The sequence below is a fragment of the Halomonas caseinilytica genome (assembly GCF_001662285.1).
In the GTDB taxonomy this organism is placed as follows: Bacteria; Pseudomonadota; Gammaproteobacteria; order Pseudomonadales; family Halomonadaceae; genus Halomonas; species Halomonas caseinilytica.
This window is the reverse complement of record NZ_BDEO01000012.1, coordinates 1-111,719: the sequence shown is the minus strand read 5'-3', so window position 1 is coordinate 111,719 and position 111,719 is coordinate 1. Positions and strand designations below refer to the sequence as shown.

Annotated in this window: 106 protein-coding genes, 2 tRNA genes and 1 other RNA gene; 51 read left to right on the top strand and 58 right to left on the bottom strand. The window is 64.3% G+C overall.

The genetic code is table 11. From position 1 onward, the window contains the following. Positions 1-419: 419 nt before the first annotated feature. Positions 420-1,442 (top strand): type I glyceraldehyde-3-phosphate dehydrogenase, encoded by a 1,023-nt coding sequence (gene gap, locus HSDC_RS14225; RefSeq protein WP_064700608.1) that lies wholly within the window; start codon positions 420-422, stop codon positions 1,440-1,442. Between the two features lie 75 nt (positions 1,443-1,517). After that, positions 1,518-2,261, top strand: a complete 744-nt coding sequence (locus HSDC_RS14220; protein ID WP_064700607.1) for a sulfite exporter TauE/SafE family protein — start codon at positions 1,518-1,520, stop codon at positions 2,259-2,261. Between the two features lie 81 nt (positions 2,262-2,342). On the opposite strand, the gene iolB is transcribed toward HSDC_RS14220, so the two are convergent. The 3 genes from iolB to HSDC_RS14205 are packed head-to-tail and all read right to left on the bottom strand — an operon-like array spanning position 2,343 to position 5,078. Beyond that, positions 2,343-3,146 (bottom strand): 5-deoxy-glucuronate isomerase, encoded by an 804-nt coding sequence (gene iolB, locus HSDC_RS14215; RefSeq protein ID WP_064700606.1) that lies wholly within the window; start codon positions 3,144-3,146, stop codon positions 2,343-2,345. A 28-nt stretch (positions 3,147-3,174) separates the two neighbouring features. After that, positions 3,175-4,170 carry an inositol 2-dehydrogenase gene (iolG, locus tag HSDC_RS14210; protein WP_064700605.1) on the bottom strand — a complete coding sequence of 332 codons (996 nt, stop codon included), beginning with the start codon at positions 4,168-4,170 and terminating at the stop codon, positions 3,175-3,177. A 44-nt stretch (positions 4,171-4,214) separates the two neighbouring features. Further along, on the bottom strand, positions 4,215-5,078 hold the full coding sequence (locus HSDC_RS14205; RefSeq protein WP_064700604.1) for a MurR/RpiR family transcriptional regulator: 864 nt from the start codon (positions 5,076-5,078) through the stop codon (positions 4,215-4,217). Between the two features lie 207 nt (positions 5,079-5,285). Between HSDC_RS14205 and HSDC_RS14200 the strand changes: the two genes are divergently transcribed. The 11 genes from HSDC_RS14200 (at position 5,286) to HSDC_RS14150 (ending at position 19,719) form a co-directional block, all read left to right on the top strand. Then, positions 5,286-6,224, top strand: coding sequence for a sugar ABC transporter substrate-binding protein (locus tag HSDC_RS14200; RefSeq protein WP_064700603.1), 939 nt, complete (start codon positions 5,286-5,288; stop codon positions 6,222-6,224). Positions 6,225-6,276: 52 nt separating this feature from the next. Continuing rightward, on the top strand, positions 6,277-7,401 hold the full coding sequence (locus HSDC_RS14195; RefSeq protein WP_064700602.1) for an ABC transporter permease: 1,125 nt from the start codon (positions 6,277-6,279) through the stop codon (positions 7,399-7,401). A gap of 1 nt (position 7,402) precedes the next feature. Beyond that, complete coding sequence (locus HSDC_RS14190) at positions 7,403-8,254, top strand: ATP-binding cassette domain-containing protein (protein ID WP_064700601.1); 852 nt, start codon at positions 7,403-7,405, stop codon at positions 8,252-8,254. A gap of 14 nt (positions 8,255-8,268) precedes the next feature. Continuing rightward, the gene (locus tag HSDC_RS14185) at positions 8,269-9,066 is read left to right on the top strand and encodes a TIM barrel protein (RefSeq protein WP_064700600.1); all 798 of its coding nucleotides are present in this window, start codon (positions 8,269-8,271) and stop codon (positions 9,064-9,066) included. 98 nt (positions 9,067-9,164) lie between these two features. Further along, on the top strand, positions 9,165-11,111 hold the full coding sequence (locus HSDC_RS14180) for a bifunctional 5-dehydro-2-deoxygluconokinase/5-dehydro-2-deoxyphosphogluconate aldolase (RefSeq protein ID WP_064700599.1): 1,947 nt from the start codon (positions 9,165-9,167) through the stop codon (positions 11,109-11,111). 1 nt (position 11,112) lies between these two features. Further along, complete coding sequence (gene iolD / locus HSDC_RS14175) at positions 11,113-12,960, top strand: 3D-(3,5/4)-trihydroxycyclohexane-1,2-dione acylhydrolase (decyclizing) (protein ID WP_064700598.1); 1,848 nt, start codon at positions 11,113-11,115, stop codon at positions 12,958-12,960. Positions 12,961-13,050: 90 nt separating this feature from the next. Beyond that, positions 13,051-13,953: a myo-inosose-2 dehydratase gene (iolE, locus tag HSDC_RS14170; RefSeq protein WP_064700597.1), complete on the top strand. Its 903-nt coding sequence runs from the start codon at positions 13,051-13,053 to the stop codon at positions 13,951-13,953. Positions 13,954-13,976: 23 nt separating this feature from the next. Further along, complete coding sequence (locus HSDC_RS14165) at positions 13,977-15,479, top strand: CoA-acylating methylmalonate-semialdehyde dehydrogenase (protein ID WP_064700596.1); 1,503 nt, start codon at positions 13,977-13,979, stop codon at positions 15,477-15,479. 71 nt (positions 15,480-15,550) lie between these two features. Further along, a complete protein-coding gene (locus HSDC_RS14160; protein ID WP_064700595.1) occupies positions 15,551-16,681 on the top strand; it encodes a Gfo/Idh/MocA family protein in 1,131 nt (376 codons plus the stop codon). 161 nt (positions 16,682-16,842) lie between these two features. Beyond that, positions 16,843-17,793 carry a TAXI family TRAP transporter solute-binding subunit gene (locus tag HSDC_RS14155; RefSeq protein WP_064700594.1) on the top strand — a complete coding sequence of 317 codons (951 nt, stop codon included), beginning with the start codon at positions 16,843-16,845 and terminating at the stop codon, positions 17,791-17,793. 120 nt (positions 17,794-17,913) lie between these two features. After that, the gene (locus HSDC_RS14150; RefSeq protein ID WP_064700593.1) at positions 17,914-19,719 is read left to right on the top strand and encodes a TRAP transporter permease; all 1,806 of its coding nucleotides are present in this window, start codon (positions 17,914-17,916) and stop codon (positions 19,717-19,719) included. Here the strand turns inward: HSDC_RS14150 and HSDC_RS14145 are convergent. Then, the gene (locus tag HSDC_RS14145; protein ID WP_175473475.1) at positions 19,703-20,308 is read right to left on the bottom strand and encodes a hypothetical protein; all 606 of its coding nucleotides are present in this window, start codon (positions 20,306-20,308) and stop codon (positions 19,703-19,705) included. The genes HSDC_RS14150 and HSDC_RS14145 overlap by 17 nt on opposite strands. A 262-nt stretch (positions 20,309-20,570) precedes the next feature. Here HSDC_RS14145 and HSDC_RS14140 point away from each other — a divergent pair, with 262 nt between their 5' ends. Next, positions 20,571-22,328 (top strand): formate--tetrahydrofolate ligase, encoded by a 1,758-nt coding sequence (locus HSDC_RS14140; protein WP_064700615.1) that lies wholly within the window; start codon positions 20,571-20,573, stop codon positions 22,326-22,328. Positions 22,329-22,350: 22 nt separating this feature from the next. Here HSDC_RS14140 and HSDC_RS14135 read toward each other — a convergent pair whose 3' ends face one another. The 5 genes from HSDC_RS14135 to HSDC_RS14115 all read right to left on the bottom strand — a co-directional run bounded on the left by HSDC_RS14135 (position 22,351) and on the right by HSDC_RS14115 (position 27,033). Further along, positions 22,351-23,115 (bottom strand): M15 family metallopeptidase, encoded by a 765-nt coding sequence (locus HSDC_RS14135; RefSeq protein WP_170862797.1) that lies wholly within the window; start codon positions 23,113-23,115, stop codon positions 22,351-22,353. A 4-nt stretch (positions 23,116-23,119) separates the two neighbouring features. Beyond that, positions 23,120-24,397: a TRAP transporter large permease gene (locus tag HSDC_RS14130; protein WP_064700616.1), complete on the bottom strand. Its 1,278-nt coding sequence runs from the start codon at positions 24,395-24,397 to the stop codon at positions 23,120-23,122. Next, positions 24,397-24,888: a TRAP transporter small permease gene (locus tag HSDC_RS14125; RefSeq protein WP_064700591.1), complete on the bottom strand. Its 492-nt coding sequence runs from the start codon at positions 24,886-24,888 to the stop codon at positions 24,397-24,399. The genes HSDC_RS14130 and HSDC_RS14125 overlap by 1 nt, the downstream gene beginning before the upstream one ends. A 54-nt stretch (positions 24,889-24,942) precedes the next feature. Continuing rightward, positions 24,943-25,986 carry a TRAP transporter substrate-binding protein gene (locus HSDC_RS14120; RefSeq protein WP_064700590.1) on the bottom strand — a complete coding sequence of 348 codons (1,044 nt, stop codon included), beginning with the start codon at positions 25,984-25,986 and terminating at the stop codon, positions 24,943-24,945. A gap of 84 nt (positions 25,987-26,070) precedes the next feature. Further along, positions 26,071-27,033: a LysR family transcriptional regulator gene (locus HSDC_RS14115; RefSeq protein WP_064700589.1), complete on the bottom strand. Its 963-nt coding sequence runs from the start codon at positions 27,031-27,033 to the stop codon at positions 26,071-26,073. 77 nt (positions 27,034-27,110) lie between these two features. Between HSDC_RS14115 and HSDC_RS14110 the strand changes: the two genes are divergently transcribed. After that, on the top strand, positions 27,111-27,440 hold the full coding sequence (locus HSDC_RS14110) for a DUF952 domain-containing protein (protein WP_064700588.1): 330 nt from the start codon (positions 27,111-27,113) through the stop codon (positions 27,438-27,440). A 4-nt stretch (positions 27,441-27,444) separates the two neighbouring features. Here HSDC_RS14110 and HSDC_RS14105 read toward each other — a convergent pair whose 3' ends face one another. Next, positions 27,445-28,263 (bottom strand): AraC family transcriptional regulator, encoded by an 819-nt coding sequence (locus HSDC_RS14105; protein ID WP_064700587.1) that lies wholly within the window; start codon positions 28,261-28,263, stop codon positions 27,445-27,447. 95 nt (positions 28,264-28,358) lie between these two features. Between HSDC_RS14105 and HSDC_RS14100 the strand changes: the two genes are divergently transcribed. Beyond that, complete coding sequence (locus HSDC_RS14100) at positions 28,359-28,610, top strand: hypothetical protein (protein ID WP_064700586.1); 252 nt, start codon at positions 28,359-28,361, stop codon at positions 28,608-28,610. Positions 28,611-28,728: 118 nt separating this feature from the next. Here the strand turns inward: HSDC_RS14100 and HSDC_RS14095 are convergent, their stop codons facing one another. The 9 genes from HSDC_RS14095 to rhmD all read right to left on the bottom strand — a co-directional run bounded on the left by HSDC_RS14095 (position 28,729) and on the right by rhmD (position 37,575). Next, positions 28,729-30,087, bottom strand: a complete 1,359-nt coding sequence (locus tag HSDC_RS14095; RefSeq protein WP_064700585.1) for a GntP family permease — start codon at positions 30,085-30,087, stop codon at positions 28,729-28,731. A gap of 168 nt (positions 30,088-30,255) precedes the next feature. After that, positions 30,256-30,456 (bottom strand): hypothetical protein, encoded by a 201-nt coding sequence (locus HSDC_RS14090; RefSeq protein WP_064700584.1) that lies wholly within the window; start codon positions 30,454-30,456, stop codon positions 30,256-30,258. Between the two features lie 6 nt (positions 30,457-30,462). Continuing rightward, entirely contained in the window at positions 30,463-31,983 is a 1,521-nt protein-coding gene (locus HSDC_RS14085; RefSeq protein WP_064700583.1) for a purine-cytosine permease family protein, read from the bottom strand. 36 nt (positions 31,984-32,019) lie between these two features. After that, positions 32,020-33,459: an aldehyde dehydrogenase gene (gene aldA / locus HSDC_RS14080; RefSeq protein WP_064700582.1), complete on the bottom strand. Its 1,440-nt coding sequence runs from the start codon at positions 33,457-33,459 to the stop codon at positions 32,020-32,022. 60 nt (positions 33,460-33,519) lie between these two features. Continuing rightward, complete coding sequence (locus HSDC_RS14075; protein WP_064700581.1) at positions 33,520-34,317, bottom strand: HpcH/HpaI aldolase family protein; 798 nt, start codon at positions 34,315-34,317, stop codon at positions 33,520-33,522. Between the two features lie 9 nt (positions 34,318-34,326). After that, entirely contained in the window at positions 34,327-35,097 is a 771-nt protein-coding gene (gene lra1 / locus HSDC_RS14070) for an L-rhamnose 1-dehydrogenase Lra1 (RefSeq protein ID WP_064700580.1), read from the bottom strand. Positions 35,098-35,129: 32 nt separating this feature from the next. Then, on the bottom strand, positions 35,130-36,029 hold the full coding sequence (locus HSDC_RS14065; protein WP_064700579.1) for an amidohydrolase family protein: 900 nt from the start codon (positions 36,027-36,029) through the stop codon (positions 35,130-35,132). 5 nt (positions 36,030-36,034) lie between these two features. Continuing rightward, a complete protein-coding gene (gene rhaM, locus HSDC_RS14060; protein WP_064700578.1) occupies positions 36,035-36,358 on the bottom strand; it encodes an L-rhamnose mutarotase in 324 nt (107 codons plus the stop codon). A 32-nt stretch (positions 36,359-36,390) separates the two neighbouring features. After that, complete coding sequence (gene rhmD / locus HSDC_RS14055; protein ID WP_064700577.1) at positions 36,391-37,575, bottom strand: L-rhamnonate dehydratase; 1,185 nt, start codon at positions 37,573-37,575, stop codon at positions 36,391-36,393. A gap of 260 nt (positions 37,576-37,835) precedes the next feature. Here rhmD and HSDC_RS14050 point away from each other — a divergent pair, with 260 nt between their 5' ends. Next, on the top strand, positions 37,836-38,774 hold the full coding sequence (locus HSDC_RS14050; protein ID WP_064700576.1) for a LysR family transcriptional regulator: 939 nt from the start codon (positions 37,836-37,838) through the stop codon (positions 38,772-38,774). Positions 38,775-40,006: 1,232 nt separating this feature from the next. On the opposite strand, the gene HSDC_RS16540 is transcribed toward HSDC_RS14050, so the two are convergent. From HSDC_RS16540 to smpB, 14 genes are all read right to left on the bottom strand, one after another. Continuing rightward, positions 40,007-40,201: a ribbon-helix-helix domain-containing protein gene (locus HSDC_RS16540; protein WP_073292229.1), complete on the bottom strand. Its 195-nt coding sequence runs from the start codon at positions 40,199-40,201 to the stop codon at positions 40,007-40,009. Beyond that, complete coding sequence (locus tag HSDC_RS17060) at positions 40,191-40,316, bottom strand: hypothetical protein (protein ID WP_280168501.1); 126 nt, start codon at positions 40,314-40,316, stop codon at positions 40,191-40,193. The genes HSDC_RS16540 and HSDC_RS17060 overlap by 11 nt, the downstream gene beginning before the upstream one ends. 80 nt (positions 40,317-40,396) lie before the next feature. Beyond that, positions 40,397-40,519, bottom strand: coding sequence for a hypothetical protein (locus HSDC_RS17055; protein ID WP_280168502.1), 123 nt, complete (start codon positions 40,517-40,519; stop codon positions 40,397-40,399). 155 nt (positions 40,520-40,674) lie between these two features. Beyond that, complete coding sequence (locus HSDC_RS16535) at positions 40,675-41,832, bottom strand: Fic family protein (protein WP_073292231.1); 1,158 nt, start codon at positions 41,830-41,832, stop codon at positions 40,675-40,677. 294 nt (positions 41,833-42,126) lie between these two features. Further along, the gene (locus tag HSDC_RS16765; RefSeq protein WP_219810286.1) at positions 42,127-42,288 is read right to left on the bottom strand and encodes a hypothetical protein; all 162 of its coding nucleotides are present in this window, start codon (positions 42,286-42,288) and stop codon (positions 42,127-42,129) included. A 54-nt stretch (positions 42,289-42,342) separates the two neighbouring features. Further along, on the bottom strand, positions 42,343-42,663 hold the full coding sequence (locus HSDC_RS14045) for a hypothetical protein (RefSeq protein ID WP_064700575.1): 321 nt from the start codon (positions 42,661-42,663) through the stop codon (positions 42,343-42,345). Positions 42,664-42,797: 134 nt separating this feature from the next. Further along, positions 42,798-44,741: a DUF927 domain-containing protein gene (locus tag HSDC_RS14040; RefSeq protein ID WP_137055326.1), complete on the bottom strand. Its 1,944-nt coding sequence runs from the start codon at positions 44,739-44,741 to the stop codon at positions 42,798-42,800. Then, positions 44,731-45,699, bottom strand: coding sequence for a toprim domain-containing protein (locus tag HSDC_RS14035; RefSeq protein ID WP_082920057.1), 969 nt, complete (start codon positions 45,697-45,699; stop codon positions 44,731-44,733). The genes HSDC_RS14040 and HSDC_RS14035 overlap by 11 nt, the downstream gene beginning before the upstream one ends. Next, positions 45,696-45,914: a hypothetical protein gene (locus HSDC_RS14030; protein ID WP_064700574.1), complete on the bottom strand. Its 219-nt coding sequence runs from the start codon at positions 45,912-45,914 to the stop codon at positions 45,696-45,698. Before HSDC_RS14030 ends, HSDC_RS14035 begins: the two co-directional genes overlap by 4 nt. After that, complete coding sequence (locus tag HSDC_RS14025; RefSeq protein ID WP_064700612.1) at positions 45,911-46,129, bottom strand: helix-turn-helix transcriptional regulator; 219 nt, start codon at positions 46,127-46,129, stop codon at positions 45,911-45,913. Before HSDC_RS14025 ends, HSDC_RS14030 begins: the two co-directional genes overlap by 4 nt. Positions 46,130-46,608: 479 nt before the next feature. Continuing rightward, complete coding sequence (locus HSDC_RS16525; protein WP_073292233.1) at positions 46,609-46,935, bottom strand: hypothetical protein; 327 nt, start codon at positions 46,933-46,935, stop codon at positions 46,609-46,611. A gap of 119 nt (positions 46,936-47,054) precedes the next feature. After that, the gene (locus tag HSDC_RS14015) at positions 47,055-48,284 is read right to left on the bottom strand and encodes a tyrosine-type recombinase/integrase (protein WP_064700573.1); all 1,230 of its coding nucleotides are present in this window, start codon (positions 48,282-48,284) and stop codon (positions 47,055-47,057) included. Between the two features lie 281 nt (positions 48,285-48,565). Next, positions 48,566-48,945: a transfer-messenger RNA gene (gene ssrA / locus HSDC_RS14010) on the bottom strand. Positions 48,946-48,988: 43 nt separating this feature from the next. Beyond that, complete coding sequence (smpB, locus tag HSDC_RS14005) at positions 48,989-49,480, bottom strand: SsrA-binding protein SmpB (protein ID WP_064700572.1); 492 nt, start codon at positions 49,478-49,480, stop codon at positions 48,989-48,991. A 129-nt stretch (positions 49,481-49,609) separates the two neighbouring features. Here smpB and HSDC_RS14000 point away from each other — a divergent pair, with 129 nt between their 5' ends. Both HSDC_RS14000 and HSDC_RS13995 read left to right on the top strand, forming a co-directional pair. Beyond that, entirely contained in the window at positions 49,610-50,044 is a 435-nt protein-coding gene (locus tag HSDC_RS14000; RefSeq protein ID WP_064700571.1) for a type II toxin-antitoxin system RatA family toxin, read from the top strand. Beyond that, positions 50,034-50,348 carry an RnfH family protein gene (locus tag HSDC_RS13995; RefSeq protein WP_064700570.1) on the top strand — a complete coding sequence of 105 codons (315 nt, stop codon included), beginning with the start codon at positions 50,034-50,036 and terminating at the stop codon, positions 50,346-50,348. The genes HSDC_RS14000 and HSDC_RS13995 overlap by 11 nt, the downstream gene beginning before the upstream one ends. Positions 50,349-50,360: 12 nt before the next feature. On the opposite strand, the gene HSDC_RS13990 is transcribed toward HSDC_RS13995, so the two are convergent. Beyond that, positions 50,361-50,783, bottom strand: a complete 423-nt coding sequence (locus HSDC_RS13990; protein WP_064700611.1) for an outer membrane protein assembly factor BamE — start codon at positions 50,781-50,783, stop codon at positions 50,361-50,363. A 72-nt stretch (positions 50,784-50,855) separates the two neighbouring features. Here HSDC_RS13990 and fur point away from each other — a divergent pair, with 72 nt between their 5' ends. Beyond that, the gene (fur, locus tag HSDC_RS13985; RefSeq protein WP_064700569.1) at positions 50,856-51,302 is read left to right on the top strand and encodes a ferric iron uptake transcriptional regulator; all 447 of its coding nucleotides are present in this window, start codon (positions 50,856-50,858) and stop codon (positions 51,300-51,302) included. A gap of 76 nt (positions 51,303-51,378) precedes the next feature. Here fur and recN read toward each other — a convergent pair whose 3' ends face one another. Further along, positions 51,379-53,052: a DNA repair protein RecN gene (gene recN, locus HSDC_RS13980; protein ID WP_064700568.1), complete on the bottom strand. Its 1,674-nt coding sequence runs from the start codon at positions 53,050-53,052 to the stop codon at positions 51,379-51,381. 221 nt (positions 53,053-53,273) lie between these two features. On the opposite strand from recN, the gene grpE reads away from it, so the two are divergent. From grpE to HSDC_RS13955, 5 genes are all read left to right on the top strand, one after another. Continuing rightward, positions 53,274-53,924, top strand: coding sequence for a nucleotide exchange factor GrpE (grpE, locus tag HSDC_RS13975; protein ID WP_064700567.1), 651 nt, complete (start codon positions 53,274-53,276; stop codon positions 53,922-53,924). A 127-nt stretch (positions 53,925-54,051) separates the two neighbouring features. Continuing rightward, positions 54,052-55,992, top strand: coding sequence for a molecular chaperone DnaK (dnaK, locus tag HSDC_RS13970; protein WP_064700566.1), 1,941 nt, complete (start codon positions 54,052-54,054; stop codon positions 55,990-55,992). 92 nt (positions 55,993-56,084) lie between these two features. Continuing rightward, on the top strand, positions 56,085-57,224 hold the full coding sequence (gene dnaJ / locus HSDC_RS13965; RefSeq protein ID WP_064700565.1) for a molecular chaperone DnaJ: 1,140 nt from the start codon (positions 56,085-56,087) through the stop codon (positions 57,222-57,224). Positions 57,225-57,340: 116 nt separating this feature from the next. After that, positions 57,341-57,973 carry a LysE family translocator gene (locus HSDC_RS13960; RefSeq protein WP_064700564.1) on the top strand — a complete coding sequence of 211 codons (633 nt, stop codon included), beginning with the start codon at positions 57,341-57,343 and terminating at the stop codon, positions 57,971-57,973. Beyond that, entirely contained in the window at positions 57,970-58,869 is a 900-nt protein-coding gene (locus HSDC_RS13955; RefSeq protein WP_064700563.1) for a DMT family transporter, read from the top strand. Before HSDC_RS13960 ends, HSDC_RS13955 begins: the two co-directional genes overlap by 4 nt. On the opposite strand, the gene HSDC_RS13950 is transcribed toward HSDC_RS13955, so the two are convergent. From HSDC_RS13950 to HSDC_RS13940, 3 genes are read right to left on the bottom strand one after another with little or no spacing between them, the layout of a single operon-like run. Further along, positions 58,847-59,596 (bottom strand): ABC transporter ATP-binding protein, encoded by a 750-nt coding sequence (locus HSDC_RS13950; protein WP_064700562.1) that lies wholly within the window; start codon positions 59,594-59,596, stop codon positions 58,847-58,849. The genes HSDC_RS13955 and HSDC_RS13950 overlap by 23 nt on opposite strands. Next, positions 59,590-60,675 (bottom strand): FecCD family ABC transporter permease, encoded by a 1,086-nt coding sequence (locus HSDC_RS13945; RefSeq protein ID WP_064700561.1) that lies wholly within the window; start codon positions 60,673-60,675, stop codon positions 59,590-59,592. Before HSDC_RS13945 ends, HSDC_RS13950 begins: the two co-directional genes overlap by 7 nt. 1 nt (position 60,676) lies before the next feature. After that, on the bottom strand, positions 60,677-61,804 hold the full coding sequence (locus HSDC_RS13940; protein ID WP_064700560.1) for an ABC transporter substrate-binding protein: 1,128 nt from the start codon (positions 61,802-61,804) through the stop codon (positions 60,677-60,679). A 245-nt stretch (positions 61,805-62,049) separates the two neighbouring features. Here HSDC_RS13940 and HSDC_RS13935 point away from each other — a divergent pair, with 245 nt between their 5' ends. Continuing rightward, the gene (locus HSDC_RS13935) at positions 62,050-62,331 is read left to right on the top strand and encodes a DUF2218 domain-containing protein (protein WP_064700559.1); all 282 of its coding nucleotides are present in this window, start codon (positions 62,050-62,052) and stop codon (positions 62,329-62,331) included. Positions 62,332-62,334: 3 nt separating this feature from the next. Next, positions 62,335-63,267 (top strand): DMT family transporter, encoded by a 933-nt coding sequence (locus HSDC_RS13930; RefSeq protein WP_064700558.1) that lies wholly within the window; start codon positions 62,335-62,337, stop codon positions 63,265-63,267. Here HSDC_RS13930 and HSDC_RS13925 read toward each other — a convergent pair. Next, the gene (locus HSDC_RS13925; RefSeq protein WP_064700557.1) at positions 63,244-64,257 is read right to left on the bottom strand and encodes an esterase-like activity of phytase family protein; all 1,014 of its coding nucleotides are present in this window, start codon (positions 64,255-64,257) and stop codon (positions 63,244-63,246) included. The genes HSDC_RS13930 and HSDC_RS13925 overlap by 24 nt on opposite strands. 108 nt (positions 64,258-64,365) lie before the next feature. On the opposite strand from HSDC_RS13925, the gene dapB reads away from it, so the two are divergent. From dapB to greA, 4 genes are all read left to right on the top strand, one after another. After that, positions 64,366-65,172, top strand: a complete 807-nt coding sequence (gene dapB, locus HSDC_RS13920; RefSeq protein WP_064700556.1) for a 4-hydroxy-tetrahydrodipicolinate reductase — start codon at positions 64,366-64,368, stop codon at positions 65,170-65,172. A 292-nt stretch (positions 65,173-65,464) separates the two neighbouring features. After that, positions 65,465-66,610, top strand: a complete 1,146-nt coding sequence (carA, locus tag HSDC_RS13915; RefSeq protein ID WP_064700555.1) for a glutamine-hydrolyzing carbamoyl-phosphate synthase small subunit — start codon at positions 65,465-65,467, stop codon at positions 66,608-66,610. 57 nt (positions 66,611-66,667) lie between these two features. Further along, positions 66,668-69,898, top strand: a complete 3,231-nt coding sequence (carB, locus tag HSDC_RS13910; protein WP_064700554.1) for a carbamoyl-phosphate synthase large subunit — start codon at positions 66,668-66,670, stop codon at positions 69,896-69,898. Then, positions 69,895-70,371 carry a transcription elongation factor GreA gene (gene greA / locus HSDC_RS13905; protein ID WP_064700553.1) on the top strand — a complete coding sequence of 159 codons (477 nt, stop codon included), beginning with the start codon at positions 69,895-69,897 and terminating at the stop codon, positions 70,369-70,371. The genes carB and greA overlap by 4 nt, the downstream gene beginning before the upstream one ends. Positions 70,372-70,494: 123 nt before the next feature. On the opposite strand, the gene yhbY is transcribed toward greA, so the two are convergent. Further along, positions 70,495-70,821 (bottom strand): ribosome assembly RNA-binding protein YhbY, encoded by a 327-nt coding sequence (yhbY, locus tag HSDC_RS13900; protein WP_064700552.1) that lies wholly within the window; start codon positions 70,819-70,821, stop codon positions 70,495-70,497. A gap of 181 nt (positions 70,822-71,002) precedes the next feature. Between yhbY and rlmE the strand changes: the two genes are divergently transcribed. From rlmE to HSDC_RS13820, 16 genes are all read left to right on the top strand, one after another. After that, the gene (gene rlmE / locus HSDC_RS13895) at positions 71,003-71,665 is read left to right on the top strand and encodes a 23S rRNA (uridine(2552)-2'-O)-methyltransferase RlmE (protein ID WP_064700551.1); all 663 of its coding nucleotides are present in this window, start codon (positions 71,003-71,005) and stop codon (positions 71,663-71,665) included. A 215-nt stretch (positions 71,666-71,880) separates the two neighbouring features. After that, on the top strand, positions 71,881-73,857 hold the full coding sequence (gene ftsH / locus HSDC_RS13890; protein WP_064700550.1) for an ATP-dependent zinc metalloprotease FtsH: 1,977 nt from the start codon (positions 71,881-71,883) through the stop codon (positions 73,855-73,857). Between the two features lie 91 nt (positions 73,858-73,948). Then, on the top strand, positions 73,949-74,815 hold the full coding sequence (gene folP, locus HSDC_RS13885; RefSeq protein WP_082920055.1) for a dihydropteroate synthase: 867 nt from the start codon (positions 73,949-73,951) through the stop codon (positions 74,813-74,815). Beyond that, positions 74,808-76,157 (top strand): phosphoglucosamine mutase, encoded by a 1,350-nt coding sequence (glmM, locus tag HSDC_RS13880; protein WP_064700548.1) that lies wholly within the window; start codon positions 74,808-74,810, stop codon positions 76,155-76,157. The genes folP and glmM overlap by 8 nt, the downstream gene beginning before the upstream one ends. Positions 76,158-76,205: 48 nt before the next feature. Then, positions 76,206-76,955, top strand: coding sequence for a triose-phosphate isomerase (gene tpiA, locus HSDC_RS13875; protein WP_064700547.1), 750 nt, complete (start codon positions 76,206-76,208; stop codon positions 76,953-76,955). Between the two features lie 4 nt (positions 76,956-76,959). Further along, positions 76,960-77,322: a preprotein translocase subunit SecG gene (secG, locus tag HSDC_RS13870; RefSeq protein WP_064700546.1), complete on the top strand. Its 363-nt coding sequence runs from the start codon at positions 76,960-76,962 to the stop codon at positions 77,320-77,322. Between the two features lie 30 nt (positions 77,323-77,352). Next, positions 77,353-77,439, top strand: a tRNA-Leu gene (locus HSDC_RS13865). 122 nt (positions 77,440-77,561) lie between these two features. Then, positions 77,562-77,638 (top strand) — tRNA-Met (locus HSDC_RS13860). A gap of 221 nt (positions 77,639-77,859) precedes the next feature. Next, positions 77,860-78,321, top strand: a complete 462-nt coding sequence (gene rimP, locus HSDC_RS13855; protein ID WP_064700545.1) for a ribosome maturation factor RimP — start codon at positions 77,860-77,862, stop codon at positions 78,319-78,321. Positions 78,322-78,361: 40 nt separating this feature from the next. Then, the gene (gene nusA, locus HSDC_RS13850) at positions 78,362-79,855 is read left to right on the top strand and encodes a transcription termination factor NusA (RefSeq protein WP_064700544.1); all 1,494 of its coding nucleotides are present in this window, start codon (positions 78,362-78,364) and stop codon (positions 79,853-79,855) included. A gap of 28 nt (positions 79,856-79,883) precedes the next feature. Beyond that, a complete protein-coding gene (infB, locus tag HSDC_RS13845; RefSeq protein WP_064700543.1) occupies positions 79,884-82,418 on the top strand; it encodes a translation initiation factor IF-2 in 2,535 nt (844 codons plus the stop codon). An 18-nt stretch (positions 82,419-82,436) separates the two neighbouring features. Next, positions 82,437-82,823: a 30S ribosome-binding factor RbfA gene (rbfA, locus tag HSDC_RS13840; RefSeq protein ID WP_064700542.1), complete on the top strand. Its 387-nt coding sequence runs from the start codon at positions 82,437-82,439 to the stop codon at positions 82,821-82,823. Beyond that, complete coding sequence (gene truB, locus HSDC_RS13835) at positions 82,823-83,749, top strand: tRNA pseudouridine(55) synthase TruB (protein ID WP_064700541.1); 927 nt, start codon at positions 82,823-82,825, stop codon at positions 83,747-83,749. The genes rbfA and truB overlap by 1 nt, the downstream gene beginning before the upstream one ends. A 90-nt stretch (positions 83,750-83,839) precedes the next feature. After that, positions 83,840-84,109, top strand: a complete 270-nt coding sequence (rpsO, locus tag HSDC_RS13830; protein ID WP_013333888.1) for a 30S ribosomal protein S15 — start codon at positions 83,840-83,842, stop codon at positions 84,107-84,109. Between the two features lie 355 nt (positions 84,110-84,464). Next, complete coding sequence (gene pnp / locus HSDC_RS13825) at positions 84,465-86,597, top strand: polyribonucleotide nucleotidyltransferase (RefSeq protein WP_170825756.1); 2,133 nt, start codon at positions 84,465-84,467, stop codon at positions 86,595-86,597. Between the two features lie 84 nt (positions 86,598-86,681). Continuing rightward, a complete protein-coding gene (locus tag HSDC_RS13820) occupies positions 86,682-87,875 on the top strand; it encodes an MFS transporter (protein ID WP_064700539.1) in 1,194 nt (397 codons plus the stop codon). A gap of 44 nt (positions 87,876-87,919) precedes the next feature. On the opposite strand, the gene HSDC_RS13815 is transcribed toward HSDC_RS13820, so the two are convergent. From HSDC_RS13815 to dksA, 11 genes are all read right to left on the bottom strand, one after another. Further along, complete coding sequence (locus HSDC_RS13815) at positions 87,920-89,095, bottom strand: acetyl-CoA C-acetyltransferase (RefSeq protein ID WP_064700538.1); 1,176 nt, start codon at positions 89,093-89,095, stop codon at positions 87,920-87,922. A 152-nt stretch (positions 89,096-89,247) separates the two neighbouring features. After that, positions 89,248-89,628, bottom strand: coding sequence for an aspartate 1-decarboxylase (gene panD / locus HSDC_RS13810; RefSeq protein WP_064700537.1), 381 nt, complete (start codon positions 89,626-89,628; stop codon positions 89,248-89,250). 27 nt (positions 89,629-89,655) lie between these two features. Beyond that, positions 89,656-90,504, bottom strand: a complete 849-nt coding sequence (gene panC, locus HSDC_RS13805) for a pantoate--beta-alanine ligase (RefSeq protein ID WP_064700536.1) — start codon at positions 90,502-90,504, stop codon at positions 89,656-89,658. Then, the gene (panB, locus tag HSDC_RS13800; protein ID WP_064700535.1) at positions 90,504-91,295 is read right to left on the bottom strand and encodes a 3-methyl-2-oxobutanoate hydroxymethyltransferase; all 792 of its coding nucleotides are present in this window, start codon (positions 91,293-91,295) and stop codon (positions 90,504-90,506) included. The genes panC and panB overlap by 1 nt, the downstream gene beginning before the upstream one ends. Positions 91,296-91,405: 110 nt before the next feature. Beyond that, positions 91,406-91,912, bottom strand: coding sequence for a 2-amino-4-hydroxy-6-hydroxymethyldihydropteridine diphosphokinase (gene folK / locus HSDC_RS13795; RefSeq protein WP_064700534.1), 507 nt, complete (start codon positions 91,910-91,912; stop codon positions 91,406-91,408). Next, the gene (gene pcnB, locus HSDC_RS13790; RefSeq protein ID WP_064700533.1) at positions 91,909-93,312 is read right to left on the bottom strand and encodes a polynucleotide adenylyltransferase PcnB; all 1,404 of its coding nucleotides are present in this window, start codon (positions 93,310-93,312) and stop codon (positions 91,909-91,911) included. The genes folK and pcnB overlap by 4 nt, the downstream gene beginning before the upstream one ends. A gap of 959 nt (positions 93,313-94,271) precedes the next feature. Continuing rightward, a complete protein-coding gene (locus HSDC_RS13785; RefSeq protein WP_064700532.1) occupies positions 94,272-95,663 on the bottom strand; it encodes a sigma-54-dependent transcriptional regulator in 1,392 nt (463 codons plus the stop codon). Next, positions 95,641-98,601, bottom strand: a complete 2,961-nt coding sequence (locus HSDC_RS13780; RefSeq protein ID WP_064700531.1) for an ATP-binding protein — start codon at positions 98,599-98,601, stop codon at positions 95,641-95,643. The genes HSDC_RS13785 and HSDC_RS13780 overlap by 23 nt, the downstream gene beginning before the upstream one ends. A 15-nt stretch (positions 98,602-98,616) precedes the next feature. Then, the gene (locus HSDC_RS13775) at positions 98,617-98,796 is read right to left on the bottom strand and encodes a hypothetical protein (protein WP_064700530.1); all 180 of its coding nucleotides are present in this window, start codon (positions 98,794-98,796) and stop codon (positions 98,617-98,619) included. 8 nt (positions 98,797-98,804) lie between these two features. Next, the gene (gluQRS, locus tag HSDC_RS13770) at positions 98,805-99,701 is read right to left on the bottom strand and encodes a tRNA glutamyl-Q(34) synthetase GluQRS (protein ID WP_064700529.1); all 897 of its coding nucleotides are present in this window, start codon (positions 99,699-99,701) and stop codon (positions 98,805-98,807) included. 136 nt (positions 99,702-99,837) lie between these two features. After that, positions 99,838-100,275 (bottom strand): RNA polymerase-binding protein DksA, encoded by a 438-nt coding sequence (gene dksA / locus HSDC_RS13765; protein ID WP_064700528.1) that lies wholly within the window; start codon positions 100,273-100,275, stop codon positions 99,838-99,840. 274 nt (positions 100,276-100,549) lie between these two features. On the opposite strand from dksA, the gene HSDC_RS13760 reads away from it, so the two are divergent. Both HSDC_RS13760 and sfsA read left to right on the top strand, forming a co-directional pair. After that, entirely contained in the window at positions 100,550-101,722 is a 1,173-nt protein-coding gene (locus HSDC_RS13760) for a pyridoxal phosphate-dependent aminotransferase (protein ID WP_064700527.1), read from the top strand. Continuing rightward, entirely contained in the window at positions 101,722-102,453 is a 732-nt protein-coding gene (gene sfsA / locus HSDC_RS13755) for a DNA/RNA nuclease SfsA (RefSeq protein ID WP_064700526.1), read from the top strand. The genes HSDC_RS13760 and sfsA overlap by 1 nt, the downstream gene beginning before the upstream one ends. Before the next feature lie 9 nt (positions 102,454-102,462). On the opposite strand, the gene HSDC_RS16520 is transcribed toward sfsA, so the two are convergent. The 6 genes from HSDC_RS16520 to HSDC_RS13725 all read right to left on the bottom strand — a co-directional run bounded on the left by HSDC_RS16520 (position 102,463) and on the right by HSDC_RS13725 (position 107,815). Then, positions 102,463-103,800 carry a hypothetical protein gene (locus HSDC_RS16520; RefSeq protein ID WP_082920054.1) on the bottom strand — a complete coding sequence of 446 codons (1,338 nt, stop codon included), beginning with the start codon at positions 103,798-103,800 and terminating at the stop codon, positions 102,463-102,465. Next, entirely contained in the window at positions 103,790-104,401 is a 612-nt protein-coding gene (metW, locus tag HSDC_RS13745) for a methionine biosynthesis protein MetW (RefSeq protein ID WP_064700609.1), read from the bottom strand. Before metW ends, HSDC_RS16520 begins: the two co-directional genes overlap by 11 nt. Further along, positions 104,401-105,561, bottom strand: coding sequence for a homoserine O-succinyltransferase MetX (metX, locus tag HSDC_RS13740; protein ID WP_064700525.1), 1,161 nt, complete (start codon positions 105,559-105,561; stop codon positions 104,401-104,403). Before metX ends, metW begins: the two co-directional genes overlap by 1 nt. Positions 105,562-105,604: 43 nt before the next feature. Further along, on the bottom strand, positions 105,605-106,198 hold the full coding sequence (locus HSDC_RS13735; RefSeq protein WP_064700524.1) for a YggT family protein: 594 nt from the start codon (positions 106,196-106,198) through the stop codon (positions 105,605-105,607). A 26-nt stretch (positions 106,199-106,224) separates the two neighbouring features. After that, positions 106,225-107,049 carry a pyrroline-5-carboxylate reductase gene (gene proC, locus HSDC_RS13730; RefSeq protein ID WP_064700523.1) on the bottom strand — a complete coding sequence of 275 codons (825 nt, stop codon included), beginning with the start codon at positions 107,047-107,049 and terminating at the stop codon, positions 106,225-106,227. A 61-nt stretch (positions 107,050-107,110) separates the two neighbouring features. After that, the gene (locus HSDC_RS13725; protein ID WP_064700522.1) at positions 107,111-107,815 is read right to left on the bottom strand and encodes a YggS family pyridoxal phosphate-dependent enzyme; all 705 of its coding nucleotides are present in this window, start codon (positions 107,813-107,815) and stop codon (positions 107,111-107,113) included. A gap of 54 nt (positions 107,816-107,869) precedes the next feature. Here HSDC_RS13725 and HSDC_RS13720 point away from each other — a divergent pair, with 54 nt between their 5' ends. Next, positions 107,870-108,904, top strand: coding sequence for a type IV pilus twitching motility protein PilT (locus HSDC_RS13720; RefSeq protein WP_064700521.1), 1,035 nt, complete (start codon positions 107,870-107,872; stop codon positions 108,902-108,904). Between the two features lie 8 nt (positions 108,905-108,912). Here the strand turns inward: HSDC_RS13720 and HSDC_RS13715 are convergent, their stop codons facing one another. Then, positions 108,913-110,043 (bottom strand): anhydro-N-acetylmuramic acid kinase, encoded by a 1,131-nt coding sequence (locus HSDC_RS13715; RefSeq protein ID WP_064700520.1) that lies wholly within the window; start codon positions 110,041-110,043, stop codon positions 108,913-108,915. Positions 110,044-110,154: 111 nt separating this feature from the next. Between HSDC_RS13715 and tyrS the strand changes: the two genes are divergently transcribed. Continuing rightward, positions 110,155-111,354 (top strand): tyrosine--tRNA ligase, encoded by a 1,200-nt coding sequence (tyrS, locus tag HSDC_RS13710; RefSeq protein ID WP_064700519.1) that lies wholly within the window; start codon positions 110,155-110,157, stop codon positions 111,352-111,354. The last annotated feature ends 365 nt before the right edge of the window (positions 111,355-111,719 follow it).

Sequence of the window (111,719 nt, the reverse complement as noted above, 5' to 3'; positions counted from 1 at the left end):
CGACGATCTTGGTGCGGCGAGCGGGTAGGGCGGAATGGGGCATGCCGGAGTCTCCTGTGGGCCGTGTGAAAGGTGTCGGCCATTCGGTGGTGCAGAATCCTGTCACCATAGCTCATGTGTGGTTTTTTTACTAAGAGCTTGTCTTTCGACTAAGGTCTGGGAATACGACGCTGGCGCTGAGTTGTCCGGATTTTTGCTTTTCTTACCGCAGGTTGCGTGGGGTGCGATGACAAGTGGCACCATATTTTGTTGTAAAGTTACTAAAAATGGCTTGTGTCTGGCGCTCGCGTGATTCACATTGGAGGGAAACATGAGCCGTCGGCCTGTCCGGTCCGGGCATCTCGGATCGCCCCGGTGCCTTTCCGCCCATCGGCTCAGCCATATCCATGAGTACGGTACCGAATCGCGAGGACGACACCATGACACTCAAGATCGCCATCAACGGCTTTGGTCGAATCGGCCGCAATGTCCTGCGTGCGCTGTATGAAGGGGGGTATCGCGACCGCGTACGCGTCGTGGCCATCAATGACCTGGGAGATCCCGCCCTCAACGCGCACCTCCTGCGCCACGATACGGTCCATGGTCACTTCCCCTTCGAGGTGGGGCACGACGAGTCGAGCCTCAGCGTCGATGGCCAGCGCATCGAGATCCTCTCCGAGCGCGATCCGTCGAAGTTGCCCTGGGGGGATCTCGGCGTCGATCTGGTCATGGAATGCACCGGCCTGTTCACCAAGCGTGAAGCCGCCGCCCAGCACATCACCGCCGGCGCCAAGCGCGTGCTGGTGTCAGCGCCCAGCCCGGATGCCGATGCGACCATCGTGTACGGCGTCAACGAGGACGTCCTGACCTCGGAACACAAGGTGGTCTCCAATGCGTCCTGCACCACCAACTGCCTGGCTCCGGTCGCTCAGGCGCTGCACGACCGTGTCGGCATCGAAACCGGTCTGATGACCACGGTGCATGCCTACACCAATGACCAGAACCTGTCCGATGTCTATCACAAGGATCCCTATCGCGCCCGTAGCGCTACCCACTCGATGATTCCGACCAAGACCGGTGCGGCAGCAGCCGTGGGCCTGGTGCTGCCGGAGCTCAATGGGCGTCTCGATGGCCTGGCGGTGCGCGTGCCGGTGATCAACGTTTCCCTGGTCGACCTGACCTTCACCGCCTCGCGGGAAACCAGCATCGAGGAAATCAATGCAGCCGTCGAAGAAGCTGCGGCGGCATCGCCGGTCATGCGCGTCAACGCCCAGCCGCTGGTGTCCATCGACTTCAATCACGATGCTAATTCGTCTACATTCGACGCCAACCATACCCGGGTCAACGGGCGTCTGGTGAAGGTGATGGCCTGGTACGACAACGAGTGGGGCTTCTCCAATCGCATGCTCGATACCGCCCTGGCCATGCACGCCGCGAGCAACGGCGAGCGTAACGTCGCCTGACGCTCGTTCCCGCTCGAACGACCCGACGCCGGGGCGGTTGCCGCCCCGGCGTCGTCTTGTGCAAGGAAGGCATGCATGCTGCCCGATTACGGCTGGCTGACCTGGACGCTGATCATTGTCTCCACCTACCTGACCGGGGTGTCCAAGGGCGGCTTTGCAGGTGGTTTCGGGACGCTCTCGGTGCCCTTGATGGCCTTGGCCATCGGTCCCATCGAGGCAGCCGGCCTGTTGCTGCCGTTGCTGCTGGTCATGGACCTGTTCGCGGTCGAGGCCTGGTGGGGAGAACACGATGCGCGCGAGGTGCGCCGTCTCGTGCCCGGCATGGCCCTGGGGGTCGTGGCCGGCACGCTCTTGATCGGCTCGCTCGACGAAAACCATGTTCGGCTGTTGCTGGGCGTGGTGTCGCTGCTGTTCGTGGCCTACATGATCGTCAAGCCGGGGGCATCGCGCCCCATCCACGCGCTCTGGGCCTGGCCGGCGGGCATGGGCGTGGGACTGACCAGCTTTCTCGCCCATGCCGGGGCGCCGCCGATGAACCTCTACCTGGTGCCACGTCGGCTTTCCAAGCGCGCCTTCATTGCCACCTGCACTGTGTCGTTCGCCGCGGTCAACCTGATGAAGCTGCCGCCGTACCTGTGGCTCGGCGAGATCAACCTGACCAGCGCCTGGGCCTCGCTGGCGCTGGTGCCGGTGGCCTGGTTTGGCGTGCGCAGTGGTCTCTGGTTACAGCATCGGGTCAACGAGCGGCTGTTCTATCGGCTGGTGATCCTGGCCATGGCCATCGTCGGCGTGCAATTGATCGTCAAGGCGCTCTCGTAGGAGTGGTGACGTCGCGTTGGCGCGGGCAAAAAAACCCCGCCGGAGCGGGGGAAGAGACGTCTGGACAGGACGCGAGAGAGCCTACTGCCTGACGATCCATTCGTGAGCCGGGTCGTTCTGGAACTTCCACTGTCGCTTGGGGCCGGCCATCACATTGAGGTAATAGAGCTCGTAACCATGTGGTGCGCCCACTGGGTGATAGCCACGAGGCACCATCACGCAGCAGCCGTTTTCCACCGCCATGGTTTCGTCCAGCGAGCGGTCGTCGGTATAGACGCGCTGGAAAGCGAAACCCTGGGAAGGATTGAGACGGTGGTAATAGGTTTCCTCGAGAATCGACTCTTCCGGCAGGTTGTCCACATCATGCTTGTGGGGCGGGTAGCTGGACCAGTTGCCCGCCGGGGTGTAGACCTCCACCACCAGGAGGCTGTCGGCCGGCTCGGTCTCCGGCAGGATGTCCTGGATGTGTCGGGTGTTGGTGCCGCCACCACGGGTGCTTTGCTTGATCTGGTGGGGGGCAATTAACCGTGGTTCATGGTTGCCGTGCCCGGGAGCGCTGCACACCGCCAATTCCATGTCGGTGGTGGCGTCCACGCTGAACTCCACGCCATCGGGAAGATAGACGGCGTAAGGCGGTACCTTCTCGAAGATATCCATGCGTTCACCGATATCCTCCCAGCGGTGTTCACCGCTGGTCACGGAGGCCCGGCCGGAGAGCAGCACCAGACAGTGTTCGCGGTTGCCGGTGTTGCCTTCGATCTGCTGTCCTTGGGTCAGCTTGTGCACGCGAAAGCCGACATGATCCCAGCCGGCGGATGCTGGCGTGACCTCCAGAACCTTGCCTTGAGTATCGGGTTCGTTCGGGCGAACCAGTAGCGAAGTCATCGTGACTCTCCTCGAGTTGTCGTGGGTCTCAGCCGATCTCGTCAAGCGTGATGCGGCGGCCTTCGTGGCGCGAGCGTTCGGCTGCTTCGGCCAGGCGCAGTGCCTGGAGACCATCGTTGGCGCCGGCCAACGGTGCGCGTTGTTGTCTCCAGGCATCGATGAAGTCGTCGATCTCGTGGCGATAGGCCTCGGCATAGCGTTCCAGAAAGAACCACTTGGGCTTGTCTTCTACCTGGCCGGGCTCGCCGGTGAAGCGCAGTCGGGTGTCGCTCTCGTTCTGCGCCTGGAGCATGCCGGCGCTACCGAAGGCCTCGATACGCTGGTCGTAGCCGTAGCTGGCGCGTCGTGAATTGCTGATATGGCAGAGCCGGCCGCTGTTGGTGATCAAGGTGACCATGGCGGTATCCACGTCGCCGACTGCGCCGATGCCGGGGTCGATCAGACAACTTCCTTCGGCGTGAACCTCGGCGATGGGTTCATTCAGCAGCCAGCGGGCCATGTCGAAGTCATGGATTGTCATGTCACGGAATATGCCGCCAGAGGCGCCGATGTATTCGGTGGGTGGCGGTGCCGGATCGCGGCTGATGATGGTGAGTGTCTCGAGATTACCGATCCGACCTTCCATCACGGCACGCTTCAGGGCGGCGAATTGCGGGTCATGACGGCGATTGAACCCCAGAGCGCAGGTCACCGGATGCGACTCCAGCACCCGGAGTGCCTCGACGGTGCGGGCCAGGTCGAGAGCGATGGGCTTCTCGCAGAGCACGGCTTTGCCGGCGCGAGCGGCGCGTTCCAGATAGTCGGCATGGGTCGGTGTGCTCGAGGCGATCAGTACGGCATCGATCTCGTCATCTTCGAAGATGGTATCGGCATCGAGTGCCCGGGCGCCGTATTCGGCGGCCAGGGCCTCGGCAGTCGGAGCATGGAAGTCAGCCACGGCGGCCAGGGTGGCCTCGGGATGCTCGTCGATGGTCCGGGCATGAACCTTGCCGATACGCCCGGCGCCGATCAGGGCGAGTCTCATGGCGGTGTCCTCTCGTTATCGGTGAATGGTCGTGTACTGTCCGATCACACTTGCCCCGCATCGCTGTCAGACAAGGAGTGATCCCTGGCCTTGTCCTGGCGCATGCCCAGTGAGATAGCCAGGGTCTGGGTCAGGCACAGCGAAGCGGTCAGGCCGCGGAAACTCTTGACCTCCGCTTCGTGCACCACCAGCGAAACGTCGGCGATGCGGGCCAGGGGGCTGAGATTGGAGTCGGTGATCACCACCAGTGGGACTCCGCGCTTGCAGGCCTCGTCTGCCAGTTCACGTGTTTCCTGGGCATAGGGCGAGAAGCTCACCACCAGCAAGGCATCGTTATCGCCAATAGCCTTGAGTTGTTCGTCATACATTCCCCCCAGGCCATTGACCAGGAAGGTGCGCTTGTCGATGTGATGCAGCGCATAAGTCATGTAACTGGCCACCACGAAGCTGCGTCGCGCCCCCATCACGTGGATGGCGCTGGCTTGCTCAAAGATGTCCAAGGCGCGCTCCAAGTGGCGCGGATCAATGCGACTCGGCAGTTGTTCCAGCACCTCTCGATTGGCATCGGCAAACTCCCAGAGCAACTGGGTGCTGTCCGGGGTCTCGCCGGTGGCGGATCGCACAGCGTGGATACGCTCGTTGTAGTTGGGCAACTCGTCCACCAGTCGCGAGCGAAACAGCCGTTGCATCTCGGAGAAGCCAGTGAACCCGAAACTGTTGGCGAAGCGGATCAGGGTCGAGGGTGTCACATCGGCCTGCTTGGCGAGCTGAGCAACGGTAGCGAAGGCCACCTCCCGGGGGTGGTCGAGCAGGAAGCGTGCAGTCTGTTGCAAACGGCGGCTCAGGGCCGGGTAGTCTGCCGTGATGCGGGTTTCCAGCTCCTCGAAATCCTGGGGTGTCTGATTCATGTGGGGATCCTCGTCTTCGCCGCAAGGACGTTGACTTCCGGTGCGTTCATCTCGGGGCAGTCTAGGTTAAATGGAACATATATTCTATTAATACCAAAGTATGGAATATTTTGTTTTGTTGTTTTTGGAAATGGAACCTATATTCCATCACGTCATTGCGCTGAATGTTGCTTCCACACAACGATAATCGAGAGAGGAATTTCATCCATGGCACGTCTATCACATTGGCTGCTGGCCTCGACCACCGCGGTGGCGCTCATGGCCGGAACAGTACAGGCACAAGAAGAGAACCGCTTCGTCATGGTGACCCATGGCGTTCCCTCCGACCCCTTCTGGTCCGTAGTCAAGAACGGTGCCGAAGCGGCTGCTGACACGGTAGGAGCAGAATTGGAGTATCGCGCCCCGTCGACCTTCGACATGGCCAAGATGCAGCAACTGGTCGAGGCGGCTGTGGCCTCCGACCCGGATGGCCTGATTGTCTCTTTCACTGATGAAGATGCATTGGGAAGCATCGTCCAAGAGGCCTCCGACAACGGCATTCCAGTGATCACCATCAACTCTGGAGGCGATGTCGCGCAGAAGTATGGGAGTCGTCTGCATGTCGGCCAGAGCGAGTATGAGGCAGGCAAACAGGCCGCTGAGCGCATGCAGGAGATGGGCGTCGAGAAGGCGATCTGTGTCAACCATGAGCAGGGTAACCAGGGCCTCGACCAGCGTTGCGACGGCTTTCTCGAGGGGTTTGATGGCAGTGCCGAGCAGTTGGCCACTACCTATGATCCGACGTCGATCCGCAATTCCATCGTTGCCTATCTCAACGAGAACAGTGATGTGCGCGGCATCCTGACGCTGGGGGCAGTGGCTGCCGAACCCATGCTCCAGGCCATGCGAGAGCAAGGCGCCACCGACATGTTCACCCTTGGCACCTTCGATCTCTCTCCCGGCATCCTCGAGGCTCTCGAGGCAGATGAACTGGATTTTGCCATCGACCAGCAACAATACCTGCAGGGCTACTTGCCGGTGATGTTCCTTGATCAGTTCGCCAGGAATGGCTTGCTGCCGGCCGGCGACGTTCCTACCGGTCCCGGCTTCGTCACTCCGGACAACGCCGCTCAGGTCCTCGAGCTGAGCGAGCAGGGCATCCGCTGAACATCATCATGCATGCAAGGGCCCGTCTGACGGGCTCCGGGAGTCGACCATCATGAAGTCCAATGCATCCCCTCAAACCGATGCGGTGGAGTCGCAAGACGAGCGTCTCCAGAAGGTTTCGTTCTGGAAGAGGGCGTTGAGCCGTCCTGAGCTGGGCGCCCTGGCCGGTACTGTTCTGGTGCTCGCGTTCTTTATCGTGGCTGCCAGTGGCACTGGTATGTTCACGCCGGCGGGTATCGTCAACTTCCTCGAAGTGGCGGCTCAATTGGGGATCATTGCCACCGCTGCTGCCCTGCTGATGATCGGTGGTGAGTTCGATCTTTCCATTGGTTCGATGATCGGTCTGGCCGGCATTCTCATCGCCATCCCTGCCGTGGAATACGGCTGGCCCCTGTGGGCGGCCATCATACTGGCTTTCTCCTGCGCGGCTCTGGTGGGCTGGATAAATGGCAACCTGGTCAACAAGACGGGGCTGCCTTCGTTCATCGTGACCCTGGGGTTCCTGTTCATCCTGCGGGGCCTGGCGATCGGTATCAGCCGCCTGCTGACTGGCCGTACCCAGATCGGTGGGATCCACGACCATATTCCGGGTGACTGGTTTGCGGCCCTCTTCTCGGGGGAGGTCGCGACAGGGCTCTTTGCCTGGATGGCCTCGCAGGGCTGGATCGCCACCAACTTTGCCGGCAACCCGGTAGTGACCGGTGTCCCGGTTTCCATCGTCTGGTGGCTGGCCCTTACCGCCTTGGCGACCTGGGTGTTGCTCTGCACCCCTTACGGCAACTGGATATTCGCTAGCGGGGGGGACGCCAATGCAGCGCGCAACTCCGGCGTGCCGGTCCACCGCGTCAAGATCTCGTTGTTCATGTTCACGGCCTTGTCCGCGACGATCTTTGCTTGCCTCCAAGTGATGGATACCGGTTCGGCGGACACCATTCGTGGCCTGCTCAAGGAGCTGGAAGCGATCATCGCTGTTGTCATCGGCGGTGCGTTGCTCACCGGCGGTTATGGCTCGGCCATCGGTGCCGCGCTCGGTGCTCTGATCTTCGGCCTGGTGCAGATGGGCATTTTCTATACCGGCGTCAATACCGACTGGTTCCAGGTTTTTCTCGGCGTGATGCTGCTGGTGGCCGTGCTCTTCAACAATTTCATGCGTAAGAAGGCGATGGAGGCCAAGTGAGATGAGCGAACGTACGCCCATGATCGAGATGTGCAACGTCAGCAAGCACTTCGGCAGTGTCATCGCCCTGAGCGATATCTCGGTACAAGTTCATTCCGGTGAAGTCATGTGCCTGCTGGGCGACAATGGTGCCGGCAAGTCGACCCTGATCAAGACGCTGTCGGGAGTCCATCAGCCGACCCATGGCGAGATACGGCTGGATGGCACGCCAGCTCGCTTCAAGTCGCCAGCCTATGCTCTGGATGCCGGCATTGCCACCGTCTTTCAGGACCTGGCGATGATCCCGCTGATGTCGATCACTCGTAACTTCTTCATGGGTCGCGAGCCCACCGTGGGCTGGGGACCATTCAAGCGTATCGACTGGAAGCTGGCCGACCGTATCGCCAAGCAGGAAATGGGCAAGATCGGTATCGATGTGCGAGATCCCAGCCAGCCGGTAGGCACGCTCTCCGGCGGTGAGCGACAGTGCGTGGCGATCGCTCGAGCGGTCTATTTCGGGGCCAAAGTGTTGATTCTCGACGAGCCGACCTCGGCGCTTGGGGTCAAGCAGGCATCGGTCGTGTTGCGCTACATCGCCAAGGCGCGGGCAGATGGCCTGGCGGTGATCTTCATTACCCACAACGTTCATCACGCCTATCCGGTAGCGGACGCCTTCACCCTGCTCAAGCGTGGCGGCAGTCTCGGCACCTTCCGGAAGGAAGATATCAGCCGAGAGGAAGTGCTCAACATGATGGCCGGCGGTGCCGAACTGGAGAGTCTGGATGCTGAGCTGGCCGAGTTTCAGCGCAGTGACACCGAGCGCGCCGCCGCCGACACATCCGGTGTCCGACCTCCTCTTGCTGCCGGCCAGTGAAGGGCGCAACAGCCATGAACTCATGTCACGACGCGCCCCTTTTCACCCTAGCTGCCTGCGCCGAGATGCTGTTTCGCGACCTGCCGATCACCGAAAGGATCGCCCGGATCGATGCTCTGGGCTTCCAGGTGGAGATCTGGGACTGGAGTCGTCACGACATCAAGGCGCTGGCAGCTACCGGCGCGACGTTCTCCTCCATGACCGGCTATCTCGAGGGCACCCTGGCGGACCAGGAAGGTGCCGACCGGCTGGTGGCGACGGCCCGGGAGTCGATCGCCGTGGCCAAGCGACTGGGGGGCCCTCGCCTCAATTTGCACGGCACTGGTCTCGACGGTCAGGGCTTGCCGGTTCAGCCGGGGGCCGAGATGACCGGGCCCATGTGGATAAGAGCGGCGGATACACTGCATCGCCTGGCGGATCTCGGCCAGCAACATGGCGTGACGTTCGTGCTGGAAAACCTCAATACCACGGTTGATCACCCTGGAGTGCCCTTTGCCCGTGCCGAAGACGTGCTGGCATTGGTGGAGAGTGTCGGTCGCCCGGAGATACGGATCATGCTCGATCTCTATCACGCCCAGATCGGTGAAGGAAACCTGATCGAGCTGGTGCGTTGCTGTGCCCCCTATATTGGCGAGGTTCAGGTTGCCGATGTTCCGGGACGCTGTGAGCCCGGTAGCGGTGAGATTCACTATCCAGCCATTGCCCGCGCGCTGAAAGAGATCGGCTATCGAGGCACGGTCGGCCTGGAGGGTTGGGCCTCCGGTGACGATGAGCTGGCCCTGCGCTGTTTCCGGGATGCTTTCACCCTTTAATTCCCTGACTGGATAGCGTCGTGACGTCCGGGCAGTGGCTGGACGGGCTGCTCGGCCATCGTCGGGGCGTGATACGACAAGCGATGCGGAGAAACGCTATGCAAGAGATGAAACCCGACAACAGACCGCTGGATCTGATTTGCCTTGGCCGCGTCGCCGTCGATCTTTATTCGGAGCAGGTTGGTAGCCGTCTGGAAGATGTCTCGAGCTTTGCCAAGTACCTCGGTGGCAGCTCCGGCAACATGGCCTATGGAACCGCTCGCCTGGGCCTCGAATCGGCCATGCTGTCTCGAGTCGGCAATGAGCAGATGGGTAACTTCGTGCGCGAGGAACTCGAGCGCGTGGGGGTTGATACCAGCGCCCTGCAGACCGACCCTGAGCGCCATACCGGCCTGGTGTTGTTGGCGCTCAAGGATCGCGACAGCTTTCCGCTGCTGTTCTACCGTCGTGATTGTGCCGATATGGCCATCGATCATGAGGCCATCGACCCGGCCTTCATCGCCCGTGCCAAGGCGCTGGTCATCACCGGCACCCACCTGTCTGCCGAGACCCCTGCCAGGGCCTGCCGCAAGGCGCTCGACGCCGCCTCTGATCATGGCGTCAAGCGGGTGCTGGATATCGACTACCGGCCGGTACTGTGGGGCCTGACCACCCCCGGCGATGGTGAAACGCGCTTTATCGCCGACGACAAGGTGACCACCGATCTTCAGGCCTGGCTTTCCGACTTTGACCTGATCGTTGGCACCGAGGAAGAATTTCATATCGCCGGCGGGAGCACCGATACCCTGGCTTCACTGCGTGCTGTGCGTGAACTCAGCGAGGCAACCTTGGTGTGCAAGCTCGGCGCCCTGGGTTGCGTGGTCTTCGAGGGTGAGATCCCTGAGCGTATCGAAGACGGCATCCTGGTGGAGGGCGTCGAGGTCGAGGTGCTCAATGTGTTGGGTGCCGGTGATGCCTTCATGAGCGGATTGCTCAGGGGCTGGTTGAGGGGAGCAAGCTGGGAGACCAGCGCCTCCTACGCCAACGCCTGCGGCGCCCTGGTGGTCTCGCGCCATGGCTGTGCCCCGGCCATGCCCACCGAGGAGGAATTGTTCGACTACCTGGGCCGTCGCGACGCGGTGCCTCGGCCCGACCAGGACGAACGCCTCAACCACCTGCATCGGGTCACTACCCGCACGCTCGTCGATTGGTCCCAGGTCTGTGGCCTGGCCTTCGATCATCGCCGCCAGCTCACTGACATGGCCCGCGACGTCAAAGCCGACCCGACACGCATCCCGGTGCTCAAGCAGCTGCTGGTGCGGGCCGCCGAGGAGGGCGCGCGGCGTACCAGGCTCGACAAGCCGGCGATCCTGGTCGATGACGTCTTCGGCCAGGACGCCCTCAACGACGCCACTGGCAGGGGCTGGTGGATCGGCCGTCCGGTGGAATTGCCGAGTTCCCGACCGCTACGTTTCCAGCATGGCGACGACCTGGGCAGCCGCCTGCGGCATTGGCCTCGCGAGCACATCATCAAGTGCCTGGTGTTCTACCACCCGGATGACCCGATGTCGTTGCGTCTGGAACAGGAAACTCGGTTGCGTCAGCTCTATCAGGCGGCCTGCGCCAATGGACTGGAGCTGCTGATCGAGGTGATCCCGCCGGCCGGCATGGCAGTGGACGACACCACTCTGCCGCGTAGCCTGCAGCGGCTCTACAACCTGGGAATCCGCCCCGATTGGTGGAAGTTGCCGGCCATGTCCGATACCGCCTGGGACGCGGTCAGCCGGGCTATCGACGACAAGGATCCCTATTGCCGTGGTGTGGTGTTGCTGGGCCTGGATGCCTCGATGGACGACATGAAGCGTGGTTTCGCGGCCGCCGCCCGTAACGACCGATGCAAGGGCTTCACCGTGGGGCGAACCCTGTTTGCCGGCCCCAGCCGCGAATGGCTGGCCGGCACCATCGACGACGCCCGGCTGATCGACCGGGTTGCCAGCAACTACGCCGAATTGATCGAGGAATGGCAGCGTCTGCACAGCGTCACGTCCAGAGTGGAGGAAGTCTGATATGAACGCCGTTCGACTCACCATGGCCCAGGCCCTGGTCAAGTACCTGGCGGTCCAGCGCATCGAATGCGAAGGCCGTGAGATGGCATTGTTCGAGGGAGTGTTCGGGATCTTCGGTCACGGCAACGTGGCCGGCCTGGGGGAGGCGCTCTATCAGGCCCGCGAGGCACTTCCCACGTATCGTGCCCACAACGAACAGACCATGGCGCATGCCGCTATCGCTTTCGCCAAGGCTAATGGTCGACGCCGCATGATGGCGGCTACCAGTTCCATTGGCCCCGGGGCTACCAACATGGTCACGGCCGCCGCCCTGGCCCATGCCAATCGACTGCCGATCCTGCTGCTGCCGGGAGATACGTTCGCCAGCCGTGATCCTGACCCGGTACTGCAACAGGTGGAGCATTTCGGTGATCCCACCATCACGGTCAACGACTGTTTCCGTCCGGTGTCGCGCTACTTCGATCGCATCACCCGTCCGGAGCAACTGCTGACCAGCTTGCCCCAGGCCATTGCCACGCTGCTTGATCCGGAACACTGCGGTCCAGCGACCCTGGCGTTGCCCCAGGACGTCCAGACCTTCGCCTACGACTATCCCGAGAGCTTCTTTGCGCCGCGCGTGCACCGTATTCGTCGTCCCCAGCCGGATCCCCGCGAGTTGGAAGCGGCCATTGCCGCATTGGCCCGCGCCGAGCGACCGCTGATCATCGCCGGTGGAGGTGTGCACTACGCTGGTGCCTGCGAACGCCTTGGTGAGTTCGCCCGAACGCATGGCGTGCCGGTGGCCGAGACCCAGGCTGGCAAGGGCGCTTTGCCCGATATTCATCCCTGTGCGGTGGGGGCTATCGGCGTCACCGGGAGCGAGGCGGCCAACCTCCTGGCCAGGGAGGCGGACCTGATCCTGGCCGTGGGTACCCGCCTGCAGGACTTTACCACCGGCTCGCGGGCACTCTTCGAACGCGATGACCTGACCCTGGTGGCCCTGAACGCGGGACGCTTCGACAGCCAGAAACATCACGCCCTGCCGTTGACCGGCGATGCTTTCGATGGGCTGGTAGCGCTGGGCTCCGGCTTGGTCGACTGGCGACCCTCCGACGCCTGGCGGGGGCGGGCCGATAACCTCAAGCGTGAATGGGCCGAGGTGGTGGCACGTGTCACTGCCGATGAGGGACATGAGTTGCCCACTGATGCTCAGGTGATTGGGGCTGTGAACCGGCAGGCCGGTAATGATGGTACTGTCGTCTGCGCCGCCGGCGGTCTGCCGGGAGAACTACACAAGCTGTGGCGGTGTGCCGGCCCCGGCAGCTATCACGTTGAGTACGGCTACTCCTGCATGGGTTATGAGATCGCGGGCGGTCTGGGGGTCAAGATGGCTCACCCCGATCGCGAGGTGTTCGTGATGGTGGGGGACGGCTCTTACCTGATGCACAATTCGGAGCTCGCCACCTCAGTGATGTTGGGCCAAAAGTTGATCGTAGTAGTGCTCGACAATCGTGGCTTTGGCTGTATCAACCGCCTTCAACAGGGCACCGGCGGCGCCGGTTTCAACAACCTGCTCGACGACTGCCTGACCATCGAGAGTGGCGCGCCCAAGACCGATTTCGCTGCCCATGCCCGTGCGCTGGGGTGCGAGGCCGAGAATGTACGCGACATCCAGGCGTTGGAAGGCGCTCTGGTACGTGCCCGTCAAGCCGAGACCACTTACGTCATTGCCCTGGACACCGATCCTCTGCCCAGCACCGCCGAAGGTGGTGCCTGGTGGGAGGTGGCAGTGCCCGAAGTCTCGATGCGCGAGCAGGTCAACGAGGCCTATGCAAGTTATCGAGAGGCCAAGCGACGCCAGCACCGCTGATAGCCGACTACCTGATGGTTCGTCGACTTTTCCGTTTACTTGAAAAGGGGGACAGGCTGTGTGGCCTGCCCAATGAAGGAGAGTTCATACATGTCCATCGTACGCCTGGGGATCAATCCGCTGACCTGGACCAATGACGACATGCCGTCGCTGGGCGGCGATACCCCTCTGGAAACGTGCCTGTCCGAGGGCCGGGAGGCGGGCTTCTCCGGGTTCGAGCTGGGCAACAAGTTTCCCCGTGATCCCGACGTGCTGGGCCCGATCCTCCAACGGCACGACCTCTCCCTGGTTTCCGGCTGGTACAGCAGCGAGCTGCTGACCCGCAGCGCCGAGGAAGAGATCGAGGCCATCAAGCCGCACCTGCACCTGCTCAAGTCGCTGGGCGCCAAAGCGATGGTGTTCTGCGAGGTCAGCCACTGCGTGCATGGTCGGCGCGATGTGCCGCTTTCCCATAGTCCGGGCATGAACGAAGCGCAGTGGCAGACCTTCATTCCGCGCCTCAACCAGGTGGCCGACTACTGTCTCGAACAGGGCGTGCAGATTGCCTATCACCACCATCTAGGCACGGTGGTCGAGACCGAAGCGGAAGTCGATCGGCTGATGGCCGAGGCCGCCCCCTCGGTCGGGCTGTTGCTCGACTCGGGCCATCTGGTGGGTGCCGGGGGAGATCCCATCGCCGTCCAGCAGAAACATGCCGAGCGCATCGTCCATGTGCATTGCAAGGACATTCGCCGCGAGGTGCTGGAAGATGCCCGCAATCGCGATCTCAGTTTTCTGGACGGCGTGCTGAACGGCATGTTCACCGTGCCGGGCGACGGCTTCATCGACTACATCACCCTCTTCAAGGGGCTGCGCGACAGCGGCTACGAGGGCTGGGTGGTGGTCGAGGCCGAACAGGACCCTGCCGTGGCACACCCGCTGACTTATGCCCGCCTGGGCTGCGATAACCTCAAGCGCTTCTGTGCCGAGGCCGGATTGACCGTTACCGAATGACTGATCATCGAGAGGACATTCCCATGAGCATTTTGGGCAACTACATCAACGGCCAGCCCGTGGCCAGCCAGAGCGGCCGTACCGCGCCCGTCTACAATCCCGCGACCGGTGAGCAGCGCCTGCAGGTGGCACTCTCCTCGGCCGACGAGACGCGCGAGGCGGTACATGTTGCCGACGAGGCCTTTGCGACCTGGTCGAAGATCACGCCGCTCAAGCGTGCGCGTATCCTGTTCCGCTTCAAGACGCTGGTCGAGGAGCATGCCGACGAGCTGGCGCGGTTGATCGCCAGCGAGCACGGTAAGGTGTTCTCCGATGCCAAGGGCGAAGTGACCCGCGGCCTGGAAGTGGTGGAGTTCGCCTGCGGCATCCCGCACCTGCAGAAAGGCGAGCATTCCATGAACGTGGGCACCGGGGTGGACAGCTACTCCATGATGCAGCCGCTGGGCGTCTGTGCCGGCATCTCGCCGTTCAACTTCCCGGCCATGGTGCCGATGTGGATGTTCCCCATCGCGCTGGCCTGCGGCAACACCTTCGTGATGAAGCCCTCCGAGAAGGATCCTTCCACGCCGATGCGTCTGGCCGAGCTGCTCACCGAGGCCGGCCTGCCCGACGGCGTGTTCAACGTGGTCAATGGTGACAAGGAGTCGGTGGATGTGCTGCTCACCGACGAGCGCGTCCAGGCGGTGAGCTTCGTCGGTTCGACGCCGATCGCCGAAACCATCTACGCCACGGCGTCCGCACATGGCAAGCGGGTCCAGGCCCTGGGTGGTGCCAAGAACCACATGGTGATCATGCCCGATGCCGACCTGGATCAGGCCGTCGGCGCGCTGATGGGAGCGGCCTACGGCTCCGCCGGAGAGCGTTGTATGGCGATCTCGGTGGCCGTGCCGGTGGGCGAGGAGACCGCCGAGCGCCTGCGCGACAAACTGGTCGCCGAGCTCGACAAGCTGCGTGTCGGACCGGGTCTCGTCGATGGTCCGGACAACGACATGGGCCCGCTGGTCACCCGCGAGCACCTGGAAAAGGTCAAGGGCCATATCCAGACCGGTGTGGATGAGGGGGCCGAACTGGTGGTCGACGGCCGCGAGACGGCGATCGAAGGGGGCGGTGATGGCTTCTTCGTGGGCGGCTCGCTGTTCGACCACGTCAAGCCTGGCATGCGCATCCATAGCGAGGAAATCTTCGGGCCGGTGTTGGCCATCGCCCGGGCGGCGAGTTTCGACGAGGCCGTGTCGATGATCAACGATCATGAGTTCGGCAATGGCACTGCCATCTTCACCCGCGATGGCGATGCTGCCCGCCAGTACTGCGAGCAGATTCAGGTGGGCATGGTCGGCGTCAACGTGCCGATCCCGGTGCCGATGGCTTTCCACAGCTTCGGCGGCTGGAAGCGCTCGCTGTTCGGCCCGTTGCACATGCACGGCCCCGATGGCGTTCGTTTCTATACGCGCATGAAGACCATCACCCAGCGCTGGCCGAGCGGCATTCGCGAGGAGACCAACCACTTCACAATGCCAACGCTCTGAAGCACGCCAACCCAACCCTAGGCTGTCGGGCCGAGACGTCCGATGTTGCCATGTCATGTGAGGACGACAGAATGGCAGACCTCAAGTTCGGCTTGATCGGCACCGGCTTCATGGGTAAGGCCCATGCTATTGCGCTGAAAGCGGCGCCTACCGTCTTTTCCCTGCCAGCCTTTCCGGTCTGCGACCTACTTGCCGAGGTCGATGACGAACAGGCTGCCCGCAAGGCGCGGGAACTGGGGTTCGCTCGTTCCACTGGCGACTGGACGGCACTGGTGCAGGATCCGGATGTGGATGTAGTGGATATCTGTGCACCCAATTTTCTGCACAAGGAGATGGCCTTGGCCGCCATCGCTGCGGGCAAGCATGTCTACGCCGAAAAGCCGCTGGCACTTTCCGTTGTCGATGCCCAGGCGATGGTCGAGGCTGCCGAGGCGGCCGATGTGAAGACACTGGTGGGCTTCAACTATATCCGCAATTCGGCCACTCAACTGGCGCGAGAAATCGTGCAGAGCGGTGAGATCGGCGAACTGGTGCACTTCCGGGGCCGCCACAACGAGGATTACCTGGCCGATCCGGCCAAGCCCCATGACTGGCACACCCGGCGTGCCACCGCCGGGGCTGGTGCCCTGGGGGATCTGGGCTCACATATCCTCAACATGGCGGAATATCTCACCGGTCAACGCATCGGCGAGGTATGTGGCCAACTGCAGACGGTGATCCCCCAGCGAGCGTTGCCCGGCGGGGGCGGTGGTATGGCGAAAGTCGAGAACGATGACCAGGCCCAGGCGCTGTTACGCTTCGATGGTGGCCTGATCGGCAACATGGAAACATCGCGGGTGGCTACCGGGCGCAAGATGGGGTTGGCCTATACCCTTACCGGTACCAGGGGCTCGATCGTCTTCGACCAGGAGCGCATGAGTGAGCTGCAGCTCTATAAACACGCGGGGCCCGAAGGACGTCGCGGTTTCAGCACACTGCTGATCGGTCCCGAGCACCCGGATTACGCGGCCTTCAGTCCCGCTCCGGGTCATGGTCTGGGCTACAACGACCAGAAGATCATCGAGATTCGCGACCTGGTGGAAGGCATCGTGGGCGACAGGCCCCTCTACCCGAATTTTCGGGAAGCGGCACGGGTCAATCGCCTGATCGAGGCCATCGAGCGCTCACATCTCGAGGGCAGTTGGGTATCCGTTTCCGGCTAGGCACTTTTCAGACACAACTCGAGGGCAGCGGCCGCATGGCGTCCTTGCGCCATGTCGAATATGCTGGCGAGCGGGCTATCCAGCGCCCGTGGCGGTAGTAGGCTACGGGCGACCAACAACGAGGTACTGGCCCGGTACCCGACATGTAGCTGGAGACATTCATGCGTCACTTTCCGCGGTTTCTCGCGGCGCTCGCCGCCCTCTGGCTGGGCGCCGCTTCCCTGACGGCGTCGGCCGACACGCGCATCACCTACAAGTCTGCCTCCGCCGGCACGGCCTACTATCAGATGGGCGTGGAACTGTCCGAGGCCATCAAGGCTGGCACCGATGGTGCCATGACCCTGACCCTGGAGGAGAGCCAGGGATCGGTCCAGAATGTCATGGAGGTGATGGCTCGCCAGGGCAACTATGTGTTCACCACGCCGCCGCCGCTGGCGGCCAAGGCGGTGGCCGGTGAGGGGCCCTTTGCCGAGCGTCGGCATCCGCGCTTCCAGGAGATCCGTGGGCTCTTCCCGATCCCTTCGCTGACCATGCACTTGGTGGTGGCCGGGGAGCAGGACACCCTGCGTCTGGAGGAGCTGGCGGGCAAGCACCTGCTGATTGGTCAGGGTTCCTTCGGGGCCCGTGAGGCTGCGCGCTATCTCGAGCTGTTCGGTCTCACCGATGAGGTCGAGGTCGACGATGCCGATGTGGGCAGTGCGCCGGACGCGCTCAAGAACGGCCAGATCGACGCCTTCGCCACGGCCGGTTCCTTCCCCGCGCCCAATGTGATCGAGACCGCAGCCAGCATGCCGGTGGGACTGGTGTCGATGACCGAAGAACAGATCGCCGAGACCGGCGCGACGCCGCAGGAGATTCCGGCCGGCACCTACGCGGGCATCGACGAACCGGTGATGACGACATCGCTGCCGGTGGCCGCCTACACGACCACCGGCATGGACGACGACACCGCCTATACCCTGACGAAGACGTTCTGGGAACGACGCGAGGCCATGGCCGAGAGCTCGCCCTGGTGGCGCAGCGTGTCGCCCTCGATGCTCGCCAACATGCGGGGTGAGTTGCATCCCGGTGCACGGCGTTACTATGAGGAAGCCGGTATCGAGGTTCCCTGAGCGTGGTGCTTGCTCGAGCCCGGTTCATGCAGCGTTTCTGGGAACGCTGCATGAATGCCGGCGCGGCCCCGTGCACTTCGCGTTCCATCCTGCTCATTGATCCCTTGTCGTGAACGCCTCATGTCTTCCACCTCTTCATCTCATGCCGCCGAGGCGGCAGCGTCCGGTATTCCCGGTGTCCGTCTTCCCTGGGTCGGGCTGGGCGTGCTCTCGGTTGTCTTCCACCTCGGCCTGATCTTCTATGGGCTGACTCCGGCGCTGGTGAGTCGTCCGCTGCACATGGCGTTGATCCTGCCCTGGGTGCTGGTGTTCGCCGCGCGCACGCCCTGGCAGCGCTGGAGCGGTTGGGCGCTGACCCTGCTCGGCGTGGCGGCCTGTGTCTGGATCGCCGTCAACGAGCAGGCCCTGTCCGGGCAGTACGGTTTCATCGATACGCCGTTGCAGATGGTCATCGGGGGCTTTCTGATTGTACTGGCCCTGGAGGCTGCGCGTCGGGCCATCGGCTGGCCATTGCCGCTGGTGGCGGCGGTGGCCCTGCTCTATGCCTTCTTCGGCCAGTACGTGCCAGGGGAGTTCGGGCATCCGGGGCTACCGGCGGCTAGCCTGGTTGGTTCGCTGACCATTGCCGAGGGGGGCCTCTGGGGCAAGCTGACCGGCGTCAGCGTCGGGGTGGTGGCGATCTTCGTGATCTTCGGGGCGGTCCTCAATGCCGGCGAGGCCGGCAAGGGTTTCATGAACCTGGCGGGCCTGGTTGCCGGCCGCTTGACGGGTGGCGGAGCCAAGGTCTCGGTGGTGTCCTCGGCATTGATGGGGTCCATCTCGGGGTCGGCGTCGGCCAATGTGGCCTCCACCGGGGCGATCACCATCCCGTCCATGACGCGCCTGGGCTATCCGCGGGCGCTGGCTGCCGCCGTCGAGGCGGTGGCGTCCTCGGGTGGGCAGATCATGCCGCCGTTGATGGGGGCCGGCGCCTTCGTGATGGTGGAACTCACCGGCACGCCCTATACCGACATCATGGCTGCCGCCATGCTGCCGGCGCTGCTCTATTTCGCCACGGTGTGGATGGGCATCAACGCCTATGCCACGCGCCATGACCTTCGCCCGGTGGCGGACGAGGACCGGCCTGCCTTGCGCGAGGTGTGGATGACGGGGCTGTTCTTCGCCGTGCCTTTTGCGGTGCTGCTCGAGCGGATCTTCCATGCCGGCAACACGCCCCAGTATGCCGCCAGCCTGGCGATCTTCGTCGGGGCGGCGCTGCTGTGGCTGGATTCACGCCTGGTGCCGTCATGGCGTGGCCTGTTCACGCGACTGGCCGAGGCCATGGTGCTCGCCGGGCGCCAGGTGGCGACCATCGGTGCGATCATCATCTGTGCGTCGCTGGTCATCGGAGTGCTGGCGATGACCGGGCTCGGCGTCAAGGTCACCTCGGCAATCCTCTCGCTGTCCGGAGGCGCCCTGTGGCCGGCGCTGCTGCTCACCGCCCTGGCATGCCTGGTGCTGGGCATGGAGGTGCCCACCACCGCCGCCTATGTGATCTGCGTGTCGGTGGCCGGGCCGGCATTGACCGAGTTGGGATTGCCGCCCTTGCTCGCCCACCTGTTCGTGTTCTGGTATGCCTTGCTCTCGACCATTACGCCACCGGTCTGTGGCGGGGTCTTCATCGCTGCCGGCATGGCCGGCGAAAGCTGGATCAAGGTCGCCCTGCGCGCGATGTCGCTGGGGGTCGGGCTGTACCTGATTCCGCTGGCGATGGTCGCAAGGCCCGACATCATTCACCTGGCGGATACGCCCTGGCGAGCGCTGGCCGAGACCGGCCTGGTCGGGGTGGGGCTGCTGGCGATCTCCTATGGGCTGATCGCGCGACGTTCGCCCGTCTGGCGCCTCGTGCTGGTGGTTGCCGGCCTGGCGGTCATCTTCCTGGGCTAGGCGCTTGGCAGGCGTTTCGAAAACGCTCGGTGATCGGGGCCTCGGGCCATAGCATGGGGCCTCGGTCGAGCGGGCGGTGGCCGAACAGCACCCAGGTGTCCAGGGCGGCGCCCAGCGACCTGATCAGGCGCAGTCTGTCGGCATGGCGCTCGACCATTTCCTCGGCCATGAGGCCGGCATCCACCTCGCCGTCGAGCACCGCCTCGGCCACGGCCACGATGGTCGGCATCTCGCGCTGTTCCGGCCAGTCGGCAAGATCGGTGTAGTGCCGAGTCGCAGGCTGTAATGCCAGCGAACACGGGCGGGGGCGATCCCGGCGCGCGACGATGGCCAGCGGTCGACTGGCGGCGATGAAGCTGTCGACCGGAAAGGCGCGGTGCATGTAGCGGCCCACGCAGTCGGCGTGAGCAGGGTGGGCCGTGACCTGCAGCACATAGTCGAGCCGCCGGGCCACCAGGGACTCGAAGGCCGAGGGGAAGGCGTCGACCAGCGTGATCGATGCGCGCTCCAGGCCGCGCTCCGCGAGGTAGCGACGCAGGATCAAGGCGTGGTTGCTGTCGTCGGGGCCGAGGGTGGCGAATCGCATCATGGAACTCTTGCTATCGGTGTCGTGGTGCCGTCTTGATGACTACCAGTATAACTCGCCGTGGTCGATCCCCGACTCCAGAGAATCATCAGTGCGGATGGCTGGGTCAGCCGGCCTGTCATGTCGTCGGGGCAGGATCATGTCCGTTTCGGCAACGTTGGCGTCGCAATGGGAACGCTGTGTTCGGTCGAGGCGTTCCACGCTGCATGGAAAGCTCGGGCTCAGGATGACGGCGCCACCGGGTGGCGCCTCGCAAGGGGGCGAGATGACCGATTACATGCCGTGGCGCAACGAGGAGCCCTTGGCTCAGGAGTCCCTGTCGCTGGAGGTGCCGCCCGGTCCGACCTGGCCACCTCCCGGCTCGCCGGATATCACCATCGCCCGGGCGGTGACGCCGCGTCCCATCACCGAGGTGGCGGCGCGGCTTGGCATCGAACCCTCCCAGCTTCTGCCTTTCGGTCACGACAAGGCCAAGTTGCCTCTCGCCTTCACCGATGAACTGGCCGATCGTTCACCGGGCAAGCTGGTACTGGTCACCGCCATTACTCCGACGCCCGCCGGGGAAGGCAAGACCACCACCACCGTGGGGCTGGGCGATGGCCTGAGCCGGCTCGGCCATCGCGCCGCCATCTGTCTGCGCGAGCCCTCGCTGGGCCCCTGTTTCGGCATGAAGGGCGGCGCTGCCGGCGGCGGCCGCTCGCAGGTGATTCCCATGGAGGACATCAACCTGCACTTCACCGGCGACTTCCACGCCATCACCACCGCTCATAACCTGCTGGCCGCGCTGATCGACAATCACCTTCACTGGGACAACGCGCTGAACCTCGATCCCGAGCGCATCACTTGGAAGCGGACGATGGACATGAACGACCGGGCGCTGCGCCATCTGACCGTCGGCCTCGGCGGCCAGGGCGTGCCGCGCAGCGACGGCTTCGACATCACCGCCGCCTCCGAGATCATGGCAATCCTCTGCCTGGCCCGGGATCTGGCCGATCTACAGCGACGCCTCGGCAAGATCGTGGTAGCGCGGACCCGCGACGGGGAGCCGGTCATGGCTCGGGATCTCAAGGCTGAAGGCGCCATGGCAGCGCTGCTCAAGCAGGCGCTGGCCCCCAACCTGGTACAGACCCTCGAACATACACCGGCCTTCGTTCACGGAGGCCCTTTCGCCAACATTGCGCATGGCTGCAATTCGGTGATGGCCACCCGTTCGGCGCTGGCCCTGGCCGACGTGGTGGTCACCGAGGCCGGGTTCGGCGCTGACCTGGGCGCCGAGAAGTTCTTCAACATCAAGTGTCGCCAGGCCGGCCTGAGGCCCGATGCGGTGGTGGTCGTCGCCACCCTGCGCGCTCTCAAGATGCACGGCGGCGTGACCCGGGAGGCGCTGGGCCAGCCCGACCCTGAGGCGGTGCGCCGTGGCGCGGCCAACCTGGCACGTCATGTCGAGAACCTGCGTGGTTTCGGCGTGCCGTTGATGGTGGCGGTCAATCAGTTCGATCAGGATTCGGCCGAGGAACACGCCGTGCTGCGCGAGGCCTGCGATCAGCTGGGCGTGGAGATGGCGGTGAGCAGTCACTGGCGGGACGGCTCTGCCGGCAGCGAGGCGCTGGCCGAGCGAGTGGCAGCCCTGCTCGATGCCCCGGCCCCTGAGCCGACGCTGACCTATGCCGACGACGCCGGCCTGGTGGACAAGGTGAGGGCCATCGCGACCCGGCTCTACGGTGCCGCGGATATTCATCTGGAGGAACGGGCGCAGCGTCAGCTCGAAGAGTACGAGGCGTTGGGATACGGCCACTTGCCGGTGTGCATCGCCAAGACCCAGTACAGCTTCACCGCCGACCCCGGGGCGCAAGGCATGGTGGTGGGGCACGTGCTGCCGATCCGCGAGGTCGAGCTGGCCGCCGGGGCTGGCTTCGTGGTGGTGGTGTGCGGGGCGATGATGCGCATGCCGGGCATGCCACGCCACCCGGCGAGCGTCGACATGCGATTGGACGAGGACGGCGAGATCGAGGGACTTTCCTGACGCCGTCCGTTCCGATGCCGTATCAGAGCTGACGTCGCCAGCGGCTTTCGATGGTGTCCAGTTGCGCTGGGCCATAACGCGCGCTGGCGTGGCCACTATAGTGGGCCCATAGCTGGTCGCCGAGATCGAAATGCCACCATTCGCTGGGCAGGTTGGTGAAGCCCTCGGCATGCATGGCGTGATAGAGCAGGCGCCGGTTGTCCCGGGCCTGGCGCCTGGCGCCGTCGCGCCCTGGATCGTCTTCCAGCGCATCGGCATGCGACGCCGGAACGGCCTCGTCGAACAGCGTGCCCATGTCCAGCGGCAGGCCGTCGGTATCGCACAGGGTTACGTCCACGGCGCCACCGGTCAGGTGCGGGCTGGGCGCTGTCGGCTCGGTGCTGGGCTGGGCGACGAATTCGCGAGTACGCCCCAGCAACTCCTGCTCGTCGAGCTCGGGATGATTGGCCTGGATCGTGGCCTGCAGGGTCTCGAACAGGTACTGCTGGACCCGCCAGGGTCGCCATCCGTCCAGCACCAGCAGGCTCAACCCTTCGGGCAGGGTGCGAGCCACCGCGAGAAGACGGCGGTAGACCCCTTCGCGGACATAGCATTCGTTGACGGCGCCGGGGATGCCCATGCGCGCGTAGGCCGGAAAGACCTTGACCGGCGGCGGCGCCAGGCTCATGGGCACCAGGGGTTCGTCGCTGCCGTCGATCGACACTTGGCTGACTGCTGCCCAGTCGGGCTCGGCGCGATGGGGAATCGGCGTGTCGGCGTGGGGGATGTCGGGATCGGATCGGGTCATCGGGTCATCCAAGAGTCGTCGGGAGCCACAGGGTGAGCGAAGGGAACAGGATCAGGGCCGCCAGCACCAGCAAGGCGGTGACCACGAAGGGCCAGATGGTGCGGAACAGGGCGGTGATCTCCAGTCGGCTGACCGCCGCTGCCACGAACACGCAGGCTCCCATGGGCGGCGTGATCAGGGCGATGGTGATGTTGAGGGTGATGATGATGCCCAGATGCACGGGATCGATGCCCGCCATCATCGCCACCGGTGCGAAGATGGGGGTGAGCAGCATCAGGGCGGAAACCTCTTCCATGAACATGCCGGTGATGAAGGTGATGGCGCTGAGCAGCACCAGGATCACCACTGGCTGCTCGATGTAGGGCGTCAGCAGTTCGACGAACTGGCTAGGAACCTGGGCGTAGGAAAGCAACCAGCTGACCGTGGCCGAAGCGGCCATGATGATGAAGATGGCGGCGGTCAGGCGTGTGGTGTCGACGATGGCACGCCAGAAGTCGCGAGGGCCAAGGTTGCCCATTGCCAGGCCGTAGAGCGCCACGTAGAGCGCGGTCAGCGCACCGGACTCGGTGGGCGTGACCAGGCCCATGACAATGCCGGCGACGATGATGAAAGGCGCGATCAGGGCCGGCAGGGCGCCCAGGGCGGCGCGTCCCAGTTCGGCACTGCCGGGCCAGCTGCCGCGCTTCTCGAGCCCGCGTCGTCGGGCATACCAGGCGTTCATGGCCATGAAGGCGGCGCCCAGCAACAGGCCGGGAATCACGCCAGCCAGGAAAAGGTCGCCGACCGACGTATTGGTCAGCGAGGCGTAGAGAATCATGAAGATGCTGGGAGGAATGATCGGTCCGATCAGCGAGCTGCCAGCCGTGAGGCCGGCGGCGAAGGCAGTGGAATACCCTTCCTTGCGCATCGGAGGCACCAGCAGCGAGCCCAGGGCCGAGGTGTCGGCTACCGCCGAGCCGTTGACGCCGGCGAAGAACACGCTGGAGACCACGTTGACGTGGCCCATGCCGCCGCGCAGGTGGCCGACCAGGAGTCGGGCCAGCCCCATCAGACGGTCGGTGAGGCGGCTGGCGTTCATCAGGTTGCCGGCGAGGATGAACAGCGGAATGGCCATCAACGAAAAGGCGTTGATACCGCCGAAGAACTGCTGGGGCATCATGCGCGGGATCATCGCCGGGTCGACGAACAGGAAGCCGACCACGGCGGTGGCCAGCAGCGCGATGAACAGGGGCAGGCCGAGCAGCACTTGCGTCAGGAAGACCGCGAACATGGTCAAGGTCATCATGAGGACGATTCCTCCAGCGTCGGCAGTGGCGCCGGCCCATGCCACAGGGCCTGCCAGGCGAGCAGGGCGAAACCGGTCGGCAGGGCCATCACCGGGATGGTACGGCTGATGCCGAGCCCCTGGCTGGTGAACATCGATACCGACTGCGCGTAGCGATAGCTGAAGATCGCGCCGGCTACGGCCAGTGTCAGGGTCAGCAGCCATTGATAGAGGTTGAGCAGGCGACACAGAGGGCGCGGCAGTAGACGCTCGATGAGCGCCACGCGCATGTGGCCGCCTTCGACCCAGACCGCACCGGCTGCCAGCATGACGCCGCCGATGATCAGATAACGGGCCAGTTCATCGGTCCAGATCGGAGCGCCGCCGGCCAGGTAGCGCATGGCGACGCCATACAGCATGGCCAGCAGGTCGATGAACAGCAGGGTGCCGGCCAGCGTCAGGGCGGCCCGCCGGGTCAGGTCCGGCAGTCGGGAGAGGTGAGAGCGCATGGTGGATTCCGTGAAGCAGGCCCGAGCGATGCACGCCCGGGCCGGGGTGAGGGGTTATTCGCCTTGCGGCTCCAGGCCAGCGTCCTCTAGGGCCATGTCGATGTAGCGAGGCGCGATGTCCTGCTGCTCGAGCCAGTCGAGGTAGGCCGGTTGCCCCTGCTCGCGGAAGGCGGCCAGTTGTTCCTCGTCGGGGCGAATGATCTCCATGCCTTGTTCTTCCAGGTAGGCGATGCGCTCATCCACCCTGGCCTCGTTGTGGTCACGGGCCATCTGATTCGCCTCGGCCACGGCTTCCTGGAAGGCGCTGCGCATTTCCTTGTCCCAGCCATCGATCATGGTGGCGTTGCCGACCAGGAACTGGTCCGAATACTGGATGTTGGCCAGGGTCAGGTAATCCTGCACTTCATAGAGGCTGCCGAGGATGATGTACATCGGCGGGTTCATCTGACCGTCGGCCACGCCGGTCTTCAAGGCCATGTAGACCTCGGTCCAGGGAATTGGCGTGCCGGATGCCCCGAAGGCCTCGTAGAGCGCTACCTGGCTCGGGTCCATGGCGCGGAAGCGCAGGCCCTCGAAGTCATCCGGCGAGGCGATGGGACGCTTGTCGTTGGTGAAGGCCAGAAAGCCGCCTTCCTCGACCACCGCCAGGAGCTCCAGGCCGGCCCGCTCGCGCAGGTCGTTCTCCACCGCCTGCCAGTATTCGCCTTCATCGAAGAACTGGCGAGCGTCGTCGAAGTCGTCGAACAGGAAGGGAATGGCGCTGGCGTAGATCTCGGGCACGACCGGCGACATGCCGGCGAAGGAGGCGATGTTGAGTCCGGGCGAGCTCATGACCTGTTCCATGCGCTCCTGTTCTTCGCCGAGCATGCTGTTCGGGTAGAGCTTGATCTCGATCTCGCCATCGGTCTTCTCCTCGACCCGCTTCTTGAGATCGGTGGCGAAGACATGGACCGCGTTCTTCTCGGGGTCCGGGGCGCCGTTGTAGCCGAGATTGACGGTGGTGGCGGCCTGGGCGCCACCGCTCAGGGCAGCGGTGCCTAACAGGCAGGCAGCGATGAGCGATGTGAGGCGAAAGGACGTGGGGCGGAAGACAGCCATGGGATTCTCCAGCGGGGTTGTTGTTGGGATGGCGCGTGTCGGTGAACGACCGGCATGGAATGAGACTAGGCGTTGTCTCGTTGACTATTCAAACCCATGAGTGTTGCTTTTATGGCAACGCTGTTGCCGTAGCCTGGGGGCGTCGTCCTGGAAGAAGCGCATGCCGTGTCTCAAGTGGTTCAGGCAGGCGCGACCGGCCACGGTCAACTCGCGATCAGTGCGGCTGACGATCTGTGCCCGGGCATCGTTCAGTACCCGATGGGCCAGCGGCAACACGGCGATGTCGCCCTGCTGGATCTCCTCGGCCACGGTCAACTCCGGCATGAAGGTCACGCCGATGCCCGAGCGCACGAAGTTCTTCAGCACCGCCACCGAGTTGGTGTGCAGCCGGGCGTGCAGGTGAAGGCGCTCCTGGTGAGCCACGGCGTTGACCATCTGGCGCATGCCGAAAGGATTGTCCATCAGGGCCAGGGGCCAGTCGGCGAACTCGTGCAACGAGACCGGTGTGGTGCGATCGGCCAGCGGGTGCCCCGTCGGCACGATCAGGTCCAGAGGTTGGCGGGTCTCCACATGGCAATGCAGCTGGGGATCGATGGGCGGCGCATAGAGGAGGGCGAGATCCACCTCGCGGGCCTTGACCAGTGCCATGGCCTCGTTGACGCCGGCCATTTCCACGGCGATGTCGATGCCCGGGTAGGCGGTCATGAAGGTCTGCAATGGCGCGTCGATCAAGTCGGCGATGAAGCCCTCGCCCACCGCGATGCGTACCTGGCCGCTGACCAGTTGCTGCAGGGCTCGCAGCTGGGAGATCACGGCGTCCTCGGCGCTGCGCTGGGCGTGATGATGATCGACCAGCAGGCGTCCCGCCTCGGTGGGCTTGACGCCGCCGGCATGCCGTTCGAGCAGGGCGACGTCGAGCGTCTCCTCGAGCAGCTTGATCCGCCGGCTGATGGCCGAGACATCCACATGCAGATGCGTGGCCGCACCGCGCAGAGAGCCGCGGCGAATCACTTCGCTGAGATAGGCCAGGGCGCGCTGGTTGAGCATGGGAACTCCAGTCACCTGGTGGATGGTGGCGCCACCCGCTACGCTCAAGGCGAGCACTATGGGTCAGGGAGGCGGGTATGGAGCCATTGTATCGCGTGTTACCGGAGGCGACCTGGGAAGCGGCATGTCGTTCCGGCATGGTGTCGCGTTGTGGCAATGACCACCGGGCCGACGGCGTGCACCTGAATGTCGCCGCGGCCGTGGCCTATACGGCACGCCGCTATTTCGCCAAGGACGAGCGGCCGTTGATACTCGAAGTGGACCCGAGCGGCTTCGCCGAGCATATCGAGTGGCGCGAGCCGACCGACGAGGAACCCTGGCCAAGGCCACTGGCGCGTATCGAGGCCCTGCCGACCGAGGCGGTGGTGACGGTCCGTCGCGTCGAGGCGGAGTGGCTGGAACGCTGACGCATCAAGGGTGCCCTGCCCTGTCGGCCCGGCCGGCAGATGGCAAGCGGCCGGTCGAGGCAAACTGCCCTGGCGTGGTTCCGAACTGCCGCCGGAACAGGGCGATGAAGGCGCTGGTATTGTCGTAGCCCAGTTCCAGCGCCACTCGTGTTACCGAGTCTCCTGCCGCCAGCAGCTCCATCGCGCGCAGCAGCCGCACTCGCTGGCGCCACTCGGTCAGGGTGAAGCCCGTCTCCTTGACGAAGCGTCGCGACAGCGTGCGCGGGGCGATACCGGCCCAGGCGGCCCATTCCTCGAGACGTCGGGAATCGTCGGGACATTCCGACAAGGCGCTTGCCACCTTCCGCACGCGTGGATCCGTGGGCATCGACAGCCCCAGCGCATCGTGAGGCGCCGTGCCGATTTCATCCAGGAGCACGTCGGCCAGTCTCTGCTGCGCCGCCGTCAGCACGTTATCCGAGACCTGTGCCAAGCGTGCCACTACCTCACGGAGCAGGCCCGAGACGGGGAGAATGCAGGGCCGGTCCGGCAGGGCGGTGCAGGACGCAGGCGTCACGTAGGCGCTCCATCCGGCGAAGGGCCCATGTGATCTCAGGCCGTGCATGATAGCGGGCGGTACCCAGACGGCGTGAGTGGCCGGCACGACCCATTGCCCCCGATCGGTCTCGACCGACACCAGACCGTTCGAGGCGCCGAGCAATTGGCCGCGCGCGTGGCGGTGGCGCTGCGTCACCCGCAGCGCGTCCGAGCGCAGCATGACGGCGATGACCGAGGGACCATCGGGGGAGGCCGCCAGGTCGGGAGGAATCAGCGGAGTCGGCATGAGTTGGCACCAAAGCGCTATATGTTGGCTTATATAACGCAACAAGGCCGCCTGGGTTCAAGTACGGTGATCTCTCCACAACAGGAGGAACGACAATGCGAGCCGAAGACATTCTCCCCGACGATACGCATCAGATCGAGAAGAGCGGCACCGTCATCCGCAAGGGCAGCGTCGCGGCCTTCCTGGCCAATGCCAAGTGCTGGAGCGATCCGACGACGTCTCCCGATGAGCGCGCGACAGCGGAACGCGACATTCTGGCGGCGCTTCCCGCACTGCGAGCCCTCGGGCTGTTCGAGGTGCTGGCCGTTCGCGACCCTGCCCTGCAGAGACGCCTCGACGCCGGCTGAGCCCACTGCACGCGGCCAGGATCGCATGATGGGGGTGTGAGCCGTGCGCCACTGACGTGAGGCGGGCGACCGGTGCACTCGTCGCCTCACCTCGATGTGGAAACCGTGACGCTCGGCATCACCCCCAGATGGCGGCGCCCACCAGCGTCAACGCGAGAATCATCAGGGAGACCATGGCCTCGCCGAGCGTGTAGGTCTTGAATCCGCCTCGCACGCTGAAGCCGGCGAGCTGTGTCGTGATCCAGAAGCCGCTGTCGTTGACGTGACCGATGCTGATGCCGCCCGACAGGGCTGCCAGGGCGATCCAGATCGGGTCGACCACACCGGTGGAAGCCGCTCCGGCCATGATCGTCATGGCGGTGATGCCGGCGACAGTGCCCGAGCCCTGGGCGATACGGAAGATCGCTGCCAGGCCATAGGTGAGCAGGATCATGCCGAGCCCCGACTGGGTCTCGCGGAAGACGCTGTCGACCAGCGTCTGGCCGATCTGGGTGGCCTCGATCACGCTGCCCAGCGAACCGCCGGCACCGGTGACCAGCAGGACCATGCCGGCGGTCTGCAGGCCAGTGGCGGCGGCGGTGTCGCGTTCGTCACGGTTCATGCTGCGCGAGGCCACCGCATAGGCGGCCAGGGCGCCGGCCATCAGGGCGACGATGCGGTCGCTGATGAAGGCCACGAAGGCGGGCAGCGTGTCGCCGGCCAGCAGACCCAGTTGCTGGCAATAATCATAGAGGGTGCCGCTCAGGATCAGCAGGATCGGCAGCGCGATCGGCAGCAGGGCCTGCCAGAGCGGAATCCGATCGAAATCGACCGGTGCCGTCGTCTCGCCTCCGCCGACCGTGGCGACGTTCAGCTCGTCCGTGCGGGCGTTCCAGATGCCTCGGTCGAGGATCAAAAAGTAGAGCTTCATCACCACCAGCGCGGTGATCAGGCCGACGCCCAGGCCGGCGAAGGTCATGACGCCGATATCGAAGTCGAGGATGGTGGCCGCCGCCAGCGGATTGGGGGTCGGTGGCACGATGGTGTGCGAGGTGGCGGCCCCGATGACCAGGGCACCGACGGCATAGGGCAGGGGTTTGCCGAGAGTCTTGGCCAGCGCCACGCCCAGTGGCACCAGGATCACGAAGGTCACGTCGAAGAAGACCGGGATCGAGAGCAGGAAACCGGTCAGCCCCAGGGCATAGAGCCCCGCACCGCGCGGAGCGCTCTTCACCAGAGTGTGGGCGATCTTGTGGGCGGCCCCGGAGTCGCTCATCAATTGGCCGATGATGACGCCAAAGCCGATGGGCAGGCCGATGCCGGCCATAATGTCGCCGAAACCGCCGCTGATGGCATCCACGGTGTCGGTCATGCCGAGCCCCATGGCGAGGCCGAGGTAGAGGCTGCCGATGATCAGGCTGATGGCAGGGTTCAGCTTGGCGTAGAGGATCAGGAGCAGAATGAGCGATATGGCAATCGTGAGATGCAGAATTTCCATGGCGTGAACTCTCGAAGAGGTTGTTGTCGGTACGAGTCTGCCCATGGCGACCGGGTGAGCCCGGTCGTCATGTCGTGGTGGAAAACGTGAGCGAGTAGGGCTCGGGCCGGCATGAGGGCGGCCCCGAGGCGAGCTATCGGGGCCGAGCCAGGCGCGCCGGGCAGTAGTTCATCGGCTGCGATGCTCGTGTCGGTTTGCTGGAGGCTGGCGCCCCATCCAGAGAGGCGTGACGGCAAACCAGACGAGCGTGACGAACAGCAGCGCCCATTTCATCGCGACCTCGCCCAAGGCATCGAACAGGTACAGGCTCGGCAGCAGTACCGTCAGGACGAGCATCGAGATCGAGAGGGTCTGGAGAATCGTGCGCATGGCGAGTCACTCCCTCGTTGCGGTGGTGGCCGAGCCGTTCGGGGCGGCCGTCGTGGTCATGGCGACATGAGTTGCCTGTCGCCGCTGAGCCAGGAAGCTCAGGCCGATGAACAGGGTCGCGGCGATGAACCAGCCGGGCAGGGCCACGAAGAAGATCTCGATGTCGGCGAAGCGCACCAGCACCAGGCAGATCGCCAGGGTGATCAGCCAGGTGCCCAGGGCCGGCATGGTCATTCGATGCCCGGCGTACTCGGCGTAGAAGCGCTGCATGCCGAGCCGCGGAAGAACCCAGTAGTCGATGACGATCACCGCGCCGATCGGCATCAGCAGCAGGCCGTACAGGGCGACGAACCCCAGCAGCTGCATCGCCACGCCGGGGAACATCGCCACGAAGGTGGTCAGCAGTCCCGTGCCGATCGTGACATGGAAGCGCGAGACCCGCGGGATGACGGCCTGGAAGGCGAGTCCGGCGCGGTAGATGGTCGGGTTGGCGGTGGTCCAGCCGGCGATGATCACGCAGATCAGCCCCGCCACGCCCAGTGCCTGATCGGCCAGGGGGCCAGGGAGCGGATCCGGTATCCGACCGGCTTCGGCGGCGGCGATCACGGCGGCCTCGCTGCCCAGGCCGGCATCGTACATCTGGAAGGCGAACAGCATGGAGGCTGCCAGCCAGGCCATGAAGTGACCGACATACATCCCCGCCGCCGAGGCGATGCTGTACCAGCTCTTGCGCGCAAAGCGCAGTACCGACAGATCGGACATGCCGATGTGCATGGCCATGTTGGCAAACCAGGCGAAGAAGATGACGTGCCAGATAGTGAAGTCCGGCTGTCCGGGCACGTGCACGCCGGTCCAGATCGCCGTCTCGGCCAGTTGCCACAGGTCGCCGGTGGAGGCGACGCTCGTCCCTGTGGCATCGATGAACCACTTCAACGAGACGATACCGAAGCCGAGGAAGATCAAGACCATCCAGGGAGCGGCGATGTTGGCGAACCAGGACACGAAGCGGTAGCCGTAGGCCGCCACGAGGGTGATCATGAGGCCGACGCCCAGCACGCTGAGTACCCAGCCGATGCTGTTCGGTGTCATGTCCGCCAGGGTGGGCAACGGAAAGCCGAACCAGACGCCCACGGCGGTGGCGGAGACGGTGATCATGGCGCCGGCGAGAAAGCAGAACGCCAGGCCATTGGCCAGGTTGTAGAGGATGACGGTGTAGCGTCCGGCAATCTTCTCCAGATGATAGTAGAGCGTCAGCCGTGCCCGGGTCCCGATGGGAGCCGTGAGGAAAAGCCAGCTCAATACCGCCAGGGCATTGCCGACCAGCAGGCCGACCACCACGTCGAAGGCCGACACGCCCGCCAGGACGAACAGAGGGCCGATCATCAGCTCGGTGCCGGCGGTGTGTTCGCCGGCATACATGCCAAGAAAGTTCTTGAATCCCAGTCGCGCCTCGTCGGGGACAGGCTGGCGCTCGTACTCGCTGCGCGGGGCCGAGGTGGCTTGTGTCTCATGGGATGTCGTGCCCATGGCGAGTCCCTCCTGTTGTTGTTGGGGTGTCGGGGCTCAGGTTTCGAGATAGACCACGTGGCTATGGGTATATTCGTAGAGACCGTGCTTGCCATCGGCGCCCCCGATGCCCGACTTGCGGGTGCCGGCATGGAAGCCCTGCATCGCCTCGAAGTTTTCGCGGTTGATGTAGGTCTCGCCGTAGTAGATCTCGCGACAGGCGTGCATGGCGCGGGCGAGGTCGCGGGTATAGACCGAGGAGGTCAGGCCGTAATCGGAGTCGTTGGCGAACTGGATTGCCTCATCGAGGTCGTCGACGATCTGGATCGGCAGTACCGGGCCGAAGATTTCCTGTCGCATGATTTCCATGTCGCTGTGGCAGCCGGCGAGCACCGTGGGCTGGTAGTGGAAGCCCTGGCCGAGGTCGGCGACTTGCCCGCCGGTGATCGTCTCGGCGCCGTCCCGACAGGCGCGTTCGACCATGGCGGCCACCTTGTTCAGCCCTTGCTGGTTGATCAGTGGTCCCATCTCGACATCCGGTTGTGCTAGGGGATCACCGTAGGTGGTCTCGGCCATGGCGCGAGCGAGCTTGTCGGTGAACGCGTCGGCCACGCCGCGTTGCACGTAGATGCGCTCGGCACAGTTGCACACCTGGCCGGTATTGATGATTCGGGAGGCGCGAATCGATCGCACGGCCAGGTCGATGTCGGCGTCGTCGAGGACGATGGCCGGCGCCTTGCCGCCCAGTTCCAGGTTGAGCTTGGTGATGTTGTCGGCGGCGCCGCGCATGATGCGCGAGCCGGTCTCGACGCTGCCGGTGAAGCTGATCATGTCGACCCGCGAACTCGCCGTCAGGGCGTTGCCGGTACTGGCGCCGCTGCCGCTGACCACGTTGAACACGCCCTCGGGAAGGCCGATCCGGTCGAGCAGGCGCGTGAAGGCGAAGCAGTTGTTGGGCGTCTCCTCGCTGGGCTTGATCACCACGGTGTTGCCGGTGACCAGTGCCGGGGCCATCTTGCGAGCGATCAGAAAGAAGGGGAAGTTCCACGGCAGGATGCCGGCGACCACGCCCAGCGGCTTGCGGAACAGGAAGATGTTCTCGCCGGGGCGGTCGCTCTCGATGATCTCGCCTTCGATGCGTCGTGCCCAGCCGGCCATGTAGTCAAGGTAATCCGCGGTGAAGTTGACCTCCACTTCGGCCAGGCCGGAGACCTTGCCCTGTTCTTCGGTGATGATCCGCGCCAGTGACTTGGCCTCGCGGCGTATTTCGTCGGCAAGGCGCTGCAGGTAGGCGGCGCGCTCCACGGCGGGCAGGCGTGACCAAGGTTTCTGGGCGGCGCGGGCGGCGTCCAGGGCGCGTTCGACGTTGTCCGCTGAGGATTCCGGCGCCCGCGAGAGCAACTGCCCGTTGGCTGGGTTGCGTACCTCGAGGTGCTCGCGGGCGGGGACGAAGGCTCCGTTGATGTAGTTCTGGTGGGTCTGGATATCGCTGGCCATGAATCGACTCCTCTCGTTGTGGTGTTATGCCGTTGTCGCGTGTGTCGTTGGCGTTGCGGTTCAGTACGTGTCGGAAGGTGTCGCCCGGGAAGCGCCGGGCTTGTAGCGTTCCATGGTCTGCAGGGCGGCCTGGCGCAGCAGACTGATGTCGATGCCCACGGCGATGAAGTCGAAGCCCCACTCGGCATAGCGCCGGGCGTCCGGCTCGGCGGGCGCGAGGATGCCGGTGGCCTTGCCGGCCGCCTGGGCGGCATCGAAGGCGCGGCGGATCATCGCCTGCACGTCGGGATGGCCGGGGTTGCCGATATGGCCGACTCCGGTGGAGAGGTCGGCGGGGCCGATGAAGACGGCATCGACGCCTTCCACGGCGGCAATGGCCTCGACATTGTCGATACCCTGCGGTGACTCGACCTGGACGATCAGGCACAGCTCCTGGTGAGCGGTCTCGATGTAGTCGGGTACGGCATCCCAGCGCGTCGCGCGAGTCAGGCCGCCGCCCACGCCGCGGATGCCCTGCGGCGGGAAGCGCGTGGCACGCACCAGGGCTTCGGCCTGTTCGGCGGTATCCACCATCGGCACCATCAGGGTCTGGGCGCCGATGTCGAGCAGGCGCTTGATCAGGGATGGGTCGTGATTGACGGCGCGTACCACCGGGGCGCTGTCATAGGGCGCCATGGCCTGGAGCTGGCCGAGTACGGCCGGCACGGGGTTGGGTGCGTGCTCGCCATCGATCAGCAGCCAATCGAAGCCGGTGGTGGCGAGGATCTCGGCGGCGTAGGCGGTGCCGAAACCGGCCCAGCAGCCATAGCGTGTCTGGCCGTTGAGGGCGTGCTTGAAGGGATTGCGCGGAAGTTGCATGCCGGGCTCCTACTGCAGGTTGACGAACATGCCGCCGTCGACCAGCAGCGAGGCGCCGGTGACATAGGCCGCCATGTCGGAGGCGAGGAAGGCGATCGGGCCGGCCATGTCTTCCGGACGCCCAAGGCGGCCCAGCGGTGTGCGGCCGATCATGTAGTCGCGCTTGTCCTGGTCGGCCAGGTCGTCCTTGTTGATGTCGGTCTCGATGGTGCCTGGCAGCAGGGCGTTGCAGCGGATGCCGTAGGGGCCGAGGGCGACGGCGCAGGATTGCATCAGCGAGAGCAGCCCGGCCTTGGTCGGCGTGTAGTGGGTCTGCATGGCGCCGCCGACCAGGGCACTGATTGAGCTCACCGCGATGATCGCGCCGCCGTAGCCTTGTTCCTTCATGCGATTGGCGGCGGCCTGCACGGCGAAGTAGGCGCCGTTGAGGTTGGTGTTGACGGTTTCCAGGTAGGTTTCCCGAGGCATGTCCAGAAAGCTGTGGAACGGGCAGATGCCGGCGTTGTTGACGAAAACGTCGACACTGCCGAAGTGCTCGACGGCGGCGTCGACCAGCTTGTCGCCGGTATCCGGATCGCCGGCGGGGGCGCCCACTGAGGTGGCAGCGCGTCCGAGCGAGCGGATCTCGCCGATCAGCTCGTCGACTAGGGGGCGGCTGCTGTCGCTGCCGCTGTAACCGATGACCAGATTGGCGCCCTGACGGGCGCACTCGAGGGCAGCGGCGCGGCCGATGCCGCGCGAGGCGCCGGTGATGATGACGGTCTTGTCGTTGAGAAGCATGAGGGACTCCAGGGGTCGGGGATTCGTCGATGTCATGCGTGGCGCGCGAGGCGATACAGGCGTCGGGCGTTGTCGACGAAGAGCGCCCGTCGTTCGTCGGGCGAGGCATCGGCGACGATCTCGGCATAGGCATGCCAGGTGTCGGTGTAGCGGGCGTAGAGCCCATCCACCGGGAAGTTGGAGGCAAACAGGCTGCGCTCCACGCCGAAGGCATCGATTGCCTCGAGAATCAGTGGCCGGATGCTGCCGACCGTCCAGTGATGGTCGAGCATGCCGAAACCACTCAGCTTGATGGCGACGTTGTCCCGTGCGGCCAGCTTGCGCAGGCCATCGCGCCAGACGCGCCATCCCTCGACACCCTGGCGATCGACATACATGCCCGCATGATTGAGCAGAAACTGGGTATCGGGATGTTCCGCCGCCAGGGCCGCGGCCTGTGTCATCTGGGAGGGATAGATCTGCAGGTCGAACGAGAGGTCGTGGCGTGCCAGCAGGCGAAAGTTGTCGCGCCAGGCCGGCTCGCTCATGTAATGCCGCCCCACGTAGTCGAACAGCGGGTCCTCGTGCACGTTGAGGATCTGGCGTACGCCGCGCACCTTCTCGCTGTGCTCGAGTTGCGCCTCGAGCGTTCGCGTGGCCTCAGGGGACGAGAGATCGGCGCCGACGACCAGCGCCGAAGGCAACGGTGGTTGGCCATCGTCGTCGAGCGTTGCCAGCCACTGCGTCTCCTGGACCGGGTCGACGGCATCGGCCTCGATGTGCACGGCGCCGAGCAGCTCGATATCGCCACGTTGGCGCCGCAGCTCGGCCGGGCCTACATCGTGGGCCATGGGGCTGTAGTCGCCGAGCAGGTTGGGAGACGGTTGCTCGAGCCAGGGTTGGTTGCCCTGATCGAGTTGCCAGAAATGCACATGGGCATCGATCACTTGCATGGTCGTCATTCCTCGGGAAGCAGCGTGAACACTTCATCCAGCGCCACGCTCTGCGGCGAGGCATCTGGCTCGGTGTCCATGATATCGGCCATGGCATGCCACCAGCGCTGCATCACCGGCAGTGACGGCAGGTCGTCGACACGATGATCGTCGGCCAGCGTCATGATGGCGAAGAGGTGGCGCGATTCGGGGTCGAGGAAGATGCGATATTCCTCGATGCCCGCTTCGCGCAGTGCCGTGACCAGCTCCGGCCAGATGGCGTCGTGACGTCGCCGATACTCGGCCTCCTGGCCGGGGTGCAGCGTCATGCGAAGGGCGCGGATCGGCATGTCGTTCCTCTCTTGGTCGATGCTCGTCGAACTCAGTGCTCGTAGGGACGTGCCAGCTGGTTCTCGGGATTCAGGCGTACGCCGAAACCGGGGGCATCGAGCCGGGAGGCACGCATGCGACCGTTTTCCGGTACCGGCTCGTCGAGCAGCAGCGGGTTGAACATCGGCACCACTTCATCGGCCTCGGGAGCCATCATCAGGAACTCGGCGAACGGGCTGTTGTGGCGCGTGACGACGAAGTGGTAGCTGTAGACCGAGGAGCCGTGCGGCACCACCAGCTTGTTGTGGGCATCGGCCAGCGCCGAGATCTTGATCAGCTCGGTGATGCCCCCGCACCAGCCGACGTCGGGTTGGATGACATCGCAGCACTCCATCTCCATCAGCATGCGAAAGCCCCATCGGGTCGCCTCGTGTTCGCCGGTGTTGACCAGCATGCCGGTCGGGACGTTGCGCTTGAGTTCGGCGTAGCCCCAGTAGTCGTCGGGTGGCAGGGCCTCTTCGATCCACTTGAGGTCGAACTCGCGGGCTCCCTGGGCGAGGCGCGTGGCGTAGTTGACGTCGAGGCTCATCCAGCAGTCGAACATCAGCCAGAAATCGTTGCCGACGCGCTCTCGCATGTCGGCGAGCTGGGCGAGGTTCTTCTCGAGCCCGGCATCGCCTTCGGCCGGCCCGTGCTTGAGCGGCATCTTGCCGCCGATGAACCCCATCTGCTTGGCCAGGTCGGGGCGTGCGCCGGTCGCGTAGAAGGTCAGCTCGTCACGTACCGGGCCGCCGAGCATGGCGTGGACCGGCTCCTGGCGGATCTTGCCCAGCAGGTCCCAGAGCGCGAGGTCGACGCCGGAGATGGTGTTGAGCACCACGCCCTTGCGACCGTAGAAGAGGGTGGCATTGAACATCTGGTCCCAGATGCGCTCGATGTCGGTGACGCGCTGGCCCTCGATGAAGCGTGCCAGGTGCTTCTCGACGATGAAGGCGCCGATCTCGCCGGCGGTGGTCACCGCGAAGCCGGTGGTGCCGTCGCTTGCCTCGACCTCGACGACCAGGGTACCGAGCACGTTCAGCCCGAAGCTCTTGCGCGTCATGCGGTACTCGGGGTACTTGCTCATCGGGGTCGATATCTGGCCATCGATCCAGTGGCCGTCGCCCTGGTCGTGGTAATCGGCGCCGCCGCCGCGCACCGTATAGGCGCGGATGTGCTTGATGGTGGGCATCGGCATGATGCTGTCCTTCCAATGAATGACAAATGAAAAGGTGTGGGGGAAATAGATACGCGCGATAGCGACGCCTGACCAATGCAGAGGCGGCCCCTTGTGATACCTTTTCATTATCAGTTGTCGTCGAAGCGAGGCTTCATGGGCTCTTCGAGGAGTCCCTGAAATTGGAGGGGTAGAGCTGAATTAGACCAATGTCGAATGGGTCGTGACGAAATAGCTTCCCGTTATCGTGGACCTGAATGACAGGAATAAAGAGAGGTGTCATGTCGGAGTCGATGCGTCACGCAGCGCTGCTCAACCGGCTGCGTTACAAGCACTTGTTGCTGATTGCCTTGCTCGACGAGCACCGCAACCTGCATCAGGTGGCAAGGGTCCTGAACATGTCGCAACCGGCGGCGACGCGCATGCTGCGTGAAATCGAGGCGACCTTCGAATGCCGGCTCTTCGAGCGCACCACGCGCGGTGTACAGCCGACGCGCCTGGGCGAGGTGCTGATCGAATTCGCCCATGGTGCCCTGAACCGCTTGAACCGCTGCGCCGAGTCACTGCATCGGCATCAACTGGGCGACCAGGGACAATTGGTATTGGGAGCCATCATGGGAGCGGCGCCCGATCTGGTGGCGGAGGCGGTGATCGAGATGAAGCGTCAACGTCCGCTGCTGCAGGTGCGACTGCTGGGCGAGACCAGTGACCAGCTCGTGGAACTGCTGGCCCAGAACAAGATCGATATCGCCATCGCTCGCTATGTGACTGCGCTTCAGCATAACCAGTTCGACTTCGAGTCGCTGGGCAACGAGACGATGCTGGCCGTGGTGCGTCACGACCATCCTCTGGCCGATGAGGCAACACTGTCGCTGGCAACATTGCTGGAAGCCTGGCCCTGGATACTGCAGCCGCTGGAGAGCCCGGCGCGACAGGTTCTGGAGAAGGAGTTCGAGCTGGCGGGCCTGATGTCGCCGCGCGACATCATCGAGTGCGGCTCGATCTTCGCAGCCTTGCAGCTGGTCAAGCGCAGCGACGGCGTGCTGGTGATGCCCGAGTCGGTGTTGCGCGACTATCTCGCCATCGGGTTGATCAAGGCGCTGCCGATCTCGGTCGGCAAGACGCTCTCCCCGTTCGGCATCCTGACGCGCAAGAACGAGGCACTCAGCGAGCCCGTTCGCCACCTGTGCACCATCCTGCGCAGCATCGCCGGGCATTGAGTGGTGGGGAGTGTGTCCAGCACGCGATCCCCGGCGAGAGCGATGACACGTCATTGGCAGTCAGCGCCACATACGAAAAAAAGCCACCCGTGAGAGGTGGCTTTCTTCTGGTAGTGGTGGAGGCGGCGTCCAACTAAAAGCGGCGTCATGTTTCTGATATTGCTGGTTGTTCATTATTTGATTTTTCTGTTGTGCCCCTAAATATGCCCCCTTAGAGACGTTTCTGCCCTCGTTTCTGAGTCCCCCGCCAATCCCTACTTTTCCCTACTTGGCTTCCAGCAGCGCCAGCCGATGCTCGACCACTCATGCTTGGTAGTGGTCGCACGGCCCGTCCGGTTTGTCCGTGCCGCGTCCAGGTGGCAACGCCGTTGCATTCGTCGCCCCGGTGCCCAGAACGCACTTGGCAGGCGTTGCTATGATCGTAGCGTCGAGGTGGTCAGCTCGACCGGCTGGGACAGCGCCTCTTAAAGACACTCTGTCCGACTGGCGTTGCGTTTCGTCGTTTCGTGCCTTCGGTGCAAGAGTGCGCAGGCGGTGAAAGGCCGGGATTCCGGCTAAAGGGGATAATCCTCTCCTTTTCGGCAGGCACTACCCGGCGTCGGGGTGGTGCCGGCAAAAGGTGGGAATCCTCCCCTTTTCGCCAGGTGCGGGGCTTCACGCAGCGTTTCACGCGCCAGCCTCACGCATCCAGGGTCGGCGTCCAGCGTTTCAGGTTTTATTAGGTCGGGGCAGTCGTCTCGATGTCAGGTTTTGTCAGGTTCCCAGCCCACGTTTTCACCAGCCAGGTGGGCGGCTGTAGCTGTTCTCCCGCTGTTCTGAACAGTGCCGGGGAAGGCTGCGCCGGTCCGTCCAGGTGTTAGCATTTGTTAGCACGCTGGCGCCGATCATGGCCGGGCGACCTTAACATTCCTTAACACCCTACCGGCTGCGTCCCAGAGGTGCGCACCTCTGCGAACCTATTCCGCGAAACAGGGTGCGAACCGGTATCGACCTGAGCATTCCTTAGTATCGGCTGGCCGGGACAGGTGGTCACGGAAAGTCACGCTGCCACCATAGCCAGCCCCGCGCACGCAACGACTTCGGAAAAGCCTACCCGGCCCCGCGCGCGTTGTGACGTCAGAAAAACCTTCCCTGCCTCACGCGCGTAGTGACTGTGGAAAAACCTTCGCGCACGCGCCCGCGTGTACTGCTCCGAAAATCATCAGACACCAGGGCGACGGCGGACGGCCCTTTTAGGGACCATCAAAATCATCAGACTGGCACCGTGCCAGCTCTCGCTCGATGGCCAGGCGCACGAACTCGGCACGGTTGCGGTGCCGGTGGTGCTGGCCTTTCTCCATCAGGGCATCGACGGCTTCCACCACGTCGCGCTCCACGCTGACGATCAGCCGCATGGGGTCGGCCAGGCGTCTCGGGTTATGGCTCATCGTCGTCACCCTCCCCATCAAGGTTGATGTGCGGCGGCTCCAGGTCTATCTCGGGCAGCGTCATGTCCAGCTCTATCGGTGTGTCGAGGTCGATGGTTGGCAATGCGTCATCCATGCTCAGGCCCCTTTTATAGTGGGGAAGTACTCGGCCCCAGCGATTGCTGGGGCCGATGGTGGGCAAGGTTCGGGCAAGGGTCAGTGCAGTGGCTTGGGTGGCGTGGTGCGTAGCTGGTCGGCTATGCCCATCTTCTCGGCATGGGCCAGCAAGTCCTCCTCGCTGGCGTCCAGCGCCTGGGCCAGATCGGCCAGCTTGAACACGGGGGGCCTTGCTCTTCGACGCTTTCTGGCTCAAGGCCGGAGAAGAACGCGCCATGTGCTCGACGCTGCAACGCCCCCCCCCCCGGATCAGCCACAGGTACGGTATGGTGATGATAGTGGGCCAGTGCTGAAATGGCATAGTGAAAGCAGTAAGTTTATTCTTCTCCGTATGCGGCTCGCATGATTCCATCTGCAAAAAATATCTGTGGCTTTTGGCTCTCTGGATGTTTTTTCAGAATCTCAAGCTTCACTAGTCGATTTACATCAGACTTTGCAGTGGGGAAGGAGACATCATACCTCCTTGCGATAGCAGGAATTGTTACAACAGGATTCTCAAATAGATCTGAAGAAATTTGAACAAGCCTGGCGCTTGCTTGGGACTGACTGTGGATCTTTTCTTGATATTCTTCTTTCAGCCCAACGAGCAGATCAACTCGTGAAAGGCTATCGTTTGCTTGCTCTTTAACTCCGCGAAGGCAGAATGCTAGCCAAGTCTCCCAATCCCCCTTGGTGCTTACATTATAAAGATATTCAATATACTCATCTTTATATTTTTCAAAGAAAGCAGACATATAAACCCAAGGGTTGGCCAGGTCAAGCTCTTTATACATTTGCAAGGATAGTAAAAGTCTTCCAACTCGGCCATTGCCATCTTTGAAAGGGTGTATGGTCTCGAATTGATAGTGCATCATAAAAGCTTTTATCAAACAGTCGTACGATGTTTTTTTCTTTAAGGAATCGTCGAAATCTTGAAGGCAATCTGACAAGCTTATGTCAGGTGGTGGAACAAATCTTGCATCATGGCCTATTTGTACTAGTCCTTTTCTAAACTCCCCTGGAGATTTGTCTTGTCCTCTAACGCCTGACAAAAGCTCCTCGTGCATCGTCCTAAGCAAAGCTAGAGATAACGGATAGCCTGCATCAAGTATCGCTTTTCCTGCTAGCAAAGCTCGCCCATAGTTCCATACTTCGCGCCATTCATTGGCTCTATCTTTATCAGATGATGGTTCTACAGGTGATGCGTCGTACAGTAAAAGCTCCTCTGGGGTTGCGTAGGTGCCTTCCATGCTCGATGAGCGTAACGCTTCGCGGTTTTGAAGGGGGCGGAGCAGCAGCTCAGGGTTGGGCATATACCTGCCCATGCCATCAAGCCTCGCGATCGCTTCCTTCGCTTCTGCCAGTAACGGCCAGAGTCTTGTGGGCATCTCCCAATCCCGGGGCATTGGATCAGGAACAAAAGCATACTTAGACCTTGGCAAGCTAACCTCGACCAGCCTACCTGTTGCCCCCCGTTGGAAGTCGCTGTCATCCATACCTTTAACTCCTCCGTCTCAAATTAAAATTTTAGGCATGTTTTTTTAACTCAATCGATGGTGTTGAAGCAAGCTCTATCTCGATCACAGGTTATCCACAGGGTGGAGGGGCGATGCACCTGATATAGACGCAGAGCCGTACAGGCATGCTATATCTGGTGTGTTTAACTTCTTGCGTTGTTTTAAATGGTTGCAGGTGGGTCGTTTGAAAAGCCATACAAATCATTGGCTTGCGTTTTTCTTGGCATCTGCCCTCTTGCAGCCGGGTCGCCTCCTATATCTTGTCGTCGGGACTCATCGGCGAATACCCTTCAGGTAGCGGTTAGCGGCCCGCCTGCCGGCATTGGCGCGGCGGTGGGCCTGGGGCTCGGAACGGGCGGCGTCCGTCCATGCCTCGACATACCGATGGACCAGGCGCATGGCCTCGGCAGCCGGCAGCCCTGACAGGTGCTGCATCAGATACCGGCGGTCATCCGACACCAGCTCGCAATGGCGGGCGATATGCGCCAGTCACGGCGTCAGCGGCTCGACATTGGCGACCGGCGCCGCCGGGTCAGGGTATGCCGGCCATACCGCCTTGGCGGCCTCCAGGGCCTTGTCACTGGCCAGCAGCCGGCGCACTTGCCGGCGGGCGCTCGTCAGGTCCGGTGCCACCTCGAAGGCGTCGTCTATCACGGCCACCAGCTCGGCGCGTACCCGCCGGCCCAACGGCATCAGCCGCGCCCGGACTTGTGCCACCAGCTCGGGGCCAAGGTCGCGCCCGGCATCGCTCAGGGCAGCCAGCAGCGTCTCGACCTCGTTTGCCGGGACATCTCTCCGGCCATCCTGCATTTCGTGATGTCCACGGTGTCCGCCATGTCCACATGGCTCAACCACGCGGGTTACAGGCTGGACATGGGGTGGACATGCGGTGTCCGGGGATGTCCACCGGCCATCGGAAAAAGCGCGGTAAACGTCATCCAGGCTCATGCCACTGTCTCCTCGCCATCGGTGGGCCGGATCGCGTAGAAGCGACCACGACGCCCGCTGAGTTGAACGCGAACCGACCGCGCGTTAGTCTCTCGCTCGACGATCCAGCCGGCGGCTTCCAGGGCATCCAGGCCGCGCTTCAGGTCAAAGCTGCCTAGCGCCTCTATCAGTCCTCCCGTCGTGAACAGGTAGGCACGCCCCTGAGCGTCTTCACGCCACCAGCCGGCGCGGTTGTGGACGGCGGGGGTGTGCGCGGGATCGGCGTCCATGCTGCTGAACCGGGCGTCGCCATGCCGCTCGATGAAGTCGCTGACGTTGGCCAATATCTGTTCGTGCTCCGTGCGCACGCCGCCTTGCCCGGCGGACCACGCTCGGAATGCCTCGACAGCGGCGGCCATGGCCTCGCCCTGCTGCCATCCGGCTAGCCCATACTCGGCGGCCAGCTCTCCGGCCAGGCCGATCAGCGCCAGCACCTTGGCGGCTCGCCCTTGCAGTGGGTGGAACGTGGTGAAGCCGTCGAGTTGGGCGAAGCGGTCCACCTCGCCGGCCAGGTCACGCTCCTCGCTTACCAGCCGTTCGATGAAGGCCGGGCCAAGGTGCCCATAGTGGCGCGTCACCTCCGTTTTCAGGTGGTCCGCGAAGGCGCGGCCATCCGTCAGGTGGTGCAGGTCATCGAAGGCCCCATGCTGGCGCGTGGCGGGAATGTCCAGCAGGCGGACCATTTGCCCGGCCTTGGGGCGCTTGCCGGCCTCGCTCATGTGGGCGGCCAGGGTGTGCTCGCCACTGCTTAGCACGGCGATACGCCAGCGGTGGGGGCGCCGGGCGTTGCCGGTGCGGCTGGCGCGAGCCTTGCCGGTGCCGTTGCCCAAGGCGTAGACGGTGGCGCCGATCTCCCGGCCATCGGCCTCCCCGATCTCGTCCAGCACCAGCGCCGTGTCGCTCAGCGCGGCGGCGATACCTTCCAGGCCGTTGCCGGTGGCCCGCCAGGTGCGCTTGAACTCGGGACTTCCCCAGACGCTGGCGGCCACCTCCAGGGCGGTGGTCTTGCCGTTCGAGGAATCGCCCACTAGATGAATGCCGGCGGTCTGACGGTGCGTCAGGTACAGCAGCGGCCCGGCCAGGGCAGCCGATACCGCCAGCACCAGCAGCGGGTTGCCGCTGCACAGGGTGCCCACGTGCCGGCGCCAGCTTTCCAGGCTGCCGGCGGTGGCATAGTCGCCTTGCCCGGCGTGCTCGCTCTGGAAGGTGAGGCGGCTGCCCAGCGCCCCGGCGGCGATGCTCCGGCGCGGCATGACGAACACCCGGCCTTCCTCCAGTTGGTGCCAGCCGACGCGGGTGGCGGCGATGACGCGGGCCTCGGGCGTTGCCTGAGCGAGCCACTTATTCAGGCGGCGATGGGCGTCTGGGTTGATCCTCACGCCCATGTCCAGCAGCTCGCCGCGCAGCTCCTCGCCGTTGCCCTTCAGCAGCCGTTGGGGCATGGCCCATTCCCGCCGGGCGCCATAGGGCGGCGTGAACCACAGCAGCAAGCCGTGATTGTCCCCGCGCTCGTCATGGGTGGCGGCCAGGCACTCGATGGGGCTGCATACCCACTCGTCGAACGGTTCAGGGTCATTGTCGCCCTTGGGCTGGCGCTGGCCGTGGTAGTACAGCCCCGGCGGGCCGTACTGCGTGCGGGTCAGGTACGTGGCAAAGCTCGGGCGCTTCGGCTCCCGTACTGCCTCCGGCTCGCCCTCCTCGGGGCTTTCCTCATGGGCGAGTGGACACGTGGACACGTCAGGTGTCTGCATGGTGTCCACGCTGGAGCCCCCATGGTTGTGGGCATTGGACATCGTGGACATGGTGGACACCTCTTTTTGCAGGTGTCCGGGTTCGCTCTCCGTGTCTGGCGCTGTCGAGCCGCCGAACATGTCGAGGGTATCGGTGCAGTCAGTCGTCATGGTGGGCACCTCCTCCCCGGCACTGGCGCACGTCGGCAAAGTCGGTACACGCCTCGCAGCCGTCGCAGAACGTCGGCATCAGCAGGCGGGCGCCGATGGCCAGGGCAGCATGGCGAGCCGCGACGCGGCCCTTATTGGGCAGGCCCTGGGCCGGCAGGTGGCGGTCATCGTCGCCGCCGATGGTGATGGCCACTTCCTCGGGCAGCCGCTGGCGCAGGTGCCGGGCGACCGGGGCCAGGTTGTCGGCGTTGCGGGCGACCACGACCGGGCAGCCCATGACCTCATGCAAGGCGGCGGCGGTACTCCAGCCCTCGGCCACCAGCACATGGCCAGCGCCGGCTAGGTGGCCGATCAGGCTGGCCACGCCCCGGACACGACCGCCCGGCAGGGGCCGCTTGCCGCCATCGGGAAAGATGCGCTCCAGATTGACCAGCTCGCCGTCGCAGAACAGCGGCATCAGCAGCATGTCGCCACGCTGGCACAGGTTGTAGGGCGGCAGGCTCTTGCCGGCCAGGTAGGGGTGGCCAGGATCGGCGGGGCGAGATTGCGCCCACCAGCGGGCCGCCCGTGCCTGGGCTTCGGCCTCCCGCTGCCGGCGTTCCCAGTCGCGCCGGTCCCGTGCCCGCATGGCCTCCAGCCGGGCCACCGCTGCCGCCTCGGGATCGTGGGGGCCGTCGAGGGTGACGGTTTCGGTCAGGTCCATGTGCCAGATGCCGAAGCTGGCCGCCTCGGGGCTATGGATGCGATACCAGCCGTTGGCGTTGCCCTTGGGCTTGTCCGGCGTGTCGAATCGCTCGAAGCGCCCGGACGCCTTGGGCGCCAGCGTCACGCCGTACCGGGCCAGTGCCTCGGCCAGTGCAGCCTCGATGGTGGTATGCTGGCGGTGCGCTTGGTGTGGCGCATCAGTCTGGGTCTGGCTCCTCTCGGGGAGCCGGGCCTTTTGCGTCGTGGTGGTCATTGTGGCGACCTCCCGCCCGGCTGGTGGACTGCCAGGGTGTCGAGCGTCGAACGGATCGCGCCCGCGATGTGCCCGGTAGCATCGACAAGGGGCTGGTAGTTGGCCTGGGGATGACCAGCATCGGCTAGTGCATGGGCGACGGCATCCAGCCGGTCCCCCAGCGCCAGCAGCTCATCGGCGGCATTCACCAGGCTGGTAGCTTGGTCATGCGTCATGCGGCACCCCCTTGGGCGCGGCTGGCCACGATGCGCTGCTCGATCCAGGCGGTGATTTCCTCCTCGATCCATGCCACGGCGCGGGGGCCAAGCTGGATCGGGGCGGGGAAGTCGCCGGCATTGATAAGGCGGTGAAGGGTGGAGTTCGAGATGCCGCAGCGGCGCAGCACCTCGGGGCGGCGAAGGAGAGTGGACTGGCTGGAAGCGTCTGACATATCACGGTGCCCTATGCGATGAATTGCATGGGCATCGTGGATTGTCATTCGTGTGGTCGTTCAAGCCTTCCGTGCGGGTGGTTAGACGGCTGTTACCGTGTGACCACTCGAACATAAGAGATTGTTTTATAAAGGGGCTACCGGGTGCCCTTACGGTTTTGTCTGAGCCCAGCTTGCTGCAACTTTCGCGGCCTGCATACAAGGTCAGCAGCCTGCGCCAGATTCTTTGTGGCGCCCTGATTTTTCAGGTGATCGACTACCTCTCCCTTGCTTGGCGCTGTGCTTGGATCATCAGGATCATATGTTGCCCAGAACTGTTCTATGGCTTCCTTCACATAGCGCAGCCCATCAGATTCATGCGTGCCAAATGATAGCCGAGGAACTTCCTCGGGGCTTTGGGTAGCAGGCTCCTGGGGCTCTGCCTCAATGGTTTCCGGGGGTGGTTTTTTCCCGACCACTGGCACCTTTTCGTTTTCGATCTAGCTCATAAGGCTGGCCCGGGTAATGGTGGTGCTTTGTATGGATATTTCTTCGGAACGGTCGTTGTGCTTGATGGGGAAGGCAGGACCGAAGCCCTCGCCTTCAGCCTGGCAAACAACCGTCGGCAAAGTCCCTTGGCGAATTGCGCTCACAAGCCCAAGTGCAACGCCGTGCGCCCGCTTCCATCGGCTGTGATAGCTGGCCCTGGCCGAGCGTAAATTGTGATCAAAAGGGTCGATTCCAGCCACAAGCAAAGCGGCCTGTTCAACCGTGAACTCCATCACGGTTTTCCAGTGGGTCAGGTCCGGGGGAGTCTCATCATCCATCGGCGCCACTCCTTCGCGCTCACTCCAGGGAAGAATGGCTGGCGGGCGTGGTGGAGTTGCCACGCTTTCGGGTGATCGGCCCTAGCCAGCCAACGGCGGTGCGGCGACTGCCGCTTGTCTCAGGCCCCGGCGCGGATCGGCACCACGTTGTCGGCGCCATCGCGCAGGGCGTCCAGGTAATCGGCCCAGCTTTGCAGCATCTCCCGGCGCTGCTCCAGGTGAGAGGTCCGGTTGTAGGCGTGACCGTTACTGTCCTTCACGGCGTGCGCCAGTTGCTGCTCTATGTAGTGCTCGGGGTAATTCAGGCGCTCGGCCAGGATCGTACGGGCCATCGCCCTGAAGCCGTGCGCTGTCATCTCGCCCTTGAAGCCCATCCGGTCCAGCGCGGCCTTGATGGTGTTGTTGCTCATCGGGCGCTTGATGCTACGGATGCCGGGAAAGACGTACTCGGCTCGCCCGGTCAGTCCATGCAGGTCGCGCAGGATCGCCACGGCTTGGGTCGGCAGCGGCACGATATGGGCTTGCCCCGTCTTGCTGGCGCGGAAGGTCCAGGTGGCTTCCTTCAGGTCGATGTCGGTCCAAAGTGCTTGGCGCAGCTCACCGGGGCGGGTGAAGACCAGGGGCGCCAGTTTCAACGCGGCGATGGTGACTGGCTGGCCACCGTAGCCCTCGATCGCTCGCAGCAGGCCAACGACCTCCTTGGGATCGGTTACAGCTGCGTAGTGCTTGGTCTTGTGCGGGCGCAGTGCGCCGCGCAGATCAGGCACAGGGTCACGCTCGACGCGTCCGGTGGAGATGCCATAGCGGAATACCTGGCCGCACAGCGTCTTCACCCGATGGGCCGTCTCGATGTGGCCGCGTTCCTCGATGCGGCGCAGGCAGTCCAGTAGCTCGGGCGGGGTGATCTCGGAGATGGGTCGTTTGCCGATGGTCGGGAAGGCGTCACGCTCCAGGCGGCGCTTGTTCCGCTGGTAGTGGGCAGGCACCACGTCGTGCTGGTGAACCTTCTCCAGCCACTCGACGGCCACGGCCATGAAGGTATTGGCGGCGGCCTCCTCGCCTTGCTGGCGGGCGATGCGCTTGGCGGCGCTGGGGTCGATGCCCTGGGCAAGCTGGCGCTTGGCCTCGTCGCGGACCTCGCGGGCAGCCACCAGGGAAGTGCCGGGATAGACGCCGATGGCCAGCCGCTTCTCCTTGCCAGCGTGGCGGTACTTCATCCGCCAGTATTTGCTCCCGCTGGGGGATACCTCCAGATAAAGACCGCCGCCATCGGTCATCTTGAACGTCTTGTTCCTGGGCTTGGCCGTCTTCACGGCGGTAGCGGACAGCTTGTTGGTCTGGCGGCTCATGGGGGCACCTCGGGGCGGTGGTCGCCTTATGCCCCCTTGTCGGCAGTGCCAGATGCCCCGGGGAGGGGGCGGGCTATCGGCCAACCAGGCGCCGGACGGCGCGGTTTCTGGCAGGTTTGGGGGCATCAGGGTATCGGTTGCAGCGTTGTGCCCCCAGATATGCCCCCTTCGGTGGGGGCATGTCAAGGAATGCTATGAAACGTCCAGACACAAGAAAGGGGCCCGGAGGCCCCTGTTCATGCGGTTTCTAGTGCTTCTTGGGAAGTCCTGAAACCTAGGTTTGGTGGAGGCGGCGGGAATCGAACCCGCGTCCGCCGACACTCGCCCATCGGCTCTACATGCTTAGTTCCGTCTTTTGCTTTAACGTCTCTGGCTCCGACGGGCAGGATCCAGAAACGCGATTCCTCTGAGTTTTAACGGCTGACACGAGGACGGGGCCAGCCGCGATCCCATCAGTCTGAGCTCGTATCCCATCGGTGATGAATGGGCACATCACCTCCGGGCCGGACTAGAAGCTAGCAGTTTTTACGCTGCCAGCGCGCCCTGAGCGTAGTTGTCGTCGTTTGCGACTATTTAATCGTGATGTTGGATTTACGAGATACATCACGCTCTCGGCATGCACCTCAGGGGTTGTCATCGGCGTCGAAGCCATGTCGCCCCCGTAACGTCGTCATTCTAACAGAGTGGCTATGGGTGTGACAGCCTTATGTCTTGTTGTGCTCGCGCAGGATGCGCCCCTTCTGCCGCTGCCAGTCGCGGTCCTTCTCGGTGGCCCGCTTGTCATGGAGCTTCTTGCCGGTCACCAGCGCCAGCTCGCACTTCACCTTGCTGCCTTTCCAGTACAGCTTGAGCGGCACGCAGGTGTGCCCCTTGTCCTGGGTGCGCGAGAAGATCCGGGCGATCTCCTTGCGATGCAGTAGCAGCTTGCGTGTCCGGGTCGGGTCGGCCACCTCATGGGTGCTGGCGGTATTGAGCGGGGTGATATGGCTGCCCAGCAGCCAGGCTTCCCCGTTCTTGACCAGGATGTAGGTGTCGGTGAGCTGCGCCTTGCCAGCGCGCAGGCTCTTCACCTCCCAACCGGCCAGCACCAGGCCGGCCTCGAAGGTCTCGTTGATGTGGTACTCGAAACGTGCCTTCTTGTTCAGGGCGATGGCGTTGCTGCCCGGACCCTTACCCTTACCTTTCTTGTTGGCCATGGAACCTCATATTCTGTCTTGCCGATGCTGGCCTGCCCCTCCGATATGGGGGGAAGCGTGATACCATTCAAGGCCTGAAATAACCGCTCATGATACGCCTTGGGCCCCTTGAAGTCAGCGGAGAGGTCAATGCCAACGGTCAATCGGTCCGCCTTGGTGCGGCACACCCCCCAGCAAATGTTCGATCTGGTCAACGATTTCGAACGTTATCCGGAATTCCTGCCGGGCTGTCGGCGTGCGCGGTTGCTCGAACGAGATGCCGAGCATCTGGTCGGTGAAATGACGCTGGGCCGTGCCGGTATCGAACAGAGCTTCACTACACGCAACGATCTCCAGGAGCCTGAACGCATCGATCTGGCATTGGTCAGCGGCCCCTTCAAGCGCCTGCGCGGGCGCTGGCTGTTCCTGCCGATGGGCGAGGATACCTGCAAGGTCAGCCTGGAGATGGAGTTCGAGTTTGCCAATCGTCTGCTGGGCATGGCGTTCGGCAAGCTGTTCCAGCAGGTGGCAGGCCAGCTGGTGGATGCCTTCACGCGTCGCGCCGATGAGCTCTATGGTCGCTGAGGGCAAGGGCGTCGTGAACGTCGAAGTGGCCTTTGCGCTGCCGCACAGGCAGCGCATCGTCTCTTTGACGCTGCCCGAGGGCGTCAGCGCCCGCGAGGCAGTGCGCAAGGCCGATCTTGCACAGTATTTCCCCGATGTGCCGCGCGAGACCTTCGAAAATGCCGCGCTCGGCATCTTCGGCAAGGCGCTGCGCGACCCGGATCGATATGCACTGCAAGAGGGCGACCGGGTGGAGGTCTACCGGCCGCTGCGCATCGATCCCAAGGCGGCGCGGGCCGCCCGTGCCGCCGACAAGCAGGGCTGAGGCGAGGCGGTATCAGTCGTCCTCGGGCTGTACGTTGAGCAGGTTGCCCGTCCGCTCTCCGGCGGAATCCATCGGGCCGATGCCGCGTTCGTTGGCCACCGACGGGGCACTCGAGAAGTCGCCGTGCCGCTCGATGTCTGCCAGTCGATTGCCCTGGAAGGTCAGGGTGAGACGGCGTTGCTCGACCCCGCCGTAGGCCTCGTCCAGGCGGTAGACGTAATCCCATTGTTGCGCGTCGAAGGGTGCCTCGAGCATCGGGCTTCCCATCAGGTCGACGACCTGCTGGCGCGTCATGCCGGGTTGCAGTTGAGCGGCCATCTCGGCGGTTACCAGGTTGCCCTGGGCCAGGTCGCGCTTGTACACGCCGAAATAGCTGCAGCCGCTGATCAGGGTCAGGGCGACGGTAAGGGTGACGGTTCGAGTCAGCTTTTGCATTTGCGCCTGTTCTTCACTATCGTGGTTTTGGTCGATCATACCCGACCCTACCTGATACTGCGAAGAGCAACCATGGCCGACCAGAACCATGAATTACGCAAGGCCGGTCTGAAAGTGACCCTGCCGCGCGTCAAGATACTGCATATCCTCGAGAACGCCACGGGGCAGCACCACCTGAGCGCCGAGGATGTCTACAAGACCCTGCTGGAAGCGGGCGAAGACGTGGGCCTGGCCACCGTCTATCGTGTGCTGACACAGTTCGAGACCGCCGGTCTGGTGACTCGTCACAACTTCGATGGCGGCCATGCCGTCTTCGAGTTGACCCAGGAGGAGCATCACGACCATATGGTGTGCCTGGAAAGCGGCGAAATCATCGAGTTCTTCGATGACACCATCGAGCGTCGCCAGCAGGAAATTGCCGAGGAGCACGGGTACGAACTCGTTGATCATGCCCTGGTGCTTTATGTGCGCCCCAAGGGCTCCAAGGTGACGCGCCAGGAATCGCCCGGCAAGAAGTGAGCGCGCTCACCCGATGAGGCGTGACTGACGGCGCCCCCGTTCCAGCGGACGGGGGCGCCGTCTTGCGTTTGCACGATCAGTGATGGGCGCGCTGGCTGGCGTCGAGCATCTCGCGGGCGTGCGCCAGGGTCTGGTCGGTCAGTTTCATGCCGCCCAGCATCCGTGCGAGCTCGCCGACCCGCCCGGCTTCGTCAAGCAATGCCATGTGCGTCAAGGTCGTCTCGTCTTCGGCCTGCTTGGCGATATGCAGGTGCTGATGGGCCTGAGCGGCGACCTGGGGGAGGTGGGTCACGGTCATCACCTGGCCGCCTTTCCCCAGGCGCCGGAGAAGCTGGCCGACGACCTCGGCGGTGGCGCCGGAGATGCCGACATCGACCTCGTCGAAGACCAGGCTCGGTATGGTGGAATGCTGGGCCGCGACCACCTGGATCGCCAGACTGATCCGTGACAGCTCCCCGCCGGAGGCGACCTTGGTCAAGGGGCGCGCGGGTTGGCCGGGGTTGGCGCTGATCAGGAAGCGGGCGCGTTCGAGCCCTTCGGCGGCCGGAGCCTCTCGGGCCGCGAGAGCGACCTCGAAGCTCGCCTTGCCCATGGCCAGGAAGGCCAGTTGCTCCTGCACGGCCTGGCCGAAACGTCGGGCGGCATCCTGGCGGGCGGCGCTCACCGCCTCGGCCTGTCGCCGCCAGTCCTGTTTCAGGCTCTCGACCTCGGCGGCGAGGGCGTCCAGGTTGCCGTCTCCGCCCTCCAGTTCGGCAAGTTCCTCGCTGAGGCGCCGATGCAGTGCGACGAGTTCGTCGGGTTGCACCTGATGCTTGCGGGCGATGCGGTGGGCTTCGCCGAGGCGTTCTTCGACCCAGGCCAGGCGCTCGGGGTCCAGTTCTACGCCGGAGGCGAAATGATTGAGCTCACGCCCGGCCTCTTCGACCTGGATGCAGGCGTCTCCCAGCATGCTCAAGGCATCGGCCAGGGCGCCGCGATCGCTGCCGGGTAGCGCCGACAGCCGGTTCACCGCCTGATGCAGCAGTGGCAGGGCGCCGCCTTCGTCACCGTCGCAGCATTGGGCGGCGAACTGGGCTTCGCGCAGGCGTTCCTCGGCATGTGCCAGTGCCTCCTGCTCTTCCTCCAGGCCTTCCAGCTCGCCCTCGGCCAGGGCCAGCTGGTCGAGTTCCTCGACCTGGTAGCGGAGCAGCTGGAGGCGGGCCCGAATCTCGTCGTTATCCTCCGAGAACCGCTTGAGCCGCTGATGAGCCTCGCGCCAGGCGCGGAAGGTCTCCGCCATCTCGCGTACTGCCGGGCCGTGGCCGGCGAAGTCATCGAGCAGGTGCAGGTGGGTCTCCTCACGAAGCAGGCCCTGATGGGCATGCTGGCCGTGGATCTCGATCAGGTGGTCGCCCAGGGCCTTGAGGTCCGCCACCGTGGCGGGCTGGCCATTGATCCAGGCCTTGGAGCGGCCGGCTCGGGTGACCACGCGGCGCAGCAGGCAGTCGTCGCTGGGGAGCTCGCGCGCCTCGAGCCAGGCGCGGGCGGCGGGCAGGTCGGCGATGTCGAAGCGGGCGGTGAGGTCGGCTCGCTCGCAGCCATGGCGGACGCTGCCGGCATCCGCTCGTTCGCCGAGGCACAGGCCGAGCGCCCCGAGCAGGATGGACTTCCCGGCCCCGGTTTCGCCAGTGATGGCGGTCATGCCGCCTTCCAGCTCGAGTGCCAGGTGATCGACGATGGCGAAGTCGCGAATGGCGAGCTCTGTCAGCATGATGCCTCCCCGGGGCCTTCCGGAATCCACTGGTTATACATCCATTGCCTTGTGCGTTTATACAGTAGTTCAAGTCCCGGAACAACGCACGATATCAATCCGCTCGATCGGGTGCCTTGAGTTCCGAGCAGTCAGCCCCATATACCCCGCAACGACGATTCACCCCGACAACATGTCTTGCAGGCGGCCCATGGCCGCCGGCCGTCATTCAGGAGGCACACATGGCCAAAGATCCGCAGACCCCGCTGGACGACGAGCTCTCCCGTCAACAGGAGGAGTCCGACGCCCAGGTGGAGCCGGAGTCCGTGGAGGGCGAGCTCGAGGAGGCTGTCGAGCGCGCCGAGCAGACCCAGGAAGAAGGCAAAGTGCAGGAAGAAGAAGGCGAAACGCCGGACAACCCGGAAGCCGAGGTCCTGGCTGCCAAGGTCGAGGAGCTCGAACAGAGCCTGGCCGAGGCCAAGGACCAGTCGCTGCGAGCCGCCGCCGAGGCGCAGAACGTGCGTCGGCGTGCCGAGCAGGAGGCCGAGAAGGCCCGCAAGTTCGCGCTGGAGAAGTTCATCAAGGAGCTGCTGCCCGTGGTCGACAGCCTGGAGAAGGCGCTGGACGCCATGGGCGAGGACGCCACCGAGGCGCATCGCGAGGGCGTCTCCATGACGCTGAAGATGCAGCTCGACGTGCTGGGCAAGTTCGGCGTCGAAGTGGTCGATCCTGCCGGCGAGCCGTTCGACCCGCAGTACCATGAAGCCGTGACGATGGTGCCCAACGCTGAGCTGGAACCCAACAGCGTGATGGAAGTGATCCAGAAGGGGTATCTGCTCAACGGTCGTCTGGTGCGCCCGGCGATGGTAGTGGTCAGTCAGGCCGCCGAGTGACATTTCGCGCCGAAAAGCGGCCCGGAGCCCTTGAAAAGGCGCCGAGGGCCCCCAGATAGACGGCAACCCCGCGGTGAAAGCCGCGCACACGAACGAATCTGCAACATCGATATTTCGAGGATTTCCTATGGGACGCATCATCGGTATTGACCTGGGGACCACCAATTCCTGCGTGGCCGTACTCGACGGCGAGAACGCCAAGGTGATCGAGAACGCTGAAGGCGCACGCACGACCCCGTCCATCATCGCCTACACCGACGACGGTGAGACGCTGGTGGGACAGGCGGCCAAGCGCCAGGCGGTCACCAATCCCCAGAACACCCTGTACGCCATCAAGCGCCTGATCGGTCGTCGCTTCCAGGACGACGTCGTCCAGAAGGACATCAAGATGGTGCCCTACACCATCACCGAGGCCGACAACGGCGACGCCTGGGTCGAGGTCAAGGGCAACAAGCTGGCGCCGCCCCAGGTCAGCGCCGAAGTGCTGAAGAAGATGAAGAAGACCGCCGAGGACTACCTGGGCGAGACCGTCACCGAGGCCGTCATCACCGTGCCGGCCTACTTCAACGACAGTCAGCGTCAGGCCACCAAGGATGCCGGGCGCATCGCTGGCCTCGAGGTCAAGCGCATCATCAACGAGCCGACGGCGGCTGCGCTGGCCTATGGCATGGACAAGTCCCGTGGCGACAAGACGGTCGCGGTCTATGACCTGGGTGGCGGTACCTTCGATATCTCGATCATCGAAGTGGCCGACGTGGACGGCGAGACCCAGTTCGAGGTGCTGGCCACCAACGGCGACACCTTCCTGGGCGGCGAGGACTTCGACCTGGCGCTGATCAACTACCTGGTCGATCAGTTCAAGGCCGACAGTGGCATCGACCTGTCCGGCGACAACCTGGCCATGCAGCGCCTCAAGGAAGCCGCCGAAAAGGCCAAGATCGAGCTGTCCAGCGCGCAGCAGACCGAGGTCAACCTGCCCTACATCACCGCTGACAACACCGGTCCCAAGCACCTCAACGTCAAGGTGACCCGGGCCAAGCTCGAGTCGCTGGTGGAAGAGCTGGTGGCACGCTCGCTGAAGCCGTGCAAGACCGCCTTGGCCGATGCCGACCTGTCCGCTTCCGACATCGACGATGTCATCCTGGTGGGTGGCCAGACCCGCATGCCGCTGGTCCAGTCCAAGGTCGCCGAGTTCTTCGGCAAGGACGCCCGCAAGGACGTCAACCCGGACGAGGCCGTGGCCGTGGGTGCCGCGATCCAGGGCGGCGTGCTGGGCGGCGACGTCAAGGACGTGCTGCTGCTCGACGTCACCCCGCTGACCCTGGGCATCGAGACCCTGGGTGGCGTGATGACGCCGCTGATCGAGAAGAACACCACGATCCCGACCAAGAAGACCCAGACCTTCTCGACGGCGGACGACAACCAGACGGCCGTGACCATTCACGTGCTCCAGGGCGAGCGCAAGCAGTCCAGCGGCAACAAGTCCCTGGGTCGCTTCGACCTGGCCGACATTCCGCCGGCGCCGCGCGGTGTGCCGCAGATCGAGGTCGCCTTCGATCTGGACGCTAACGGCATCCTTAACGTGTCCGCCAAGGACAAGGCCACGGGCAAGGAACAGTCGATCGTCATCAAGGCGTCCAGCGGCCTGTCCGAGGAAGAAGTCGAGCAAATGGTCCGGGATGCCGAGGCCCATGCCGACGAGGACAAGAAGTTCGAGGAGCTGGTGGCCCTGCGCAACCAGGCCGATGGCATGGTCCACGCCGCCCGCAAGACTCTCGAGGAAGCCGGCGACAAGGCGACCGATGAAGAGAAGCAGGCCATCGAGAACGCCGCCAGCGAACTCGAGGAGGCCGCCAAGGGCGACGACAAGGACGACATCCAGGCCAAGCTCGATGCCCTGACCGAGGCGTCCGGCAACCTGGCCCAGAAGATGTACGCCGACCAGGCCGAAGCCGGTCAGCAGCCGGGGGACGACGCCGGCGAGCAGGCCGAGGGCCAGAAGAAGAAGGAAGACGACGTGGTCGACGCCGAGTACGAGGAAGTCAACGACGACCAGAAGAAGCAGTAAACCACGACGTCTGAATCACGGCTGACGCCAGCGCGGGGGCACGACTCCCGCGTTGGTGTTTCCGCAGCGTCGCTACGGAGGCGGACAGACACATGTCCAAGCGTGACTATTACGAGGTGCTGGGCATAGAGCGCGGGGCCGATCAGAAAGAGATCAAGAAGGCCTACCGGCGCCTGGCACAGAAATACCATCCGGACCGTAATCCGGACGATGACACCGCCGCGGAGAAGTTCCGCGAGGTTTCCGAGGCCTATGAGGTCCTGACCGACAGCGAGAAGCGCGCGGCCTATGACCAGTTCGGCCATGCCGGCGTCGATGGCCAGGCCGGTGGCGGCGGCTTCGGCGGTGCGGGAGCCGGCGGCTTCAGCGACATCTTCGGCGATGTCTTCGGCGACATCTTCGGCGGTGGCGGAGCGCGCCGCAACCCGAATGCCCCGCAGCGCGGCAGCGATCTGCGCTACAATCTCGAGCTCGATCTCGAGAGCGCCGTGGCGGGTACCAGCGTGGATATCCGCGTGCCGCGCCACATCGAGTGCGAGCGCTGCGATGGCGATGGTGCCGAGCCTGGCTCCAGCAAGGAGACCTGCCCGACCTGTCACGGCCACGGCCAGGTGCGCATGCAGCAGGGTTTCTTCGCCGTGCAGCAGACCTGCCCGACCTGTCACGGCAGCGGCCAGCACATCAAGGTGCCCTGCCACAAGTGCAATGGCGAAGGTCGGGTGCGCGAGACGCGCACGCTTTCGGTGAAGATTCCGGCCGGTGTCGATACCGGCGACCGGATTCGCCTCAACGCCGAAGGCGAGGCGGGTATCAACGGCGGGCCGCCCGGCGATCTCTACGTCCAGGTGGCAATCAAGCCGCACCATATCTTCGAGCGCGACGGGCGTCACCTGCAGTGCGAGGTGCCGATCAACTTTGTCGACGCCACCCTCGGCGGCGAGCTGGAAGTGCCGACCCTGGATGGCCGGGTGAAACTCAAGATTCCGCCCGAGACCCAGACCGGCAAGATGTTCCGCCTCAAGGGAAAGGGTGTGAAACCGGTGCGTGGTGGCCCCGCCGGCGACCTGCTGTGCAAGGTGGTGGTCGAGACGCCGGTCAAGCTCAGCGAGGAACAGAAGGACCTGCTGCGCCGCTTCCAGGACAGCCTGGACGGCAGCAACAGCCATCACTCGCCGAAGAAGAGCAATTTCTTCGATGGCGTGAAGAAGTTCTTCGAGGACATGAAGCCTTGAGGTACGAGGTGTCGTAAGCGCTTCTGTCGCCCCCGCCGTTCTCCTGGCGGGGGCTTTTCTTTGTGTGCCCGCCGTTCTACCGTAATGGATTCCCCTGCCGAGAAGGACTCTGTGTCATGGAATGGCTCGCCTTCGTGATTGCCGCCCTGGGTTTCGCCTATCTGCCCGGTCCCGCCATGCTGTATACCGCCGCCCAGACGCTGGGGCGAGGGCGGCGAGCAGGATTCGGTGCGGTACTGGGCGTACACCTCGGCTGCTATGTCCATGTGATCGCCGCGGCGCTGGGGCTGGCAGCGCTGTTTGCCGCCGTGCCGCCCGCCTATGTGGCCATGAAGGTCATCGGCGGCTGTTATCTGTTGTGGGTCGGCATGCGCCTGTGGCGACGCGGCATCGGCTCGCCCGACGCGTCGGAGGGTGCCGGCAAGGGTAGCCGTCGGGCGTTGATCGACAGCATGTTGGTCGAGATACTCAACCCGAAGACGGCGCTGTTCTTCGTGGCCTTCCTGCCGCAGTTCGCGCAGCCGGAGGCCGGCATGGCGATGGGGTGGCAGTTGCTCTGGCTGGGCATCGCCACAAACTTCCTGTTCTCCTCGGCCGACGTGGTCGTGGTGATGCTGGCCGCGCCCTTGCGTCGCTGGCTGCAGGGGCCGCGGGGCTCGACGCGCCTCGCCCAGCGCCTGGGCGGCGGTTTGCTGGCCAGCCTGGGCGCACACGGTCTGACACAGGTCTATCGACAGGGAATTTCATGACCGACGCCATGGATCGGCCGCTGGCCGGCATTCTGCTCAGGCTGCTTTCCGGTGTGCTGTTCACGGGGATGATGGTGTGCGTCAAGGCGGTGAGCACGGCGGTGCCGCTGGGGCAGACCGTGTTCTTCCGCTCGGCCTTTGCACTGTTGCCTATCGTGATGTTCATGATCTGGCGGCACGAGTTTCCCCGTGCACTGGCGACGCGGCGTCCCGCTGGGCATCTGGTGCGCTCGGGACTGGGGGCGGCAGCGATGTTCGCCTCCTTCGCGGCGGTGGCCAGACTCCCGGTGGCCGAGGCCACGCTGTTGGCGCAACTGGCGCCGGTGGCCATGGCGGTGGGGGGCGTGCTGTTGCTGGGAGAGCGCTTCACTCTCCATCGAGCGGCGGCCCTGGCGCTGGTGCTGGGCGGCGTGGCGGCGCTGGTGGTGCCCGATCTGGGCAACGGGGAGCAGGCCGGGCGTCTCCCGGGATATGGCCTGGGCATTCTGGCTGCCTTGCTGACGGCGGGAGCACTGGTCACGGTGCGGCGCATTTCGCGCACCGAGACGCCGGCCTCCATTGCCTTCTATTTCGTGCTGGTCACGGCGTTGGCGGGCCTGGCCACCTGGCCGCTGGGCTGGGTCGAGGTCTCGGGGACGACGCTGACGATGCTGATCCTGGCCGGCCTGTTCGGTGGAGCGGCCCATATCTGCATGACGCTGGCGCTGCGTTTTGCCGAGGTGTCGCGCCTGGCGCCCTTCGAATATGTTGCGCTGATCTGGCCGGTGCTGGCCGATCTGCTGATCTTCGGGCTGCCGCTGTCGCTGGGCTTTCTGGTCGCGCTCCCCCTGGTGTTGGGCGGCGCCGGGCTGGCCGCCATGGAAGGGCGCCGCGTCAGGTGGCCCCTTCGACGATGAGCTGGGGCGAGCCCTGTGAGCAGGCCTCGATGCGGGTCTCCACGCGGTAGACCTGGCGCAGCAGCTCGGGGGTGACGACCTGTGCGGTCGGTCCGCAGGCGATCAGGCGACCGCTTTCCAGCATAATGGCCTCATCCGTGAAACGCAGTGCCTGACCCAAGTCATGCAGGGCAGCGAGGATCAGCATGCGGCGCTCACGGGCGAGCCGCCTCAGGATCGACAGCAGCTGGATCTGACGATGCAGGTCCAGCGCGGAGGTAGGCTCGTCGAGCAGCAGGATCTCGGGGTCTTGCACGAGAGCTTGGGCCGCGCCCACCAGTTGGCGCTGGCCGCCGCTCAAGTCGCCGATGTCACGCTCTCCCAGGTCGACGATGCCCAGTTCGTGCAGGGCACGGTCGACCTCGGCGAGGTCTTCGGCCTGGACTTTCAACCTGCGCCCCTGCATGCGGGCCAGCAGCACCGATTCATAGACGCTCAGCACGGCATTCGCGCCGGTGTCCTGCGGCATGTAGGCCAGAGGGCGTTCGTGGGTGGCGCCGTCGATGCGCACGCTGCCACCGCCACCGATCAGGCCGAGGATGCGCCGGAACAGCGTGGACTTGCCTGCAGCATTGGGGCCGAGCAGGGCGACGACCCGGCCGCCCTCGAGCGGTGGCGTGGTGATCTCGGAAAGAATCTGGCGGCGGCCATAGTGGGCCGTCAGGCGGTCGAGCGTGAGCGTTACCATGCGGACTTCTTGTGGTTGAGGACGAGGAACAGGAAGAACGGAATGCCGACCAGCGAAGTGATGATGCCGATGGGAATGATGGTGCCGGGCAGGATGATCTTCGACAGTACCGAGCCGATGGAGAGGATCAGGGCACCGCACAGCGCCGCACCCGGCAGGAAGAAGCGCTGATCCTCGCCCATCAGCAGGCGGGCGATATGCGGTCCGACCAGGCCGATGAAGCCGATGGTGCCGACGAAGGCCACGGCGATGGCGGCGAGCAACGAGACCAGCACCAGGACTTCCAGCCGCAGTGCCCGGGGTTTCACGCCCAGGCTCTCGGCCTTGGCGTCTCCCAGCCGCATGGCGGTGAGCGCCCAGCCATGGCGTGCGAGCAATGGCAGCACCACGACCAGCACGGCGGTGGCGATGCCGACCTTGGGCCAGGTGGCCTTGGTCAGGCTGCCCATGGTCCAGAACACCACCGCGGCGACCGCTTGCTGGCTGGCGAAGAACTGAATCAGTGCCATCAGCGAGTTGAAGATGAACACCATGGCAATGCCCAGCAACACGATGGTCTCGATGGTGACACCGCGCTTGAGGCTCAACGCATGGATCGCGAAGGCCGTCAGCATGGCCATGATGAAGGCATTGATCGGGATCACGTATTCGATCGCGGCGGGTACGATCACCACGCCGAAGGCCAGTGCCAAGGCGGCGCCGAAGCTGGCCCCGGCGGAGATGCCCAGCGTGAAGGGGCTGGCCAGCGGGTTGCTGAGGATGGTCTGCATCTGGGCGCCGGCCACCGACAGGCTGGCGCCGACCACCAGCGCCATCAGCGCGACCGGCATGCGGATGTCCCACAGGATCACCCGAACCTGCGGGCTGACGGCCTCCGGGGAGAAGAGCGCGGCGATCACTTCGCCCAGGCTGAAGCGGGCCGGCCCCAGAGCGAGGTCGATACACAGGCTCAGGCACAGCGCCAGCGTCAGGGCGGCCAGGATCCATTGCCGCCGTACCACCAGCTGACGGTAGAAGCCGCGTCCCTGGAGCGTGGAGGGCGTTGTGGCGGCGGCTTGGTCGGGAGGCGAGGTGTGCATCTCAGTGTTCCTTCAGCGAGACCCAGTACCCCGGCGCGTAGTCCACCGGCAGGAAGCGCTGGTGCAATTCTTCCATCGTCGCTTCGGGGTCGAGGTCGGCGAAGAGCTCGGGGTGGAACCACTTGGCCAGTTGTTGCACGGCGACGAAATAGTAGGGGCTGTTGTAGAACTGGTGCCAGATGGCGTGGACATTGTCGTTCTCGACGGCCTCGATGCCTGTCATGGCCGTGCGCTCGGTCAGCGCTTCGAGCTTGGCGCGCGCGGCCGTCATGTCGGCGCCGGGGCCCACGCCGACCCAATCGCCACCGGGCACGTAGGCATCCCAGTTACCGCCGGTCACCACGACATGCTGCGGGTTGGCGGCGATGATCTGCTCGGGGTTCAGTGTGCCGAAGGTGTTCGGAATGATGTCCTTGGCGATATTGGTGCCGCCGGCGATCTCGACGTACTCGCCGAAATTGCCGGGGCCGAAGCTCATGCAGCAGTCTTCCGAATAGCCGCCGGCACGGTCGATGAAGACACGCGGTCGCTCGGGGTCGGCGTCCTCGATCGTCTCGGTGACGCGCGCCATCTGCGCATCGGCGAAATCGATGAAGGCATCGGCCGCCTCCTCCTCGCCGAGCAGCTTGCCCATCAGCCGCATGGACGGAACAGTGTGCTCGAGCGGCGCTTCGCGGAAGTCGACGTAGACGATGGGAATGCCCAGCTCGGCGAGCTTGTCGTCATAGGCGGCGTCTTCGGTGGCGGTCTTGGCCTCGAGGTTCATCAGCACGACATCGGGATCGAGAGCGGCGGCCTGTTCGACATCGAAGGTGCCATCCTTGAAACCTCCGAAGGTGGGAATCTCCTTCAACTCAGGGAAGCGCTCGGCATAGGCGGCGTAGTTGTCCGGATCAGCCTGGGAGAAATCTTCTCGCCAGCCCACCACGTGCGCGAACGGATCCTCCGGTTGCAAGGCGGCGAGCAGATAGATCTGGCGGCCTTCCCCGAGGATGACGCGATCGACGGGGGCATCGACGGTGACCTCGCGGCCGGCAACGTCAGTGACGGTGATCTCGTCGGCATGGACGGCCGTACCGACGAGTGTGAGAACGAGACCGCCGAGGGTCTTGAGCAGAGGGGCATGCATGAGTTTCGTCACTCGCTGGTGGGTCGACAGGTTCGAGGCGTCGACGAGCACGGCGATATGGAGCTCGCCGTTGCAGATCGTTCCTATTTGCAACGGGCCAGTTTGGCGTAATCGCCCGATGTTGTCGAGATGTGGAAGTCTCGTTTCGAGAAACCGAACGGAGAGTTCGTGGAGGCGGGGCTGGCGTCAGAGGGGAGCGTCGTCATAGGCTGAGCATTCATGACCGAGGAGTGAGGGAGGGCGTTATGCCGATTTCACGTGCCGAGATTGTCACCGAATCCGGCGACAAGCTGATCAACCGGCTTTGCAAGCACTGGGCGCACAAGCTGGAGGTGGAGCAAGGAGAAGGGGAGGGGCGGATCACCTTCGACAACGGAAGCTGCCTGCTGCGCGCCGAACAGGACAAGCTGAAGGTGGCGGTCGAATCTCTGGACGAGGAGGGGCTGGACCATCTGGAAGGTGTGGTGGCGAGCCACCTCGAGCGCATGTCCGGCAAGGAATCCCTGGATATCATCTGGGAGAACTGAGCCATGACGGCCCGAACCGCCCATCTGGGCATGCTGCTCTGGGCGGCATTGGTGGGCCTGTCGTTTCCTGCCGTGGGGCTGATGAGCGCGCTGCCACCGATGTTGCTCACTGCCCTGCGTTTCGCCATTGCCTGTCTGGGACTATGGCCGTTGGCATATCGGGCCGAGGGCTTTGCGCTCACGCGCCGGGCCTTGCCGGTCTACGTGCTGATGGGCCTGTGTCTGGCAGGGTTCTTCGGTGCCATGTTCTGGGCCGCGCATCATGCCACGGCGCTGTCCATGGCCACGCTTTATGTCACCGTGCCGCTGCTTGCCTATGGGCTTGGGCTCGGATTCCGCGTGGAGCGTCTGGCCTGGCGGTTGCCGGCGATCCTCGCGCTGGGGGCCGTCGGGGCCTTGGCGCTGGCCTATGCCGAGGCACTGGTGCGGGGCGGCCAGATACGCTTCGGCATGGGCGAGGCCGTGTTCTTCGTTGGCTGCCTCTGTTCGGCACTCTATCCGGTGCTCTCCAAGTGGGGGCTGAATGCGGGACGGCTGCCGGCCTCGGCGGCGGTGCGGACTTTCTGGAGCCTGGGATTGGGCGGCATATTGATCGGCGCTCTGGGCGTGGCAATGGAGCCGGTGTCGCGCTTCTCGGCGATGGTCTGGTCCGATGCGTTGCTGCTCGTCTACCTGGGGCTGTTTTCCAGTGCCTTGACCTTCTGGTTGATGCAGCGTGCGACCCTGGTGCTGACGCCCGGGGCGATTACCGCTTATGGCTATCTGGTGCCGTTCGTCTCCATGCTCGTGCTCTTCCTGCGTGTTCCCCGGAGCCTGGATTGGGCCTGGTTGCCGGGCAGTCTCATGGTGCTGGTGGCCATCGCGCTGTTGCTGCGTCATGACGCTGGCAGCAGCCGGCCGAGTGTTGGGGGCTCAACGCGGACGCAGGCAGACTAGCAGGCTGCGCTGCAAGGGGCTGGCATTGTCATCGCTGAGCAGCAGCAGACGGCCGTCGTCGAGCCGGGTCAGGCCTTCCATGTTGTCCAGCCACCAGCCGTCGGCGCTGGAGAAGCTGGCCAGGGTGTCGACGTCGAGTTCGGGCGGCTTGCCCAGCCGAACTCGACGCAGGCTGATCACCAGTGGCGCCGGTGGTGCGAAGGCGCGCTCGAGCGCCAGCAGGTCGTCGCCGTCGCGGGTGAGTTCGGTCAGGGCGCTGCCGGTCGGGGTCGCCAGGGGATAACGCCACTGCTGGCCCTCGAGTGTGAAGAGGCGTGTTTCCTTGGAGGCGGCGCCGCGAGGGGGCGACTCCAGGCCGAGGATGAGGCCGTGCTCGGGGTGCCGCGTCATGGCTTCCATGCCCTTGTTGGCGGCCGCGCCAGCCGCTGCTTCCGGCCGGACGGGAGGTGCCAGGGGAGTCCCGTCAGGGCGGAAGCGCTGCAGGCGATGATCGCGTTCGAAGCTGACCCAGTACTCGGTATCGCCGAGCTTGCCATTGGCTGCATGGCGTAACGACAGGGACTCGGCATCGGCCGCCGAGCCTTCCAGCGGGTCGCCGTCGGCATCGCGCAGGCGGTGGCTGTCGATGGGCGAGAGGCCGTTCAGATGGCCCGCCTCGAAGCGTGGGCGGGCCCGGTGCAACCAGCCCCGATCCGATACCAGGTGCAATAGCCCGGCATCGTGCTCCCAGGCCAGATCGGAGAGGCCGTTGACCGGCGTGCCGTCCGGCCAGTGGTCGGGCAGGGAAAGCGTGCCGCAAAGGTCGACTCGCGCCGGTGGCGTGACCTCGGCGCCGGCCAGCGGCACGACGCGAGCGCGCTCGGCACAGCCCGAGAGGGTCGCGAGCAAGGCGGCGAGCAGGGCGGTGGTCGTCAGGCGGCCGATGCGGTGCGGCGCAGTCGAAATCCGGGGCATGGTGATCTCGGCGTTGGTGGCATGGCGAGAGTTCATTCTGGCACAAGCCTGTGCCGATTCGGTGACAGGGACGTCGCAGACGGCCCGGTGCGGCGTTGTTATACTGCGGCCCTTCCATTGCAACGATCTTCGCGAGGAGTTCGCATGACCCGTATCGCCATTGCCGGCGTCGCCGGCCGCATGGGCCGCACCCTGGTCAACGCCGTGCAGCAGGATGCCGAGGCCACGCTCGCCGGCGGCACTGTCTCGCCGGGCAGCTCGCTGGTCGGTGCCGATGTCGGCGAGCTGGCCGGCAGCGGCAAGCTGGGGGTGATGGCCACCGATTCGCTGGCGGGGATCGTCGATGATTTCGATGTGCTGATCGATTTCACCACGCCCCGGGTGACCCTGGATAACCTGGCGGTCTGCGCCGAGCATGGCAAGCGCATGGTGATCGGTACTACCGGGCTTGCCGACGAGGAGCTGGCGGCGCTGGACGGCTACCGTGATCGGGTGCCCATGGTCTTCGCGCCCAACATGAGCGTGGGTGTCAATCTGACCTTCAAGCTGCTGGAGACTGCCGCCCGCGCGCTGGGCGACGAGGGCTACGATATCGAGGTCATCGAGTCCCACCATCGTCACAAGGTGGACGCGCCCTCCGGCACGGCCCTGAAGCTGGGCGAGGTAGTGGCCGATGCCCTGGGGCGTGACCTGAAGACCGATGGCGTCTTCGAGCGTGTCGGACAGTGCGGGCCGCGCAGTGGCAAGGAGATCGGTTTCGCCACGGTGCGCGCCGGCGACATCGTCGGCGAGCATACCGTGCTGTTTGCCACCGAAGGCGAGCGCATCGAGATCACGCACAAGGCTTCCAGCCGCATGACGTTTGCCAGGGGCGCCGTACGGGCAGCGCGCTGGGTGGCCGGCAAGCCGGCAGGGCGTTATGACATGCAGGATGTCATCGGGCTGGATTGAAGGGTAGCCGAGCGGCCTCGGATGCTTTAAAATCCCCCAAATTTTGGCCGGGCGCCGGCACTCGCCGCGCAAACGCTTGTTGCGTCGGCCCAGCATTCCGAGCGAATGACAACAAGCGGGATGAAACCGGTCTTCATTGTCGGGTTTCGTCCCGCTTTTTTGCGGGTCGGTGGCTGGGGCGCCCCGGGACGATCAGGCGGGAGTCTAGTCTGCCTTGCGACGGTTCCGGGCTTGCCTGAGCTGTCAGCGCCATTCGAGAAGTATTCCTTGACGAGCATGGGAGGACGTTGCGTTGAACAAACCCGCGATACTGGCCCTGGAAGATGGCAGTGTGTTTCATGGCACCGCCATTGGCGCCGATGGGCAAACTAGCGGTGAGGTGGTGTTCAATACGGCCATGACAGGCTACCAGGAGATCCTCACCGACCCTTCCTATAGCCGTCAGATCGTCACCCTGACGTATCCGCACATCGGCAACACCGGCGTCAACAGCGAAGACGTGGAGTCCTCCGGGATTGCCGCCGCCGGGCTGGTGATTCGCGACCTGCCTCTGCTGGCCAGCAACTTCCGCTCCGAGCAGTCGTTGTCCGATTATCTGGTGGAGCAGAACGTGCTGGGCATCGCCGATATCGACACGCGCCGGCTGACCCGCCTGTTGCGCGACAAGGGCTCGCAGAACGGCGCTATCCTGGCCGGTCCTGATGCCGAGGGCGAGGACGCCGAAGCGCGTGCCCTGGAAGCGGCCAAGGCTTTCCCTGGCCTCAAGAACATGGATCTGGCCAAGGTCGTCTCCTGCACGGAATCCTACGAGTGGAGCGAGGCGGAATGGTCGCTGGGCTCGGGATACGCCGATGCGGCCCAGGGCGAGCGCCCCTATCATGTCGTCGCCTACGATTATGGCGCGAAGCGCAATATCCTGCGGATGCTGGCCTCCCGAGGCTGCCGATTGACTGTGGTGCCGGCCCAGACCTCGGCCGAAGAGGTGCTGGCCATGAATCCGGATGGCATCTTCCTCTCCAACGGCCCGGGCGATCCCGAGCCCTGCGACTATGCCATCAGTGCCATCCAGTCGTTTCTGGAGACCGACATCCCGGTCTTCGGCATCTGCCTTGGCCACCAGTTGCTGGCGCTGGCCAGCGGCGCGCGGACGGTGAAGATGGGGCACGGCCACCATGGTGCCAACCACCCGGTGCAGGATCTCGACAGCGGCCGAGTGATGATCACCAGCCAGAATCACGGCTTCGCCGCCGATGAGGCCACGCTCCCGGCCACCTTGCGCGCCACTCACCGTTCTCTGTTCGATGGCACCCTGCAGGGTATCGAGCGCACCGACCGGCCGGCATTCAGTTTTCAGGGACACCCCGAGGCGAGCCCCGGCCCCCGGGACATGTCGCCGCTGTTCGACCGTTTCGTCGACATGATGCGGTGTCGACGCTGACGCCCGCACCCGATCGATCGTCGCCCCTCGTCCGTCACCACTCTTGCGGGAAGCACCATGCCCAAACGTACCGACATCCAGAGCATCCTGATCATCGGCGCAGGCCCCATCGTCATCGGCCAGGCCTGCGAATTCGACTATTCCGGCGCCCAGGCCTGCAAGGCCCTGCGCGAGGAAGGCTTCCGGGTCATTCTGGTCAACTCCAATCCAGCGACCATCATGACCGATCCGGTGATGGCCGACGCCACCTACATCGAGCCGATCACCTGGCAGGCGGTGGAGAAGATCATCGAGGCCGAGCAGCCCGATGCCATCCTGCCGACCATGGGGGGCCAGACAGCGCTCAACTGCGCCCTGGAGCTGGACAAGCACGGCGTGCTCGCCAAGTATGGCGTGGAGATGATCGGCGCCAATGCCGATGCCATCAACATGGCCGAGGATCGCGACCTCTTTGACCAGGCGATGAAGCGCATCGGCCTGGAATGCCCTAAGGCCAAGGTGGCCCATACCATGGAAGAGGCCTGGGAGATCCAGGGCGAGCTCGGCTTTCCGGTCATCATTCGGCCTTCCTACACCATGGGAGGCTCCGGTGGGGGCGTGGCTTACAACAAGGAAGAGTTCGAGGAAATCTGCACCCGGGGCTTCGAGCTTTCCAACAACCATGAGCTGTTGATCGATGAGTCGCTGCTGGGCTGGAAGGAATACGAGATGGAGGTCGTTCGCGACAAGAACGACAACTGCATCATCGTCTGCGCCATTGAGAACTTCGATCCCATGGGCGTGCACACCGGCGACTCCATCACCGTGGCACCCGCCCAGACGTTGACCGACAAGGAATACCAGATCATGCGCGACGCCTCCTTGGCGGTGTTGCGCGAGATCGGCGTCGAGACGGGAGGCTCCAACGTCCAGTTCGGCGTCGATCCGACTACCGGACGCGTGGTGGTCATCGAGATGAACCCGCGGGTGAGCCGTTCCTCGGCGCTGGCCTCCAAGGCCACCGGCTTCCCGATCGCCAAGATCGCCGCCAAGCTGGCTGTCGGCTACACCCTGGACGAGCTGCAAAACGACATCACCGGCGGACGTACTCCGGCCTCGTTCGAGCCGTCCATCGATTACGTGGTCACCAAGATTCCGCGCTTTACCTTCGAGAAATTCCCCCAGGCCAATGATCGCTTGACGACCCAGATGAAGTCGGTCGGCGAGGTGATGGCCATCGGGCGGACCTTTCAGGAGTCCCTGCAGAAGGCCCTGCGGGGGCTGGAAACCGGCAACGACGGCCTCGATCCGAAGGTCACGCGCTTCAATGATGATGCCATGGCGCACATCAAGGGTGAGCTCCAGGTGGCCGGAGCTGAACGCATCTTCTATGTGGCCGATGCCATGCGCGCCGGGCTGGATGTCGAAGAGCTGTTTCGTCTGACCAACATCGATCGCTGGTTCCTGGTCCAGATCGAGGATCTGGTGCGCAGTGAAGCCGAGCTTGCCAAGCGCTCGCTTTCCGAGCTGACGCCGCGAGAATTCTTTGCCTTGAAGCGCAAGGGATTCTCCGATGCGCGCCTGGCCAAGCTGCTCGGTGTCGCCGAGAAGGACTTCCGTCGGGCCCGCCAGGCGGCCGGCATCCGCCCCGTCTACAAGCGGGTCGACACCTGTGCGGCGGAGTTCGCCACCGACACGGCCTACATGTACTCCTCCTATGAGGAAGAGTGCGAAGCGGAGGTCTCCGACCGGCCCAAGATCATGGTGCTGGGCGGTGGGCCCAATCGTATCGGCCAGGGCATCGAGTTCGATTACTGCTGCGTGCATGCCGCGCTGGCCATGCGGGATGATGGCTACGAGACCATCATGGTCAACTGTAACCCAGAGACCGTTTCCACCGACTACGATACCTCGGATCGGCTTTACTTCGAGCCGGTGACGCTGGAAGACGTGCTCGAGATTGCCGACAAGGAGAAGCCTGCCGGCGTGATCGTGCAGTTCGGCGGTCAGACGCCGCTCAAGCTGGCGCGCGAACTCGAGGCCGCCGGCGTGCCGATCATCGGCACCACGCCGGATGCCATCGATCGTGCCGAGGACCGCGAACGTTTCCAGCAGATGATCGGCAAGCTGGGGCTCAAGCAGCCGCCCAATGCCACGGCTCGCAGCTTCGAGGACGCCTTCGCCAAGGCCGAGGCCATCGGCTATCCGCTGGTGGTGCGTCCCTCCTATGTGCTGGGTGGCCGGGCCATGGAGATCGTCTACGATGCCAGCGAGCTGGAGGACTACATGACTCATGCGGTCAAGGTCTCCAACGACTCGCCGGTACTGCTCGACCATTTCCTCAACGCGGCCGTCGAAGTCGATATCGACGCTGTCTCCGACGGAACGCAGGTGGTGATCGGCGGTATCATGCAGCATATCGAGCAGGCGGGGGTGCACTCCGGTGATTCCGCCTGTGCCCTGCCGCCGTACTCGCTGCCGGCGGAGGTGCAGGACGAGATGCGCGACCAGGTCAAGCGCATGGCCGTGGAGCTGGGCGTCAAGGGGCTGATGAATGTGCAGCTGGCCTGGCAGGATGGCGAGATCTACGTCATCGAGGTCAATCCGCGGGCCTCGCGCACCGTGCCCTTCGTCTCCAAGTGCATCGGTACCTCGCTGGCGCAGGTAGCGGCACGTTGCATGGCCGGCGTTTCGCTGGCCGAGCAGGGCTTCGACCAGGAGATCGTGCCGCATTTCTACAGCGTCAAGGAAGCGGTCTTCCCGTTCGCCAAGTTCCCCGGTGTCGACCCCATCCTCTCGCCGGAGATGAAATCCACCGGCGAGGTCATGGGCAGTGGCGATACCTTCGCCGAGGCCTTCTACAAGGCGCAGCTTGGCGCCGGGGAAGCGATTCCGGCACTGGAAGGCGAGCGCAAGGCGTTTCTATCGGTGCGCGATCCCGACAAGCAAGGTGTTATCGATGTGGCCCGATCTTTGTTAGGATTAGGGTTCACACTATGCGCGACGCGTGGCACGGCATCGGCTCTGCAACAAGCCGAGCTGCCCGTGGAGGTCGTCAACAAGGTTTATGAAGGCCGTCCTCATATTGTCGATCTGCTCAAGAACGACGAGGTCGCCTATATCGTCAACACCACCGAGGGCCGCCAGGCCATCAATGATTCCTCGGTGATCCGCCGCACTGCTCTCGCCCGCAAGGTTCCCTATGCCACCACCCTGGCGGGAGCCAATGCCGTTTGCCTGGCACTCGAGTACGGGAACGCCATCACCGTGCGGCGGTTACAGGAATTGCATGCAGGAGTCAGTCAATGAACAAGGTCCCGATGACCGTCGTCGGTGAGCAGCGTCTTCGCGATGAGCTCGAACACCTCAAGAGCGAGGCGCGGCCCAACGTCATCGCCGCCATCGCCGAGGCGCGCGAACACGGCGATCTCAAGGAGAATGCCGAGTATCACGCCGCCCGCGAGCAGCAAGGCTTCATCGAGGGGCGGATCCAGGAGATCGAGGGCAAGCTCTCCAATGCGCAGGTCATCGATGTCACCAAGCTGCCCAAGACCGGCAAGGTCATCTTCGGGGTGACGGTGGAACTGATCAACCTGGAGAACGATGAGGAAGTGACCTACCGGATCGTCGGTGAGGACGAGGCTGACATCAAGGTCGGCCAGATCTCGGTGACATCACCCATCGCCCGCGCCTTGATCGGCAAGGAAGAGGGCGAGGTGGTGCTGGTGCGCACGCCTGGCGGGGATGTCGAGTACGAGATCGCGAGCGTCGAGCATCTCTGACCCAGGCTCGAACCCTTGAGCTGGAAGCTTGAAGAAAAACACCCCCGCAGCACTGCTGCGGGGGTGTTTTGTATCCACGGCTGTTGGGACTTGGCCAGCTTCCAGTTCGCGCGAAGCGCGGGATCAGCGGCGTCCGTGGTGCTCCTCGAAGCGCTTGATGTTGGAAAGCTTCGGGTTGACCTTCGGATTGTGGCGGTAGAGCAGGGCGACCTTGCCGATCTTCTGGATCAGTTCGGCGCCGCTGGCGTCGAGCAGTTCGTCGATCATGGCGGCGCGATCGTCGCGCTCGGGCAGGGCCAGCTTGACCTTGATCAGTTCGTGGTCCTGGAGGGCTCGGTCCAGTTCGGTGATCACGCCTTCGGAGATCCCGTTCTCCGACACCGTGACCACGGGGTCGAGATGGTGGCCGATGCTGCGAAATGCTTTCTTTTGTGCCTGTGACAAGCTCATGGTATCTTGATTCTTCCCGGTTGGCGCGCTGTGCCCATGGTACGGCGTATCGTGACGCGGCGAAACCGCTACGGTGCGTTATTGTGCCGAGTCGCCGGGCCCGCAGGTCAGCACCTTAGTCCCAGGTCATCCCGGAATTCGCTCGACCGCCCGACATCCAGATCATTCTACAGGTGATGCCGTGGCATCTTCCCATGATTCCCGTACCAAGGGTGCCGGCCGACGCGGCTCCCACAAGAGTCGTGCCGGATGGCTCAAGGAACACTTCGATGATCGCTATGTCCAGCAGAGCTGGCAGGACGGCTATCGTAGCCGGGCCAGCTACAAGCTGCTGGCCCTCGACGAGAAGGATAAGTTGCTGCGAAGCGGCATGACGGTGATCGATCTCGGTGCCGCGCCCGGAGGCTGGAGCCAGGTGGCTGCCGAGAAGGTCGGCGACGAGGGCATGGTGATCGCCTCCGATATTCTCGAGATGGATGCCCTGGCGGGGGTCGATTTCGTGCAAGGCGATTTCACCGAGGAGCACGTGCTCGAGGAGATCCTGGCGCGGCTCGGGAATCGTCCGGTCGACCTTGTGATGTCGGACATGGCCCCCAATATGAGTGGCATGGCGGCGATCGACCAGCCTCAGGCCATGTACCTGGTGGAGTTGGCCCTGGACCTGGCGCGACAGACCTTGTCGCCGGGCGGCGTCTTCCTGGCCAAGGTGTTCCAGGGGGAAGGGTTCGATGCCTACCTGAAGGAGCTGCGTGCCGGCTTCAAGCGGGTGGTGACACGCAAGCCGGAGGCGTCGCGGGCGCGGTCCCGCGAGGTGTATCTACTGGCGGAAGGTTTTCGTGGCTGAGCGCGGTCTTCGGGGTGTGGCTCGGCCGGATGTGATGAAAGCCCCATAGGCTGGGGCTAACGGCGCAATGGCCGGACAAGGCGGCGCAATTATGCCACAGTGGGCAGTAACAGAGTGGACCGAGGTCCGCGTCCTGGCTGAACATGTGCGCCTGATGTAGTGTCGAAACACCAGGCGCATGCGGCCGACGGATTCTTGCAATTGAGGGTAGTCCCTTGAACGATATGGCGAAGAACCTGATTCTGTGGTTGGTCATCGCGGCGGTGTTGCTGACGGTGTTCAACAATTTCAGTGTCGACAATGCACCGCAGACGATGAACTACTCCCAGTTTGTCCAGCAGGTGCAGAACGAGCGCATCGATAGCGTGACCATCGATGGTTATACGATCACCGGTCAGCGTACCGATGGCTCTCAGTTCCAGACCATCCGTCCGGCGGCGGAAGACCCCAAGCTGATGGATGATCTGCTGGCTCACGACGTTACCGTGGTCGGCAAGGAGCCGGAGCAGCAGAGCCTTTGGACGCGTCTGCTGATTGCCAGCTTCCCGATCCTGCTGATCCTGGCGATCTTCATCTTCTTCATGCGCCAGATGCAGGGTGGTGGAAGCGGCAAGGGCGGGCCGATGAGCTTCGGCAAGTCCAAGGCCAAGCTGTTGTCCCAGGATCAGATCAAGACCACTTTCGCCGATGTGGCCGGTTGCGACGAGGCCAAGGAGGAAGTCGAGGAGCTGGTCGACTTCCTGCGCGATCCGACCAAGTTCCAGCGCCTGGGGGGCACCATTCCTCGAGGCGTGCTGATGGTTGGCCCGCCCGGGACCGGCAAGACCCTGCTCGCCAAGTCCATCGCCGGCGAGGCCAGCGTGCCCTTCTTCTCGATTTCGGGCTCCGACTTCGTGGAGATGTTCGTCGGTGTCGGCGCTTCTCGCGTTCGTGACATGTTCGAACAGGCCAAGAAGCAGGCGCCGTGCATCATCTTCATCGACGAGATCGATGCCGTGGGCCGTTCGCGCGGCGCCGGCATGGGGGGTGGCAATGACGAGCGCGAGCAGACGCTGAACCAGCTGCTGGTGGAGATGGACGGCTTCGAGGCAAACGAGGGCATCATCGTCATCGCCGCGACCAACCGGCCGGATGTGCTCGACCCGGCGCTGCTGCGTCCGGGGCGTTTCGACCGCCAGGTGACCGTGCCGCTGCCCGATATCCGGGGTCGCGAGCATATCCTCAATGTCCATCTGCGCAAGGTGCCACTGGCCGACGACGTCAAGCCGTCCTATATCGCCCGTGGCACGCCCGGATTCTCCGGTGCCGACCTGGCCAACCTGGTTAACGAGGCGGCGCTGTTCGCGGCGCGCGGCAACAAGCGCCTGGTGGGCATGGATGAGCTGGAAATGGCTAAGGACAAGATCATGATGGGCGCCGAGCGTCGCTCCATGGTCATGACCGAGAAGGACAAGCTCAACACGGCCTACCACGAGTCCGGACACGCCATCATCGGTCTGGTGATGCCGGAGCACGATCCGGTCTACAAGGTCACCATCATTCCGCGCGGCCGAGCGCTGGGCGTGACCATGTTCCTGCCCGAGGAAGATCGCTACAGCCTGTCGCGTCAGCAGATCATCAGCCAGATCTGCTCGCTGTTCGGCGGCCGTATCGCCGAAGAGATGACGCTGGGGCCGAACGGCGTGACCACCGGTGCCTCCAATGACATCAAGCGTGCCACCGAGCTGGCGCACAACATGGTTGCCAAGTGGGGCCTGTCCGAGGAGATGGGACCGATCATGTACGACGAGGACGAGTCGCACCAGTTCCTGGGTGGCGGCAGTCAGGGCGGCATGCTGAAGTCCGGCGAGACCACGACGCGTCTCGACAAGGAGGTGCGCCGCATCATCGACGATTGCTATGCCCAGGCGAAGCAGATCCTGGAAGACAATCGCGACAAGCTGGATGCCATGGCCGAGGCGCTGGTCAAGTACGAGACCATCGACGCCAAGCAGCTCAAGGACATCATGGAAGGTCGTGATCCGCGGCCGCCCGAAGGCTGGGAGGATGGCGGTTCCGACGGTGGCTCGCCGGTGACCGGCTCGGGGAGCGAGGCGGAGTCTCCCGAAGCCTCCGATGATGGCGATGCAGACGACGAGGAAACGCCGAGGCGTCGTCCTTCCGATCCCTTGGGCGGTCCCGCCGGAACCTGACGCCGGCGCCCGTTCCCGTTGATTGCCAGGCGCCCTGCGGGGCGCCTTCGCCGTAGAGGGCCGAGGCCCGGTATTCGATATTCCCAGGATAATGATGCAGACCTCCGCTTCGAACTCCCTGCAGTGTGGCCGCCACCGGCTGGATCTCTCCTTTCCCCATGTGATGGGGATCCTCAATGTCACTCCCGACTCCTTTTCCGACGGCGGACGCCACGTCGCCCTGGATGATGCCTTGGCGCGCGCCGAACGGATGCTTGCCGAAGGCGCGGCGATCATCGATGTGGGCGGGGAATCGACGCGTCCCGGCGCCGCCGAGGTGTCGACCCAGCAAGAGCTTGATCGCGTCATGCCGGTCGTGGAAGCGCTGGTTCGCGAACTCGATGCCCTGGTCTCGGTGGACACCAGCACGCCGGACGTGATGCGTGAAGCCGCCAGTGCGGGAGCCGGCATGCTCAACGATGTGCGGAACCTGCGTCGCGATGGAGCGATGCGGGCGGCTGCCGCCACCGGGCTGCCGGTATGTGTGATGCACATGCTCGGCGAGCCGGGCGACATGCAGGATGCGCCATACTATGATCGACCCGTGGAAGACGCCGTGGCCGAATTCCTCGAGTCCCGGGTGGCGGCCTGCGAAGCGGCGGGACTGCGTCGCGATCGCCTGTTGATCGACCCTGGATTTGGCTTTGCCAAGACCGTCGAGCACAATCTACGGCTGCTCAAATACATGGAGCGCCTGACCTCGCTGGAGTTGCCCATTCTGGTGGGCATGTCACGCAAGAGCATGATCGGCAAGGTGCTCGAGCGGCCGGTGGAGGAGCGCCTCGCTGGCGGGCTGGCGCTGTCCGCCCTGGCCGTGGAGCGAGGTGCGCGTATCCTTCGCGTGCATGATGTGGAGCCCCACGTGGACGCGGTGAACATGGCCTGGGCCGTACTCAAGGAAGGTTGCGACAATGACTAGACGCTATTTCGGTACCGATGGCATTCGCGGCACCGTCGGTGAAGCGCCTATCACCGCAGATTTCATGCTGAAATTGGGTTGGGCCACCGGCCGGGTGCTGACGCGAGAGTCTGGTCATGCCAAGGTGTTGATCGGCAAGGACACGCGGATTTCCGGCTACATGTTCGAGTCGGCGCTGGAAGCCGGGCTCTCAGCCGCCGGAGTCGATGTCATCCTGCTCGGCCCGATGCCGACGCCGGGGATTGCCTATCTGACGCGCACCTTCCGGGCCGACGCCGGGATCGTCATCTCGGCCTCCCACAACGCCTTTGCCGACAATGGCATCAAGTTCTTCTCCGCCGAGGGCGTCAAGCTGGCCGACGCCGTCGAGGAGCGCATCGAAGCGATGCTCGATGAGCCCTTGACCACGGTGGCGCCACACGAGCTGGGCAAGGCCCGGCGGGTGGACGATGCTGCCGGCCGCTATATCGAGTTCTGCAAGTCAACCATTCCCGACCGGGTCAACCTGCATGGCTTGCGAATGGTCGTCGATTGCGCCCATGGCGCCACCTATCACATCGCGCCCAGCGTGTTCCGCGAGCTGGGTGCCGAGGTCAGCTTGATCGGTGCCAATCCCGACGGGCTCAACATCAACCATGAGGTCGGCTCCACGCAGCCGGCGGCATTGCGTGCGGCAGTGATCCGCGAGGGAGCCGATCTGGGCGTGGCCTTCGATGGCGATGGCGACCGCGTGCTGCTGGTGGATGCCGATGGTCGCGAGGTCGACGGCGACGACATTCTCTATATCATCGCCCGGGACCGCCACGCACGGGGTGAGCTCGGAGGCGGGGTCGTGGGAACCCTGATGAGCAATTTTGGCCTGGCCGCGGCGCTGGAAACGCTGGATGTACCCTTCGAGCGCGCCAAGGTCGGCGATCGTTACGTCATGGAGCGGCTGGCCGCCAACGGTTGGCAGTTGGGAGGCGAGTCCTCGGGGCACATTGTCTGCGGCCATGTGCAGACCACGGGTGACGGCATCGTGTCGGCCCTTCAGGTATTGTCGGTGATGGCGCGAGAGGGTCGGGCGCTGGGCGAGCTGCTGGAGGGCCTCGAGAAAGCACCCCAGGCGTTGATTAATGTGCGCCTGACGCCGGGTACCGATGCCCGGGCCCTGATGGAAGACGCTGCCTTGCAGGAAGCGGTATCCACCATGGAAACCGAGCTGGAGGGGCAGGGGCGTGTCCTGCTTCGGCCCTCGGGGACCGAGCCGCTGATTCGCGTCATGGTCGAGGGGCGCCCCCATCTGGATGTTCAACATCTGGCGCGTCGCCTGGCCGATGATGTCGAGAGCATGTTGTCTTGACAATGGTGCTCCTATACCATTTCGGCCCACCTTGAAAGAGGATGTCGCATGCCTATGCCGCTGATCGCCGGCAACTGGAAGATGAACGGTTCCCTGAGCCTGGTCGAGACCTTCGGCCAGGCGCTTGCCGATGCCGACCTGCCGTCGCGTCTCGAGGTCGCGTTGATGGTGCCCTTCCCCTACTTGGAGTCTGCCTCCCGTGCGCTGGCGGGCACTCGCGCGGTACTGGGGGCGCAGACGCTCAGTGACCAGCCTGCCGGGGCCTTCACCGGAGAGGTAAGCGGCGAGATGCTTCGCGAGGTCGGCGCGACCCTGGTGCTGGTCGGTCACTCCGAGCGGCGTACCCTGTTCGGTGAAGATGACTCGGCGGTGCTGGCGCGCGTGCGTCGCGCGCTGGAGGTTGGCCTCACACCAGTGCTGTGCCTGGGTGAGACCCTCGAGGAGCGTGATGACGGTCGCGGTGAAACGGTTGTAATCGGCCAGTTGGAAGCGGTCCTGGACGCGCTGGAGGCCGAGCAACGCCATCGACTGGTGATCGCCTACGAGCCGGTATGGGCCATCGGCACCGGCCGTACCGCCACTCCCGAGCAGGCGCAGGCGATTCACGCTGCCCTCCGCCGCCGGCTGGCTGCCTACGACGACGGTCTCGCGGAAACGACCCAGTTACTGTATGGCGGCAGCATGAAGGCCGACAATGCGGCCGAGCTGTTGGCTCAGCCGGATATCGACGGCGGCCTGGTCGGCGGCGCCTCTCTCAAGATCGATGATTTCCTAGCCATTTGTCAGTCAGCAGGTTGAATCCATGCAAGTTGCCATTCTCATGATCCATGTGGCGATCGCCATCGCCCTGGTCGCCTTGATCCTGCTGCAGCAGGGCAAGGGGGCCGATGCCGGCGCCTCTTTTGGCGGCGGCGCCTCTCAGACCGTGTTCGGTTCTCGCGGTAGCGGCAGCTTCCTGTCACGTGCGACCGCCGTGCTGGCGGCGGCCTTTTTCGCGACCTCGTTGACCCTGGCCTACTTCGCCTCCCAGGCGGGCGAGGCGCCGGAAGAAACGGGAATTCCCGATGCCGAAGTGATTGAGCAGCAAAGTGCCGATCCGACCCTTGACGAAGGCGGTAATAGCGAGGATAATGCAGCGCCAGTGCTGGAGGAGGGCGGCAGCTGAAGCCCTCGTTTTTGCCAGCCGTCCCCTGATGCCGAAGTGGTGGAATTGGTAGACACGCTATCTTGAGGGGGTAGTGACCTTACGGTCGTGCGGGTTCAAGTCCCGCCTTCGGCACCATCTGAAACCGACATGGTGAGACGCCTCGCCAAGTGTCGGCCTCAGTAGCAGGATTGGCAGAACGGTGCCATTGTGGCTTGACGCCAATAGGGTTCAGGCATACAATCACCGGCCTAGATTGATGCGGGGTGGAGCAGTCTGGTAGCTCGTCGGGCTCATAACCCGAAGGTCATCGGTTCAAATCCGGTCCCCGCTACCATCTTCCTGGCAGGCATGCAGCGATGTTAGGGGCATGCCAGAGAGCCGAAGTGGTATACAGGTTTCTTGTAAAAGCCCCTTCCTGCGAAGGGGCTTTTTGTTAGCGGCCAGCCCGTCGGTCGAGATCGGCCGGTTGTCCCGAGGCAACGCCAATCAGCCACCTGACTTTCCTGTTCACTCCTGGCCAGGTGCCTGATGCAACGGCTGTAGGAGCTTTCTTCCATGGCAACCAAGGATACTGCGCTGAAAGCGTTGATCGAGCCAGTGGTGACGGCCATGGGCTTCGAACTCTGGGGTATCGATTATCTGTCTCAGGGCAAGCACTCGCGGTTGGTGATCTTCATCGACCATTCGGAGGGCGTTGGCGTGGATGACTGCGCCGATGTCAGCCGTCAGGTCAGTGCGGTGCTGGATGTCGAAGACCCTATTGCCGGAGAGTATCGACTCGAGGTGTCGTCTCCCGGGATGGATCGACCGTTGTTCACCCTCGACCAGTTCGAGCGCTATGCGGGGCACACGGTGGCTGTGAAGCTGCGTGCACCGTTCGACGGACGACGCAAGTTCCAGGGATTGCTGGCCGGTATTGAAGGCGACGAGGTGCTGTTGCAGCTCGACGGCGAGGAATATTGCTTTCCCATCGAGAGCATCGATCAGGCGCGTATCGTGCCTCGGTTCGGTTCGTGATGTCGGTGCAAAAGGACGGGTTTTCTGGCGAGGCTAAGTCATGAGTAAAGAGATTCTGGCGGTCGTCGATGCGATCTCCAATGAAAAGGGGGTCCCCCGCGAGGTGATTTTCGAGGCCGTCGAGGCCGCGCTGGCCAGCGCGTCTCGCAAGCGCTTCGAGGATGAGGAAGTCAGCGTGCGCGTGCATATCGATCGGCGTACCGGCGACTACGAGACCTTCCGGCGTTGGGAGGTGGTCGAAGACGACGACTTCGATGGACCGGATGCCCAGATCAAGCTTTCCTTCGCCGAGCGTCGCGAGCCGCCGCTGGGCCTGGGGGACGTGGTCGAGGAGCGTATCGAGAACGCCACCTTCGGTCGGATCGCGGCTCAGACTGCCAAGCAGGTCATCGTGCAGAAGGTACGCGAGGCCGAGCGTGCCGAGGTCGTGAGCCTCTACGCCGAGCGCGAGGGCGAACTGGTGGCCGGCATCGTCAAGAAGACGACACGTGATGGCTTGATCATCGACCTGGGAGACAATGCCGAGGCGTTCTTGCCGCGCAGCGAGATGATTCCCGGCGAGCGCTACCGCATGAACGAGCGGGTGCGCGCCTTGTTGACCAAGGTCGATCCCGAGGCTCGCGGCGCTCAGTTGATCCTGTCCCGGACCTGTCCGGAGCTGATCATCGAGCTGTTCAAGATCGAGGTGCCCGAAATCGCCGAGCAGCTCATTGAAATCAAGGGAGCGGCGCGCGACCCCGGGTCGCGCGCCAAGATCGCGGTCAAGACCAATGATCGTCGTATCGATCCGGTAGGCGCCTGCGTCGGCATGCGCGGCTCTCGGGTCCAGGCGGTATCGACCGAGCTGCAGAACGAGCGGGTGGATATCGTGCTGTGGGACGACAACCCCGCCCAGTTGGTGATCAACGCCATGGCGCCGGCGGATGTCGCTTCCATTCTCGTCGATGAAGACGCCCACGCCATGGACGTGGCCGTCGGCGAGGACAATCTGGCCCAGGCCATCGGCCGCAGTGGCCAGAACGTACGCCTGGCCTCCGAGCTTACCGGCTGGCGTCTGAACGTCATGACCGAGGCCGAGGCCGAGGCCAAGCGCGACCAGGAGATCGATAGCCTGGTCGAGCACTTCATTCAGCACCTGGACGTCGACGATGACGTGGCACGCCTGTTGGTCGAAGAGGGCTTCACATCCCTCGAAGAGGTCGCCTACGTCCCGGTGGAGGAAATGCTGGAAATCGAGGAGTTGGACGAAGAACTCATCGAGGAGCTGCGCGCTCGCGCCAAGGACGAGTTGTTGAACCTGGCCATCGCCTCCGAGGAAGAACTCGATGGCGCCCAGCCGGCCGACGACCTGCTGGCGATGGACGGCATGGAGCGCCATCTGGCCTTCATCCTGGCCAGTCGGGGCATCGTCACCATGGAGGATCTCGCCGAACAGTCCGTCGATGATCTGACCGATATCGAAGAGCTGGACGACGAGCGCGCCGCGTCACTGATCATGACCGCCCGCGCGCCATGGTTCGAGAGCGAACAGTAACACGGGTCACGGGCTGAGGAGGGTCGTAATGTCAGAAATGACCGTTAAGGATTTTGCAGCAAAGGTGGGGCGCGATGTGCCCCGTCTGCTGGAGCAGATGAAAGAAGCCGGACTCGAGCACAAGTCCGAGGGCGACGCCGTTTCCGAAGAGGACAAACGCAAGCTGCTCGATTACCTCACCAAGAGCCACGGCGGTAGTGGCTCGGGGGCGAAGAACCGCATCACCCTGACCCGTAAGACCCGCAGCCGTATCAATACCGGCGAGCGTGGCAAGAGCATTGAGGTGCAGGTTCGCAAGAAGCGTACCTACGTGAAGCGCGAGGAAGAGCCGGCCGAGGAATCCAAGGTCGAGGACCATGGCCCGCGCCAGTTGGTGGGCGACATGGCCGAGGCCGAAGCCAAGCGCGAGGCACAGGAGGCCGAGGAAGCCAAGCGTCGCGCCGAAGAGTCCGCTCGCGAGGCCGCGGAGAAGGCCGAGGCCGAGAAGGCGCAGGCCGAGCAGGCTGCCCAGGCCGAACCGGAGCCCGAGATTCCGGTGCCGGAGCTCGAAACCACCGAGCCCGCGCCCGAGGAAGCTCCGGCACCGCCGAAGGAAGGGCGCACCGAGGGGCGTCGTGCGGCCGTCAAGAAGGCCAGCGGCAAGGCCGGCAAGAAAGGCCGTGGTGGTGACCGTGACGAGGATCGCAGCGATCGCGAGGAGCGTCGTCGTGGTGGTCGCAAGGCCAAGCGCGCCGAGCGTCGCGGGAGTCGTCGTGGCGGCAGCAGCCAGGGTGGCGGCAAGCACGGCTTCCAGAAGCCGACCCAGCCGATCGTCCGTGAGGTCTCTATTCCGGAGTCCATCAGCGTGGCGGACCTGGCCGACAAGATGTCGATCAAGGCCAATGAGGTCATCAAGGCCATGTTCACCATGGGCGCGGCGGTGACCATCAACCAGACCATCGACCAGGACACCGCGGCCATCGTGGTCGAAGAAATGGGCCACAAGCCCAAGCTGGTCAAGGACGATGCACTGGAGACGGAAGTGCTCGAGGGCATCTCCTACGAGGGTGATGAGATCACGCGCTCGCCTGTCGTCACCGTCATGGGGCACGTCGACCACGGCAAGACCTCGTTGCTCGACTACATCCGTCGCGCCAAGGTGGCGACCGGCGAGGCCGGCGGCATTACCCAGCATATCGGTGCCTACCATGTTGAGGACGACCACGGTGGCGTGACCTTCCTCGATACGCCTGGTCACGCGGCATTTACCGCCATGCGTGCGCGCGGTGCCAAGGCCACCGACGTGGTGGTGCTGGTGGTCGCGGCCGATGACGGCGTCATGCCCCAGACCATTGAGGCGGTCGAGCACTCCAAGGCGGCAGGCGTGCCGATGGTGGTGGCGGTCAACAAGATCGACAAGGCGAACGCTGACCCGGATCGCGTCAAGAACGAGCTGTCACAGCACGGCGTGATCTCCGAGGAATGGGGTGGCGATACCCAGTTCGTGCATGTTTCCGCCAAGTCCGGCGATGGCATCGAGGAGCTGCTGGAGTCGATCCAGCTGGTGTCCGAGGTGCTTGAGCTCAAGGCTGTTCCCGAAGCGCCCGGCAAGGGCGTGGTGGTCGAGTCCCGACTCGACAAGGGCCGTGGCCCGGTGGCTACCGTGCTGGTTCAGAACGGCACCCTGAAGAAGGGCGACATCGTGCTCGCCGGCCTGCATTACGGCCGCGTGCGTGCGCTGACCAACGAGCTCGGCAAGCAGGTCGATGAAGCCGGTCCGGCCATGCCGGTCGAGATTCAGGGCCTGGATGGTACGCCGGAGGCCGGCGACGACTTCATGGTGCTCGATGACGAGAAGAAGGCGCGCGAAGTCGCCAACTTCCGCCAGGGCAAGTACCGCGAGGTTCGCCTGGCCCGCCAGCAGAAGGCCAAGCTGGAGAACATGTTCAGCCAGATGGGCCAGGAAGAGGCCGCCAAGCTCAACATCGTCCTCAAGGCCGATGTGCAGGGTTCTCTGGAGGCCATCAAGGGTGCGCTCGAGGAACTGTCCACCGACGAGGTGCAGGTCTCCGTGGTGTCTTCCGGCGTCGGCGGTATCACCGGTACCGATGCCAACCTGGCGCTGGCCTCCGAGGCCATCGTGATCGGCTTCAACGTGCGTGCCGATGCCGCGGCCCGCGAGATCATCGAACGCGAAGGCCTGGAGCTGCGCTACTACAGCGTCATCTACCAGCTGATCGACGAGGTCAAGCAGGCCATGAGCGGCATGCTCGAGCCGGAGTGGAAGGAAGAGATCGTCGGTGTGGCCGAGGTCCGCGACGTCTTCCGCGCTCCCAAGATCGGTGCCGTGGCCGGTTGCATGGTGGTCGAGGGAACCGTCCATCGCCACAAGAAGATCCGCGTGCTGCGCGAGAATGTGGTGATCTACGAGGGCGAGCTCGAATCCCTGCGCCGTTACAAGGACGACGTCAACGAGGTCCGCAACGGCATGGAGTGCGGTATCGGTGTGAAGAACTACAACGACGTCCAGGTTGGCGACAAGATCGAGGTCTTCGATCAGGTCAAGGTCGAGCGGACGCTCTGATCGCTCGAGGAACCGACCATGCGTGAATTCAAGCGTACCGACCGTGTGGCCGACCAGCTCCAGAAGGAGCTGGCGGTCCTCATCCAGCGCGAGGTCAAGGACCCGCGCCTGGGCATGGTCACCGTCAGCGGCGTCGAGGTCAGTCGTGACCTGGGCTATGCCGATGTCCACGTGACCCTGCTGGGAGAAAACGACGACGAGCGGGTCGCGGAGAACCTGAAGATTCTCAAGCGGGCCGCCGGCTTCCTGCGTGGACAGATCGCTCGCCGCATCAAGCTGCGTCATGTGCCGGAGCTGCGCTTCCACTATGACGCCAGCCTGGAGCGCGGCCAGCGCCTGTCCTCCTTGATCGACGAGGCGGTTGCCGGCGACCGCTCACGCCATGATGATGAGGGTGAGCGCTGATGGCACGGCGACGCCGTGGTCGTCCGGTGGATGGTGTCCTGCTGCTCGACAAGCCCGGGGGGATGTCGAGCAATCATGCCCTGCAGCGGGCAAGGCGCCTGTACCAGGCTCAGAAGGCAGGGCACACCGGTACGCTCGATCCGATGGCCACTGGCCTGCTGCCGATCTGTTTCGGTGAGGCCACCAAGTTTTCCGCCCATCTGCTGGAAGCCGACAAGGTGTACCGTACCCGGGTCGAGCTCGGAGTGGTAACCGATACCGGCGACGCCGAGGGCGAGGTGGTCGAGCGGCGCGAGGTGCCGTCGCTCGACGAGGCCGGATTGCGCGAGACACTGCAGCGTTTCATCGGTGAGATCGACCAGGTGCCACCGATGCATTCGGCGCTCAAGCATCAGGGGCGAAAGCTCTACGAGCTGGCCCGCGAGGGCAAGACGGTGGAGCGTGCAGCGCGCCGCGTGACGGTGTATGATGCGCGCCTCCTCGACTACGGGGACGATGCCTTCGAGATGGAGGTTCGCGTCAGCAAGGGGACCTACATCAGGACATTGGCCGAGGATATCGGCCAGGCCCTGGGGTGCGGAGGCCACATCAGCGACCTGCGTCGCCTCAAGACGGGGCCCTTCGAGGGCAGCCGGATGCTGAGCGTCGAGGCACTCGAACGCTTGGCCGAGGATGCCGCGCAGGACGAGGCGCTGTTGCCGGTCGATGTGCTGGTGGCACACTTGCCGCGTCGCGACATGAGTGCCGCCGGCGCTCGTAGCCTGCGCTTCGGCCAGGCAGCAACAGGCGAGGCGGGAGCATTGCCCGCCGACAGTTTGACCAGGCTCTATCACGACGAGGCCTTTCTGGGGCTCGGCGTGGTCACGGCGGCCGGGGATATCGCCCCCCGGCGCCTGCTGAGTTCCGCCGTGGCGGGCTCGGCATGAGCCAGCCCTTCCGGGGCTGGGCGTGGGGACTGCAAATATGCGTGGTCCCCGACATTCATCATTCAGGCATATTGCTTACTGGAGAGACAGATGGCACTGACCGCTGAACAGAAAGCCGCGATCGTCAACGAATATGGTCGTGGTGAAAACGACACCGGTTCCCCCGAGGTTCAGGTGGCTCTGCTGACCGCCAACATCGACGGCCTGCAGGATCACTTCAAGACTAACAAGCAGGATCACCACTCACGTCGTGGCCTGATCCGCATGGTCAACCAGCGTCGTAAGCTGCTCGACTACCTCAAGCGCAAGGATTTCGAGCGTTATCAGTCGATTATCCAGCGCCTCGGCCTGCGCCGCTAAGAAAAGGGTAATTCGCTACTGCGCTCGAGATCCTGGCCGCCGACGGTGCTCGGACTCCTCATGTAGTTTTATCTACACTCCGGGTCCTGCGCGCCGGCGGCGACCAGCCTCTCATCGCTCGTCACGCGAATTCCTCCTTTTCTTCACTGCAGGCCATTCGAAACGGGCAGCCCCAGGGCTGCCCGTTTTGTGTGTATGGGGGTATTGCCGGTGCTCAGCGCTCATGGAACGACATCCAGACCACCACTTTGGCCGGTGAGCCTCATAACCGGTGGCCCTCGCGACCGTCAACCCCTAAAATGGTCGCCGAGTCAAAACGACCCGAACATGAATCGAAAAGTTGAAGGAAGTCGCCGTGAATCCGGTCAAGAAAACATTTGAATACGGTCGCAGCACCGTCACCCTGGAAACCGGGCGCATCGCCCGCCAGGCTTCCGGTGCCGTGATGGTCACCATGGACGAGACCGTGGTGCTGTGCACCGTGGTGGCGAAGAAGGACGTCAACCCCGCCCAGCCCTTCTTCCCGCTCTCCGTCCATTACCAAGAGAAGACCTACGCGGTCGGCAAGATTCCCGGCGGCTTCTTCAAGCGCGAGGGGCGTCCCACCGAGAAGGAGACGCTGACCTCGCGCCTCATCGACCGGCCGATTCGCCCGCTGTTCCCCAAGGGGTTCATGAACGAGGTCCAGGTCGTCTGCACGGTGCTGTCCACCGACCGCAACCATGACCCCGACATCGCTGCCATGCTCGGCACATCTGCGGCTCTGGCGATTTCCGGCGTGCCCTTCAATGGTCCCATTGGTGCTGCACGCGTCGGCTTCACCGAGGAGCATGGCTACTTCCTCAACCCGACGGTAGAGGAACTGGACAGCTCCGAGCTCAACATGGTGGTGGCCGGCACCGAGAAAGCCGTACTGATGGTCGAGTCCGAAGCCAACGAGTTGCTCGAAGACGAGATGCTGGGTGCCGTGCTTTATGGCCACCAGGAAATGCAGGTGGCGATCAATGCCATCAAGGAACTGGCTGCCGAGGCCGGCAAACCGCGCTGGGAATGGCAGGCACCCGCCGAGAATGTCGCCCTCAAGGAGGCCATGGCAAGCGGTTTCGAGGCCAGGGTCGGCGAGGCGTATCGCATCACCGACAAGATGCAGCGTCAGGATGCCCTGGCCGCCCTGAAGGACGAGGCCGTGGAGCAACTGGCCGGCGAGGAGGACGGCAAGTTTGATGCCGATGAGGTCAAGGGGGCTTTCGCCAGTCTCGAGAAGCGTGTGGTGCGTCGCCGCGTGATCAAAGGCGAGCCGCGCATCGACGGGCGTGACCTGAAGACCGTGCGTCCGCTGGATATCGAAGTCGGCAGCCTGCCCAAGACGCATGGCTCCGCTGTCTTCACGCGCGGCGAGACTCAGGCCGTCGTGGTGGCGACGCTCGGCACCCTGCGTGATGCTCAGTTGATCGAATCGCTGGAAGGCGAGCGCAAGGATCGCTTCCTGCTGCACTACAACTTCCCTCCCTATTGCGTGGGCGAGGCCGGTTTCATGGGCGGTCCCAAGCGTCGCGAGATCGGTCACGGTCGCCTGGCGCGTCGGGGGGTGGAAGCCATGCTCCCCTCCGAGGAGGAATTCCCCTATACCATCCGGGTGGTGTCCGAGATCACCGAATCCAATGGCTCCAGCTCGATGGCCTCGGTGTGCGGCTCCTCTCTGGCGCTGATGGATGCCGGCGTGCCGATGAAGGCGCCGGTGGCAGGTATCGCCATGGGGCTGGTCAAGGACGATGATGGCTTCGCGGTGCTCACCGATATCCTCGGTGACGAGGACCACCTCGGTGACATGGACTTCAAGGTGGCCGGCAGTGCGGAGGGCGTGACCGCTCTGCAGATGGACATCAAGATCGAAGGCATCAACGAGGAGATCATGGAGCAGGCGCTGCAGCAGGCCCATGAAGCGCGCCAGCATATCCTCGAGCAGATGAACAGCGTGATCGGCCAGAGCCGCGCCGAGGTCTCCGAGAATGCGCCCTCCATGGCCACCATCAAGATCGATCCGGAGAAGATTCGCGACGTCATCGGCAAGGGCGGCGCCATGATCCGCAAGATCTGCGAAGACACCGGCGCTTCCATCGACCTGGATGACGACGGCACCGTGCGCATCTATGCCGAGGAGAAGTCGGCGGCCAAGGCGGCCATCGACACCGTGCTGAGCATCACCGCCGTTCCCGAGATCGGCAAGTTGTATCGTGGCAAGGTGGTGCGGATCGCCGACTTCGGCGCCTTCGTCAACATCATTCCCGGCACCGATGGCCTGGTGCACATCTCGCAGATCGTGCCCGAGCGGGTCAACGATGTGCGCGATTACCTGAATGAAGGCGACGAGCCGATCGTCAAGGTGCTCGACATCGATAACCGCAATCGGGTGAAGCTCACCATCAAGGAGATCACGCCCGAAGAGAAGGCGGCCTTCGAAGCCGAAGCGGCTGACGCCGAGCTGTAACGCCCGGCGTTGAAGTGGAGGCTAACCGCCCTTGCAGCGCAAGCTGTGAGGGCGGTTTCGTTTGGTCATCAAGGGAGAAAGAGCATGGAAGACGCTCGCACGACCGGCGCCCGGGAGACGGTCGGCGCTCACTGGTGGGGAGTGATCGCGGTGATGGCCGGCATCTTTCTGCTGGTCACCGCCGAGCAGCTACCGATCGGCTTGCTGTCACAGGTCGCCGCGTCACTCGGCGTGACACCGGGTCTGGCCGGCTTGATGGTCACGGTTCCCGGCGTGGTGGCGGCCTTTTCGGCACCGCTGTTGCCAGTCGCCGTGGGACGCCTGGATCGACGCGTCATGCTGACCGGCCTGATGGCATTGATGGTTGCCGGCAGCGCGCTGACGGTGCTGGCCGACAGCTTCGAGGTCTTGCTGGGCGCACGTGTGCTGGTGGGCATGAGCATCGGTGGTTTCTGGGCCATCGCGGGCAGCATCGCACCGCGTCTGGTACCGACCGACAAGGTGCCGAGGGCGATGACGGTGATCTTCGGCGGCGTGGCCGCCGCTTCGGTGCTGGGTGTGCCGGCGGGGACGCTGCTGGGGGAATACAGTCACTGGCGAGTGGCCTTCGGCGCCCTGGGGGCCCTGAGCTTGGTCACCGCCCTGGCATTGTGGGGCTGGCTGCCCCGACTTCCCCCCACCGAGCCCGTCCGGCTGCGGAACCTGGGCCAGCAACTGGGACATCGAGGGGTGCGCGTGGCGGTCATGGCCACGGGATTGATCGTGATTGGCCATTTTTCCGCCTATACCTTCATCAGCCCCCTTCTCCAGCAGATCAGCGGCATCGCCCTGGCCGATGTCGGCAGCCTGCTTCTGCTCTACGGTGCGGCGGGCATTGTTGGTAACGTGACCGCCGGCGCCTTCGCCGGCTATCACCCCTATCGCGCGGTCCTGGCGATACCGAGCCTGTTGTTGCTGGTCGTTGCCAGCTTTACCTGGCTCGGCGGGCAGCCGGCGGGCGGGATCACGCTATTGATGGTCTGGGGTGCGGTGTTCGGCAGCGTCTCGGTCAGCATCCAGACCTGGATCCTGCGTACGGCGCCGAATACCGAGGCTGCCACGGCGCTGATGGCCTTCGTGTTCAACCTGTCGATCGGCCTGGGAGCCACGGTCGGCGGCAGTGTCGTCGACAGTATCAACCTGCCGAGCGTGACCTGGTTCGCTGGCGGCTTCTTCCTTGTTGCCACTTTGCTCGTGCTGTGCACACCGGCCAGCGTGGTGGGCGAGAAGACGAGATAAAACGATGCCCCCGGCAGACGGGGGCATGCTGGAGGAGGCGGCGATCAACGCTCGATGGCCAGCGCCACGCCTTGCCCGCCGCCGATGCACAGGGTCGCCAGGCCCTTGTGGGCATCGCGGGCGATCATCTCATGCACCAGGGTGACCAGGATACGGCAGCCCGAAGCGCCGATGGGGTGTCCGAGTGCGATGGCGCCGCCGTTGACGTTGACCTTGTCGGTATCCCAGCCGAGTTCCTTGTTGACCGACAGTGCCTGGGCGGCGAAGGCTTCGTTGGCTTCGATCAGGTCCAGCTCGTCGAGGCTCCAGCCGGCACGTTCCATGCAGCGGCGCGTGGCCGGGGCGGGGCCGATGCCCATGATGGCGGGATCGACGCCGGCATTGGCGTAGGCCTTGATGCGTGCCAGGGGGGTGAGCCCGAGTGCCTCGGCCTTCTCGGCGCTGCACATCATCACCACGGCGGCACCATCGTTGAGCGAGGAGGCGTTGCCGGCGGTCACACTGCCGTCTTTCTTGAAGGCCGGACGCATGGTGCCGAGCTTTTCGGCGGATACCTCGCGCGGGTTCTCGTCGGTGTCGAAGTGCACCGGATCGCCCTTGCGCTGGGGAATGTCGATGCCGACGATCTGGCCCTTGAAACGGCCTTCGCGAATGGCGGCGGCGGCCTTCTGCTGGGAGGCGGCGGCGAATTCATCCATGGCCTCGCGGGTGATACCGTATTTCTCGGCCAGGTTCTCGGCGGTGATGCCCATGTGGTAGTCGTTGAAGGCATCCCACAGGCCGTCGTGGACCATGGAATCAATGGCCTTCCAGTCTCCCATGCGCTGGCCGTTACGCGAGTTGGGGAGCACGTGAGGGGAGCGCGACATGTTCTCCTGGCCGCCGGCCAGGATCAGCTCGGCATCGCCGCAGCGGATCGCCTGGGTGGCCAGGTGGAGGGCCTTGAGGCCCGAGCCGCAGACCTTGTTGATGGTCATGGCGGGAACGGCTTCGGGCAGTCCGGCCTTGATGGCTGCCTGGCGAGCCGGATTCTGCCCGGCGCCGGCCGTCAGCACCTGGCCGAGCAGAACCTCGTCCACCTGGTCGGCCGCCACGCCGGTACCGGCGAGGATGTCCTTGATGACATGGGCGCCCAGATCGCTGGCGGGAATGCCGGCGAGAGAGCCGCCGAAGGCGCCGACGGCGGTACGGCGTGCGGCGACGATCACCACTTCTGACATGGTCATGACTCCTGAGGGTTGCGGACGTGCTGGCTATTCAGGATAGGCGACCATTGTGCGCTGCGGCAATCCTTGGGTGACCGAATGGTACGGGACTTCCGTAGGGGTCGGTCATGGCGGCCCTGGGGGGCCGTCATGATCCGTGGTGCTCGTCAGGCCAGTTGGACGGGAATGGCGTTGCTGGTATGGCTGACGACATTGCCTTCCTGCAGATAGACCAGCGCCGGCTGATGGGAGTCGAGCTCGGCATCGGTGTACATGGCGTAGCTGCAGATGATCACCCGATGGCCTTCGCTTGCCAGGTGAGCGGCGGCACCATTCACCGAGATCATTCGGGAGCCTTCCTCGGCACGGATGGCATAGGTGGTGAAGCGCTGGCCGTTTTCGACGTTATAGATCTGGATCTGTTCGTTCTCGCGGATGCCGGACATGTCCAGCAGTTCACCATCGATGGCACAGGAACCTTCGTAGTTGAGCACGGCGTGGGTGACGCGGGCCATGTGCAGCTTGGCCTTGAGCATATGGGTCAGCATGGGTGAGCTCCTCTTGTTCGAGATGCCTCAATGGGGCAGGGTCAGGCTCAGGTTGTCGATCAGGCGTGCCGGCCCGAGTCGTGCCGCGGCGAGCAGCACGGCGTCGCGTGTCGACGCCTCGACCGGGCCGAGGTCGGTGGCGCGCAGTTCCAGATAGTCGGGCTCGAAGCCGGCCTCGCGCAGGCGGGCCAGTCCTGTGGCGAGGGTAGGCTCGATCGCCGCGCCGCCTTCCAGCGCATCGCGCAGCTCGCGCAGGGTGCGCTGAAGAACAGCGGCCGTGCGTCGTTGTTCGGTGTTCAGATAGCCATTGCGTGATGACAGTGCCAGGCCGTCGTGGTCGCGCACGATTGGCACGCCGACGATCTCGATCGGCAGGTGGAGATCGTCCACCAGGCGCCGGATGACCGCCAGCTGTTGGTAGTCCTTTTCACCGAAGCAGGCCAGATCGGGCTGGACCAGATTGAAGAGCATGGTGACCACGGTCGCCACGCCGTCGAAGTGTCCCGGTCGCGAGCCGCCACACAAGCCTTCCGAGACGTCCGGTACGCTGACGCGGGTCTGAGCATTGCCTCCACGTGGGTAGATCGTGGTCTCGCTGGGGGCGAATAGCAGATCGCAGCCGGCTTCGGCGAGCTTATGACGATCCGCTTCCAGGGTGCGCGGATAGGCGTCCAGGTCCTCGTCGGGGCCGAACTGCGTGGGATTGACGAAGATGGTGGCCACCACGACATCGGCGCGCCGGCGGGCCTCGGCGACCAGTGCCAGATGCCCTTCGTGCAGATTGCCCATGGTCGGTACCAGGCCGATGATCCGGCCCGCTCGGCGATGGGCGTCGAGCGTGTTGCGCAACGCGGAGATATCTTGCAGGCACTGCATCAGAAACAATGCTCCTCGGCCGGAAAACGGCGCGTCTTGACGGCGTCGTGGTAACGACGGAAGGCGTCCGGGATGTCCTCGGCCTCGGCCATGAAGTTCTTCACGAAGCGAGGACTGCGCCCTCTGGTCACGCCCAGGATGTCGTGCATCACCAGGATCTGGCCGTCGGTGTCTGGCCCGGCGCCGATGCCGATGACCGGCACGTCGAGGGCTTCGGTGACGGCACGCCCCAGGCTGGCGGGAACGCACTCCAGCAGGATCACCGAGGCGCCGGCATCGACCAGGGTGCGGGCATCCTCGAGGATGCGCGAGGCCTGGTCGGCGTCACGCCCCTGGACCTTGTAGCCGCCCAGTTGATGGACGGTCTGTGGCGTGAGGCCGAGGTGAGCGCAGACCGGCACGCCGCGCCGCGTCAGCTCGCGTATGCCTTCGGCCATCCAGGCCTCGCCTTCTACCTTGATCATCTCGGCGCCGGCCCGCATCAGTTCGCCGGCATCCTGGAGCAGTCGTTCGGTGGTGGCGTTGCTCATGAAGGGCAGGTCGACCATCAGCAGACTGTTGCCCTTGCCCCGAGCCACGCATTGCGTGTGGTAGCGGATGTCGTCGAGGGTTACCGGCAGGGTGCTGGCGTGCCCCTGCAGTACCATGCCCAGGGAATCCCCGACCAGCAGCACTTCGATCCCGGCATCGCTGGCGGCGTGGGCGAAGGTGGTATCGTAGGCAGTCAGGCAGCTGAAGGTTTCACCGGCGCGCTTTTGGGCCTGTAGCGTGCTCAGGGTGACGGTTTTCATGGCGTGCTCTCGTTGTGTTGTCGGCCAACCGGCGAAGGCCGGGGCCATGTGTAACCCGTGATTGTTACCTGAATCTGTCAAAGGTGTCGATAGGTAACACGGGTCGGGTGTTATCGAGATTGGGGTAACATTGACGGCGACACTCTTGTCGGTGGTGTCTCGTCTGGTAGGCCGGCTGCCAGGGTAGCGACATCACGACCGTCCGGCAGCACCAGGGCCGGGGCGATCTCGGCCAAGGGCACCAGCACGAAGGCTCGCTTGACCATTTCCGGATGGGGGAGCGTCAAGCGGGGTGTGACAAGACGTCGATCATCGAAAAGCAGCAGGTCCAGGTCCAGGGTTCGAGGGCCCCAGCGTCGTTCTCGGACGCGGCCATGGCGCTGTTCAAGGGCCTGCAGCTGATCGAGCAGAGCCAGTGGTGACAAGCGCGTCTCCAACTGGGCCACTGCATTGATGAAGTCCGGCTGGTCCGCCGGGCCGACGGGCCGCGTGGCATAGAGCGACGAGGCGCGCCGTCGCCGGGTCAGCGGCAACTGGTCCAGCTCACTCAACGCACGTTCGACATGGCTGTGCGGCGCATCCAGGTTGCTGCCGAGGCCGATCCAGGCGAGGCTCATGCGTCGTCGGTGGGGTTGCGCGGCTTGCGGCGGCGTCGCCGGCGACGCTTGCGCGGAGCCGGGGTTCCGGCCGGATCGGCGTCGACCTTGCCGAGCAGGCGGCGCTGTTCATGTTCATCGGCCTGCTGAAACGCTGTCCACCAGTCGCCGAGTCCGGGCTCGATCTCGCCGGCGGCCTCGCGCAGCAGCAGGAAGTCGTAGGCGGCGCGAAAGCGGGGATGGTCGCGAGTCTGGAAGACACGCTTGCCGCGACGCGAGGGCAGACGTTGCTGCAGGTCCCAGATATCGCGCATCGGCAAGCTGAAACGCTTGGGTATGGCGACGTGTTGCAACTGGCGCGATATCACGCGCTGCGATGCCGCCTGGAGCGCGGGTATCGGGGGCATGTCCTCGTCCCGCTCATGGTCGCGCTGGCGTAGCTGGACCGGCCCCCACAGCAGGGCGGCGAACAGGAAGGCCGGCGTTACCGGACGTTCTTCCTGCACACGCTTGTCGGTGCTGGCCAGGGCTTGTTCGATCAGGGTCTCGGCCCAGGGCAGCTCGTCGAAGGCTTCGTCGGCCTCGGGGAACAGCATGGCGAACAGGCCGTATTCCCGCAGTAGATGGAAGGTCTCAACGCCATGGCCGCCCATGAACAGCTTGAGCACCTCGTCGAACAGGCGGGCCGGTGGTACCTGCAGAAGCAGTGGAGCCAGCTCCCTGATCGGCGACTCGGTGGCGCCGGCCAGGTCGAAGTCGAGCTTGGCGGCGAAGCGCACGGCGCGCAGCATGCGTACCGGGTCTTCCCGGTAACGGGTTGCCGGGTCGCCGATCAGCCTCAGGGTTCGAGCGTCGATGTCGCGAACCCCGTCCGCGAAATCATGAATCGAAAAATCGGCGATGTTGTAATACAGCGCATTGATCGTGAAGTCGCGGCGCAGGGCGTCTTCTTCAATATCGCCCCAGACATTGTCACGCAGCAGCATGCCGTCGTCGGATTGCTGGGCGACATGATCGCCGTGATCGTCACCGGGTTTGCCACGGAAGGTGGTGACCTCGATGACCTCGCGACCGAAGCGAACATGGACGATGCGGAAGCGGCGGCCGATGATGCGTGAGTTGCGGAACAGGCCGCGGACTTCTTCCGGCGTGGCGTTGGTGGCCACGTCGAAATCCTTGGGCATGCGGCCCAGCAGAGCATCGCGGATGCAGCCGCCGACCAGGAAGGCCTCGAATCCGGCATTGTGCAGACGGTACAGCACCTTGAGGGCCGCATCACTGAACAGCTGACGCGAGACGGGATGTTCGTCGCGGGGAATGATGCGCGGCACAGGGCCTCCGACCGGCGCATCCTGAGGGCCGAACAGCGACTTGAGATGCTCGCCTGGACTCTGCAGAAAGCGGGTAAAACCTTTGATCATGCGGTGTTGTCGACTCGCGGGAGTACGAAAAGCGTTGAGTGTAGCGGACACCCGACACCTTGCAAAGCGTGACCCTATCACGCGCTAGGTACAAGCCGCATGCGACGAGCCGAACCGAGGCCGTTGCGGTGCCTCGATGGCCAGTCGGTCAACGGCATGCCCGACATGGTCGCACACGGGATATGGCGGCACATAGGATGGGTCGTACATAGAAAGGGGAGGCCGGTGGGCCTCCCCTGGATCAAGCAAGGTGCAGCATCCTGCTGCTGGTTCTTCTTCGTGATGGCACATCGCCTTGAATACGCACCACAGTCACCAAGGAGTCTCAGGCAAGCATGTTGTTGTCTTTATTGACGTTCCTGGCGGCGACCGCCTCGTATTCAAAACAATAATCCAACCACGACGGCATGCTTGGCATGCCTCCCCCCGGTGGCTTGTTGTTGTTACCGGGGATGCACCCTGACGGCCCTTGTTCTTGTTGTTGGCCGGTTGGCGGTGCGTCGCGTCCTGATCTTCCGGCTTCGAGTGCTTGTTGTTGACCTCGAAGGACTCGCGCTCATGGCCGTTGCTGTTCTTGTTAGCGGCATGGCGCCCAAACGTCTCGACCCGAAGTGCTTGTTGTTGTTGGTTCGGGTCTTGTCACTGTGCTTGACCATTGTTGTTGTTGGGGCCGTCAGTGACATCCGGATTTGTTTTTCTTGTCCATATGATTGCAGGGGGTATGCCACTGGATGAAAATCTATTTATTTTCAGTGAGTTAACGTTTTTCATCATTTTGTAACCCAAAAGATGCATGGGCAGTGTTACCCAAGCTGCCCCGAGATGGGGCACACGCTGTGTGGGAAGGTAACAAATGGTGCGAATTGGTGGGCCGCCGCCACATGAACGGGGCCCCCGCGCGAGAAGGCATGGTCTCGTACTTTAGTCGAGCAAGGGGCGGTCGAGCGGGCTGCGCCGGGTCAGCCGACGTTGCGGCGAGGGTTCTTCTTGCGGGGGATGCCGAGTCTCTGGCGACGTTCCCACAGGCACTTGCGGCTGATACCCAGCTTCTGGGCCAGCTCGGTTTCGCTCATCTGGTCCTGGTGTTCCAGCACGAAATGCTGGAAGTAGTCTTCCAGGGAGAGATCCTCGGGATCATGATCTCCGTCGTCTTCCGGAGAATCGTCGATGCTTGCCGCCTTGATGGCAGAGGCCGGCGCCGAACGTGACGGCGGGTCGAGCCCCAGGTCGTCGGGGTGGATAAGATGGCCTTCGGCAAGGATGACGCCGCGCTCCAGGGCGTTTTCCAGTTCACGCACGTTGCCGGGCCAGGGGGCGTCGCGGATGACGCGCCGGGCGGCCCGGGAGAGGCGCAGGCCTTCGCGGTCGTGGCGGCGACAGGCCTTGGCGAGCAGTGAGTCGGCGATTTCCAGAATGTCGTCTTCGCGGTCTCGCAGCGGGGGAAGGTCGATCTGCATGACATTGAGTCGGTAATACAGGTCGAGACGGAACTCGCCGGTTTTCGACAGCGCATGCAGATCCCGATGGGTGGCGGCGATCAGGCGCACGTCGACGTGACGTGTTTCCACCGAGCCGATCTTGCGAATCTCGCCTTCCTGAAGGACGCGCAGCAGGCGGGCCTGGGCGTCGGGCGGCAACTCGCCGATCTCGTCGAGAAACAGGGTGCCACGGTCGGCGGCTTCCACCAGGCCGGTACGAGCGGCATTGGCGCCCGTGAAGGCGCCCTTCTCGTGGCCGAACAATTCGGACTCGATCAGTGTTTCGGGAATGGCCGCGCAGTTGACGCAGATCAGAGGGGCGCGGGCGCGCTTGCTCTGCTGGTGCAGAGCGCGCGCGACCAGTTCCTTGCCGGTCCCGGACTCTCCCTGGATCAGCACGGTGACATCGGCGGGCGCCGTCTTGCGGATGCGCGAGTAGACGGTCTGCATGGCCGGGCAGTTGCCGATCATCGACGGCTGCTGGTCGCCCTGCTCGGCTACGTCGGGCGGTATGTTCTGCTGAGAGGCCTGCTGTTGCAGCACGCGGGAAACGGTGTCGAGCAGCTCGTCATGGTCGAAGGGTTTGGCGACGTAGTCCACCGCGCCGAGCTTGAGCGCTTCCACGGCTGATCGCATGCTGGCGTAGCTGGTCATGATCAGCACCGGTACCGGGGCGGCGAGGTGGATGAGGTCGGTGCCGGGCTCGCCGGGCAGGCGCAGGTCACTGATCACCAGGTCGAAACCTTGTGGGTCGAGTTCACGGGCTTCGGTCACGGAGCCGGCTTCGCTGACCTCATGGTCGTGACGTTCCAGCAGACGCCTCAGGGCGCTGCGGATGATGGCTTCGTCTTCAACGATCAGAATCCGGCTCATGGGTGCTTTCGCCATTCTCTTGATGGAGGGGCAGCCACAGATGGATGCGCGTACCGCTGACCTGTCCGGCGGGCGGAGACTCGATCTCGATCTGGCCATCGTGCTCGGCGACGATGCTGTAGACCAGTGGCAGGCCGAGGCCGGTGCCTTCACCCGCCGGCTTGGTGGTGGTGAAGGGTTCGAACAGGTGGTCGCGCACCTGAGGGGCGATGCCGTGGCCTTCATCGGTGATGGTCAGGTGCAGGTACCGGTCTTCCGGATTGGCATCGACGATGACGCGATCCCCCGGCTTGCTGGCATCCCGGGCATTGCCCAACAGATTGATCATCACTTGCTGCAGGCGCTGGGCGTCCCCGAAGACCGCCGGAGCGGTCGGGCAGCGGTTCTCATACTGGATATCCTCCCCCGAGCGGGCGAGCTGGATCAAGTGCAGGGCTTCGTCGGTGACGCTGGCCATGGAGGTCGATACGAAATTCGCGCCTGCGACATGTCGGCCACCATGGGCGAAGCCGACCAGCGAGCCGACGATCTTCGAGACGCGATCGGTGAGGTTCTGGATCTGGTCGGCCGTCTCGAGCAGAACGGGATCGTCGGTGTCGTAGCGAAGGTTCTGGGCCAGCGAGGAAATGCCGGTGATGGGGTTGCCGATCTCATGGGCGACACCGGTGGCCAGCTGGCCGATGGAGGCGAGACGAGCCGCGTGAACGAGTTCGTCTTCCAGCCATTTCATCTCGCTGTGATCCTCTACCAGGATGACATTGCCGCCGTCCTCTCCTTGCTCGCCCTGCAGGCCGGCACGATGCAGGGTCAGGTAACGTTGCCCGCGCGCCAGGCTGACCGGCTGCTTGTAGAGACGGCCCTGAGGGGTGGCGAGGATCTGTCCGAGCAGGTCGTTCCAGGGCGTGGGCAGGGTGTCGCGATGGGCGCCGATCACCGAGTCCCCCTCGATGCCGGAAAGCTCGGCGAGGGCATCGTTCCACATCAGTAGCTCCCCGTCCTCGCCAAAGGCGCACAGGCCGATGGGCAATCGGGTCAGGGTGCGGCGGTGGTAGCGTCGCAGGCCGTCGAGCTCTCGCGCCAGGCCGGTGAGCCGCGAACGATAGGCTTCCAGCCGGCTCTCGACGAAGTGGATGTCCTCGGTGGCGCTGGGGCCGTTGTGCCGGTAGGGCAAGCAGCGATCGACGATATCCTGGGCCACCGAGGGGCCCATCAGACCGGAGAGGTTGGCCTGGATGCGATCGCGCAAACGCCGCAAGGCGTAGGGGCGGCCGTCCAGCGGGGAAAGCCCTAGTGCATTCAAGGCGCGTTCCACCTCCCGATTGGCGACATCCTCGCCCAGCACGCGAGCCAGGTGGCGCTTGAATTCGGCCCCGTTGGTGGCGACCAGGGGCAGGCGCATGGGGCGTACCACGGCGTCCACCGAGCACGCTTCGGCGGCTGCACGCTCTCCTGCCGAGGTCCGGGTGGCCAGGGAGACGAGGATGAAGGTCAGGATGTTCGCCGCCAGCGACACCAGCGTGACGCTGTACCAGTCGGGGGCGCCGTCGAGGATCTCCAGTCCCGGTGGCAGGAACACCATTGCCGGATAGTCGGTGAGCAAGGGGACCCACAGACCGGCCAGCCAGATCGCCATGCCGACCGCGAGTCCGGAGACCATGCCCTTCCGGTTGGCGCCCGGCCAGTACAGCAGGGCGAGCATGCCCGGCAGGCACTGGGCCATGCCGACAAAGGAGGCCAGCCCCAGGGTGGAGAGATCGTGGCGCACGCCGACCAGGCGATAGAACAGCCAGCCGCCGACGATCACCGCAGCAATCAAGCCGCGACGCAGCCAGCGCAACCAGCGATAGAGATCGGGTTGCGCAATGGGCGGATGTGCCACCAGAACCAGATGGTTGAGGACCATCCCCGACAGGGCCAGCGAGATGATGATCATGGTGCCGCTCGCCGCGGCCAGGCCGGCGATGAAGGCCAGGCTGTCGACCCACCACGACGAGGAAAGCCCGAAGGCCAGATAGGCGGCGCCGGCGCCGACTTCGTGGACCCCCAGGCGTTGCGTGGCCCACAGGATCAAGGGCACCGGCAGGGCCATCAGCAGCAGGAACAGCGGCAACGCCCAGCTGGACTGGAGCAGGGTACGGCGGTCAAGCGTCTCGGCGAAGGTAATGTGGAACATGTGCGGCATCAGGAAGGCCGCCGAAAAGAACAGCAGCAGCAGCGTCCGCCACTGGGCCGGGTCGAGCTGGGCGATGCGGGTCTGGTCGAGGTGACCGGCGCCGTCGAGCCAGGCCTGGAGGTCGGTGGGCCCTTCGAAGATGCCGAAGAGCGCGAAGGCCCCCAGGGCCAGCATGGCGACCAGCTTGACCAGAGACTCCAGGGCGATCGCCGCCAGCAGGCTGTCGTGCCGAGCGCTGAGGTGCGAGTGGCGCGCGCCGAACAGCATGGCGAACAAGGCGATTAGCAGGCTGAAGCCCAGGGCCAGCAGGGAGGGCGAGCCAACACCGCTGAGGCGATGGATGGCATGGCCCATGGTCTGTATCTGCAAGGCCAGCAGGGGCAGCACGGCCAGCAGGCTGACCAGAGTCAGCAAGGTGCCGACCCAGCGTGAGCGGAAGCGAAAGGCGAACAGGTCGGCCAGCGAGGACAGCTGGTGCGTGCGTGTCATGCGCTGGATCGGCACCAGCAGCACCGGGGCCAGCAGGAAGGCGCCGGCCACGCCCAGGTAGTAGGCCAGATAGCCAAAGCCATAATGGCTGGCGAATTCCAGGCTGCCATAGACCGCCCAGGCGCTGGCATAGACGCCGAGGGCCAGGGTGTAGACGGCAGGATGGCGTACCAGTCGTATCGGTAGCCAGCCACGCTCGACGGCCAGTGCGCAGAGAAACAGCAAGGACAGATAGCCGACACCGAGCGCGAGCAGGCCAGGGAGATTCAGGCTCATTGCGATACGGCCTCCCTAGCGTCGTTCATCGAGCTTGCGCTTTTGTTCCAGCCACAGGGTCAGCGCGATCAACCCGCCCCAGATGAGAAAGGGACGATACCAGGCGGCATCGGGGTTGGCCCAGCCGCTCATCAGCAACGGCGAGAACAGATAACCGCCGAAGACCAGGAATAGCATGATGCGATAGACGTACATGACTCTCCTCAGCGTTGGGCGGTGTCCGGCGCGTGCCGCTCGGCGGTCGGCTGCAGGCGTTGTGGCGACCAGTGGGTGACGGCCCACTCGAGCTGCGTCCTGGCCGACTCGGTGGCCAGCGCCGAAGGTGGCGACTGGTCCAGGGCGATCAAGGCACGGTGCAGCAAGGGACGCACGGCGTCTTCCTGTTCCGGCAGGGCCGGTGCCAGGTTCTGCTTCGACAGCTTCTGCCCGTTCTTCCCCAGGATCAATGGCAGATGCAGGTAGCGTGGCGTCGGCAACGCCAGGGCATGCTGAAGCTGGCGCTGCCAGGGGGTGTTGTCGAGCAGGTCGAAACCACGTACCACGTCGGTGATGCCCTGCTCGCCATCGTCCACCACCACGGCCAGCTGGTAGGCCCAGAGGCCGTCCTTGCGCTTGAGGACGACATCGCCGAGCGAGGCCGGCTCGAAACGCTGGGGCCCGAAAAGCCGGTCCTCCCAGGTGATCGGCGTCGGGCCGAGGTCGCTGCGCAGGCGCCAGGCCAGGGGCTTGTCCGGCTCACGCGGGCCAGCCCTGCACCAGCCGGGATAGACGGGGTGATCCCGCCACTGCTTGCGCGAACAGCTGCAGGGATAGGCCAGGCCCAGCGCCTCGAGTCGGGCGAGCGCGGCCTGGTAGGCGTCGTCCCGGTCATGCTGCCAGTGGACCGGGCCGTCCCAGAACAGGCCAAAGGCTTCGAGCTGGCGCAGGATAGTATCTGCAGCGCCGGGTGGGCAGCGCGGTGGATCGATGTCCTCGATGCGCAACAGCCAGTGGCCTTGCCGGTGGCGGGCATCGAGATAGCTGGCAAGGGCCGCGATCAGCGAGCCGAAGTGCAGAGGGCCCGAAGGCGTGGGAGCGAAACGGCCACGGTAGTCGCGCATGGACGGCTCCGGGGCGAGTCAGGGGAGCACTGCTCAAGGGCCGGCGCGACGGCCCGACATGATGTCGTCAGCGTGTCCCGGGTGAAGGGGGCGCCGGGCCACCCGGGTCCGGCGCAGAAACCGATGGAAACGCCGCTCAACCGCCGAGCTGTTTTTCCTTGAGTTCGGCGAGGGTCTTGCAGTCGACGCACAGCGTGGCGGTGGGGCGCGCCTCGAGACGGCGAATGCCGATCTCGACGCCGCAGGCCTCGCAGAAGCCGTAGTCGTCCTCGTCGATCTTCTCGATGGTCTCGTTGATCTTCTTCAGCAGCTTGCGCTCCCGATCACGGGTGCGCAGCTCAAGGCTGAACCCCTCTTCCTGGGTGGCGCGGTCGGCAGGGTCGGCGTAGTTGTTCGCCTCTTCCTGCAGGTGGCGAACCGTGCGGTCCACCTCCTCCATCAGTTCCTGTTTCCAGCCCAGCAGAATCTGCCGGAAGTGCTCGAGCTGCTTCTCGTTCATGTACTCTTCACCCGCCGCCGGCTCGTACGGGGTGAATTTCTTGGGCGCTTCCATCTTCTGTTCGGCTACTGGCATGGGACTGCCTCGCTACTTTAGTGACTGCTGATCAATACCCGCCGCGGTGCTAAGGTATCTCACGCCAAAGGGATGCTTGTTTAGCGAAAAAATGGCGACTTTGCAAGACCGGTGTGTCATGGGGCGACGCCATGAGCCCGGTCCAGGCGACTGCGTCAGCATGTCAAACGTCGTAACATGCTGACTTTGACCATGGCGAGCGTAAAAGATGCCCGCCGGCGGCGTTCACGATCAAGGGGAGGCCGTTCATCGTTCACGTGCAGAGGAGACCGCCATGTCCTGGAGCTCGCGACTGGAGGGCGTTGCCCCCTTCCGCGTGATGAACCTGCTGGAGGCCGCCCAGGCACGCGAGGCGGCCGGTCACGATGTCATCCATCTGGAGATCGGCGAGCCGGATTTCCCGACGCCGGCACCAATTGTCGAGGCGGGGCAGCAGGCCCTGAACGCGGGCCATACACGCTACACGCCGGCGGCGGGTCTGCCGGCCTTGCGCGAGGCCATCGCGGCACATTATGCCGAGTGTTTCGGTGCCTCGGTGGCGCCCGAGCGGATCCTGGTCACGCCCGGCGCCTCCGGTGCGTTGCTGCTGGCCAGCCAGTTGCTGGTGGAGTCCGGTGATCGGGTCCTGATGGCCGATCCCACCTATCCCTGCAATCGCCACTTCATGGCGCTGGCCGGGGCCGCGATCGATGCCGTGCCAGTGGGCGAGGAGAGCGGCTGGCAACTGGATGCCGGCCTGGTGGCGACGCATTGGCGTGAGGATACCCGCCTGGCGATGCTGGCCACGCCCTCGAACCCTACCGGCCATATGCTCGATGCCGATCAGCTCGGCGACGTGGCCGGGGCGGTGGCCGAGCGCGGCGGGCATCTGCTGGTCGACGAGATCTATCAGGGGCTGAGCTATGATCTCGCGCCCCTGTCGGCCGCGTCGGTGGCGCCGGGGGCGTTCGTCGTCAACAGCTTCTCCAAGTATTTCGGCATGACCGGCTGGCGCCTGGGTTGGCTGGTTGCCCCCGAGGCCGCGGTCGAGCCGCTCTCTCGGCTGGCGCAGAACGTGTTCCTGGCGGCGTCTACGCCGGCACAGCACGCTGCCCTGGCGGCCTTCCGCCCCGAGTGTCGGGATATCCTCGAGCAGCGTCGCATCGAGCTGCAGCGCCGTCGTGATGCCTTGCTCGATGGTCTGGTCTCCCTGGGGCTGGCGCCGTCGCTGCCGCCTCAGGGGGCGTTTTATCTGTGGCTGGATATCTCCCGCTACAGCAGCGATAGCGAGGCCTTCTGTCGGCAATTGCTCGAGGAGGAAAACATCGCCATCACCCCGGGGACCGACTTCGCCCTGCAGGGGGGCGAGCGCCATGTGCGCATCGCCTTCACTACCGATGTCGGCCGGCTGGAGGAGGCGGTCGGCCGGCTCGAGCGCTTCCTGGCGCGCCGGAAGGGGACGCGCTGATGCGTTATCCCGAGCTGGTGCCCGGCATCCTGCTGCGTCGCTACAAGCGCTTCCTGGCCGATGTTCGCCTCGACGATGGACGTGAGGTGGTGGCCCATTGCCCCAATACGGGGTCGATGCGAGCGGTTAACGTGCCCGGCTGTCGGGTCTGGTTGGCGCCGAGCGATAACCCCAGGCGCAAGCTGGCCTGGACATGGGAGTTGATCGAGTTGCCGCAGCCCGAGGGTGGCATGGCACTGGCCTCGGTGCAGACGGGGCGCGCCAATCGTATCGTCGAGGAGGCATTGCACACGGAGCGAGTCGACGAGCTGGCCGGTGCCGGTGAGTGGCGCCGGGAGGCGCGGGTCGAAGGGGCTCGGCTGGATTTCCGTCGCCCGGGGGAGGAGGGACGCGACACCTTTGTCGAGGTCAAGCAGGTGACCCTGCGCGAAGACGATGGCCATGGCTATTTCCCCGATGCGGTCAGTGAGCGCGGTCGCAAGCACCTGGAAACGCTGGCGGCCCTGGCCGCCCGAGGGCATCGTGCCGTCCTGCTGTTTCTGGTGGCCCACGAGGCGATTGCCGATGTGGCCCCGGCGGGCCACCTGGATCCGGCCTATGCCGAGACGCTGGTGCGGGTGGCGGGACAAGGCGTGGAGGTCATGGCTCGTGGCATTCGGGTCGTTCGGGACGGTAACGGATACCCGCTGACCATCAGTCTGGGCAAGGCGCTGCCGGTAAGACTGGCCTGATGGCGTCGCTCAATCGGTCCGGGGGCGGCAGCTTGGCAGGGTTGCCAGCACTCGGTCCAAGGCTTGCTGGCCACGCGCCTCGCCAGCGGTATGGCACCACCACTGGCGATGGATGGCGCGTACCCTGACCCGGATGCTCGGCACGCCGATCACCTGGCTCATGGCGAGACGGTGCAGGCCCTTGTTGAGCTTGATCAACTGCCCGTGACGGTCCACTGCGACGCCCATCGGGTCCTTGCTCAGTTGGTCGTCGAAGCCGAAACAGGCGATGGACTCCATGTAGCGATGGTAACGTCGTAGATAGGCCAGGATGCGCTCCGGGCGGTCGAGCATGACGCCATCGGAGTGGGATACGATGGGCTTGCCTCGAGCCAGCCGCTCGGCCAGTCGATGGTAGCTGTGGCTCTGCTCCAGTCGACGGCGGTGGTACCAGATGTCGGCGATGAAGTGCATGCGACGGCTGGCCAGAAAGGCGGTCAGGGAGACGTCCCAGTTTCCGTCCCAGAGCAGACGATTGCCGATCCGATGACGCTGCTTGCGGTCGGGAAAGGCACCCTGATAGTCGAGCTCGTGCTGTAGCTCTCGTGGTGCCACATCAATTTCCAGTTGGCTGGCGTGGCATGCCTCGATCACATGGCGCGGCAGCCCCTGTCGTTCGATCCAGGTGCTCCCCGGTATCTGATGCCGCCACAGGGCGAAGACGCTTCGCTCCAGAGGGCGCGCGACATAATGGTTCAGCTTCTCCATCGTGCGCCGGCTCAGACGCGACAGGCGCATGCGGCGGGCGATGGCCGGTGAAAACAACCGGGGGTCCGCAGGTTCGCCGCTGGGAGTGAGCGGCATGTTCCGGGCGTTTTCGAGCAGCATCAGGGCATCGGTCAGGCGTGCCTTCAGCCTGGAGCTGACGCTGGCCGGTGGCAAGCGTTCGGCCATGGCCCAGAGTCGGTAGGGTGACAGGGCCTCAGGGCGGGTGAGCGGGGGTGGCAAGGCGATGGGGTCGGTTCCGATGTCGAGCCGCGGCATGTCGTGGCCGGCGAGGTCGATCTTCGGGGCTTTCAGTTGACTGTTCAGGCGGCTGCCGAAGAGACGCATCATCCAGTGCTCGGGAGGCTCGTCGGCGGGCTGGAAGCGCCACGCATCGTGCCAGGCGAGCCCGAGGGTGTCATGCACCACGGTCTCGATGTCCTCTGGCGTCGCGAGGAACTGCTGGGCCACGGCCAATAGGCGAGGAACGCTATGCCGGGCCAGCAGCTCGAGTCCGGTGGGAGAGCCTCGCGCGCAGGCGTCCAGGGCATCGCCCAGTCGAGAACAGGCGATGTCCGAGACGCGGGCGGCCTCAGGGGGCACGACGGGAACTCCGCCGGGTGACGCGAAAGATGGCGATCTCGCCGAGCAGGTTGGGCCATAGCCGCGAGGCCCAGTGGTCGCGGTAATCTCCGGCCCCTACGGCCCGATCGACGATCACCAGGTCCTTCTGACGACACAGATGCTCGAAGTCATTGAAGGTCGACAGGTGAATGTTGGGCGTGTCGTACCAGGCATGGGGCAGGGATTTCGAGACCGGCATGTAGCCGCGCAGCCCCAGATGGACCCGATGACGCCAGTAGGCGAAGTTGGGGAAGGTGATGATGCATTCCTCGGCGACGCGCAGCATCTCGTCGAGCATGCGGTCGGGGCGGCGCAGGGCCTGCAGGGCCTGGGTCATCACCACCAGGTCGCAGGCGTCGTCCTCGAAGTTGGCCAGCCCGTCGTCGAGGTTCTGCTCGATGACATTGACCCCGCGAGCAAGACAGCGGGTGATACCGTCGGGGTCGATCTCCAGGCCATAGCCGGTGACGTTCTTGTCGCGTGCCAGGGCAGCGAGCAATGTACCGTCGCCGCACCCCAGATCGAGCAGGCGGGCGCCCGGAGGCACCCAGTCGTAGATCAGCTTCAGATCGGTGCGCATCATGCAGACTCCTCCAGCAGGCCCTGATCGTGTGCCACGCGATCCATGAAGGCGGCGAATACCGCCTGATAGCGGGGTTCGGGCAGCAGGAAGGCATCGTGGCCGTGAGGCGAGTCGATGTTGGCATAACTGACCGACTTGCCGGCCCGGATCAGAGCATTGACCAGCTCCTTGGAGCGCGAGGGAGGGAAGCGCCAGTCGCTGGAGAAGCTGACCACCAGGAAAGGGCAACTCACCGGTGCCAGGGCCGCGGCCAGGTCACCTTCATGGTTGGCGGCCGGATCGAAGTAGTCCAGGGCCTTGGTCATCAACAGGTAGGTATGGGCGTCGAAGGATGACGAAAAGGTATCGCCCTGGTGGCGCAGGTAGGATTCCACCTGGAACTCCACGTCGTAGCCGAAGTTGAGGTCCGCGCTGCGCAGATCGCGGCCGAACTTGCTGCCCATGGCGTCTTCCGACAGGTAGGTGATATGACCCACCATGCGGGCCAGCTTGAGGCCGCGCCGGGGCAGGGTGCCATGGTCGGCATAACGGCCATCGAAGAAGTCGGGGTCCGAGCGGATGGCCTGGCGGGCGACCTCGTTGAAGGCAATGTTCTGTGCCGACAGCTTGGGGGTCGCCGCGATCACGCCGGCATGGGCGATGCGGTCGGGGTAGGACAGTGCCCACTGCAAGACCTGCATGCCGCCCAGGCTGCCGCCGACGATGGCGGCGAAGCGCTGGATGCCGAGTCGGTCGGCCAGTCGAGCCTGGCTGTGTACCCAATCGAGCACCGTCATCATCGGAAAGTCAGGGCCCCAGGACTCCCCGGTTTCCGGGTTGATGCTGGTAGGCCCGGTACTGCCATGGCAGCCGCCGAGGTTGTTCAATGACACCACGAAGAAACGGTCGGTATCGATGGACTTGCCCGGCCCGATGTGGGCATCCCACCAGCCGGGCTTGCGATCTTCCGGTGAATGGAAGCCGGCGGCGTGATGGTGCCCGGAGAGGGCGTGACAGATCAGCACGGCATTGCTGCGCTCGGCGTTGAGCGTGCCGTAGGTCTCGTAGACCAGGTCATAGGCCGGCAGCGTCTTGCCGCAGGCCAGCTCCAGGGGGTCGTCGAAGTGCGCCGTCAGGGGCGTCACCAGGCCGACCGACTCGCGAGGCATCTCGGTCATCAGGCGTGTCGTGTCCCGTCGTTATGATGTTGTGTATGGATTCCTAGAGGCCGACCAGCACACCGACGACGCCGGCGGCACGGATCAGCGAGCCGACCACGATACCATCGATCAGGTTGATGGCGATGAACACCACGATGGGCGACAGGTCGAGCATGCCCAGCGGCGGGATGACACGGCGCACCGGTGCCATGATCGGCTCCACCAGTTGCATGATCAAAAGTGCCCCGGGGTGGCTGGCGCGTGGCGCGACCCAGCTGAGGATGATCATCGCGATCAGCGCGAAGAAATAGATCTTGAGGATGGCATTGGCCAGCGCGGCTACCGCGCCGATGGCCAGGCTGTCCAGCGGTGCCATGCCATAGCCCGCGATCTGCAGGATGGCGATGATGGCAATAAGCTTGAGCACCAGGCCACTGGCCAGGGTGGCCAGGTCGAAACGTCCCATCACTGGCCCCAGGAAGCTCTGGAAGGGGCGCACGGCCGGCTGGGTGATCTTGACCACCGACTGGCTGATGGGGTTGTAATAGTCGGCCCGCGATGCCTGCAGCAGAAAACGCAGCATCAGCAGGAACAGGTAGATGTTGACGAGGGTGTTGACCAGCAGCAGGCCAGCGTTTCCCAGTTGACTGCCCATCAGGGCTCCTCCATGTCCGTGGTGTGTCAGCGCTTGCCGAGTTCGTCGGCCATTTCGCCCGCGCGCTCGGCGCAGGCGCGCATCGCGCTTTGCATGATGTTGCGCAGGCCCGCGTTCTCCATGTGCTCGATGGCGCGCTCAGTGGTGCCGCCGGGCGACATCACGTTGCGCTTGAGCTCGCCTGGTGTCTTGTCGCTGTCCATGGCCATGCGGGCGGCGCCGTAGGCGGTCTGCATGGCGAGTCGACGTGCCGTGTCGGCGGGCAGGCCAAGATCGGCGCCGGCTTGTTCCATGGCCTCGAACATCAGGAAGAAATAGGCCGGAGCGCTACCGGAGACGGCAGTCACGGCGTCGAGCAGTGCCTCGTCGTCGACCCACTCGACCAGCCCCACGGCCTCGAGCAGCTCACTGGCGATGCGCTGCTGGGCGTCCGTGACGCGGGCATTGGCATAGAGGCCGGCGGCACCGGCACCGACCAGCGACGGCGTGTTGGGCATGCAGCGTACGACCGGTAAATCGCCGCCAAGCCAGTGCTCCAGTGTGTCGGCGGGCAGGCCGGCCGCCACCGAGAGGATCAGTGGCTTGCGGGCTTGAATGGCATCGCGCATGCCGGTGCAGACGTCCTGCATGATCTGTGGCTTGACCGCCAGGACCACCACGTCGGCCTGAGCCACGGCGCTGGCGTTGTCGGTCTCGGTGTGGATGCCCAGTCGTTCGCGCAGTGGCGCGAGCGCGCTGTCATCGGGCGAGGTGGCGGTAATGGCGTCGGCGGAATAGCCGCTATCGATCATTCCGCCGATGATCGCGCCGGCCATGTTGCCGGCGCCGATGAAGGTGACTTGGCTTGCCATGCGGTCTGTCCTGTGTAGGTGACGATGATGGCCCGACGGTGACCCGGCGGGCATGTAACGTTCAGGGGCGCTGGCGCGCGCCGAAGATGGCGGTGCCCAGGCGCACCAGGGTGGCGTCTTCCATTACCGCCGCCTCCAGGTCGCTGCTCATGCCCATCGACAGTGTATCCAGAGGTGCCTCGGGGAGTCTTGCGCGCAGCGACTCCAGGGCATCGCGTAGTCGGGTGAAGGGGCGGCGTTGCTCGTCCGGGTCGGTGCTGGGCGCCGGAATGGCCATCAGGCCACGCAGCCGCAGATTCGGCAAGCCGTGCACGACCTCGGCCAGGGCCGGCAGGTCGGCGAGAGCGATGCCGGACTTGCTGGCCTCGTCGCTGATGTTGACCTGCAGGCAGACGTTCAAGGGGCCCAGCGAGGTCGGGCGCTGGGCATCGAGACGTCGCGCGAGTCGTTCCCGGTCTACGCTATGAATCCAGGCGAAGTGTTCGGCCACGATGCGGCTCTTGTTGGACTGCAGCGGGCCGATGAAATGCCAGACGATGTCGTTCAGGTCTGCCAGCTCAGCCTGCTTGTCCAGGGCCTCCTGGACATAGTTTTCGCCGAACTCGCGCTGGCCGAGTTGCCAGGCCTCGCGGATCATGGCGGCGGGCTTGGTCTTGCTGACGGCCAGCAGGCGCGCGCCGTCGTCGGGGCGACCCGCGGCCAGCAGTGCCGCCGAGAGGCGTTCACGTGCGGCGGTCAAGGACTCGGAAAGCGCCGGATCCGTCATGTCGTGTGGTCCGTCATGCAACAGGAACCCCTGTATAGGGAGCGAGGGAATCGCATGGATATTACCGAACTGCTGGCCTTCTCGGCAAAGCGGGGTGCCTCCGACCTGCATCTTTCGGCAGGCATGGCGCCGATGATGCGTGTCGATGGGCAACTGGAGGCACTCGATGTGCCGGTCGTCGATGACCCGACCTTGCGTCGGGCGCTCCGGACGCTGCTCGGCGAGTCGCATTGGGCAAGGTTCGAGGCCGAGCTGGACGCCGACGTTGCACTGGAGTTGCCGGAGGTGGCCCGCTTGCGGGGCAATGTCTTTCAGCATGGGCGTGGCATCGGGGCGGTGTTTCGCATCATCCCCGGCCAGGTGAAGGGGCTGGCCGAGCTGGGCATGATAGAGACCCTGGGCCATCTGGCCGAGTTACGCCGAGGGCTGGTTCTGGTAACGGGCCCTACCGGCTCGGGCAAGAGCACGACCTTGGCGGCGATCGTTGATGCAATCAATGCGTCACGAGACGAACACATCCTGACCATTGAAGACCCGGTGGAGTTCGTGCACCACGGCAAGCGCTGCCTGATCAGCCAGCGTGAGGTCTCGCGGGACACTCGCAGTTTCGCCGCCGCCTTGCGTAGCGCTCTGCGCGAGGATCCCGATGTCATCCTGGTCGGCGAGATGCGCGACCTGGAGACCATGCGACTGGCGCTGACCGCCGCCGAGACCGGTCATCTGGTGCTGGGCACGCTGCATACGCTCTCGGCGGCCAAGACCATCGATCGCATCATCGATGCCTTCCCCGGTGCCGAGCGGGACATGGTGAGATCGATGCTGTCGGAATCCCTGCAGGCGGTCGTCTCGCAGGTGCTGTTGAAGCGTCGCGGCGGCGGACGTGTGGCGGCGCACGAACTTATGGTCGCCACGCCGGCGGTGCGCAACTTGATTCGCGAGGGCAAGGTGGCGCAGCTTTACTCGGTGCTGCAGACCGGCGCCGCCCAGGGCATGCAGACACTGGAGACGGCGCTGGCGCGACTGGTTGCCGAGGGAGTGATAGCGCCGGATGAGGCACAGTCGCGGGCGCGGTCTTCCCTGGGGCCGTGAGGCCGGGGTCAGGGCGCGTAGATGCCGCCCAGGATGCGCGGGCCGGCGGCGCCGGTGACGGAGGGAAGGTTGCCGGGTAGCCGTTCGAGCCTTCGCCAGGCCAGCCAGGCGAAGGCGCCCGCCTCTAACCAGTCGGCTGGCCAGCCGAAATTGGCACTGTCTTCCAGAGGTGTGTCGGGCAATCGCCTGGCCAGCCGGCTCAACAGGTCCGGATTGTGCGCGCCGCCCCCGCACGGGATCAGGCGGCCGACCGCTGGTGCCTCGAGGCGTTCACGAGCCATCTCGATGCCCATGGCGATGCTGATGGCCGTGAGTTCGGCCAGTGTTGCCTGTACGTCCTGTGGTCGTTCGTTCCCTGACAGCCGTGCTTCCAGCCAGTCGAGGTTGAACAGCTCGCGACCGGTACTGCGCGGCGGTGGCTGATGAAAGAACGCTTCTTCGAGAAATCGCTCGAGGAGAGCCTCGTCCACGCACCCCGAGGCCGCCCAGGCACCGTTCGCGTCGAAAGGCCCGCCACGATGTCGGGCGTGCCAGGCATCCAGCAGCGCGTTGGCGGGACCGGTATCGAAACCCAGTGGCGCGTGGGGGCTGGTCTCGGGCGGCAGCAGGGTAAGGTTGGCGAAGCCGCCGAGATTGAGGATGACCCGCCATTCATCGGGTACCCGAAAGAGTGCTTGATGGAAGGCAGGTGCCAGCGGGGCAGCCTGACCGCCCGCGGCCAGGTCTCGACGTCGGAAGTCGGCGACCACGCAGCAGCCGGTCAACTCGGCCAGCAGGCTGGGGTTGTCCAGCTGAAGGGTATAGGCCGGGCCGCCATAGTGTCCCGCCGGTGCGTGCTCCACGGTCTGGCCGTGGCTGCCGATGGCGCTGATCTCCGTGGCCGGGATGTCTCGCGCCTCGAGCAGGGCCTCGACCGCCCTGGCCTGGAGTCGGGAGAAGTCAGCCTCGGCGCGGGCCAGTTCGGCGAAGTCGATGCGCTCGGCGTGGCAGAGGCGCCACAAGAGATCACGCAGTTGCGGTGGAATCGGTTCGCCATGGGTGGCCAGGAGTCGCGGTGGCGCCTCGGAGGTGATGTCGACCAGGGCAGCATCGATGCCATCGAGACTGGTGCCGGACATCAGGCCGATGAATAAGCTCATGAGGACTCCCGGGATAGGCTCAACCGTTATTGCGGGGCATGATAGCATTGGCAGGATACAGACGCTGATCAAGGTCCGGAAAGGACCGTCTTGCCGAGTGGAGAGGAGAGAATGACCGATGTCGCCGACGCGCTAGCGTTGCTCAAGCGCGGTACCCACGAGATTCTTCTGGAAGACGAACTGGAGAAGAAGCTGGCCTCCGGCCGTACTCTGCGCATCAAGGCGGGGTTCGATCCCACCGCGCCGGACCTGCATCTGGGGCACAGTGTGCTACTGACCAAGATGCGTCAGTTCCAGGATCTCGGCCATGAGGTCATTTTCCTGATCGGCGATTTCACCGGCCGCATCGGTGATCCCACCGGCAAGAACGTGACGCGCAAGCCGCTCACCGAGGAGGAGGTGCGGGCCAACGCCGAGACCTACAAGGAACAGGTCTTCAAGGTGCTCGACCCCGCCAAGACCGAAGTGCGCTTCAATGCCGAATGGTTCTCCGCCATGAGTGCCGCCGACATGATCGAGCTGGCGGCGCAGAGCACCGTGGCACGCATGCTCGAGCGCGACGATTTCGAGAAGCGGTATCGTGCTGGCCAGTCGATCTCCATCCATGAGTTTCTCTATCCGCTCGTGCAGGGCTATGACTCCGTGGCGCTGGAGGCCGATATCGAGCTCGGCGGCACCGACCAGAAGTTCAACCTGCTGATGGGCAGGGAGGTACAGAAGCACTTCGACCAGGAGTCGCAGGTCGTCATCACCATGCCGCTGCTGGAGGGGCTGGACGGCGTCCAGAAGATGTCCAAGTCGCTGGGCAACTATGTCGGGGTCGACGAAGCGCCGGGTGCGATGTTCAACAAGCTGGTATCCATGCCTGACAGCTTGATGTGGCGTTATTTCGACCTGCTGTCTCTGAAGAGCAACGAGGAGATCGATGCGCTCAAGCGTTCTGTCGATCAGGGCGCGAATCCTCGGGATATCAAGATGGAGCTGGCGCGCGAGTTGATCGGTCGTTACCACGGCGAGGAAGCGGCGGCCAATGCACACCGCAGTGCCGGAAATCAGCTCGCCGAGGGAGAGCTGCCCGAGGACCTGCCGGAAGTGGAGGTCGATTTCGAGGGAAGCGACCAGGCTCCCATCGCCGCCGTGCTCAATCGTGCCGGGCTGGTGCAGAACAGCGCTCAGGCCAAGGACATGCTGGGGAATGGGCGGGTGAAGGTCGACGGTGAAGTAGTCGCCCGCGATCACATGCTCGATACCGGCGCGCATTACGTGATCCAGGCCGGCAAGAAGCGCTATGCACGAGTGACGCTTACCTGATACGCCTCGGCTTGCCCCGTTGGCCCTTGCCGAGATGAACGCCCGCCGCGAGCGGGCGTTTTCGTCGCCGTCCCGGGGTTTGGGTTATCCACACCCGGCTTGTGCCGGCAGGGGTTGTGGATGAGTCTGTCATCGTCCTGCGATATTTTTTGTCTGCAGGGCTTGCGTCCTCGGCGTTGTATCCGTAAAGTACGCATCCGCTGCCGGCGACGGGCAACGTCGCAAGCGGTGAAGGGTGGTGGAAGCGCCTGTTTTGCTTAGGGTTTTTCGAATCGCTTCGGAATTCGCCGGTTGACAGGAAGGCCGATTTCGGTAAAATGCTCGCCACTCGCTACAACTGTCGCTTATACCCATCTCCGAGCCCC

Coding starts and splice junctions, on each gene's coding strand:
- gap (WP_064700608.1), top strand. CDS start 420: ATGACACTCAAGATCGCCATCAACGGCTTTGGTCGAATCGGCCGCAAT.
- HSDC_RS14220 (WP_064700607.1), top strand. CDS start 1,518: ATGCTGCCCGATTACGGCTGGCTGACCTGGACGCTGATCATTGTCTCC.
- iolB (WP_064700606.1), bottom strand. CDS start 3,146: ATGACTTCGCTACTGGTTCGCCCGAACGAACCCGATACTCAAGGCAAG.
- iolG (WP_064700605.1), bottom strand. CDS start 4,170: ATGAGACTCGCCCTGATCGGCGCCGGGCGTATCGGCAAGGTTCATGCC.
- HSDC_RS14205 (WP_064700604.1), bottom strand. CDS start 5,078: ATGAATCAGACACCCCAGGATTTCGAGGAGCTGGAAACCCGCATCACG.
- HSDC_RS14200 (WP_064700603.1), top strand. CDS start 5,286: ATGGCACGTCTATCACATTGGCTGCTGGCCTCGACCACCGCGGTGGCG.
- HSDC_RS14195 (WP_064700602.1), top strand. CDS start 6,277: ATGAAGTCCAATGCATCCCCTCAAACCGATGCGGTGGAGTCGCAAGAC.
- HSDC_RS14190 (WP_064700601.1), top strand. CDS start 7,403: ATGAGCGAACGTACGCCCATGATCGAGATGTGCAACGTCAGCAAGCAC.
- HSDC_RS14185 (WP_064700600.1), top strand. CDS start 8,269: ATGAACTCATGTCACGACGCGCCCCTTTTCACCCTAGCTGCCTGCGCC.
- HSDC_RS14180 (WP_064700599.1), top strand. CDS start 9,165: ATGCAAGAGATGAAACCCGACAACAGACCGCTGGATCTGATTTGCCTT.
- iolD (WP_064700598.1), top strand. CDS start 11,113: ATGAACGCCGTTCGACTCACCATGGCCCAGGCCCTGGTCAAGTACCTG.
- iolE (WP_064700597.1), top strand. CDS start 13,051: ATGTCCATCGTACGCCTGGGGATCAATCCGCTGACCTGGACCAATGAC.
- HSDC_RS14165 (WP_064700596.1), top strand. CDS start 13,977: ATGAGCATTTTGGGCAACTACATCAACGGCCAGCCCGTGGCCAGCCAG.
- HSDC_RS14160 (WP_064700595.1), top strand. CDS start 15,551: ATGGCAGACCTCAAGTTCGGCTTGATCGGCACCGGCTTCATGGGTAAG.
- HSDC_RS14155 (WP_064700594.1), top strand. CDS start 16,843: ATGCGTCACTTTCCGCGGTTTCTCGCGGCGCTCGCCGCCCTCTGGCTG.
- HSDC_RS14150 (WP_064700593.1), top strand. CDS start 17,914: ATGTCTTCCACCTCTTCATCTCATGCCGCCGAGGCGGCAGCGTCCGGT.
- HSDC_RS14145 (WP_175473475.1), bottom strand. CDS start 20,308: ATGATGCGATTCGCCACCCTCGGCCCCGACGACAGCAACCACGCCTTG.
- HSDC_RS14140 (WP_064700615.1), top strand. CDS start 20,571: ATGACCGATTACATGCCGTGGCGCAACGAGGAGCCCTTGGCTCAGGAG.
- HSDC_RS14135 (WP_170862797.1), bottom strand. CDS start 23,115: ATGACCCGATCCGATCCCGACATCCCCCACGCCGACACGCCGATTCCC.
- HSDC_RS14130 (WP_064700616.1), bottom strand. CDS start 24,397: ATGACCTTGACCATGTTCGCGGTCTTCCTGACGCAAGTGCTGCTCGGC.
- HSDC_RS14125 (WP_064700591.1), bottom strand. CDS start 24,888: ATGCGCTCTCACCTCTCCCGACTGCCGGACCTGACCCGGCGGGCCGCC.
- HSDC_RS14120 (WP_064700590.1), bottom strand. CDS start 25,986: ATGGCTGTCTTCCGCCCCACGTCCTTTCGCCTCACATCGCTCATCGCT.
- HSDC_RS14115 (WP_064700589.1), bottom strand. CDS start 27,033: ATGCTCAACCAGCGCGCCCTGGCCTATCTCAGCGAAGTGATTCGCCGC.
- HSDC_RS14110 (WP_064700588.1), top strand. CDS start 27,111: ATGGAGCCATTGTATCGCGTGTTACCGGAGGCGACCTGGGAAGCGGCA.
- HSDC_RS14105 (WP_064700587.1), bottom strand. CDS start 28,263: ATGCCGACTCCGCTGATTCCTCCCGACCTGGCGGCCTCCCCCGATGGT.
- HSDC_RS14100 (WP_064700586.1), top strand. CDS start 28,359: ATGCGAGCCGAAGACATTCTCCCCGACGATACGCATCAGATCGAGAAG.
- HSDC_RS14095 (WP_064700585.1), bottom strand. CDS start 30,087: ATGGAAATTCTGCATCTCACGATTGCCATATCGCTCATTCTGCTCCTG.
- HSDC_RS14090 (WP_064700584.1), bottom strand. CDS start 30,456: ATGCGCACGATTCTCCAGACCCTCTCGATCTCGATGCTCGTCCTGACG.
- HSDC_RS14085 (WP_064700583.1), bottom strand. CDS start 31,983: ATGGGCACGACATCCCATGAGACACAAGCCACCTCGGCCCCGCGCAGC.
- aldA (WP_064700582.1), bottom strand. CDS start 33,459: ATGGCCAGCGATATCCAGACCCACCAGAACTACATCAACGGAGCCTTC.
- HSDC_RS14075 (WP_064700581.1), bottom strand. CDS start 34,317: ATGCAACTTCCGCGCAATCCCTTCAAGCACGCCCTCAACGGCCAGACA.
- lra1 (WP_064700580.1), bottom strand. CDS start 35,097: ATGCTTCTCAACGACAAGACCGTCATCATCACCGGCGCCTCGCGCGGC.
- HSDC_RS14065 (WP_064700579.1), bottom strand. CDS start 36,029: ATGCAAGTGATCGATGCCCATGTGCATTTCTGGCAACTCGATCAGGGC.
- rhaM (WP_064700578.1), bottom strand. CDS start 36,358: ATGCCGATCCGCGCCCTTCGCATGACGCTGCACCCCGGCCAGGAGGCC.
- rhmD (WP_064700577.1), bottom strand. CDS start 37,575: ATGCCGATGCCCACCATCAAGCACATCCGCGCCTATACGGTGCGCGGC.
- HSDC_RS14050 (WP_064700576.1), top strand. CDS start 37,836: ATGTCGGAGTCGATGCGTCACGCAGCGCTGCTCAACCGGCTGCGTTAC.
- HSDC_RS16540 (WP_073292229.1), bottom strand. CDS start 40,201: ATGAGCCATAACCCGAGACGCCTGGCCGACCCCATGCGGCTGATCGTC.
- HSDC_RS17060 (WP_280168501.1), bottom strand. CDS start 40,316: ATGGATGACGCATTGCCAACCATCGACCTCGACACACCGATAGAGCTG.
- HSDC_RS16535 (WP_073292231.1), bottom strand. CDS start 41,832: ATGGATGACAGCGACTTCCAACGGGGGGCAACAGGTAGGCTGGTCGAG.
- HSDC_RS16765 (WP_219810286.1), bottom strand. CDS start 42,288: ATGCAGCACCTGTCAGGGCTGCCGGCTGCCGAGGCCATGCGCCTGGTC.
- HSDC_RS14045 (WP_064700575.1), bottom strand. CDS start 42,663: ATGCAGGATGGCCGGAGAGATGTCCCGGCAAACGAGGTCGAGACGCTG.
- HSDC_RS14040 (WP_137055326.1), bottom strand. CDS start 44,741: ATGACGACTGACTGCACCGATACCCTCGACATGTTCGGCGGCTCGACA.
- HSDC_RS14035 (WP_082920057.1), bottom strand. CDS start 45,699: ATGACCACCACGACGCAAAAGGCCCGGCTCCCCGAGAGGAGCCAGACC.
- HSDC_RS14030 (WP_064700574.1), bottom strand. CDS start 45,914: ATGACGCATGACCAAGCTACCAGCCTGGTGAATGCCGCCGATGAGCTG.
- HSDC_RS14025 (WP_064700612.1), bottom strand. CDS start 46,129: ATGTCAGACGCTTCCAGCCAGTCCACTCTCCTTCGCCGCCCCGAGGTG.
- HSDC_RS16525 (WP_073292233.1), bottom strand. CDS start 46,935: ATGGATGATGAGACTCCCCCGGACCTGACCCACTGGAAAACCGTGATG.
- HSDC_RS14015 (WP_064700573.1), bottom strand. CDS start 48,284: ATGAGCCGCCAGACCAACAAGCTGTCCGCTACCGCCGTGAAGACGGCC.
- smpB (WP_064700572.1), bottom strand. CDS start 49,480: ATGGCCAACAAGAAAGGTAAGGGTAAGGGTCCGGGCAGCAACGCCATC.
- HSDC_RS14000 (WP_064700571.1), top strand. CDS start 49,610: ATGCCAACGGTCAATCGGTCCGCCTTGGTGCGGCACACCCCCCAGCAA.
- HSDC_RS13995 (WP_064700570.1), top strand. CDS start 50,034: ATGGTCGCTGAGGGCAAGGGCGTCGTGAACGTCGAAGTGGCCTTTGCG.
- HSDC_RS13990 (WP_064700611.1), bottom strand. CDS start 50,783: ATGCAAAAGCTGACTCGAACCGTCACCCTTACCGTCGCCCTGACCCTG.
- fur (WP_064700569.1), top strand. CDS start 50,856: ATGGCCGACCAGAACCATGAATTACGCAAGGCCGGTCTGAAAGTGACC.
- recN (WP_064700568.1), bottom strand. CDS start 53,052: ATGCTGACAGAGCTCGCCATTCGCGACTTCGCCATCGTCGATCACCTG.
- grpE (WP_064700567.1), top strand. CDS start 53,274: ATGGCCAAAGATCCGCAGACCCCGCTGGACGACGAGCTCTCCCGTCAA.
- dnaK (WP_064700566.1), top strand. CDS start 54,052: ATGGGACGCATCATCGGTATTGACCTGGGGACCACCAATTCCTGCGTG.
- dnaJ (WP_064700565.1), top strand. CDS start 56,085: ATGTCCAAGCGTGACTATTACGAGGTGCTGGGCATAGAGCGCGGGGCC.
- HSDC_RS13960 (WP_064700564.1), top strand. CDS start 57,341: ATGGAATGGCTCGCCTTCGTGATTGCCGCCCTGGGTTTCGCCTATCTG.
- HSDC_RS13955 (WP_064700563.1), top strand. CDS start 57,970: ATGACCGACGCCATGGATCGGCCGCTGGCCGGCATTCTGCTCAGGCTG.
- HSDC_RS13950 (WP_064700562.1), bottom strand. CDS start 59,596: ATGGTAACGCTCACGCTCGACCGCCTGACGGCCCACTATGGCCGCCGC.
- HSDC_RS13945 (WP_064700561.1), bottom strand. CDS start 60,675: ATGCACACCTCGCCTCCCGACCAAGCCGCCGCCACAACGCCCTCCACG.
- HSDC_RS13940 (WP_064700560.1), bottom strand. CDS start 61,804: ATGCATGCCCCTCTGCTCAAGACCCTCGGCGGTCTCGTTCTCACACTC.
- HSDC_RS13935 (WP_064700559.1), top strand. CDS start 62,050: ATGCCGATTTCACGTGCCGAGATTGTCACCGAATCCGGCGACAAGCTG.
- HSDC_RS13930 (WP_064700558.1), top strand. CDS start 62,335: ATGACGGCCCGAACCGCCCATCTGGGCATGCTGCTCTGGGCGGCATTG.
- HSDC_RS13925 (WP_064700557.1), bottom strand. CDS start 64,257: ATGAACTCTCGCCATGCCACCAACGCCGAGATCACCATGCCCCGGATT.
- dapB (WP_064700556.1), top strand. CDS start 64,366: ATGACCCGTATCGCCATTGCCGGCGTCGCCGGCCGCATGGGCCGCACC.
- carB (WP_064700554.1), top strand. CDS start 66,668: ATGCCCAAACGTACCGACATCCAGAGCATCCTGATCATCGGCGCAGGC.
- greA (WP_064700553.1), top strand. CDS start 69,895: ATGAACAAGGTCCCGATGACCGTCGTCGGTGAGCAGCGTCTTCGCGAT.
- yhbY (WP_064700552.1), bottom strand. CDS start 70,821: ATGAGCTTGTCACAGGCACAAAAGAAAGCATTTCGCAGCATCGGCCAC.
- folP (WP_082920055.1), top strand. CDS start 73,949: ATGATGCAGACCTCCGCTTCGAACTCCCTGCAGTGTGGCCGCCACCGG.
- glmM (WP_064700548.1), top strand. CDS start 74,808: ATGACTAGACGCTATTTCGGTACCGATGGCATTCGCGGCACCGTCGGT.
- tpiA (WP_064700547.1), top strand. CDS start 76,206: ATGCCTATGCCGCTGATCGCCGGCAACTGGAAGATGAACGGTTCCCTG.
- secG (WP_064700546.1), top strand. CDS start 76,960: ATGCAAGTTGCCATTCTCATGATCCATGTGGCGATCGCCATCGCCCTG.
- rimP (WP_064700545.1), top strand. CDS start 77,860: ATGGCAACCAAGGATACTGCGCTGAAAGCGTTGATCGAGCCAGTGGTG.
- nusA (WP_064700544.1), top strand. CDS start 78,362: ATGAGTAAAGAGATTCTGGCGGTCGTCGATGCGATCTCCAATGAAAAG.
- infB (WP_064700543.1), top strand. CDS start 79,884: ATGTCAGAAATGACCGTTAAGGATTTTGCAGCAAAGGTGGGGCGCGAT.
- rbfA (WP_064700542.1), top strand. CDS start 82,437: ATGCGTGAATTCAAGCGTACCGACCGTGTGGCCGACCAGCTCCAGAAG.
- truB (WP_064700541.1), top strand. CDS start 82,823: ATGGCACGGCGACGCCGTGGTCGTCCGGTGGATGGTGTCCTGCTGCTC.
- rpsO (WP_013333888.1), top strand. CDS start 83,840: ATGGCACTGACCGCTGAACAGAAAGCCGCGATCGTCAACGAATATGGT.
- HSDC_RS13820 (WP_064700539.1), top strand. CDS start 86,682: ATGGAAGACGCTCGCACGACCGGCGCCCGGGAGACGGTCGGCGCTCAC.
- HSDC_RS13815 (WP_064700538.1), bottom strand. CDS start 89,095: ATGTCAGAAGTGGTGATCGTCGCCGCACGCCGTACCGCCGTCGGCGCC.
- panD (WP_064700537.1), bottom strand. CDS start 89,628: ATGCTGACCCATATGCTCAAGGCCAAGCTGCACATGGCCCGCGTCACC.
- panC (WP_064700536.1), bottom strand. CDS start 90,504: ATGCAGTGCCTGCAAGATATCTCCGCGTTGCGCAACACGCTCGACGCC.
- panB (WP_064700535.1), bottom strand. CDS start 91,295: ATGAAAACCGTCACCCTGAGCACGCTACAGGCCCAAAAGCGCGCCGGT.
- folK (WP_064700534.1), bottom strand. CDS start 91,912: ATGAGCCTCGCCTGGATCGGCCTCGGCAGCAACCTGGATGCGCCGCAC.
- pcnB (WP_064700533.1), bottom strand. CDS start 93,312: ATGATCAAAGGTTTTACCCGCTTTCTGCAGAGTCCAGGCGAGCATCTC.
- HSDC_RS13785 (WP_064700532.1), bottom strand. CDS start 95,663: ATGAGCCGGATTCTGATCGTTGAAGACGAAGCCATCATCCGCAGCGCC.
- HSDC_RS13780 (WP_064700531.1), bottom strand. CDS start 98,601: ATGAGCCTGAATCTCCCTGGCCTGCTCGCGCTCGGTGTCGGCTATCTG.
- HSDC_RS13775 (WP_064700530.1), bottom strand. CDS start 98,796: ATGTACGTCTATCGCATCATGCTATTCCTGGTCTTCGGCGGTTATCTG.
- gluQRS (WP_064700529.1), bottom strand. CDS start 99,701: ATGCGCGACTACCGTGGCCGTTTCGCTCCCACGCCTTCGGGCCCTCTG.
- dksA (WP_064700528.1), bottom strand. CDS start 100,275: ATGCCAGTAGCCGAACAGAAGATGGAAGCGCCCAAGAAATTCACCCCG.
- HSDC_RS13760 (WP_064700527.1), top strand. CDS start 100,550: ATGTCCTGGAGCTCGCGACTGGAGGGCGTTGCCCCCTTCCGCGTGATG.
- sfsA (WP_064700526.1), top strand. CDS start 101,722: ATGCGTTATCCCGAGCTGGTGCCCGGCATCCTGCTGCGTCGCTACAAG.
- metW (WP_064700609.1), bottom strand. CDS start 104,401: ATGCGCACCGATCTGAAGCTGATCTACGACTGGGTGCCTCCGGGCGCC.
- metX (WP_064700525.1), bottom strand. CDS start 105,561: ATGACCGAGATGCCTCGCGAGTCGGTCGGCCTGGTGACGCCCCTGACG.
- HSDC_RS13735 (WP_064700524.1), bottom strand. CDS start 106,198: ATGGGCAGTCAACTGGGAAACGCTGGCCTGCTGCTGGTCAACACCCTC.
- proC (WP_064700523.1), bottom strand. CDS start 107,049: ATGGCAAGCCAAGTCACCTTCATCGGCGCCGGCAACATGGCCGGCGCG.
- HSDC_RS13725 (WP_064700522.1), bottom strand. CDS start 107,815: ATGACGGATCCGGCGCTTTCCGAGTCCTTGACCGCCGCACGTGAACGC.
- HSDC_RS13720 (WP_064700521.1), top strand. CDS start 107,870: ATGGATATTACCGAACTGCTGGCCTTCTCGGCAAAGCGGGGTGCCTCC.
- HSDC_RS13715 (WP_064700520.1), bottom strand. CDS start 110,043: ATGAGCTTATTCATCGGCCTGATGTCCGGCACCAGTCTCGATGGCATC.
- tyrS (WP_064700519.1), top strand. CDS start 110,155: ATGACCGATGTCGCCGACGCGCTAGCGTTGCTCAAGCGCGGTACCCAC.